Below are 111,758 nucleotides of genomic sequence, written 5' to 3' on the forward strand. Positions count from 1 at the left end.
CACGCTCCAGCGCATGAGCAACAACGATTGCCTGTATCTGGACCGTAAAAGCCGCTTGTGCACCATTTACGAGAAGCGCCCGGACACCTGCCGCAACCATCCGCGAATTGGGCCACGGCCGGGCTATTGCGCCTACAAACCCAAGGAAGTGGAGCGCGAGCGCAATCCGCGGACGCTGGATCGCTTTTGATCTGGCAGTTTGTGGCGCCTGAGCCGCCGCTATCGCGAGCAAGCTCGCGATAGGGCTCTCAAGGCATCCCACAAATCCCGGGCACAAAAAAACGCCCCCGATCTCACGACCGGGGGCGTTTTTCATTCAGCCTGGGCTAGACGATCAAGCCTTGGCTTTCTTGGCAGCGCGGGTACGCTCGCCTTCGTCCAGGATCTTCTTGCGCAGACGAATCGACTTCGGCGTCACTTCGCACAGTTCGTCGTCCTGGATGAATTCCAGGGCCTGTTCCAGGGTGAAGCGAACAGGTGGAACCAGGGCGATGGTTTCGTCCTTGCCCGAAGCACGCATGTTGTCGAGCTTCTTGCCCTTGGTAGGGTTGACGCCCAGGTCGTTGTCACGGCTGTTCAGACCGACGATCTGGCCGTTGTAGATTTCCTGGCCGTGCTCGACGAACAGCTTGCCACGCGCCTGGAGGGTTTCCAGGGAGTAGGTCAGCGCCTTGCCGGTCTCGACCGATACCAGTACACCGTTCTGACGGCCGGACATGTGGCCGGACTTCATGGTGTCGTAGCGATCGAAGATCGAGGTCAGGATGCCCGCACCGTTGGTCAGGGTCAGGAACTGGTTGCGGAAACCGATCAGGCCACGAGCCGGGATGTTGTATTCCAGACGTACACGGCCCTTGCCATCCGGGGACATGTTGGTCAGGTCGCCCTTACGCAGGCCCATCTCTTCCATGACCTTGCCCTGGGATTCCTCAGGGATGTCGATGGTGACGTTTTCGAACGGTTCCTGCTTGACGCCGTCAACGACACGAATGATCACTTCCGGACGGCCTACGGCCATTTCGAAGCCTTCGCGACGCATGGTTTCGATCAGTACCGAGAGGTGCAGTTCACCGCGACCGGACACCTTGAACTTGTCGGCCGAGTCGCCTTCTTCAACGCGCAGTGCAACGTTGTAGAGCAGCTCCTTGTCCAGACGCTCCTTGATGTTGCGGGAGGTCACGAACTTGCCTTCCTTGCCGCAGAATGGCGAGTCGTTGACCTGGAAGGTCATGGAAACGGTCGGCTCGTCGACGGTCAGTGGCTTCATCGCCTCGACAGCGTTTGGATCGCACAGGGTATCGGAGATGAACAGCTCTTCGAAACCGCTGATGCAGACGATGTCGCCGGCAGCGGCTTCTTCGACGTCCACACGGTGCAGGCCGTGGTGACCCATCAGCTTGAGGATACGGCCGTTGCGCTTCTTGCCGTCGACATCGATCGCCACCACCGGAGTGTTCGGCTTGATGCGACCGCGGGCGATACGACCGACGCCGATCACACCCAGGAAGCTGTTGTAGTCCAGGGCCGAGATCTGCATCTGGAACGGACCGTCACGGTCAACGGCAGGCGCCGGGACGTTGTCGACGATCGACTGGTACAGCGGGGTCATGTCTTCGGCCATGGCGGTGTGGTCCAGGCCGGCGATGCCGTTCAGGGCCGAGGCGTAGACGACCTGGAAGTCCAGTTGTTCGTCGGTGGCACCCAGGTTGTCGAACAGATCGAAGATCTGGTCCAGTACCCAGTCAGGACGCGCGCCCGGACGGTCGACCTTGTTGATCACGACGATCGGCTTCAGACCGGCTTCGAAGGCCTTCTTGGTCACGAAACGGGTTTGCGGCATAGGGCCGTCCTGGGCGTCCACCAGCAGCAGCACGGAGTCGACCATGGACATGACGCGCTCTACTTCACCACCGAAGTCGGCGTGACCGGGGGTGTCCACGATGTTGATGTGGTAACCGTTCCAGTTGATGGCGGTGTTTTTCGCCAGGATGGTAATACCGCGCTCTTTTTCCTGGTCGTTGGAGTCCATCACGCGCTCGTCGTTGAGCTCGTTGCGCTCCAGGGTGCCGGATTGACGCAAGAGTTTGTCTACCAGGGTGGTCTTACCATGGTCAACGTGGGCGATGATGGCGATGTTGCGTAGATTTTCGATCACTTGTGTATCTCGATCAGAGGATTCGGTGTGCTGACAGGTCGTGGCAGCGATTTACGTTGAGTCCGACAAAGCCGTTACAGCCTGTCGGCGGCGTCGGGGGGCCGGTGACGCAGGCCACAGGCAAACAGCCCCGGGCACTTAGCTCGGTCGATAAACGCGCACATTGGCATGCCCCTCACTGAGCAAATGGTGAGCATGCAGGCGACTCATCACGCCTTTGCCGCAATACAACAGGTACTGGCGAGTAGGGTCCAGTTCCTTGAAACGCGCGTTCACTGCATAGAACGGCATCGTTTTTACCTCGACGCCGGCGACGCTCAGCGGGTCATCCTCAGCTTCATCCGGGTGACGGATGTCGATGACGATCTGACCGGCCAGCGCTTCGCCGACTTCTTCAACCTGGAGGTCCTGGCCCAATTCGTCGATCACCCGATCGATGGGAACCAGCCTGGCGTTTTCGAGCGCACGCTCGAGTACCGCCATGTCGAATTCTTTTTCTTCGTGCTCCACGCGCCCGCGCTTGGCGGCCGTCTTCGGATTGACCGAGATGACCCCGCAGTACTCCGGCATGTGCCGGGCAAATTCGGCGGTGCCGATGGCGGTGGCCGTGTCGATGATGTCCTGCTTGTGGCTGGCGATCAGTGGGCGCAGCACGAGTTTCTCGGTGACACAGTCGATGACCGACAGGTTCGGCAGCGTCTGGCTCGACACCTGGGAAATCGCCTCGCCGGTGACCAGCGCATCGATATGCAGCCGGTCGGCGATGCTGGACGCGGCACGCAACATCATACGCTTCAAAATGACGCCCATATGACTGTTATCGACTTTGCCGAGAATTTCGCCCAGGACTTCCTCGAACGGAACGCTCACAAATAGCACGCGTTGGGAGCTGCCGTACTTCTTCCAGATGAAGTGCGCCACTTCCATCACGCCCAGTTCATGGGCACGCCCGCCGAGGTTGAAGAAACAGAAATGGCTCATCAACCCGCGACGCATGATCTGGTAGGCCGCCACGGTGGAATCGAAGCCGCCGGACATCAGGACCAGCGTCTGTTCCAGCGCCCCCAACGGATAGCCGCCAATACTGTCGTGCTGGCTATGGATCACGAACAACCGCTGGTCGCGAATCTCGATACGCACTTCGACCTGCGGTTCTTTGAGTGAAATACCGGCAGCGCCGCACTGCTGGCGCAGACGGCTACCGACGTACTTCTCCACGTCCATCGAGCTGAACGGGTGCTTGCCGGCACGCTTGCAGCGCACCGAGAAGATCTTGCCGGCCAACGCATCGCCGTAGTGGAGCTTGCACTTGGCGACGATGTCGTCGAAATCCCCCAGGGGATATTCGTCCACCTGCAGGAAATGCGCGATGCCTGGCATGCAGCTCAGGCGTTCGGTCATCTCCTTAAGGATCCGGGGCTCGCTGACGCGGGTTTCCAGCTCGAGATTGTCCCACACGCCGTTCACCACCACGACCGGGTCCAGATCACGGAGCACGGCGCGAATGTTCTTGGCCAGCTGGCGGATGAAACGCGTCCGGACCGGGCGGCTCTTGATGGTGATCTCGGGGAAGACTTTGACGATTAGTTTCATGAAAACAGCGCGCGAACGGCCAGCCGAAAAAGGGGGGCGCGGATTATAGCGGAAATTGCTCAAGGTTTAACCAGTTAATATGCAGATGGTTTTCACTGCACCAAAACGGGTCGCTCGCATCACAAAGCGCAACATTACGGTGCGCTATTGTCCGACAATCTACTATTAAAGGGCTCTGAAAGCGTGGGTTTGGTGCAAAAAACCCATGCTGGGGCACTGGCATGCAATTTGCTCCCTTGTGAGGCAGGTTGCCTTGGCCGAGTATTCGCGCCGGCATCACCCATATTCAGGGCACACCATTACCGCCCGAAGCCACCCGGAGGACATATGTCGAAGTCGGTTCAACTCATCAAAGATCATGACGTCAAGTGGATTGATCTGCGCTTCACTGACACCAAAGGCACTCAACATCACGTGACCATGCCGGCCCGTGATGCGCTGGATGACGATTTCTTCGAAATCGGCAAGATGTTCGACGGCTCCTCCATCTCTGGCTGGAAAGGCATCGAAGCGTCCGACATGATCCTGATGCCGGACGACGAAACCGCGGTCCTGGACCCATTCACCGAAGAGCCGACCCTGATCCTGGTCTGCGACATCATCGAACCTTCGACCATGCAAGGTTATGACCGCGACCCACGCGCCATCGCCCACCGCGCCGAGGAATACCTGAAGTCCACCGGCATCGGCGACACCGCATTCTTCGGTCCTGAGCCTGAGTTCTTCATCTTCGACTCGGTCAAGTTCAAGTCCGACATCTCCGGCTCCATGTTCAAGATCTTCTCCGAACAGGGTTCGTGGATGACCGACCAGGACGTGGAAGGCGGCAACAAAGGCCACCGTCCAGGCATCAAGGGCGGCTACTTCCCGGTTCCACCGTTCGACCACGACCACGAAATCCGTACCTCCATGTGCAACGCACTGGAAGAAATGGGCCAGACCGTCGAAGTTCACCACCACGAAGTGGCAACTGCCGGCCAGAACGAAATCGGCGTGAAGTTCAACACGCTGGTGAAGAAGGCTGACGAAGTCCAGACCCTGAAGTACTGCGTACACAACGTTGCCGACGCCTATGGCCGCACCGCGACCTTCATGCCGAAGCCTCTGTACGGCGACAACGGTTCGGGCATGCACGTGCACATGTCGATCTCCAAGGACGGCAAGAACACCTTCGCAGGCGAAGGCTATGCCGGTCTGTCGGACACCGCCCTGTACTTCATCGGCGGCATCATCAAGCACGGTAAGGCCCTGAACGGCTTCACCAACCCGTCGACCAACTCCTACAAGCGTCTGGTACCAGGCTTCGAAGCCCCGGTAATGCTGGCCTACTCGGCTCGCAACCGTTCCGCCTCGATCCGTATTCCTTACGTCAACAGCCCTAAAGCCCGTCGTATCGAAGCGCGCTTCCCGGATCCGGCTGCCAACCCATACCTGGCCTTCGCCGCTCTGATGATGGCCGGCCTGGACGGTATCCAGAACAAGATCCACCCTGGCGATGCCGCTGACAAAAACCTGTATGACCTGCCGCCTGAAGAGGCCAAGGAAATCCCACAGGTTTGCGGCAGCCTGAAAGAAGCCCTGGAAGAACTGGACAAGGGCCGTGCGTTCCTGACCAAGGGCGGCGTATTCAGCGATGACTTCATCGACGCCTACATCGCACTGAAGAGCGAAGAAGAAATCAAGGTTCGCACCTTCGTACACCCACTGGAGTATGAGCTGTACTACAGCTGCTGATCCGGTAGCGTCGCGACACGCGGCGTGAAGTGAAAAAGAGGCCTTCTTCGGAAGGCCTTTTTTATGGGCGCCAATTACGTGCATGATGATCCGCCGCCCACAGAAGACGAGACTGCCATGACCTCCCGCGTCACATTGTGCCTTGCCCTGTCAGCCGCGCTGTCCGCCAGCGCCGTCGAAGCCGCCGCCCCCGATGCCCTCACCCCCTTGCTCAATACCATCGGCGAGCGTCTGGCCATCGCCAACCAGGTAGCCTTGAGCAAATGGGACAGCGGCAAGCCTGTGGAAGATCGCCAACGCGAGCGCGAAGTCATTGCCGCCGCCGTCGCCCAGGCACCGGCCTACAAGCTGTCGGGCGAGACCGTGGAAGCGTTTTTTGCCGCCCAGATAGAAGCCAACAAACTGGTGCAATACATCGATTTGTCCGACTGGACCCTGGAAGGCAAGGCCCCGGACCTTCCGCGCCCGGACCTGGCGGGACAGATCCGCCCGCAGCTCGACCGCCTGCAGAAACGCCTGTTGCAGCAACTGGCCGACTTCGCCCCCTACCGCACCGACCCGCAGTGCCCGCAATGGCTGGCCCGCGCCACCCACCACAACAAGCAGCATCCCGTGCAACGACTCGCCCTGATCCGCGCGACCGCGCAGCTGTGCATCGCCCCGAAAACCTAAGACAAACGACACCGATCCCACAGGAGGTCGCGCGCAACAACTTGGGCCAATGCCCCTCCCTGACCTATGCTGCAACTCAATACTTTCAGTTTTCGGTCGATCTTATGGGGCGTGGTTTTTCAATCATCCTGTTCTTGCTGTTGGCGTTGCCTGCCGCCGCACAGATCTACAAGTACACCGATGCCAATGGCAACACCGCCTACAGCAACCAGCCGCCCCAAGGCATTCCGGCCCAGACGGTGGAGCTGGCGCCGCTCAACAGTATCGAACGCCAGCCGCCCGCCAGCCCGGACACACCGACACCCGTCCCAGAGCGGGAGGAACCTGGCCAGGCCTACGAAGTGCTGGAGCTGACCGACATCCCCACCGAAGAAGCCCTGCGTGCCAACAACGGCACCTTCACCGTGGGCGTCCGGGCCCGACCGCGCCTGCAAAGCCCTCATCTGTTCCGGTTGCTGCTGGACGGCCAGCCCTACGGCCAGCCAACGAACGTACCGCGCCTGCAACTGGTGAATATCGACCGAGGCGAGCACAGCCTGGCGGTCCAGGTCATCGACGGGGAGCGCCTCGTGCAACAGAGCGACACCGTCACCTTCACGGTACAGCGGGTGCACCTGCCATGATCCGCTGGGCGCTCGCCGCAGGCCTCGCTCTGGTCACCCTGCCTGGGCTCGCGCAGGTCTACACCTATATCGATGCGCAAGGGAATCGGGTCTTCACCGATCAGCCGCGACCCGGCAACGCGAAGAAGGTCCAGCTGCCTCCCGGCAACCGGATACCACCCCCACCCTCCAGCACGGCGCCGGCGGCGGTGTCGCAAGAGCCGCCAAAGCCGCTGTTTCACTACGAGATGCTGCGCCTACTGATTCCCGAACCGGATGCCACCATCCGCAGCACCGCCGGAGAGTTGATCGTCACGGCTACAAGCGAGCCGGGACTGAAAAAGGGTCACCGCTATCGCCTTCTGCTCGACGGCCAACCCACTGGCGAACCCGGGCCAAGTCCGGTGTTCGCGTTGAGCAACATCGATCGAGGCACTCATCACCTGGCGGTGGAAATCCTCGATGAGCAGGATCGTATCGTCGAACGCACCGCCAACCAGCCCTTCCATATGCAGCGCACGTCCCTGGCGCAGAAACGTCGAATCAAACCCTGCGCCAAGGCCGACTATGGCCAGCGCCCCGAATGCCCCCTCGCCGACAAGCCCAAGGAAGAAATCAGCATCCTGCCGTTTTTCTAACATTGCCAAGGCTTGCGCACTATATTGGTGCAATACGTTGCACCTTTACCCAGGCTCCCACCCATTTTGGTTCGAAAGTACCCGGAAAAACTGGCAGAACGCCACGCAATCGGGCGCAAAAAAGCCGTTTCAGGCTCTAAACGCTTCTTTTCGGAGCCTTGGTTTGTTTTTTGCATTTTCCCGTTACCGGCGCGTCATTCGCGTGCTTGCTACGCTTCAAAAGAGGTCCTGATGACCATTAGCGACGCCTTACACCGCTTGCTACTCGACAATCTCACCACCGCGACCATCCTGCTCGATGCCGAACTGCGCCTCGAGTACATGAATCCGGCGGCGGAGATGCTCCTGGCTGTCAGCGGCCAGCGCAGCCATGGGCAGTTCATCAGCGAGCTGTTCACCGAATCCGCCGAGGCGCTCAATTCCCTGCGCCAGGCCGTGGAACAGGCTCACCCGTTCACCAAGCGCGAAGCGATGCTCACCGCATTGACTGGACAGACACTGACCGTGGACTACGCGGTGACGCCGATCCTGAACAACGGCGCGACCTTGTTGCTGCTGGAAGTCCATCCCCGTGATCGCCTGTTGCGTATCACCAAGGAAGAAGCCCAGCTGTCCAAGCAGGAAACCAGCAAGATGCTGGTGCGTGGCCTGGCCCATGAAATCAAGAATCCGCTCGGCGGGATTCGCGGCGCAGCCCAGTTGCTGTCCCGGGAACTGCCGGACGAAAGCCTCAAGGACTACACCAACGTCATCATCGAGGAAGCCGACCGCCTGCGAAACCTTGTCGATCGCATGCTCGGTTCCAACAAGCTGCCCTCCCTGGCGATGTGCAACGTCCACGAAGTGCTGGAGCGCGTCGGCAGCCTGGTGGAAGCCGAAAGCCAAGGCTGCATCACACTGGTGCGCGACTATGACCCAAGCATTCCCGATGTCCTGATCGACCGCGAACAAATGATCCAGGCCGTGCTGAATATCGTGCGCAATGCAATGCAGGCCATCAGCAGCCAGAACGAGCTGCGCCTGGGCCGCATCAGCCTGCGTACCCGAGCCATGCGCCAGTTCACCATCGGCCATGTGCGCCATCGCCTGGTGACCAAGATCGAAATCATCGACAACGGCCCGGGCATCCCCGCCGAGCTGCAGGAAACCATCTTCTTTCCCATGGTCAGCGGCCGCCCGGACGGTACCGGGCTGGGCCTGGCCATTACCCAGAACATCATCAGTCAGCATCAGGGCCTGATCGAGTGTGAGAGCCATCCCGGCCACACCACCTTTTCGATCTTCCTGCCACTGGAACAAGGAGCCACATCGACATGAGCCGTAGTGAAACCGTGTGGATCGTCGATGACGACCGTTCTATCCGCTGGGTCCTGGAAAAAGCCTTGCAACAGGAAGGCATGACCACCCAGAGCTTCGACAGCGCCGATGGGGTGATGAGCCGCCTGGCCCGTCAGCAGCCGGACGTCATCATCTCCGACATCCGCATGCCCGGCGCCAGTGGCCTGGACCTGCTGGCCCGCATTCGCGAACAGCACCCGCGACTGCCGGTGATCATCATGACCGCCCATTCGGACCTGGACAGCGCGGTGGCCTCCTACCAGGGTGGTGCCTTCGAATACCTGCCCAAGCCGTTCGACGTCGATGAGGCCGTTTCGCTGGTCAAGCGCGCCAACCAGCACGCCCAGGAACAACAGGGCCTGGAAGAAGTACCGGCCCTGGCCCGCACGCCGGAAATCATCGGCGAAGCGCCGGCGATGCAGGAGGTCTTCCGCGCCATCGGACGCCTGAGCCATTCCAACATCACCGTGCTGATCAATGGCGAATCGGGCACCGGTAAGGAACTGGTGGCCCACGCCCTGCATCGCCACAGCCCGCGGGCGGCCTCGCCGTTCATCGCACTGAACATGGCGGCGATTCCCAAGGACCTGATGGAGTCCGAACTGTTCGGTCATGAGAAAGGCGCATTCACCGGCGCGGCGAACCTTCGTCGCGGGCGCTTCGAGCAAGCCGACGGCGGCACGCTGTTCCTCGACGAGATCGGCGACATGCCGGCCGACACCCAGACCCGCCTGCTGCGGGTACTGGCGGACGGCGAATTCTATCGGGTGGGCGGCCATACGCCGGTCAAGGTGGATGTGCGCATCATCGCCGCGACCCACCAGAACCTGGAAACCCTGGTCCACGCCGGAAAATTCCGTGAAGACCTGTTCCACCGCCTGAACGTGATTCGCATCCACATTCCACGCCTGGCGGATCGTCGCGAAGACATCCCGACCCTGGCCAGGCACTTCCTCAGCCGCGCGGCCCAGGAACTGGCTGTGGAACCCAAGCTGCTGAAAAACGAGACCGAGGAATACCTCAAGAACCTGCCATGGCCTGGCAACGTTCGCCAGTTGGAGAACACCTGCCGCTGGATCACAGTGATGGCCTCGGGGCGCGAAGTGCACATCGGTGACCTGCCACCGGAACTGTTGAGCCTGCCACAGGACTCGGCACCGGTGACCAACTGGGAACAGGCACTGCGCCAATGGGCCGACCAGGCCTTGACCCGTGGCCAGTCGAGCCTGCTGGACAGCGCCGTGCCGAGCTTCGAGCGCATCATGATCGAAACCGCCCTCAAGCATACGGCTGGCCGCCGCCGCGACGCCGCCGTGCTCCTGGGCTGGGGCCGCAATACCTTGACTCGCAAGATCAAGGAATTGGGGATGAAAGTGGATGGCGGGGACGATGATGACGGCGAAGAAGGCTGATCGAAGCCTTGCTATTGGCTGAGCGCAAGGATTAATCGCGAGCAGCCTCGCCTCCACGATGGATTTCCAGTGTTCGCGAGCTCGTGAACACCACCGGACCTTGTGGGGGCGAGCCTGCTCGCGATGCTCTTGAAGGCACCATGCACCGCACCAATGCACCATGAACCGCAAGTGCGCACGCTGCGCCAGCCCGAATCACCCGATTCGATTCCGGAAGAACAGCCCACACGGAAGCAAAAGCCCCGTAATCCGGGGCTTTGAGTGGCTTCAGCAGGTTTTTTGTGACAAGCCATTTAAACTGGCACGCCCCCTGCAATAACTCAAGCAACACCCAGTTTCGGGGACCTTGGTACAGGCAGGCCGGGGATTCCCCATTTTATCCGGGCTCAGAGAGCCCACCGTTTTGGGGGCCTTGATACAGGCAGGTCAAGGTTTCCCTTCTTTACACCGGGGTCGCGCACGATCGCAGCCCTCCCGTTTTGGGGTCCTTGGTACAGGCAGGCTGGGGATTCCTCTTTTATTCCTGGAGACGGACCTCCAGCCGCCAGCGGTCATCGACCTCGCTGCCGGCCCACTGGGCGCGCAACGGACGCGCCGCCACCACCGTCAGCAGCAACCCCTTGTCGCTCAAACGCACCCGCCAGTTCACGTCCTTGCCGTTGAGCTTCAACTGCCCTTTCTGCGCCCGGCCTTGGGCATCGAACAGCAACGCCACCGAGCCGTCGACAATTTCCCCGTGCAGCTTGGGCTCGTTGTTGAACCAGGCCACCAGCGCCCCATCGATGATCTCGACCTGCTGCAGCTCACTGGGCTCCGGATTGGTCAGGCGGCCGATCATCAAGCCAACCATCAGGCCAAAAATCGCCAACGAGGTCATGACCCGAGGCATTAGCTTCGAACGTCGGTCGGTTTGCGGCGTAGAATGCCGCTCATCTTTATCTGCGGAGCCGTGCATGTTTCACGTCATCCTTTTTCAACCGGAAATTCCGCCCAATACCGGCAACGTCATCAGGCTGTGCGCCAACAGTGGCTGCCACCTGCATTTGATCGAACCGCTGGGCTTCGAGATGGACGACAAACGCCTGCGGCGCGCCGGCCTGGACTACCACGAGTATGCCACCTTGCAGCGTCATGCCGACCTGGCCAGTTGTCTGGAAAGCCTGGGAAAGCCACGTCTCTTTGCCTTCACCACCAAGGGCTCGCGGCCGTTCCACGACGCCAGTTTCGTCCCGGGCGATGCATTTCTGTTCGGCCCGGAAAGCCGTGGCCTGCCGGCCGACGTGCTGGATGCCCTGACGGCGGAGCAACGCCTGCGCCTGCCGATGCGCGAAGGCTGCCGCAGCCTGAACCTGTCCAACACCGTGGCGGTGGCGGTTTATGAGGCATGGCGGCAGAACGGGTTCGCCTGATCCCTTTCTGTCAGCCAGAAACACCTGTGGGAGCGAGCTTGCTCGCGATGGCGGTGCCATCGCGAGCAAGCTCGCTCCCACAGTTTTGCCTGGCTGTGGACGCTTACTGAACGGTCGCGTCGCCTTCCTGCTGCATGCGCTGCAATTCCTGCGCGTACAGGGCATCGAAGTTCACCGGGGCCAGCATCAGGGCCGGGAACGAACCACGGGTCACCAGGCTGTCCAGGGCTTCGCGAGCGTAAGGGAACAGGATGTTCGGGCAGAAGGCACCCAGGGTATGGCTCATCGAAGCGGCATCCAGGTTCTTGATCAGGAAGATGCCGGCCTGCTGCACTTCAGCGATGAACGCCACTTCTTCGCCGTTCTTGACGGTCACCGACAAGGTCAGCACCACCTCGTGGAAGTCTTCTTCCAGGGCTTTCTGGCGGGTGTTCAAGTCCAGGCCTACGCTTGGCTCCCACTGCTGGCGAAAGATTGCCGGGCTTTTCGGGGCTTCGAAGGACAGGTCGCGTACATAAATGCGCTGCAAGGAGAATTGCGGTGCGGCTTCTTCTTCGCTGGCAGCTGTGTTCTGTTGGTCAGTCATCGCAGATCCTTCTCACTTTCAGGTGCTTAGTAGGGAATTCAGGCCTTGAGCATCGCGTCGAGCTTGCCGGCGCGCTCCAGGGCGTACAGATCGTCACAACCGCCCACGTGGGTATTGCCGATCCAGATCTGCGGCACGGAGGTACGTCCGGCCTTCTGGGTCATTTCGGCGCGCAGTTGCGGCTTGCCGTCGACCTTGATCTCTTCGAAAGCCACGCCTTTGTTCTGGAGCAGGAACTTGGCTCTGGAGCAATAGGGGCAGTAATCGCTGGAATAGACAACGACGTGGGTCATCTCACTTCACCAGGGGCAGGTTGTCGGCTTTCCAGCTCGCCACGCCACCGGACAGCTTGGCGGCGGTGAAGCCGGATTTCATCAGTTCGCGAGCGTGGGTGCCGGCCGTCTGGCCCATTGCGTCGACCAGGATGATGGTCTTGGCCTTGTGCTTTTCCAGCTCGCTGATACGCGTGGTCAGTTTGTCGTGGGGAATGTTCAGCGCGCCGACAATGTGACCGGCGGCAAACTCCTTGCCCGGACGGATATCCACCACCACGCCCGCATCCTTGTTGACCAGCGCGGTCAGCTCGCCGGTGCTCAGGCTGCGGCCGCCGCCCTGCATCGTATGAGCGATCAGCAACGCCAGCAGTACGACGAAGATGCCGACAAGAATGTAGTGGTTAGTGGCAAATTGAATCAGGTGAGCAACCATCGAAGGAGGTTCCAGGGCGTTAAAATGTCGGCCAGTATACACAGCACTCAAGGCCCGCCAAACCCCGCCCGGCGGTGACGCCATCGGAACTTACCTTTAAACTGCCCGTCCCTTTTGCATCGTCTTCTTTCAACAGCCACGAGTGGATTCCATGACTACCACGCCTAAACCTTTGGTCCTGATGATTCTCGACGGCTTCGGTCACAGTGACAGCCACGAATCCAACGCCGTTTATGCGGCCAGAAAGCCTGTGCTGGACCGTCTGTGGGCCACCGTGCCGAACGGCCTGATCTCCGGTAGCGGCATGGACGTCGGCCTGCCGGACGGGCAGATGGGCAACTCCGAGGTGGGCCACATGAACCTTGGCGCCGGCCGCGTGGTGTACCAGGACTTCACCCGGGTGACCAAAGCGATCCGCGACGGCGAGTTCTTCGAGAACCCGACCATCTGCGCCGCCGTGGACAAAGCCGTGGCAGCCGGCAAGGCCGTGCATTTCATGGGCCTGCTGTCCGACGGTGGCGTACACAGCCACCAGGACCACCTGATTGCCATGGCCGAACTGGCCTCCCGGCGCGGTGCCCAGCACATTTACCTGCACGCGTTCCTCGATGGCCGCGACACCCCGCCGAAAAGCGCCGCCTCGTCGATCGAGCTGCTGGACAACACCTTCCAGACCCTCGGCAAGGGCCGCATCGCCAGTATCGTCGGCCGCTACTACGCCATGGATCGCGACAACCGTTGGGATCGCGTGGCCCAGGCCTATAACCTGATCGTCGATGGCAATGCCCAATTCAGCGCCGCCACCGCCCAGCAAGGCCTGCAGGCCGCCTATGAGCGCGGTGAAAGCGACGAATTCGTCAAGGCCACCGTGATCGGCGAACCGGTCAGGGTCGAAGACGGCGACGCCGTGGTCTTCATGAACTTCCGCGCTGACCGGGCCCGTGAGCTGACCCGCGTATTCGTCGAGGACGACTTCAAGGAATTCGAACGCCCCCGCCAGCCGAAACTGGCCGGCTTCGTGATGCTGACCCAATACGCCGCCAGCATTCCCGCACCGTCGGCATTCGCCGCCGGCAGCCTGGAAAACGTGCTGGGCGATTACCTGGCGAAAAACGGCAAGACTCAGCTGCGCATCGCCGAAACCGAGAAATACGCCCACGTGACGTTCTTTTTCTCCGGCGGCCGCGAAGAACCCTTCCCGGGCGAAGAGCGCATCCTGATCCCGTCGCCGAAAGTCGCCACCTACGACCTGCAACCGGAGATGAGCGCTCCGGAGGTGACCGACCGCATCGTCGACGCCATTGAAAACCAGCGCTACGACGTGATCGTGGTCAACTACGCCAACGGCGACATGGTCGGCCACAGCGGCGTCTTCGAGGCGGCGGTCAAGGCCGTAGAGTGCCTGGACACCTGTGTCGGTCGCATCGTAGATGCCCTGGAAAAGGTCGGCGGCGAAGCGCTGATCACGGCCGACCACGGTAACGTCGAGCAGATGTCCGACGAATCCACCGGTCAGGCCCACACCGCCCACACCACCGAGCCGGTGCCGTTCATCTATGTCGGCAAGCGCGACTTCAAGGTCCGCGAGGGTGGCGTACTGGCTGACGTGGCGCCGACCATGCTGATGCTGTTGGGCATGGAAAAACCGGCAGAGATGACCGGGACTTCGATCCTGGTCTGATCGATCCACATCCATGTGGGAGCGAGCCTGCTCGCGATGGCGATGTACCAGTCAACATTTATGTCGGACGTTATGGCCTCATCGCGAGCAGGCTCGCTCCCACAGAGGGTCTCTTGGTCTTTTGCAGGCCAGTTATCACACAGCCCCAAATGGGCGTTTTTTTTGCAGCGTGGGGCGGGCATACTAGGCCGTCCCTTTCCCTGGTGCCTTCCGCCCCTATGCTTCGCGTCCTGATAGCCCTCGCTCTGACCTGCCTGCTCCAACCGGCTTTCGCCGATGAACGCGCGCAAACCCAACAACAGTTGGAGGCAACGCGTCAGGACATCGCCGAGCTGAAAAAGCTGCTGGGCAAGTTGCAGGAAGAAAAATCCAGCGTGCAGAAAGACCTGCGCGGCACTGAAACGGAAATGGGCAAGCTGGAGAAGCAGGTCGAGGCCCTGCAGAAAGAGCTGAAGAAAAGCGAATCCGAGCTGCAGCGACTCGATGGAGAGAAAAAAAAACTCCAGAGCGCGCGCACTGAACAGCAGAAGCTGATCGCCATCCAGGCCCGGGCGGCTTATCAGAACGGCCGTCAGGAGTACCTCAAGCTGCTGCTCAACCAGCAGAATCCCGAGAAATTCGCCCGCACCCTCACCTATTACGACTACCTGAGCCAGGCGCGCCTGGAGCAACTCAAGAGCTTCAACGAGACCCTGCGCCAACTGGCCAATGTCGAAAAGGACATCGAACTGCAGCAGGCCCAGTTGCTGGTGCAGAAAAGCAGCCTCGACACCCAGCGCGAAGAGCTCGACAAGGTTCGCAAGGAACGCCAGGCAGTCCTGGCCAAGCTCAACGACGACGTAAAGGCCCGCGACAGCAAGCTCAAGGCTCGCGAGGCGGACCAGGCAGAACTGGCCAAGGTCTTGAAGACCATCGAGGAAACCCTGGCCCGCCAGGCTCGGGAGGCGGAAGAAGCGCGCCAGAAAGCGCTGATCGCCCAGCAGGAAGCCGAAAAAAAGCGTTTGCGTGAAGCCCAGGCCGACAATAGCGATGAGCCACGCAAACCGGCCAGGCCAAGCCCTGGCGCACTGGTTTCCAGCGATGGTGAAACCTTCGGCGGTGCTTTTGCTTCCGCCCGGGGCAAACTTCCATGGCCGGTCAATGGTCGATTGCTTGCACGCTTTGGTGAAACCCGCGGTGACGACACCCGTACCAAGTGGGACGGGGTGATGATCAGCGCCTCCGCCGGCAGCCAGGTACACGCCGTCCACGGTGGACGCGTGGTGTTCGCCGATTGGCTGCGCGGTGCCGGCCTGCTGGTGATCCTGGATCACGGCAATGGGTACCTGAGCCTGTATGGCCACAACCAGACGCTGCTCAAGAGCGCCGGCGATGTGGTAAAAGCCGGCGAGTCCATTTCCACGGTCGGCAACAGTGGTGGGCAGGATACGCCGGCACTGTATTTCGCTATTCGTCAGCAGGGTCGCCCCAGTGACCCGGCCCAATGGTGTCGTGCGCAAGGATAAGCGTGCCCATCCAATTAAGGAGTTCGTTCGACATGCTGCACTTGTCCCGCCTTACCTCGCTGGCCCTGACGATCGCCCTCGTGATCGGTGCGCCCCTGGCGTTCGCCGCCGAACCGGCCCCGTCGTCCACCGCCGCCACGGCCGCCACCACCAAGGCCCCGTTGCCGCTGGATGAACTGCGCACCTTTGCCGAAGTCATGGACCGGATCAAGGCCGCCTATGTCGAGCCGGTGGATGACAAGATGCTGCTGGAGAATGCCATCAAGGGCATGCTCAGCAACCTCGATCCACATTCCGCCTACCTGGGGCCGGAGGACTTTGCCGAGCTGCAGGAAAGCACCAGCGGCGAGTTCGGCGGTTTGGGCATCGAGGTCGGCAGCGAAGACGGTTTCATCAAGGTGGTTTCGCCCATCGACGATACCCCGGCTTCCAAGGCCGGCATCCAGGCCGGTGACTTCATCGTCAAGATCAACGGCCAGCCGACGCGCGGCCAGAGCATGACCGAAGCCGTGGACAAGATGCGCGGCAAGATCGGCCAGAAGATCACCCTGACCCTGGTTCGCGACGGTGGTACGCCATTCGATGTCACCCTGACCCGGGCAGTCATCCAGGTCAAAAGCGTGAAGAGCCAACTGCTGGAATCGGGTTATGGCTACATCCGCATTACCCAGTTCCAGGTCAAGACCGGTGAAGAAGTCGCCAAGGCCCTGGCCAAGTTGCGCAAGGACAACGGCAAGAAACTCAACGGCATGGTCCTGGACCTGCGCAACAACCCTGGCGGCGTGCTGCAGTCGGCGGTGGAAGTGGTCGACCACTTCATCACCAAGGGCCTGATCGTCTACACCAAGGGCCGTATCGCCAACTCCGAGCTGCGCTTCTCGGCCACTGGCAACGACCTGAGCGAAGCCGTGCCGCTGGTGGTGCTGATCAATGGCGGCAGCGCTTCGGCTTCGGAAATCGTCGCCGGCGCCCTGCAGGACCAGAAGCGCGGCGTCGTCATGGGCACCACCAGCTTCGGCAAGGGCTCGGTGCAGACCGTATTGCCACTGAACAATGACCGCGCCCTGAAGATCACCACCGCATTGTACTTCACGCCCAATGGGCGCTCGATCCAGGCCCAGGGCATCGTCCCGGATATCGAGGTGCGCAAGGCCAAGATCACCAGCGAGCAGGACAGCGAGTACTTCAAGGAAGCCGACCTGCAAGGTCACCTGGGCAATGGCAACGGCGGTGCCGACAAGCCGACCGGCTCCGGTGCCAAGGCCAAGCCGATGCCGCAGGATGACGACTATCAGCTGGCCCAGGCCCTGAGCCTGCTCAAGGGGTTGAACATCACTTCCGGCCGTTGAGATGAGCCTGCGCTTCGTCCTCGCCCTGTTGTGCCTGTTGGCGGGGACCGCCCATGGGGCGCCCGCCACGCCACCCGCCGTCCCGCACAAGGCGTACCTGAGCCTGATCATCGACGACCTGGGACAGAACCTGCCCCGGGATCGTCGCGTGCTCACCCTGCCCGGCCCGGTCACCGCCGCAGTCATGCCCGATACACCCCATGCCGCCGAATTTGCGCGCGAAGCCCATCGCGCCGGCAAGATCGTCATGCTGCACATGCCCATGGACCCGGCCACCGGCCCGTTCGCCTGGCATCCCGAGCTACCCACCGAAGAGCTGGGCAAGCGCCTCGATGCGGCGTTCGCCGCCGTGCCCTACACCAGCGGAATCAACAACCACATGGGCAGCCGCATGACGGCTCAACCCCAGGCCATGGCCTGGCTGATGGCGAACCTGCAGCAACGTAACAAGTTCTTCGTCGACAGCCGCACCAGCGCCCGCACGGTCGCCGCCGCCGAGGCGCAGAAGATCGGGCTCGCCAGTGTGTCACGGGATGTATTCCTGGATGACGAACGCACCGAAGCGGCCATCGCCCATCAGCTCCAGATCGCCATCGACCTGGCCCGCCGACAGGGTTCGGCCGTGATGATCGGCCACCCCTATCCGCAGACCCTGGCGGTACTCGAACGCGAGCTACCCAAGCTCAAGGCCCAGGGCATCGAATGGATCGACATCAAGTCGATGATCAGCCTGCGCAGCAATCGGGCGATGGCCGGGCATGGGAAGGATGGGGTTTATCGGTAGCGGCTGGGCTCTATCCCCAACCGCATCGCCTTCATCGCGAGCAAGCTCGCTCTCGCAGGCCTGCTCCAGCGGTCAGAGATACCGCGCCATGATCGCGTCCACCTCGCCCTCCTTACGCAGCTCATCCAGGGCGGCTTGAAGCCGGGCCACCACATCGTCGGGCACTTCCTTGTTCAACGCCAGGTACAACTCGGCGCTGTTGAAGCGCAGCACGGTCTTGAGATCGCTCACGCCCTCCTGGCGCGCCAGGTAACGCCCGGCCGGATCACCAGTGGCCCACAGGTCGATCTGGCCGTTGACCAGTTTCCTGGCGTTGTCCTGATCGCGCAGTACGACAATCGGATTCAACCCCTGCTTGGCCAGTGTCTCGGCAATCGCGTCGCCCTTATAGGCGCCGATTCTGTATTTGCGCGCCTGCTCCAGGGAGTCGAGGGTGATCCGGCTATCGGCCTTGGCGAGCATGATCCAGTCGTCCGGACCGATGGGGCCGACCCACTTGAAGAGCTTCTCGCGCTCCGGTAGCCGGGCCATGACGAACACACCGTAACCTGGCTTTTCCAGGGCGAGCTTGTAGATCCGCTCCCAAGGGAAACGCAGCGTCAGGCTGTAGGAGATATCGGCACGCTTGAAGACCTCGCGAACGATGTCCACGGCGATACCCTGGATGTTTTCGTCCTGTGCGAAGTTCTTGCCGTTCCTGGCCATGTTGTACGGAGGGAAATTTTCCGTCAGCAGCACCAGCGTCGAATCGGCGGCGCGGACGCTGCCTGTGAGTAGCAACGTGGCACCGGCAAAGGCAAGGACGAAGCGTTTGAACATGTCGGGCTACCGCAATCCATGGTGTGCCCAAGAGTGCCTCGGGCCCGCCATGGTGTCCAGCGGTCAGCGAACGCAGATGCCGCGATGGGCCATGTAGGCCTTGGCTTCCGGCACGGTGTATTCACCAAAATGGAAAATGCTCGCCGCCAGCACCGCGCTGGCATGACCTTCGAGGATGCCGTCGGCCAGATGCTGCAGGTTGCCGACACCGCCGGAAGCAATGACCGGGATGCCCAGGGCATCGCTGATGGCACGGGTGACCCCCAGGTCGAAACCGTTCTTCATGCCGTCCTGGTCCATGCTGGTCAGCAGGATCTCGCCGGCACCCAGGCCTTCCATTTTCTTCGCCCACTCCACGGCATCGAGCCCGGTAGGTTTGCGACCGCCATGGGTGAAGATTTCCCAACGCGGCGTTTCACCCGGGCCGGAGACTTTCTTGGCATCAATGGCCACGACAATGCATTGCGAGCCGAAGTGCTGGGCCGCCTCGCCGACGAACTCGGGGTTGAACACCGCCGCAGTGTTGATGGACACCTTGTCCGCGCCGGCATTGAGCAGGTTGCGGATGTCCTGCACGGTGCGCACACCACCGCCCACGGTCAGCGGGATGAACACCTGGCTGGCCATGCGCTCGACGGTATGCAGGGTGGTATCGCGGCCGTCGACGCTGGCCGTGATATCGAGGAAGGTGATCTCGTCCGCACCCTGTTCGTCGTAGCGACGGGCGATTTCCACCGGGTCGCCGGCGTCACGGATGTTCTCGAACTTCACACCCTTGACCACCCGGCCGTTGTCCACGTCCAGGCAAGGGATGATGCGTTTGGCCAGCGCCATGGTGAGTCCTCAGCCTTTGTAGGAATCGCAGAAAGCCTGGGCTTCGGCGACGTCCAGGGTGCCTTCGTAGATTGCGCGACCGGTGATCGCACCGATGATGCCCGGCGCCTTGGCGTCGAGCAGTGTCTTGATGTCACCCAGGTTGTGGATGCCACCGGAGGCGATCACCGGAATCGTGGTGGCGGCAGCCAGGGCGGCGGTGAACGGGACATTGCAGCCCTGCATCATGCCGTCCTTGGCGATGTCGGTGTAGACGATGGCAGACACGCCGTCGGCTTCGAAACGCCTGGCCAGGTCGATCACCTGCACGGTGCTGACTTCAGCCCAGCCGTCAGTGGCGACAAAACCGTCCTTGGCGTCGAGGCCAACAATGACCTTGCCCGGGAACGCGCGGCAGGCTTGGGCAACGAATTCAGGCTCCTTCACCGCCTTGGTGCCGATGATCACGTAGCTCACGCCAGCCTTGACGTAGTGCTCGATGGTTTCCAGCGAGCGAATGCCGCCGCCGATCTGGATCGGCAGGTTCGGGTAGCGCCTGGCAATGGCCGTGACCACCTCGCCATTGACCGGCTGCCCTTCGAAGGCGCCATTGAGGTCGACCAGATGCAGGCGACGGCAGCCGCCTTCCACCCACTTGGCGGCCATGCTCACCGGGTCATCGGAGAACACCGTGGAGTCTTCCATGCGGCCCTGGCGCAGACGTACGCAAGCGCCGTCCTTGAGATCTATAGCGGGGATAATCAGCATCTGGCAAACCTTCAGATTCGAATGTTCAGCTTGGCTCGGAAATCAGTTTTTCTCGAGCGCCCACAAGTCGCTTTCAATGCTTTCGAACCTTTCTTTAAGGTGCGTCTGCACATCGAAAATCGCCCTGTTGTAATAGTGCGGAGCAATTTCGCGGGTAAACAGGTCAAGAATTTCCGCCGCTTCGAACGAACCCAGCTCGAGTTCGAAACGATCCTCCATGAACCGCTGGATCTTGTGGTTGGCCTCACTCTCCTGCTCGGGCGTGAGGGTCAGGATCGGCGGTTTCTTGCGCGCCATTACCAGCGGCCGTCCCACGCCGCGAAATTCTGCAGCAACTGCAGGCCATGGGTGTGGCTCTTCTCGGGGTGGAACTGCACGGCGAAGCGCGAGCCGTCGGCCAGGGCGGCGGCGAAGTCGACGCCATAATGGCCGCTGCCCACCACCTGCCGCGCATTGCCGGCCGCGATGTAGTAGCTGTGCACGAAGTAGAAACGCGCCAGGTCCGGAATGTTGTGCCAAAGCGGGTGGTCCACCGTCTGCTTCACTTCGTTCCAGCCCATGTGCGGGACTTTCAGGTGCTCGCCGTCCTCATGCAGGTCCTTGCCGAAAAACTTCACCTGGCCCGGGAACATACCGATGCAATCGACGCCGGTGTTCTCTTCGCTGTGTTCGAGCAAGGCCTGCATGCCGACGCAGATTCCCAGGAACGGACGATCCTGGCTGACTTCCTGGACCAGCGAGTCGAAGCCCAGGCGACGGATCTCGGCCATGCAATCGCGGATTGCACCGACACCGGGGAATACCACCCGGTCGGCTTCACGAATCACATCCGCATCGCTGGTGATCAGCACCTTGCCGGCCCCCACGTGCTCGAGAGCCTTGGCCACCGAGTGCAGGTTGCCCATACCGTAGTCGATAACCGCGACCGTCTGCATTACAGGACGCCTTTGGTGGAGGGCATCTGCCCGGCCATGCGGTCATCGAGCTCCACGGCCATGCGCAGGGCGCGGCCGAAAGCCTTGAACACGGTTTCGATCTGGTGGTGGGTGTTGTGCCCGCGCAGGTTGTCGATGTGCAAGGTCACGTTGGCGTGATTGACGAAGCCCTGGAAGAATTCCTGGAACAGGTCAACGTCGAAACCACCCACGGTGGCACGGGTGTACGGCACGTGCATCTGCAGGCCCGGGCGGCCGGAGAAATCGATGACCACCCGCGACAGCGCCTCATCGAGCGGCACGTAGGCGTGGCCGTAGCGACGAATACCCTTCTTGTCGCCAATGGCCTTGGTAAAGGCCTGGCCCAGGGTGATCCCGACATCCTCCACGGTGTGGTGGTCGTCGATATGCAGGTCGCCCTTGCTGACGATGTCCAGGTCGATCAGCCCATGACGGGCGATCTGGTCCAGCATGTGCTCAAGAAACGGCACGCCGATATCAAACCGGGCCTTACCGGTGCCATCCAGGTTGATCGAGGCTTTGATCTGGGTTTCCAGAGTGTCGCGCTCGACAGACGCCTTACGTTCGGCCATCACCAGCTCCGCAAAATCATTGGGCGAAAAAGGCAGCCATTATAGGGGCGCGAGCGGCAAACAGAAACACGGGAGGTGATATCGCTGACGGGCTGAATCCCGGGCTGTCGGTGATAGACATGTCCATACAAGCCTTTGCCATCACCCAAAACGACTGTGGGAGCGAGCTTGCTCGCGATAGCGGTGTGTCAGCCGACCGATATCGACTGACACACCCTCATCGCGAGCAGGCTCGCTCCCACAGGGCAGGCCCGTCTCCGATGGATTCGGGCCTACCTGCTTTGTCGCTTAGCGGAACAGCACCGCCGTCTTCTGCAGGGTCACCCACACACCCCACGCCAACGGAATGCCCACCACCAGCCAGGCGGCGATCGCCAGGGGCTTGGTGCCCGGCGCGGCCTTCCATTCCAGCGACGTGGTGCTGTCGGCACCTTTGTCATGGCCCAGCGCCTGTTCGGCGGCCAGCTCGGCGTCGGTCATGAAGTACTTGTCGGCGACCGGGCGGACCATCAGGTTGCACAGGAAGCCCAGCACCAGCAGGCCGGCGAGGATGTACAAGGTGATGTCATAGGCCGCGGCACGTTCAACGCCGATGCTCAGTTGATATTCACGCAGGTAGTTCACCAGCACCGGACCCAGCACGCCCGCCGCAGCCCAGGCGGTCAGCAGGCGACCGTGGATCGCGCCGACCATTTGCGTACCGAACAGGTCCGCCAGGTAGGCCGGCACGGTGGCGAAACCGCCGCCGTACATCGACAGGATGATGCAGAACGCCGCAACGAACAGCGCGACGCTGCCCAGGTGACCCAGGTTCGGGATCAGCGCGTACAGTGCAAAGCCCAGGGCGAAGAACACGAAATAGGTGTTTTTACGACCCAGGTAATCCGAGAAGGATGCCCAGAAGAACCGGCCGCCGATGTTGAACAGGCTCAACAGACCGGTGAAACCGGCGGCGATGGCCGCGATCTGGCCCAGTTGCGCGGCGTCCAGTTGACCGAACGGCAGGTCGTTGCCGAGCAGCTTGCCGCCGAACACTTCCTGCAACAGTGGCGAAGCCATGCCCAGGATGCCGATACCGGCGGATACGTTCAGGCACAGTACCAGCCAGACCAGACGGAATTGCGGGGTTTTCCAGGCCACATTCACGTGAACGTGACGATGGGTGATCATCGCGTTCGCGGCTTTCTTCGGTGCCGGGGTCCAGCCTTCAGGTTTCCAGCCGGTCGGCGGGACGCGGTACGACAAGGCACCACCGATCATGAACACGAAGTAGATCGCAGCCATGACCAGGAAGCTCTGCCATACGCCCACGTCTGTCGGCGAAGCAAAGTGGTTCATCAGCGCAGCGGCCAGCGGAGCACCCACCATCGCGCCGCCACCGAAGCCCATGATCGCCATGCCGGTCGCCATGCCACGCTTGTCCGGGAACCACTTGATCAGGGTCGAGACCGGGGAAATGTAGCCCAGGCCAAGGCCGATACCGCCGATCACGCCGGAACCGACCCACATCAGCCAGATCTGGTGGGTATAGATACCCAGCGCGGAGATCAGCAGGCCACCGCACCAGCACAATGCCGACACGACACCGGCCTTGCGTGGCCCGGCATGTTCCAGCCAGCCGCCCCAGATGGCTGCCGAGCAACCCAGGAAGATGAAGAACAGGGTGTAGATCCAGCCGAGCATCGAGATCGGCCAGTCGCATTGGGACGAAAAGACTTGCGAGATGAAGCTCATGTCCGGCGCGCAGGCGACCGGTTTGGTGATGCCCAGGGCCTTGGACAGTGGCAACCAGAACACCGAGAAGCCGTAGGCCATGCCGATGCAGAGGTGAATGGCCAGTGCGGCCGGAGGAACCAGCCACCGGTTGAAACCGGGCTTGGCGATAATGCGTTCCTTGGAGAGGAATGCAGGCTGGTCGGCAATGCCGTCCGCCGTGATGCTCGTGCTCATTGTGTATCCCCCAGTTGTTAGAATGGCTCGCCAGCCACACTTCACCCTCGGCCTTATTGCACGCAGGCACGGCCGTATTTTACGGTGAAGCTCCATAGTGGTGCGACATCAGGTCGCAGAAAGGCAGGCGAACGGGTAAAGATTACCATTTGCTCGTGACAGAAAAACCAAAGTGATATCACCTTTTTCACGTCATCCGTCTTATCGCGCCTTCGGCGGTTTTCTGTAGGGTGCTAATGATTTATTTTTTCAGGGAATTTCATGCCTATCGTCGTCGAGCACCTGAACGCAGCCACCCGCCAGGACCGGCAGGACCTGGAAAAAATCTATCGGGACGCCCCCGCCTGGCTGACGGAGCCCTTCGGCGATGCCGCCCGGCTGATAGAGGATTGCCTGGAAGATGGCTCATTGATCGCGGCACGTTTCAATGATCGACTGCTGGGGGCCGCGCGCCTGCAACGGCACCAGGACGCTTGGGACTTGTCCCAGATGTGCGTACGGAACGTTACCCGACGTCGTGGCGTCGCGGAACGACTGGTGAGCGAGGCGCAGAGAATGGCCCTGCAGAACGGTGCCCAGCTGCGGCTGCGGGCCCCTGGCGGGCATCCCATAGCCCAAGCCCTCGCCGCCAGATTGAAACTGGCGCTGGATGAGTACTGACCAGGCTCTGCAAGAAGAGCCTTGGGACGAAGGCAAGGCGAAAACAGCCGAGCAAGCGCAGCGCACTGGAACACACGAACGTTGCGAGGCAGTTTTCAACGCTGCATGAACGGGTATCAAGGCTTTTCGTACAGAGCCTAAAGCCCAATACAAACCCACAGCGTTATACTCCCAGGCTAAATTTTGAACTCAACCTACAAGGACTCGCCCATGAAAGCGTTCGGCAAAATCCTGGGTCTGGTACTTCTCGGGCTGTTGCTGATCATTGTGGCCTTGGGCTTTGCCCTGACCCACCTCTTCGATCCCAACGACTACAAGGAAGAGATCCGCCAGATTGCCCGCGACAAAGCCCACATTGAGCTCACGCTCAATGGCGACATCGGCTGGAGCCTGTTTCCATGGCTGGGTCTGGAATTGCACGATGCCAGTGTCGCCACGCTGGCCAACCCGACACAACCTTTCGCCGACCTGCAGATGCTCGGCCTTTCGGTACGCGTGATCCCGCTGCTGCGCAAGGAGGTGCAGATGAGCGACGTGCGGGTCGAAGGCCTGAACCTGCGACTCAACCGTGACAAGAACGGCCACGGCAACTGGGAAGACATCGGCAAGGCGCCCGCCTCGACGACAACGGCCGGAACTCCGGCGCCAGCCGAGCCACCCGCTCCGTCCACCAGCGCCCCGCCGGAAAAACCGGCGCAGCCGACCCGGCTGGACATCGACAGCCTGACGGTGAACAACGCCAGGGTTCAATACACCGACGAGCAGACCGGCAAGCAATTCAGTGCCGAGAGCATCCAGTTGAGCACCGGCCCGGTCCACGACTCCACCAATATCCCGGTCACGCTGACCGCGTTCCTGTCCAGCAACCAGCCGGCCGTGCGCGTGCGCACCGAAGTCACCGGCGAACTGCGCTTCGAGCGCGCCTTGCAGCGCTACAAGTTCGAAGACCTGAAGTTGTCCGGCGAAGTCACGGGGGATCCGTTGCAGGGCAAGACCCTTAACTTCAACGCACAGGGACAGTTGTTCCTGGACAGGGCCGCCAACGTGGCCGAATGGACCGGCATCAAGCTCTCCCTGAACCAGCTGCGCGCCTTGGGCGAACTGAAGGTCAACGACCTCGACAAGACCCCGCAACTGAACGGCGGAATTTCGATTGCCCAGTTCGACCTGGCGAACTTTGTCGACAGCATCGGCCAGAAACTACCGACCATGGCCGAGGGCAGCCTGACCAAGGTCGAGCTGGCCAGCCGCATCGCCGGCACGCCGACCAGCGTCGAATTCAACGACATCAATCTGAAAGTCGACGACAGCAGCTTCAGTGGCCGTATCGCCGTGGAAGATTTCGCAAAGCAATCCCTCCGTGCGCAGCTCAAGGCCGACAAATTCAACGTCGACCGCTACCTACCCCCGAAATCCGCCGAGAGCAACAGCGCCAAGGCCGCCCGCGAAGCCGAAGTCAGCGACACCGAGACCAGCGCCATGGCAGGCGCCGGCAGCACGCCACTGCCAAGCTCGCCAACCCAGGGAGCCTGGAGTAACGAGCGACTGTTCCCGGTGGAACGCCTGAGCAAACTGGACATCGATGCCGACCTGACCTTCGGCCAACTGATCCTCGACAGACTGCCGATCGAAAATGCTGCCCTCAAGGCCACCGGTCAGAACGGCCTGCTGACCCTGGAGAACCTGCGGGGCGACCTGTACAACGGCAACTTCGAAGCCAAGGGCACCCTGGATGTGCGCCAGCCCACGCCGCAATTGAACCTGCAAACCCGGATCAACCGGGTGCCGGCGGAAAAAATCATCGAGAGCCAGGGCAAGACTCCGCCAGTCAAGGGGCTGGTGACGCTCAACAGCGCCGTGACCGCCAGCGGCAACAGCCAGAAGGCCCTGATCGAAAGCCTCAACGGCACCGCCGGTTTCGTCATCAACGATGGCGTGCTGCTCAATGCCAACCTCGAACAGCAGCTGTGTAAAGGCATCGCCCTGCTCAACCGCAAGAACCTCAGTGGCGAACCCCGGGGCAAGGACACACCGTTCCAGCAGCTCAACGGCAATCTCACCCTGCGCAACGGCGTGGCCAGCAACCCCGACCTGAAAGTCCGTGTACCGGGCATGACCGTAAACGGCAATGGCGATATCGACCTGCGGGTGCTGGGCATGGATTACCGCGTCGGCGTCATCGTCGAAGGCGACAAGAGCGACATGCCCGACCCGGCCTGCCAGGTCAACGAACGCTACGTCGATGTCGAATGGCCGCTGCGCTGCCGCGGTCCCCTGGAGCTCGGCGCCAAAGCCTGCCGCCTGGATAACGACGGCCTGGGCAAGGTCGCGGCAAAACTGGCCGGCGACCGCCTCGGTGACAAGATCGACGAGAAGCTGGGCGACAAGGTCAGCCCCGAGCTGAAAGATGCGCTGAAGGGGCTCTTCAAGCGATGAGAGCCGAGCAGTTTTCCACCGCGGTGCTGGACTGGTTCGACCGCCACGGGCGTCACGACCTGCCTTGGCAACAGGACATCACGCCGTACCGGGTGTGGGTTTCGGAGATCATGTTGCAACAGACCCAGGTAAGCACCGTGCTCAACTACTTCGACCGGTTCATGGCCTCGCTGCCTACCGTCGAAGCCCTGGCCGCCGCGCCTGAGGATGAAGTGCTGCACCTGTGGACCGGGTTGGGCTACTACACCCGTGCTCGCAACCTGCAGAAAACCGCAAAGATCGTGGTCGAACAATACGGCGGCGAATTCCCCCGGGACGTGGAGAAACTCACCGAGCTGCCGGGGATCGGCCTGTCTACCGCCGGTGCCATCGCCAGCATCAGCATGGGCCTGCGGGCACCGATCCTCGACGGTAACGTCAAGCGGGTGCTGGCACGCTTTACCGCCCAGGAAGGCTATCCGGGCGAACCCAAGGTCGCAAAGCAACTGTGGGCCACCGCGGAGCGCTTCACCCCCCAGGATCGGGTCAATGCCTATACCCAGGCAATGATGGACCTGGGCGCCACGCTCTGCACCCGCAGCAAGCCCAGTTGCCTGCTCTGCCCGCTGAAGACCGGTTGCCAAGCCCATATGCTGGGCCTGGAGACCCGCTATCCGATCCCCAAGCCACGCAAGGAAGTACCCAGGAAACGTACCTTGATGCCGATGCTGGCCAACCGTGAGGGCGCGATCCTGCTTTATCGTCGTCCCTCCACCGGCCTGTGGGGCGGCCTGTGGAGCCTGCCGGAACTCGATGACCTCGACGACCTGCAGCATCTGGCCCTGCAACACTCGCTGGAACTGGGCAGGCAACAGGAAATGCCCGGCCTGGTGCACACCTTCAGCCATTTCCAGTTGGCAATCGAACCCTGGCTGGTCCGGGTACAGGAAACCGGCCATCACGTGGCCGAGGCCGACTGGCTCTGGTATAACCTCGCCACCCCGCCGCGCCTGGGCCTTGCCGCCCCGGTCAAAACCTTGCTCGAACGCGCGGCCGTCGTCTTGAATGCAGGAGAGTCGTCATGACCCGCACCATCATGTGCCGCAAATACAAAGAAGAGCTGCCCGCCCTGGAGCGCGCTCCGTTCCCTGGCGCCAAGGGCCAGGACATCTACGACAACGTCTCGGCCAAGGCCTGGGCAGACTGGCAGAAACACCAGACCCTGCTGATCAACGAAAAACGCCTGAACATGATGAACGCCGAGGATCGCAAATATATCCAGGGCGAAATGGACAAGTTCTTTTCCGGCGAAGAATACGCCAAGGCCGAGGGCTACGTACCGCCTTCCGAATAAGCTGCTTACCCCGGGGGCGAATCGTAAGCGACGGTAATAATTAAATATTTTTTGATAACGTGCTTGACGCCCTCCTGAAAAACCCGTTTAATGCGCCCCGTTGCCCAGATAGCTCAGTCGGTAGAGCAGGGGATTGAAAATCCCCGTGTCGGCGGTTCGATTCCGTCTCTGGGCACCAAATACCAAAACCCCGATCAAGAAATTGATCGGGGTTTTTTATTGCCCGCTGATTTCATTGACGTGTTCCGCTCCCCCAGGGACTCAGCTACATTCGACCCTCGCCGCCCTCCCGCAGAGAACCTTATGGACATCACTGGCATCCCCTTCGGCACCACCGACTGGTCGACAATCGAACCCAGCGAACACAAAGGCGTCACCGGAACCGCCTACTGGCGAACCCGGCAGTTCGGGAATATCCGCGTCCGGATGGTCGAGTACACGGCGGGTTACCTGGCCGATCACTGGTGCACCAAGGGGCACATCCTGTTTTGCCTGAAGGGCGAGCTGCATACGGAGCTGGAAGATGGGCGACAGTTCGTGCTCAAGCCGGGCATGAGCTACCAGGTAGCGGACCAGGCCGAGCCCCATCGCTCTTCAACCTCGGTGGGCGCCACCTTGTTCGTGGTGGATTGAGTTTCGAAGCACTCGTCCTGGAGCTGTAGAATCAACCGCCTCATTTTTCATATCAGGAGCCTTGGCCATGCCGTCGGCAAACAAACAGCAGAAGCGAAACCAGCGCGCCAAGGCGAAAGCCAAGAAGAACCGGGTACAGCGTGCCGCTGCGCCGAACGACTTCCTGGACCCGAACGATGAGCGCATCGACCTGGAGACCGTGGACCTGTCCGAGCTGTTCCAGCTCATGCGCGACGCTGAAAAGATCAGCCAGCAAGCCATGTGCATCGCCTTCCTGGGGCACCCACTGCTGGCGCTTGTGCTGGAACAGGAAGGCGAAGAAGAAGCCATGGATTTCATTATCACCGCCCTGATCGAATACCGTCGCGCCACCACCGGCGTCGATGAACAGACTGCGCTTGACTGGGTCGAGAGCGAGCAATTCCAGGCTGATTATCTCGCGGCCTCCAGGGAACTGGTGCAACCCCAGGCCTGAGCCTCGCCCGCCCGGCGCTCTTGCGATGAGGGCGCTTGCTGGGGGGATGACATCCTTCAGCGACAGTTCCTACAAGCCAAGCTCCATCAATATGAGCCGGCGTCAAAACCGTCTTGCATGAAGCGGTTGTTTTTCCTCCACGGCAATCAGCTCCGTCCGGCATCATCAATATGAAGCCTGACGCATCATTCAGTCCGTCCCACTCCACGGCTGAACATCTTGATGACTTCGATCTCCCCACAAGACGATCCGCAATTGGCACCACTGATCGGCGAACTCGCCGAATTGATCCGCCAGGCACGCCAGAAGGTCATGCGCGCCGTTGACACCCTGCAGGTACAGACCTGCTGGCAGATCGGCCGGCATATCATCGAATTCGAACAGGAGGGCGCCGATCGGGCGACTTACGGGGCGCGACTGTTGCCGACACTGGCGAAGGCGCTGACGGTGAAGTTCGGGAAAGGATTTGATGCATCGAACCTTCGTTACATGCGCCTCTTCTACCAGGCGTTTCCAATATGTGACGCACTGCGTCACGAATTGAGCTGGACTCATTACCGCTTGTTGCTTCGTATAGAAGATGATCATGCGCGCCACTGGTACATGAACGAAGCCGCAGTGCAGAACTGGTCAACGCGCGCCCTGGAACGCCAGATCGGCACCTTCTATTACGAACGCCTGCTGGCAAGTCGGGACAGGCCGGCGGTAGAGCAGGAGGCCAGCGCCCATATCGAGTCACTGGACCCCGGGCCCAGGGATATCGTCAGGGACCCGGTGGTGCTGGAATTTCTCGGGTTGCCCAACGCGGGCACCTTGCTGGAGACCGATCTGGAGCAGGCCTTGATCGACCAGCTACAGGATTTTCTACAAACTGCTCCTGCCCACCGAAGAAGAACTGCGCAATGAGCTGGATCGCGAACGGAGGCGGCTCGAAGAACAGCGACGACACACGATCACTTGAAGCCACGAAAGCCGGCATTGCGTGACCGTTTATTGTAAAAACCGATGTAAGCTTGATGCGCTTCGGAAATACCTACATCTTCAAGAGCTCTATCCTGCATGTCACCGGCCGCACCCTACCCCACTCTGATCCAGGCGTTGCGGACCGAAACCGCTGAACTGCACGTCGCCCTGGAAAAACGCCTGCCGTTTTTCTCCCAACAGCTGGATCTCGATCTGTATCGGCGCCTGATGGTGGCCTACTACGGCTTTTATCAGCCATTGGAACAACGACTCCATGCCCTGGCGCTGGCCGGGCTGGACCAGCCCCTGCGAGTCAAGCTCCCAGTGCTGAGGGCGGATCTCACGGCACTGGGCCTGGACGAAGCGGCTATCGAGGCGCTGCCCCTTTGCAGCGAGTTGCCCGCTATCGACTCTCGTGCCGCCGCGCTTGGGGTTTCCTATGTCCTGGAAGGCGCAACCCTGGGCGGCCAGATCCTGCGGCGCAGGGTGGCCGAGCAGCTTGGCCTCGACGCCAGCAGCGGGGCAGCATTTCTCAACGTATACGGCGAGCTGACGGGGCGGCGCTGGAAGGACTTCCTGGAGTACCTGGGCGACAGGAACCTTGGCGATGGCCAAACGCTCGAAGTCACACATGCTGCCAAAACGACATTTATCTGCTTTGAACGCTGGCTGGACAGCCAGGAGGTCCTGTTATGAACCCTGAAAACCAAGAGGCCTTCGAAGAGCTGCTGGCCAACTGCGCAGACGAACCGATTCGGTTCCCCGGCGCCATCCAGCCTCACGGCGTGCTGGTGATGCTGTCCGAACCCGACTTCGTGATCCGCCAGGTCAGTGCCAACGTATCGCAGCTGATGGGACATGATCCCGAGGCGCTGTTGGGGCAGACGCTGGACGTGCTGCTGGGGCCGGAGCAGGCAGCAGCCATCCTTGACGCCCGGCGCATCGAAGCAGGCCACGACAACGCACCGCTGGATATTCTCGTGAACCGGCACCGCTTCGACGCGCTGGTCCATCGTCACCAGGGCGTACTGATCGTCGAACTCGAGCAGCACCTGAGCGACTATCGTCCGGAAGGCGTCAGCGGCGAAGCCGATATGGGGCGCATGCTCCAGCGTCTGCACAGCGCGAAAAGCCTTCAGGCCCTCTACGAAATCAGCGTTCGGGAAATCCAGGCCATGACCGGCTATGACCGCGTGCTGATCTATCGTTTCGAGGAAGAGGGCCACGGCCAGGTGATCGCCGAGGCCAGCGCGCCATCGATGGAGCTTTACAAGGGCCTGTTCTTCCCGGCCTCGGATATCCCCGAACAGGCCCGGGAGCTGTATCGCACCAACTGGTTGCGGATCATCCCCAACGCCGATTACACGCCGGTACCGCTGGTTCCGAATCTGCGCCCCGACACCCGGGCGCCCCTGGACCTGAGCTTCGCGACCCTGCGCAGTGTCTCGCCGATCCACCGGCAATACATGAAGAACATGGGGGTGCTGTCGTCCATGAGCATCTCGCTGATGGACGGTGAACGCCTGTGGGGCCTGATCAGTTGCGGCAACCGTAAGCCCTTGCTCGTCCCCCATGAGATGCGCAAGGCCTGCCAGACCATCGGTCAGGTCCTGTCACTGCAGATCAGCGCCATGGAAGCACTGGAGCTGAGCCGTCAACGAGACGCCAAGCTCGAGGACCTCGGCATACTTGCCAAGGCCATGGCCGAGTCCAGCGATAACGTCTTCGACGGCTTGTCCCATGAGCCACAACGCTTGATGGACCTGACCGGTGCCAGCGGCGTCGCGATTATCGAGGACAACAAGCTGCATCGCCACGGCCAGTGCCCTGAACCGGAGCAGATCCGGGCGCTGCACCAGTGGATCCTCGAAAGCGGGCAACCGGTGTTTTCGCACCATCAACTGGGCAGCGTCTACGCCCCGGCCCGCGGTTACCAGGACGTGGCGAGCGGCGTGCTGGCGATTCACCTGCCCAAGCCTGTGGAAAACGGCGTGCTGTGGTTCCGGCCCGAAGTGAAGGAAACCATCCATTGGAGCGGTGACCCACAGAAACCCCTGGACCTGGAAAACAGCGAGAACGGCCTGCGCCTGCGCCCCCGGACATCCTTCGAGATCTGGAAAGTCGAAATGGCCGGCATCAGCAACAGATGGAGCCATGGCGAACTGTTCGCCGCCAACGACCTGCGGCGCTCGGCCCTGGAAAACGACCTGGCCCGGCAAGTGCTCAAGGAGCGCCAGGCCGTGCACGCTCGCGACGAGCTGGTGGCAGTGGTTTCCCACGACCTGCGCAGCCCGATGACGGTCATTTCCATGCTCTGCGGCATGATGCAGAAGTCCTTCAGTTCCGACGGTTCCCACAGTTCGAAGCGAATCGCCTCGGCCATCGACACCATGCAACAGGCCACCAGCCGCATGAACACGCTGCTGGAAGACTTGCTCGACACCTCGCGAATCGACGCCGGACGCTACACCATCAATCCCAAGCCAATGGAAGTCAGCCAGATATTCGACGACGCCTGTTCGCTGTTGACGCCGCTGGCCAGCGCCAAGGCCATCAATATCTCGTTCCATGCCGAACCCGACCTGAAGATCAAGGCCGACCCCGAACGGTTGTTCCAGGTGCTGTCCAACCTGATTGGAAACGCCATCAAGTTCACGCCGCACGAAGGCGTCATTGGCATCAGCGCGATGTCGGTGGGCAACGAGATCGTGTTCAGCGTTCGCGATTCCGGCCAAGGCATCGCGCCGGAGCAGTTACCCCACATCTTTGATCGCTATTGGACAATCAAGGAAGGCAACCCCAGCGGCACCGGTCTTGGATTGTATATTTCCAAGGGGATTGTCCAGGCCCATGGCGGTAAACTGCACGCCGAAAGCCAGCCTGGCCAAGGCAGTGAGTTCCGCTTCACTGTCCCGAAAATCGACTGAACCGGGCAACGCCCCTCCTGACAAACTGGAACCCGAAGCCCAATGGCCTCATTGAACAAGCAGCAGAAACGCGCCAAACGCGCAAAGGAAAAAGCCAAGCAGATTCGCATGAGCGGCCGCAAGGCCTCGCCCATGTACGGCGATCCTGCCTACGCCACCGCCCAGCCACCGGTCTATGTACTGGAACTGTTCGCCAAGCTGCGCGAAGCCGAGGCCATCGGTCGCGGCGAACTGCTCGACACGCTGCTGTCCTCCCTGAGTGTGATGATCGCTGAGCGACCAGGCCTGCTGGACCTGAAAAACGCCGAGAACGAAAGCATGGCGGCCACCAACCTGGCTGCCGACATGCTGGTGGACTACCGCATGTGGACCGATGACATGGACCGCGAAACGGCACAGCGCTGGCTCAGCACGCCGGAGTTCATCAAGGATTTCAGCGAAGCGCTGGACCGCTATCGCCAGTCCATGGAAGAACCGGCCGGCGAATAAACCTGTCGTCGGCTATTCGTCACTGTTCCAATGGAACACCAGCTTGCGTGGAGCGCCACTGCCGATGTTGGCGGTGTCGCGCCGCTCCTCATCGTTACGTGTCGCCACCACCGTGTATTTGCCCGGTGGCAGTTGCACGAAAACCAGAGGTCCGGCCTGATCCAGCGTCAGCAGCGTTTGCCCGGACGCATTGCCAATAGCGATGTCCACATCCGCGACATACCTGTTTTCCGGCCCGATCGCGAAGGTCACGTGCAGGTTATACCCCTGGGCCTGGCTGATGGCGCGGGCTTCATCCTCACCGATCCCACCGGACAGATAAGTGATGCCGTTCTGCTGCAACGGCTGGACCTGCACACCGGAGCTGTCGATGGGGGCGAGGTTGGTGGCGTTGAGCGCCAGGATAGGAAACAGCAGCGCCACAGCCGCAAGGGAAGACAACAGAACGCACCGGGTCAGTTTCATGGCGAAGACTCCAGGATCTGGAAAACAACTTCACACGAACACACCTTTGATCCGTAACGCCCGACGTGGTTTAGACCGATTGGAAGTAGGCCGTAGAACGTACCGCTCTCGTGGACCGTTCTTGGTACTCGACACAGCAATGAGATTCAGCGCTGCAGAACAAAAGCGCACGCCAGAAATTCCTCGCTCCTGCCCGGCCGTTCTGCCCTGATGCGGCCGGTATCCAAGCGCAACGGCAACGCTTATCCGTTAACCCTTCCAACCCCCGCCCAAAGCTGGCACCATCGCGCCTTTTTTTACGCAACTCCCCGGGCTCTTCATCGGTAAACAGGGTTCAAACGGCCGTTCGGTTGTTGATGGCGCGACAGTCTGCTGTGCCTATGCGACAACCTGCCACACATCACCGGTTTACCACCCGCAGCGCTGTTGGCTGTCATTCGGACGCATGCTAGCTTGGCCGCCTCGCCAGGAAGGCCACCAACAGCAAGGGAGCACATACCATGAGGACCGCACATGGCCCAGGCCACGCCCGCGCTTGAAATCCGCAACCTGCACAAACGCTACGGACAGCTGGAGGTGCTCAAGGGCGTCTCGCTGACCGCCCGCGACGGCGACGTGATCTCGATCCTGGGTTCGTCCGGGTCCGGCAAGTCCACGTTCCTGCGCTGCATCAACCTGCTGGAAAACCCCAACCAGGGCCAGATCCTGGTGGCCGGCGAAGAGCTCAAGCTCAAGGCCGCGAAAAACGGTGAGCTGGTGGCCGCCGACGGCAGGCAGATCAATCGCATGCGCAGCGAGATCGGTTTTGTATTTCAAAACTTTAACCTCTGGCCGCACATGAGCGTGCTCGACAACATCATCGAAGCCCCGCGCCGCGTCCTTGGCCAGAGCAAGGCCGAAGCCATCGAAGTGGCCGAGGCCCTGCTGGCCAAGGTCGGCATCGCCGACAAGCGTCACGCCTACCCCGCCGAGCTGTCCGGCGGCCAGCAGCAGCGCGCGGCCATCGCACGTACCCTGGCCATGCAGCCCAAGGTGATTCTGTTCGACGAGCCCACCTCCGCCCTTGACCCGGAAATGGTCCAGGAAGTACTTAGTGTGATCCGCGCCCTGGCCGAAGAAGGTCGCACCATGCTGCTGGTGACCCACGAAATGGGCTTCGCCCGTCAGGTTTCCAGCGAAGTGGTGTTCCTTCATCAGGGCCTGGTCGAGGAGCAAGGATCGCCACAGCAGGTCTTCGAAAACCCGCTTTCGGCGCGCTGCAAACAATTCATGTCCAGCAACCGCTAACGGAGCAGTACATATGCAGATCTACAAGAAGTTTTTCCTGGCCGCTGCCGCCGGCCTGGTGTTCTCTGCCAACGCCATGGCGGCTGAAAAGCTGCAGATGGGCATCGAAGCAGCCTACCCCCCCTTCAACAACAAGGACGCCAGCGGTCAGGTCGTAGGCTTCGACAAAGACATCGGCGATGCCCTGTGCGCCAAGATGAAAGTCGAGTGCGGCGTGGTCACCTCCGACTGGGACGGCATCATCCCGGCCCTGAACGCCAAGAAATTCGACTTCCTGATCTCTTCCCTGTCGATCACCGAAGAACGCAAGCAAGCGGTGGATTTCACCGACCCGTACTACTCCAACAAACTGCAATTCATTGCGCCCAAGAACGTTGAATTCAAGACCGACCCTGCCACTCTCAAAGGCAAGATCATCGGCGCTCAACGCGCCACCCTGGCCGGTACCTGGCTCGAAGACCTGGGCGACGACGACATCACCATCAAACTCTACGACACCCAGGAAAACGCCTATCTGGACCTGACTTCCGGTCGTGTCGACGCGATCCTGGCGGACAAGTACGTCAACTACGACTGGCTGAAGACCGATGCCGGCCGCGCCTACGAATTCAAGGGCGATCCGGTGGTGGAAAGCGACAAGATCGGCATTGCCGTGCGCAAGGGTGACAATGACCTGCGCAACCGGCTCAACGCCGCCCTGAAGGAAATCGTTGCCGACGGCACCTACAAGAAAATCAACGACAAGTACTTCCCGTTCAGCATCTATTGATCCTGACGTGCCTGGCCGGTGCCGCTCCCCGCGGCCCCGGCCCTTAGCAAAGCCTGCCGATATGAACACGTACCCATGATCATCGACCTCTACGGATTCGGCCCGGCGCTCGCCGCCGGCGCGCTGATGACCGTCAAGCTGGCGCTCTCGGCCCTGTGCCTGGGGCTGGTGCTCGGCCTGCTCGGCGCCTTGGCCAAGACTTCACCGTACAAGCCCCTGCAATGGCTTGGCGGCACCTATTCGACACTGGTCCGCGGCGTCCCGGAATTGCTCTGGGTGCTGCTGATCTACTTTGGCACCGTCAACCTGATGCGTGCCATGGGCGAGTATTTCGGCCTCCCCGATCTTGCCCTCGATGCCTTCACCGCCGGCGTCATCGCCCTTGGGCTGTGCTTCGGCGCCTATGCCACGGAAGTCTTTCGCGGCGCGATCCTGGCGATCCCCAAGGGCCACCGTGAGGCCGGCGTGGCCCTGGGCCTGTCGAAATGGCGGATTTTCACCCGGTTGATCATGCCGCAGATGTGGCGCATCGCCCTGCCCGGCCTGGGCAACCTGTTCATGATCCTGATGAAAGACACCGCCCTGGTCTCGGTGATCGGCCTGGAAGAAATCATGCGCCACACGCAAATAGGCGTGACCGTGTCCAAGCAACCGTTCACTTTCTACATGGTGGCGGCGTTCATGTACCTGGGCCTGACGATCCTCGCCATGGCCGGCATGCATGTGCTGGAACGAAGAGCGGCCCGCGGCTTTGCCAGGAGTACCCAATGAACTGGGAAGTCATCATCAAGTGGCTGCCGAAACTGGCCCAGGGCGCGACCCTGACCCTGGAGCTGGTCGCCATCGCCGTGCTCGCCGGCCTGCTGCTGGCGATTCCGCTGGGCATCGCCCGCTCTTCTCGCCTGTGGTACGTACGGGCGCTGCCCTACGCCTATATCTTCTTTTTCCGTGGCACGCCGCTGCTGGTCCAACTGTTCCTGGTCTATTACGGCCTGGCGCAATTCGATGCCGTGCGCAGCAGCGCCCTGTGGCCGTACCTGCGGGATCCGTTCTGGTGCGCCACGGCCACCATGACCCTGCACACCGCCGCTTACATCGCCGAGATCCTGCGCGGCGCGATCCAGGCCATTCCCCGTGGCGAGATCGAGGCGGCACGCGCCCTGGGCATGTCGCGGCCCAAGGCGCTGTTCTACATCATCCTGCCCCGCGCCGCGCGAATCGGCCTGCCGGCCTACAGTAACGAAGTGATCCTGATGCTCAAGGCCAGCGCCCTGGCCAGTACCGTGACCCTGCTGGAGCTCACCGGCATGGCCCGCACCATCATTGCCCGTACCTACCTGCCGGTTGAGATCTTCTTCGCGGCCGGTATGTTCTATCTGTTGATGGCGTTCGTGCTGGTGCAAGGCTTCAAGCAGCTGGAGCGCTGGTTGCGCGTCGATGCCTGCCAGGGACGCTGAAACGGTCGTCTTGACGGGCGAGGCATTACTCGCCCGCTTCAGGGCGCTGGACGCTTTTCTCACTGCGCACCAAGGGTTGTGGAAACCCCGGCCGTTCACCCATCTGCAACTACCCTGGGAAACGTCCTACCCGGAGTTAGCCCAATGGCTACGCCGACGTTCGCTGGAAGAGGCGGAAAATGACCATCACCAGCCTTGGCTGATTGAAAACGCCCCCGCACCGTTTCCCGAATGGGCGGCTGTCGCCCATGGGTTGAGCACGATCGGCCCACTGCCTGGCATGGCGCTCGAAGCGCCTGCCCATCGCCTCGACGTCGAGGTGCCCGGCCGCAAGTGGCAGCAGATCGAGGCCTTCGCCAGTCGCCTGGACTTTTCCAGCGAACCGAGCCATTGGCTCGACTGGTGCGCCGGTAAAGGCCATCTCGGCCGGCGCCTGCTGCGCGGCACACAGCGCCTGACCTGCCTGGAATATGATCCGGCCCTGGTCGCCAACGGCCAGCAACTGAGCCAGCGCCACCACCTGAGCGCCACCCATGTGCGACAAGACGTGCTGGCGCAGGACGCAGCCCAAGCGATCCACTCCGAACACACGCCTGTCGCCCTGCATGCCTGCGGCGACCTCCATGTACGGCTCATGCAACTGGCCAGCGCCGCCCATTGCAAGCAGATGGCCATCGCACCGTGCTGCTACAACCGCATCGGCGCCGAACACTACCAACCCCTGTCCGACGCAGCCAAAGGTTCTGCCTTGCAACTGTCGCTGGAAGACCTCGGCCTGCCACTGAGCGAAACCGTTACCGCCGGCGCACGGGTGCGAAGGCAACGAGACCACTCCATGGCCTGGCGCCTGGGTTTCGATCTGCTGCAACGGCAAATCCGGGGTAGCGACAGCTATCTGCCGACGCCCTCGCTTCCCACGTCCTGGCTGGAGAAAACCTTCGCCCAATACTGCACCGATCTGGCGGCCCTGAAAGACTTATCCACAATCGGCTCGCCTGACTGGGCAGCCTTGGAAGCAGCGGGCCATCAACGCCTGGCCCAGGTACGCAACCTGGAGTTGCTACGAAGCCTGTTCCGCCGTCCCCTGGAGCTGTGGCTGGTTGTGGACAGGGCTCTTTTTCTGATTCAAGAAGGCTATGAGGTTCGCCTTGGGACCTTCTGCGAAGCGACCCTGACACCTCGAAACCTGATGCTGTTGGTTGAGCGTTGCGCAGAAGCAACACCCTGTGGATAACTCTGTTGATGAAATACGCCTGGATCCAATAAATTCGCCATTTCCTGACCGATTCAAGGCTGGTCATTTTTTATTCATATGAATAAAAAACCATGAAAACAGGCATTTGCACGCAAACGCGAAAGCTGTCACAGAATTACAATATTCCTTGCGCCTGACCCTGCCCGTTGTGCATAAGCGCCCAATCAAAACGACATAACCGCCGAATCCTAGGGTGCTCTGCGCCAACAATTGCACCCACCGTGCCCGTGCAGTACAACAGTTCCACTTATCGTGACAGACACCCTGCCGACGCACTCAAGGACTGACCGTGACGTTCATCTCCTACGCACAGAACTTCGAAGACATACGCCTGTGGCGCGCCCTCCAGTCGGTGGAAAACGGCTTTTATCTCGACGTCGGCGCAAACCATCCGACAGACGACTCCGTGACCCGGGCCTTTTATGACCACGGCTGGCGCGGAATCAACATCGAACCGGTGTCGACCTATTACGAAGCGCTCTGCCAACAGCGCCCCAATGACATCAACCTGCAATGCGTGGCGGGCGAAAACGCCGAAAGCCTGACCTTCTACACCATCGCCGACACCGGCCTGTCCACCGTCGAGGCCAGCGTCGCCCGGCAGCACCGAGAATCCGGCATGGATGTGCGCGAACAGACCGTCCAGTCCCGCACCCTGGCCTCGATCTGCGAGCAATACGCCCAGGACCGCCCCATCCATTTCCTGAAGATCGACGTCGAAGGCCATGAAGAAACCGTGCTGCGAGGCATGGACTTCAGCCGCTGGCGGCCGTGGATCATCCTCATCGAAACCCCATGGGCCCGCGACCAGGCCTGGGAAAGCCTGGTCACCAACACCGGCTACCAATCCATCCTCTTCGACGGAATCAACACCTATTACCTCGCCGAAGAGCACCTGGCCCTCAAACCCGCCTTCGACATCCCCCCGTGCAACCTCGACGGTTTCCAGTTCTGCAAAGGCCACAAATTCAGCCACCCCACCGGCGACACCGAACACCAACTCGCCCTCGCCCTGCAACGCGCCGAACGGGCCGAAGCCCAACTCAGAGCCATCCAGGACAGCCGCACCTGGCGAGTCCTGCACAAATTACGCAACCTACTGCCCCGCCCATCGCCACGCCCCGCGCAAAAATAGTCAGAATTCAGGGGTTTACAGAAATCCCCCAATGGCTATAATCGTCGCCCACACGCCGGTATAGCTCAGTTGGTAGAGCAACTGACTTGTAATCAGTAGGTCCCGGGTTCGATTCCTGGTGCCGGCACCATATAAATCAAGGGCTTGCAGCGATGCAGGCCCTTGTTTTTTGCCTCAGACGTAACAAGCGACGTAATAAGCGGCTCTGCACCGGGTTGCAAGAGTGTGCCGCGAACCGCTCCGCTGCGCTACGTCACTCCCCGGTTTTATGTTGACCCACGGGGAAAGGGTAATTTTGGTAATTTATTTTTTTAACCTACTAAAAACCTTTGCAAATCAATAGGTTGCAATGATCTATTAAAGGTAATAATAGGGTAATTTTGTAGTAACCAGGTTACCTTTTAGTAGGGTAAGAATCTAACCTTAGAAAATCCTTTAAAATCAGTACGTTAAGAAAAAATTACCTTTTCGATTACCTCAAATTACCTTTTCAGGTAATTGCTCAAAGCCACGTCCCATAAGGCTTACAGCCGCCTTCCTCTATCAAATTTCCAAAATTACCTTTTCCCCACCCCTCAACCGGAAATAAGCCTACGCTGTACTTTCAAACGGTCCAGAACGTGACGTATGAGGAGCAGACTGTGAACGTAGACTGGGAGGGAATGTTGCCCATAGATGGGGTGGTGATCGTGATAGAGGACGACCCAACCCTTCGGTCGTTGATGGCGAGCATAGTGGATGAAATGGGCGCCCAGACTCGTGCATTCGATACGGCAGATGATGCATTGACTTTTCTTCTGCAGAACTCTGAACCTTGCCCGTTGGTTATCGTGGACCAGGGACTACCGGGGCAGATCCAGGGAATAGAGTTCATCGAGATGGTCCAAAGCCGATGGACCGGGATCGCCTCGATTCTCATGTCTGGATATTCGATTAATCCAACGGACGTGCCGCCGAAAACTGTCTATCTGCATAAGCCATGGTCACTAGATGATCTAGTCGTAGCGATAGCCACGCTACTCCAGCCTGGCAACCCTATATCCAAACGCCAATACGGGCCTGGAGCCTAGCCGTGTCCAACGAATATTCGCTATCAGACGTACTGGAAAGGATTTACGAAAATCAGGTCGCTTTAGAGGCAGCTGTGATGGAGCTGACTTTGCTGGTGGAACGACAAAATGCAGGTGAAGTCGGTGAAAACATTCGCGGGGCACTGATGACAATTGGCGAAAATGCCGGGTACATCAAACAAGGCTTGGCTCGCCTCAAAGGAGCAGAGTCGTGAACCCACAAGCGAACTGAGTCAACCTGTGCAAACCCGTGTGGGCGCTCCAGGCCTTACTGGACGTGGGCCGCATCGAATTTTTTCCATTTCAAAGGATATGGCCGAGGTCCAAGAAAAAGACCAAGCCCGAAATGGAAAACCCGCTTTCAATGGACATTATCCCGGACCGTATCCAATAGGGCCGGGCCCCACAGAAAGCGCACCTTGTAACCCGGCGTCCAGGCGAGTTTGAAAACGACCTTCATTTCCTTTCAAAACTTTGCAAATCGTGCAATGGCCAAACACGTCCCAACCTCCCCAGCCGGCCTGGATGGAGGTATCACTTGCACTCCCCTCGCCCTTTCACAAAAAAGTGACACATAGCCCGTCGGCGGGAGGGGGATAAGTGCTTTTCCTTGAGTTTTTTTCTCTCAGTCTGGCTTTTCTGTGGGAGCCGACACTTCGTCTAGGGGCAGGATCAACTGTGGCCCCTGGCTCCTGACATTCCCCACCGCTCGGCTTACCGGAAACCACTCGAAAGCCTCCGTTGGGGTGCACTGGGTCCTGGCGATTTCTTCTGCCATTCGGGGGCTTAGGTCGAGATTCAGCCACTCGCGGGCTAAGGAAGGGGACAGCACCAGGGGTCTACGGTCATGGATATCAACCATGCCCGCATCGCTGGCGGCGGTGACAATCACATACCCGTCCTGGTCGTTTGGCTCCAGGCCGGGAGTGACCTGCGCAAGCGCACCGAAAAACATGGGGGCTTGGCTTTTGAGGCGTATGAAGTACGGCTGCTTTTTCTTTGGATCATCCGGGTCCTTGACCCATTCGAACCAACCATTTGCAGGGGCAATCGCTCGGCCATTCGGCCAAAGCTGTTTAAAAAATTTCCCAGTCGTAACCGTTTCCACTCTCGCGTTTATAGGGTCCGGCCGTTTCCCTTTTGCCCAGAAAGGAGACCATCCCCACCGCACCTTATCGACGCTGAGGCCATCATTCGTCGGACGGATGATTTCTACCTTGGTGGTGGGCGCGACGTTGTATCGATCGATGGCCCACAGGTCATAACCGTTGATTACCAATTGCTGTGGTGCCAGCTCTCTAAGGTAATGCTCCATCGGTTCGTAGATCGAATAGCGTCCACACATGGATGTCACCCGTCGAAATTTCCTATACACCAATTGACCACCTGTACAACGCAGAGTTTACTGTATGTGCATACAGTAAACTTTCCTACCAGGTCACTATCATGAGTGTCAGAATTCTAGGCCCGCTATCGGAGGGCGGCGCCTCAATCCCCCTCTACTCGTTCAGGATACCGGCGGGCTTTCCCTCGCCGGCTGCAGATCACATCGAAAAGCATATATCCCTCGACGAGCTGTTCGAGATCCGCGCCCCTCACGTCTACCTGGCAAAGATTGAGGGCGACAGCATGCAAGGCGCAGGAATATTTTGTGGGGACCTGGTCGTGGTCAATCGCAGCCTGAACGCAGAGCATGGCGACATCGTCATAGCCGGCCTCAATTCAGAACCTATCTGCAAGCGCCTGCACATGCGTGACAACACGATCATTCTCCTGTCGGCCAATAGCAAATATCCGCCCCGGCATGTGATGGAAGGCGATGAGCTGATTATTTGGGGAGTAGTGACCTACAGCGTGCGTGACCATGGCAAGCCGTGACCAGGTCTTTGCGTTGATCGATTGCAACAGCTTCTACGCGAGCTGTGAGCGTGTATTCAGGCCTGACCTGGCAAAAACCCCCATTGTTGTCTTGAGCAACAACGACGGTTGCGTCATCGCCCGAAGCTACGACGCCAAGCCGTTCGTTAAGATGGGAGCCCCGTACTTTCAGATTAAGGACACCCTTCGCCGGAACGGCGTCGCGGTTTTCAGTAGCAATTACGCGCTGTACGGCGACATGAGCGAAAGGGTGATGACAATCATCGAGTCGATGGTGCCCGCCGTCGAGATTTACAGCATCGACGAAGCCTTTGCAGACCTGTCGGGCATTTCCGGTGACCTGACCAGCTTTGGCCGATCGATACGCGCTGCAGTCTACAAAGGAACAGGCATTCCGGTGGGCGTAGGCATCGCGCCGACTAAGACCCTGGCCAAGCTCGCCAACCACACCGCGAAGCGCCTGCAGGCGCATACAGGCGGCGTGGTTGATATATGCGATCAGGTCAAACGCGATTGGGTATTACGCAATACCGACGTTGCGGAGGTCTGGGGCGTAGGTCGCCGAATGAAAGCGCACCTGGACGCCCTGCAGATCAAGACAGCAATGGACCTCGCCAAGGCCGACCCATGGATGCTGAGGCAGAAATTCAGTGTCGTCATCGAAAAAACTGCCAGGGAGCTGGCTGGAACCTCTTGCCTGGAGCTATCCGAGACAGAGCCGCCAAAGCAGGAGATCTGCAGCGGCCGCATGTTCGGCAAGCGTCTGACGACTATTGAGCCTATCAAAGAAGCTGTGGCGACCTATGTGGCGCGGGCTTCTGAAAAGCTCAGGGGGCAAAACTCATTGTGCAAAAAAATCCGTGTCAGCATCCGAACAGGCATGTTCAACCCCGAGGAGGCGAAGTATGCCAACGGCGCTCTGGTCGAGCTGCCCTATCCTACGAACGACGTGCGCCTGCTGACAAAGGCTGCGTCGGAAGCGGTAGATCGGCTGTTTAGGCAAGGATTCAAGTACAGCAAGGCTGAAGTCTTGCTGATGGATCTGACGCAGCCAGGGGAGTTTACAGACGATCTTTTCGCCCAAAGCCAACCTGTGGCTGCAGAGAAGGTCATGGAAGTGTTGGATCAAATCAATCAACGGTGGGGGCGCGGGACGCTGAGAACTGGCGGCGTCCCGTCATGCCCAGACTGGGGCATGCGGCGGGAGATGATGAGTCAGAGCTTCACCACCAGACTGGATCAACTGTGGATCGTCAAAAGCTGATAAAGGCAGATGGCCACTTTTCAGCTAAGGTTCGTGATACCGGACGAGGACCGGTACGTAGCGCCACGTCACGAAAAGGAAGCCGTCAATGCAACACGAGAAATGCTACATGTGTGATGAACCCGCAACTTCGGTGGAACATGTTCCACCGAAGTGCATATTTCCTGAATATAAAGATACGAAGCAACATTTGAGGCAGAACTTAATAACCGTTCCATCATGTGACATTCACAACGCAAATAAAAGCAAGGATGACGAATTTCTAATGGTTAGTCTTGCCGGTATTATTGGTAATAACTCAATAGGTTACGAGCATTACCATGGGAAAATACAAAGAACTTTAAAGCGGTCCTCGCACAGGCTGTTAGACAAGGTTTTTTTGAATAAATCAACAATCCGTCTCGGTGATGAAAACAAGTTTCTGGATATCATCTATGGCAAACCTGACTACCAGAGGCTCGTAGATTGCTTCACTCATATCGGTTACGGAATCTATAGGCACCACTTTCAGGCATCTTTTGCTGGGAAAATGAAGGTTTTCTTAGGTTTTTTGCACTCTGCAAACAAAAACCATCGCACCTTTAAACAGTTCATAGCTCATAGAGCCCAAATGGACCTCCAAGAACGACACGGACAAAATCCTGAGGTCTTTTACTATCAATTAGCTGCGCCTGATAAGTTCGGAATCTCGTTGATTCATCTTTGTTTTTACGAGAACGTAAAAATCTATATATCGCTGATGCCTGAAGGGTGTGAGCCACCGTTTGACCTGGGAATGGAGCTGATCAAAGGCGGATTTGAAACAATTGTAGAAATTGAAGGGAAACAATACAAATTCAATGAACCCGCCAGCCAACATTAAGAGGTCATCGTGGTGAACTGGGACGTCGATCTAGTAAATTTGATAGAACTTTCCTATCACGTTATGCAGAGCAAAAATGGACAAGCGATTCCAGAGGGAAGCGAGTGGAAAAACGATGCTCAGGTGATTGGGACAAAGATTTTTAGGCATGTAGTTTCGGCGCAGCAAATTGGTGCGGGAGTGGCATTAGACTTTGGAGAGAGTCGGAAGTTTGTTCATATTGATCATCCTTCTGTGGCTGTGATAGTTAGAGCCGCAGTGGAGGCGTTTCTTACTTTTAACTATATATTTGCTAATGATGATGATGCGATTAGCATTTACAGGCATAAGCTCTGGAAGCGTTCAGGATTAATCGATAGGGGGAAGCATGCCGCGTACACCCCCGAGAGTAAAGAAATTCAAAGGCTTGAGGCGTTAGAGAGCGAAAAACTATTAAGCGAAATACAAAGCAGCGAGTTCTATAAACTAGGAAACAGGGACTCGCGAAAGAAAATTGATAGCGGAGAATGGAAACCTATTGGCGGATGGTACGCTATCACAAAAGATAGCAATATCCATCAAGAATATTTTAATAGTATCTACAATCACTTAAGCGGCCACTCCCATGCCAGCTACATTAGCATTCTTCAAATAAGAGATGCCAATGATAAGTTTGAAGATCAAAAAATGCTAGCTGATAGCAGTCGACAAATGCTATGCCTAATTCTTGCTCACTTTCTTTTTTCATATGTGAAAGTTTTTCCAGAGTCGCGAAAAATACTGGAGCAAGACAGCCGGCTCTATGAAGCTGCCGAAACCTGGCACATACAAAAAGAAGAAGTTAAGTTTATATACAGTTAGTTGTTAGCATGTTTCTCAATAAACAATAGGCTTTAGCCGTGTTCCAAGCGAGCGAGTGGTTGCCGCATAAGAAGTGAAAGCACTTGCGTTATCAGGGGGCGGGGTTGATCCATGTTTATGCGCAGCGAGAGTCATGCTCATTTGCTCTGTGATATCAATTAGTTCGCTGAGAATATGCAGCACATTCTCTGTTTCAGAACCCAGCCAGGTTTTCGGTGCAGACAGCCGTTGCCCTACTAGAGCAACGCTTCTCCGAAGGCCTTGAATCTGCTCCTGCATATCGCCGCCTACCGTCGTGTTGAGCTTCTGTCCGACCACCAGGTTCAGGTCCCGGCCGGTGGCCTGATGTAGATCATCTACCGCCGCCAGGCTCGCGGACCCGCCCGACAGCAGTTTGAGCGCGCCCAGCGCCTCGATCGTCTTCACACCACCCACGGACTCGCTTGAATGGTCGTCCACCGTCCTGGTGTGGCTCTGGAACTGCTCGCGGTTTTCCAGGGCTTCGACTTCCCGCTCAATCGCTTTGTCCTGGATCTTGCCATCCGTCTGGCGCAGCCAGTTGCCATCGGCGTCTACGCGCTGTTGCGCCGCCTCGCTGTGCTGCCAGACCTGATCGCCTTTCGGCACCTTCGGCATGCTCAGGCCGTGCGGGAGGATCGTCTGGATGTAGGGCTTGTTCGGCAGGCCATAGGCGAAGCACACCACGACCTGGGTGCCTTCCTCCGGAAACGCATAGATCCCCATTTCCTCGCCACCGGTGGGCAGCGGCAACGGAACGCCGGTGAGCTGGGGTAGGAGCGGATCCGGCTCGCCGTCCGGGCCCAGGACTTCGATGTCCACGGCATAGCGCGGCCGAAAGTCGTCGCAGATCCCGGCGCCGGCCGGTGCGTCGGCCACGGCGATAACCCGGGCGAAGCGCGGCAGGTGGTAACCGCCGGTGAGTTCAGGGAATTGCCGTTCTACGCTGCGGCGGATTGCGTCTTCCATCGGATGGCCATCTGGTCATTGGCGAGTGCCACGCTGGTGACGCGCTCGCCGGCATTGATCGTTGCACCTGGTCGTAACCCAGGAAGGGCCGCGACCATGGCGCTCTGGTTGCCCTGGTAGCCGTCGAACAGCTCCGTAGGGATTTGCAGCGGTGCCCGGACTCCGAAAAAACTGTCGGCCCAACTGCCCACGAACACTTCACCATTGCCCTGTTGGTGCCAGGTGAAGTCGGGGATCCCGAACACTCGGGCCAAACTGTCCATCGCCTGATACCCGGCGGCCAGGCTGTAGAAATACGGCGCCTTGACGCCGGCGTATGGCCGATCGGGAACCCGAAAGCGCAGGCCGGTCTGCTGGCTGATCTCGGCCAGCACGGCGCGCAGGTCAACATGGCGCAGGTTCATCGGCAGTGGGTTGGCCAACACCGCGGCCAGCTCCCGGCAGAACAGCACCTGCTCCACCGCGTTGGCGGCGGTGCAACGCTCGACGTAGCCGATGAAGTGGCGTTGCAGCGTGCCCTGGTTGTAGCCGATATCCAGCGTCACCAGGCCTTTGAGCGGGACGCTGGATTGCACCGTGAAGTTCGCCCGCCCCGGGCTGGTGGCGTCCAGGCGAACGTCCTCCTTGACCAGGGCGATTGGCGCGCCGTTGATGGCCAACACCTTGTGCAGCTTCAATTTGGCTCACTCCCGCCCAACCACCTGTCCACCCGGCCCAGGACCTTTTCGAAGCCACTCAGCGCAGGGTTGTCGCCCGATGCGCCACCGCCATCTCCTACCGCGCTCCCTGGCGCCCCTTGGGCGTCGACCTTGTTACTGGCGCGCCGGCCTTCGACTTTCTCCGGATTGGACTCGCGCTCGCTCAGCGTGAACTGGACCAGCCAGGCCTTGAGGCTGTCCGCCTCCCGGGCGCTGACGCCTTCGGAGAATTCCACCTGGCGCACGCCGAAGGCCTCGGCCGTATCGTTGACGATCCGGTACAGGTGCAGCTGGCCGCCGCCGGCCGTGGCTTCGGCCAGGCGCATCAGCTCGGTCAGTTGAACCCGGTCGACGAAAGGGATCATCAGCGAAACGGTCAACGTCTTGGGCTTAAAGCCCTTGTGCGCCTTGTCGGTGTTGCTGGTCTGCCCCGACATGTCCCCGCTTTCGATACGCAGGTTGGCCGTGACCTTGAGGTTCTTCCCCTGGACTTTCTGTCCGTCTAGCAACAGCGTCATAGGCCCACCAGCTCCTGGACAAAACTCAATCCTGCTTTGCTGCCCACCAGCAACAGGCCGGCACACTGAACCCATTCATGCCCTGGAGCGTCGCCGGCGAGTAGTTGGCGGCGCAGTTCGCTGCTGTTGCCTGGGCCGATCAAACGCGCCCGCATGCTGATGTCCGGGTTACCACCGGCCAACAACCCTTTGAGGTCGCTCAACTGCTGATCGCGGCCCTGCTGCTGGGCGCCTTTGCGAGCGGCCAGTGCAGCCAGATCGCCCAAGGGCGAACTGTCAGCGGCATAGCCCTCCAGGACGGCCAACTGGCCTGCCATGGATTGCTTGGCGGCCTTGACCACCGTGCAGCGCTCCAGGGGCAGCGCTTGCCAGCGCGGCAGCGGGCCCGGGTTGGGGATCTCCCATTTTTCACTTTCCAGCTTCACCAGGTGTTGCGCCCGGCGCTCGGTGCGCACCAGGTCGGGAATCGGTAGCAAGGCGTTGAACCGCGATAAACCGCTGGCCAACTGTTCCAGACGCGTGCCCAGGAACAGGATCGACAGTGCGTACAGCGGCCCGGCCGGGCGTCCGTCGTCCGTGACGTCTTCCAGCTTTTTGCCCAGGTGCTCGAGCACGTTCGGCGCCGACAGGAAGCGTTGATAGCCTTTGCCCTGACCAATGCCGCTTTGAAATGGGGTGACCACCAAGCACGCCGGCGCCTCGCCCAACTGCTCGGCGAGCGCGGCACGACCGGCCGCAATGGCGCCTTGCGCTGCCCCGCCAACCGGCCCCGGGTTGGTGGTGGCCAGGTCCTTAAGCCCGACCAGACGCTGCGCGGTGGTGGCCAGTTCGCCACCGGCCAGGTTCTTCGCTGCGGTCAGGCCGCCCATCCATTGCGTGGCTTGCTCTGGCCAGCGCATCGTCACCGGTGCCCAGGTCATGCCGGCGTGGTCCAGGTGATGAGCTTCAAGGCTTTCAGATCCTTCCTGGTCAGGGCCTCGGCCACGGCCTGGCGCAAGGTTTCGGCGTGCTGCAATGCGGCCTGCCTGAAACGCACCAGGTCATGACTGACTTTCTGCAACTGGGCGATGGTGTGGGGCCGGAAGGCCTTCACCTGGTCGACGTCATAGCAGGGGTATACATCGTCCACGCCCAGCAGCACCTGGGCATTCAGGTTCACCTGGTCATCGATCGCGCTGCTGTAGCGGTACACCTCGCCCAACGCGCTGGAGTTGAACCCGCCGGCGATGTGGGCGCTGCAACCGGCACTGATCGCCAACAGCGTTTGCTCCTGCTGGATGGCCAGCACGGCGTCGATATCGTCGACCCATTCACCGTCTTTCCAAATCTGGTTCGGCCCGGGCTTTTTCATGGTGAAACCCGCAGGCACCGGTTCGAAGCCCTCCAGGGTGCGGGGCTCCCCACTTTTGATGCTGTACACCACCACGCCGCCGAAGTGGTCCACCAGTTGCCAGGCCTGGCCATTCCACCAGGCGGCCTTATGTTCGGGGATCGCCGGCGGCGGGATCTCCACGCATCCGCCGGGGATCATGTAAACGCCGGGCTCCAGGGGCGACTCGTCGGCCTTCACCTCGGCGACGAACAGGCCCAAATGGTCCGTCTGATAAACGATCTTGTCAGTCATGCGCGATCTCAATACTTGATGCAGAAAAGGAGGGCCACGTTCTTCGGCCGGGTTTCGGTACCGCCATTCGCCGCGACCGTTACCGTATGGGTGTGTCCCCCGGCAGCTCCAATCCCGACGTTATGCGCATGTGAACCAGCAGCAGCTACGGTGACGTTGTGAGCATGCGCGCCAGCAGCAGGCAGAGCGGTTACCGGCCTGTTCGGATGGGCCTGCCCTTCCTCAACGCCGCCGTTGACGTTGATCAACGCGCCGACGCCGTTACCGGCGTGCGTGTGCTCGCCTTGGGTGTCAGTCGATGCGGTGTGCGTGTGTTGGCCCTGGGCATCCGTCGATGCGCTGTGGACGTGATCGGCTACGGCAGCGGCCGTGGCCGTGTGGCCATGCGATTGCAGCATCATGTCCTGGAAGGAGCCGAAGACACGGCCGGCATCGATGCCTCGCCCATCGTCCCAGCCACGCGGAAATACACCCCTCATGTCGGGAAGGTTAAAGGTCGTAGAGCCATCGCCCGCGCCGTAGTAGGTATAAATTCGCTGGAATAGCTTGGCGAAGGCGGTACGAGAAACGGCTGCTCCGTTGCATTTGAGCCAGCCTGCCGGCGCCGCGCTCATGGCGAAAGCGGCCACCATGCCCACCATGGGTTCGCCGATCTGCTGATTCAGTTGGTTCAGCGCGGCCGTGGTGGCCAGGATCTCGCTGCTGTTGGTTGCAGGGTCATCGCTTTTGGCATTGGGTAAGTTACCCAGACCCACGTCAGCTTTGGTCGTCGCTCGGGCGCGCAACTGCTCATAGTCACCGTTGCGCGCCGCCAGGTACTGGATCAACGGGCCGGTGACGGGCTCCGTCGTTCTCAGGTCGACGATGTTGGTCGAGGAAATGAAGTTGGCGATTTGAACGCAGTAATGACGTGCGCCGGCGGCGTCGGTGTAGTCGGCCTGTTCCCCGTAGGCCAGCTTCCAGGTAGTGACCCGGTCGTTCAATTGGCGCTCCAGGCAAACGTCCAGCCAGATTTTGCCCGAGGGGATAATGCCGCTGATCGGCAGCGGTTTGTCCAAGACGACCCGAAGACCTTCGATGTACGCGGTTCCCGGATTCAATTGGTATTCCCCAACAATCCTGGTGAAGGCCAGCGAATTGCCGAAGAAGCAGGCGCGGCCGAACAGCTCGCGATTGTTCACGCGCTCGCGCTCATCGATGCCCGCCAGGCGTACCGTGAAGTCATGCTGCCAGGTGCTGGCATCGATGGTGATGCCGGTCAGCGCCATGGCGCCGTCAAAGGCCACCAGGAAATTGCGAGTGATGTTGTTACCGATCTGCAGGGGCGGCACGTTCTTGCGCTTCTGCTGCAACGGCACGGTGGACACGGCACACAGCACCCCGTCCTCGTCCTCCAGGCCGATCCAGTTGAAATTCCAGTCGCCTACATCCGAGCCCAACTGCGCGCTGTACACCACCTGGTTGGGGTTCACATAGCCGGCGTTCTGCGCGGGAATGCTGTAGACATGAACGATCTGCGCGGCCGGCGGCTTGCCTGCGGCGCGATCAATCGGCGCGGCTGGGTCTAGCCCGGGCACGTTGGCAAAGATGAATTTATTGATGATCAGCGGCTTTCGTTCGCTTTGCTTCAGCGCAATTTGGCTTTCGCCGGCCAGGGTGATGTTGGCGCTCACGGTGCGTTCCTACAGGCTGGCAACCAGCGTTTGCTGGTCGTCGTTGAAATCCACCACGGCGACTTGCAGCGCAATGGGGGTCATGGTCACAAAGTCGTAGCGTCGGCACGTTCGGCCGTACTGCTGAATCAGCACGCGTAGCAGCTCAGGGTTGAGGGACAGCTGGGTGTTGCTGAACTTGAGCTGGATAACGTCCCAGTCTCGGTCGGGTTGGCGCTCCTCGATCTCGACGTAGCCCACGCCCAGGCGCTGGAAAATGCGCTTCATGCCGGCGGTGCTTCCGGCGTCCACGGAGTTGATGAAGGCGTACTTCACGCGCAGGCGGAACAGCGCTTCGGGCTCGCCCGGAAAGCGGGTGACGTCGCGCTGCCAGGCCCACAGGTCCAGGATGCTCATGTGGCAGGTGTCTGGGTCGATTTGCGAATAGGGCCAGCGCAGCCACCCAGTGACGGTTTCCCACCAGGCCTGGGCGGCCTGGGTGAGCTTGGAAAGCTCGGTGCCTTCCAGCCAAAAAGGTAGTTTCAGCTTGATCACTGGATCACCACCTTCAGGCTCTGTAGCCGGGGAATCGACAACCCGCTGACGATATCCCCCATGGGCACAAACTTGACGGACTCGATCCCTGGGAACTGCTCGTGTAGTTCCTGGGCCAAGCGACTGACACTGAATCGTGATTGCGGATAAGTCAGCGTGGGCTGGTAATCCCGAGGCGTGCTTTCGCGAAAGGCGGCGCGCACAAACAACTCAATTTCGTGTGTGAGGTCGGCAATCTGCGCCGGCGTCTGGTTGGCGAAGGGCCAGACGTTCAACTGCAGGCTGACCATCTGTTCAGGCATGACCATGGCCAGCAGATCGTCGCCGTGGCCGTGATTGCCCTGGTCGCGGATGTGCGCATTGATCTGGTCCAGGTAAGTGCTGGCCGGCACGCCGGCATCAAACAGCACATAGGCGTTCGCGCTACCTGGTCCGCGTGGTGCGCCGTGTTCGAAGTAAACGCCATCAGGGCGCACGCCCGGGAAAGCGGAAATCATGGCGCGATAAACCGCGTCCGTGTGCCACTGGTTCACCGCCGAGAACTGGTTACGCACCCGCAGGCGCAGCTGGTCGTTGGGCTCCGGATCTGCACCAGGTGATTCCAGCCAGCCGTCGCCGTTGACGACCTGGACAATGCCCGGGACCGGAACGGGCAAGATGGCGTAGTAACCAGGTGCCAGGTTAAAACCGCTGCCCGATTCCAGCGCTTCCACCGGCACTTCAAGCTGGAGTTGCCCCTGCTGGAAGGTCGCGGCGGCCGTCGTGACAAGCTGGTACACGTTGCCGTTGATCGCGGCCGACTGCACCACAATGCCCTTTTCCAGCTCCATCACCCCGTCAGGCGTGGTCCGGGTGAACAGCAATTTGCCTTTGGCCTTCGTTGCCCCCTTGCGCTCGACGTTGACCGCCCACGCCAAGGTGTCCAGCCAAGCGTCCTCCGCTGTTTTGACAAAGAAGTTGGGCAGGACGGTCAGGCACAAAAAATCCAGCAGCCACAGCACCGGTTTGGTGACCAGGGCGGTCATCACCCGCCAAAAAGGCGAATAGCTGCTGGTGTTGGCCACCTTGGCGCCCTGGGCTTCGACTTCCTTCTCCCAGGCGGCTTTTAGGCCGGCCTCCGTGGTCGGGATGCCCGTCTCGGCGATCACCTTTTTAAAATCGACGCTCACAGGGTTACCTCAATCGATCCGAATTTCAGGGTTTTGGCCGTGACCAGGTAGACGCCAGGCTCCTGCTGAGTGATGCGCGCAGTGCCCGGCACCAGGCGCTCGTCGTCCTCCACCAGCAGCTCCAACCGCTGGATGCAATCGCGTTGACGCAACCGATCACGCTCGGCGACCAGGACAACCAACAGTCCGCTGTCGCGGATCATGTGAGCGATGTCCTGGGCGATGCAGGCGCGGTCATCGATCAGCAGCGGCTGGCGCGACGGATCCAGGGCCAGGTCGTTGTCCACGATCAACAGATCCACGTACTCGCTCATCCGCCCACCGCCATGGCCACCATGTTTTCCACTTCCAGCGGCGTCATCGCCTTGCCGGTGTGAATGTTCACGTTCTCCACATGGGTGCCCTTGTTCTGGTTGCTGCTGTTGTTCTGAATGCTGGTCAGCAGGCCGCCAGGCGGCACCGCTGCAGGACGCGTCGGGGAAAGGCTGGGGATGGCCGCATTGATGGTCTGCTGGGCCTTCTGCGCGGCGCTGGCAGTGTCGGCGGCGGTGGCCGCTGCATCGATGCCGGGCACCTCGGGCATGCCACCGAAGCGCGCTTCGATGTTCACCCCCGGAATGCTGTTCAGCAGCTCGATCACGCCGTTCACGGCCTGGGTGAAGATACTGACGATGCTGTCCCAGGCGGCCCTGGCCATGCCTGACCAGCCGCCCATGGAATCGAACCAGTCGGAAAGCTTTTGGAACTGCTCGGCAACGAACTGAAACGCGGCCGTGTTCATCAGGGCCGTGGTCCATTCGTCCCAGTAGTAGACGGCGGCAACAACCATTGCGACCAGGGCCACGATGGCGACCACGATCCACACCACCGGGTTGGCCAGCAGCGCGGCATTGACCAGCCAGATCGCGCCCTGCCACAGCAGCATGGCGCCGCGCACCAGCGCCAGGCCGGCGCTCAAGGCGTAGATCACGGCCATGTAAGCCAGGATGGCCAGCTTCTGCAGGACGAAGCCGGCAACGGTGCGCAGGTTCAGCAACTGGACGACTTTCCAGACTGATACCAGGCTCATCCAAGTCATTCTGGATACGCCAACGACGACGGTGAGCAATGACATGGCCGCAACGATGCCCATGATGGTCAACGCGGTGATGCCGATCAGGCGCGTGATGTTGGGGAACAGTTGCGACCAGCGCACCAGCGTTTTCCCAATCTCGATCATCCGGTTCATGAACGGGGTGAGCACCGGGATCAGCACTTGGCCAAACACCACGCGCATAACTTCGACCAGGGACGCCCACTGTTGCCACGGGTCCACCATGGCCCTGGCCATGTTCTCGGCGTTCTCCAGGCCGCGCACCTTGCCCAACTGCTCGATGCCGTTGCGCAAGCGGCTGGTGTCCTTGGCCAGCGCGCCGATCACCTGGGCGCCTTCCCCGCCGAAAGCCTCCAGCAGCTTGGCCCCGGCCGAAGCGCTGTTGAGGTCGCCGAGCTTGCCCTGGAGCTTGTCCAGGATGGTCATGATCGGCAGGATCTTGCCTTGCTGGTCGGTGAACTTGACGCCCAGTTTGTCCGAGGCGGTGCTGAGGTTTTCGAAAAACGCTTTGTAGCGTCCGCCGGCATCGCCCCCTTCCATGGTGCTGCTCAGGGTGCCGATGACCGCCATCTGTTCGGCCAGGTCGACGCCCGCCGTCGTGGCGATGGCGCCGGCTTCCTTGAAAGCATCTTTCATCGCTGCGCCGCTGGTGCGGAACAGCTGGACCGCCAGCGCGGTCTGGCCGCCGAGCCTTTCGACCCATTCACCCTTGCCCATGGCATCTGCCTGGGACTTCTGCAGGTTGTAGAGGGTGCCGACGTACTCGCCCATGGTTTCGGCATCGCTCTTGGTGGCCTTGGCCAGCAAGTTGCTGGTGTTGGTGAAAACGGCCAGCTGGTTACCGGCCAGGCCCTTGATGGCGCCCTCGATCAGGTACGCCGAGGCCACGAACTCCTGGGCGTTCTCGCCGTAGTTCACCGCGAACTCCAGGGACTTGGCATTGAGCGCTGACAGCGCATCCTCAGCCACACCCAACGATCGGACGTCGCCCAAGGCGCGGTTGACCTCCAGCGCTGGCTCCATGGACTCGCGGATCCCGACCACGCCCGCCGTCAGCCCACCCAAGCCCAGGCCGATGGTCTTGATGTGTTTTTCGCTCTGGTCGGCCAGTTCGGAAAACCCCATCTTCACTTTGCCCAGGGGCGCGGTGACCTTGTCGGTCAGGCTCAGGATGAAAGCCAGGCTGGCGCTACGGTCTGCCAATGTCGTTACCCATTCAGCGCAAGGGCAATGCCGTTAGCCACGGCAAATTCCATGCGTCTCCAGTGTTCGTCCTCCAACCACTTGGCCGTTCCCATCGCCTCGGGCGTGGGTTCGGCTCCAGGTAGCCAGCGGTTCGTCAGGGCCATCAACTGGCCCAGGCCGTTCTCACTCAGGCGCTCAGCGTGCTCGAGCGCTTTTTTACGATCACCTCAACGTTGGGGGCGTACTCCTCGAGGAGCGCGCCGGCGAGCTGCATCACCATCACCGGGTTGGCCAGCAAGGGTTTCAGGACGGCTTTCTGTTCCTGCAGCACGGTGGTCATCAGCAGGTTGTTGCCGGGCGCGACCTTGTTGGTTTGGGTCAGGGCATTGAAATACTTGGTGACGTCGGCCGGGGTCAGGTTGAAGGTGAATTCCTGTTCGCCGACTTCCAGGGTGATTTCGGTGTTCTGTTGGCTCATGGGGTGGATCTCTCGTTGAGGTGGGTAAAGGTGTTGGCCTGGTGTGCCGGCGATCGCTGGCACATCCCGGTGGCGTATTGCTGTAGGCCGAGGATCATTTGCCGGCTGAGGGCGAGCTGATCTCGGAGGGTGAAATAATCCGGTCGAGCGTCTGCAGCGAGTTCGGGGGCTCCTGCATCAGCCAGGCGGGCGGCGCCGGCGGTGGTGGACACAGATCCGGCGGCTGGACAGGTGGCGTTGACGCGCAGCCGCTGACCGCCAGTGTCAACAGCACGGCGCAGGCGTTCGTTTTCAGTAAGGGCATGGTTCAGCTCCGTGGTGTTTCGTTGATCGATCGCGTCCCGCTCCGCGAGTCGTTGCCCGCTGATGCGAGCCGCTTCGCGCAGGCCTGTGACTTCCCATTGCACGCTGTCCCGCTCGCGTCGGGCGTCGTCGCGCTGGTCCAGGATCGAATCAAAGGCCAGCCAGGCCACAAGGCCGGCCAGCAGAGCGAACGGCCCCAGGCGCAACAGGGAAAGGCTCATTTCAGGCACAGCTCCATTTCGGCCAGTCGGCGGTTGTGCAGGCCCTGAATGAACCGCTTGCGGCCCTGGGCGTCGGTCACAAAGGCCCAGACTGGGGTTTTCCCGTCCGGCGCCCATGCCAGCGCCCGGCAACCTTCGGCAATGCGCCCAGCGTTGATCAGCCCCACCGCCCGACTGGCGCAGGTGCCGGGCGTGCCGACGTTATGCCCGTGACTGCTCAACGCGTCGAAGGTGTTCTGGCCCACATCCTGGTTGGTGATGCAGTCCGCCAACTGCAACTGTCCTTTGCTGATCACCAACTGTTCCACCTCGGCGCAGCGGGCGTCGGACCAGTAGTCGCCGACCACAACAGGAAAGGGGCTGGTGTGGCGGGTGATGCCCTTGCAGACGGTGGGCAGCCCACCGGCCAGCTTGTCCGCATAGACGGTGTTCTGGCCGTGGCCTTCCCAGGTGCCCAGGAAGACCACCAGCGGGGCGCTGGCCAGCGCCAGCGCGCCGGCCTGGATCTTTCCGCGCAGGCTCACGGGAACCACACTCGCAGCACGGCCGGCACGACCATTTGCAGCACCGCGCCGACCAGCGTCAGGATGGTCAGCAGGCGGCCGACTTTCGACGAGATGTCATTGACCGCCACCGTCAGCGTCTGCTGGCCGGCGTTGAGTTCCGATAGCTGGCGAGCCATGTGTTCAAAGCCTTGTTCCAGCTTCGTGACGCGGGTCGGGACGGTTTCGTGGCGGTCTTCCAGCTCAGTCAACCGGTGCTCGATCACGGCCATTTTCTGCTCCATCGATCCGAGGCGAACGGCTTCAGTGGTCATGTGCGCTTACTCTTTTCGTGGCCGCTCTGGCAGGGGACGCAGCGGGTCATGCCGCCCAGGGCCCGGCGTGCAGCCGGGATTTCGTTGTCGCAGTCCTGGCAATGGGTCAGGCTTGGCCCGACCGGCCGGGGCTGGCGCAGCTGGGCCTGGATTGCCTGGTCACGTTGGCGCTGCTCCAGTTCCTGGGCGCGGTCGAACCAATCCACCATCAGCGCAGGCCCTCGATCTCGGTCGCGTCGAGGTACGGCACGCCGTTGATGTGGATGAAGTCCGGACTGGTGACGTCGAACGGCACCTTGTGCTTGGACTTTTCGCCGCCCTTCGGATCGATCGCCAACAGGCTGGAGATTTTCACCTTGCAGCCGAACGCCTCCACGCGCAGCTCCTCGTCCTCGCCGGCCTTGGCGAAGAACACCGCGTCAAAAGGCTTGAGCGCCCGGAAGCTGCCCGCCGACCGCGCCGCGTCGATCAGCAAATTGAAGTTGGTGGTATCCAGCTCGAACTCGCCGGCGGCGGCTACGTCGCCGTCCACGGTGCCATCGGGCACGCCCCGGGTTTGCGCCACGGCCGAGTTGTCGGTGATGTCCAGGGTGCAGTTCTCGACGTGCAGCGACAGGTCGCCCAGGCTCACGTCGAAGTTCTTGCCGCCAATCTTTGCCATGGCGCGTTACTCCGTTTTATCGGTGGAAAGATCCAGGGCGATGTTCGCCGTGAGGTCTTTCGGGCAGTTGAGGGGTTTGAGCTTGATGTAGGCCGCCACCTTGATTTTGCTGAGCCAGCTCAGCACCAGGTCGCCGTCCTTCGGCGGCTCGATGTCGCCGGGGAACACCTCGCCGTTGAACGAGGTGGACTTGGCCATGGCGCGCAGAGGGGCCATCAGTTGGTTGGTGTTGACCGCCATGCTGTTGGGTGTGCTGTTCAGTCGGCGATCGGCCACCCGGCGAATCAGCAGCGGACGGATCAGGCGAGCGGCCTTGTCGGTGATGCGCAGGTATTCCACGACCTGGAAGTCACTGGCAGGGGTGTCGAGCATGTTGCCGTCGCCCCAGTACACGCCCTGGTAATCCGGGTAGGTCTGCGAAACGGAGTAACGGGCGCGGTCCAGTTCACTGCGAACAGCCGAGGGCAGCGGCACCTTGTCGCCGTCGATCGGTACAGGGCCGAGACCGAGCACCGGACCGGTGGCCACCCGCATTGGGCTGTCGGCAATGCTCACTGCAGCGTTGGCCAGGCGGCCGGCCAACACGCCCAGGTCGTTGCCATGAAGTTGCGGCACCGGCAGGACACGCGGCGCTGCGACGTTCGCCACCAGGGCTTTCTGCTCGGCGACGTACTGCGACCAGGTCTGTTCGGCAGTGATGCCGGCAGTGGCGGCCATGACAAACACGCGGCGTCCGTAGATGTTGTTCAAGGACACAGCCGCGTCGTGCATGGCTGTGAACTCGGCGGACGTGGTGACCGGCTTGGTAATCACTACCGCTTCCACGGAGAAGCCCTGCTGCTGAGCTTTCTCCAGGGCTTCGGCCCAGTTGCCTTCGACGCCGATCGGTGCCGCGACACAGGCCCAGCGCTGGCCACCGTTGAGACGGGCGGCGGTGATTTGGGTTTTCAGGTCGCTTGCCGGAATGCCCAGGGCAGCGTCCAGGTCGCTGTCGGTGTTCAGCGGGATGAACTGGCCGACGTTCTTTCCGGCCGGGCCGATGAAAAGGAAGTAGCGCTCAATCTCTGTTACGGCACCCTGGCCCAGATTGAGATTGTCGACGGTGACTTGACCGAGTGCCATGCAGTGCCTCGCTAGCGGGGTGAAATTAGGATTTGTTGCAACACCTGGTTAACCAACAGGCTGGTGTCGCGTTGGGTGTTGGCGCCGATGAACTGGCGTTTCGGCAGGGTGATTTCCCAGCTCTGCGCGCCGCTGGACTCGTTGCGCTCGTCATCCAGGATGCGGATCAGCAGACCGGCCTGGGCGTAGTTCACGTGTTCCTGGATCCACGCCACAGACGGTCGGGACAGCGTTTTCTTGCCGGCCTGGCGCACGCGGAACCCCAGCCGGCGCAGGCGCTTGGCTTGCTTTTCGCTGGCGGCCAGGCCCGGTGCGGTCTTGTTCCAGCGGCGCATCTGCGCGGCGGTGCGTCGCTCGCTGACGCCGTTGTGCTGCTGGGTGGCGACCCAGCGGGTCAGGGCGTTTTTCCAACCCAGTTCCGCCTCGTCGGCGCTCAGGCGGGTCACCACCATCAGCTTGGCCAGACCGGCTTCCATCTTCTTCTTGCCCTTGCCGTCGCCCTTACGGGGGGCAAAGGGCGAGCCGTCCAGGTTCTGCTGATCGCGCACACGCTTGCGGCTCATCGTCCGCACGCGTTTGGTGACCTGGTTGAGCAACCGGCGGCGCAGTTTGGGCGGTAGGCTCAGCAACGCCAGTTGCTCGCGCACGCCGAGCTGGCCGCGTACGTCGAGTTCGAACGTGCTACGCCCGGCCATCGGTGGCCACCTCGCCGCGTTCAGCAATCCACAGGTCAAAAGGAACGAATGCCCAGGTCTTGCCGAAGGCCTGGATCTCGCCGGCGGGATCCTCGGCCAGGTACTGCGGCTCGACGAATTCTAGGCTGATTTCCACGTCGAACAGGTCATTGTCCAGCGGCTCGACGGCGAACTGCGGCGCCGGCAATTCGTGCCGATCGCGGTCCGGATCGTGGGTTTCCAGCCAACTGCCGATCAGGGCCATCAGTCGCGCCGGATGGTCGGCGAAGCTCTCCAGGACGATCGCGGCGCGGTAGCGCATGTCGCCCAGGTGCATGCCGTCCAGGTCGGGTTTCCACACCAGGTTGAGCGTTACCTGCTCGGTCCAGCCGTCAAGCAGTTCAGGCTCGACCAGGCGGCGCTCCAGCAGATAGGCGGTGAGGCTTTGCAGCTTGGTCATAGCAGCGCCGCCGTGATGCGGCCACGGCCCTGCAAGGCACGCACGGCCGACTGGCTGAAGGCGAGAAAGGTGTCTTCACGCTCGGGAGCTTCCTTGCCGGTGTTCTCGGCGCTTTCGCGGCGGGTCACGGTCGCGAACTGCTGCAACGCGCTGGCTTTGGCGCGGCAGTAAACGGCGCGTTTGTAGAGCATTGCTTTGTGCGCAAAGCCCCAACCTGCGGGGGTTCGCACGCCTGCAACAGCGGTCAGATTGGATACGCCACTATCTTGCAGGGTGGCTTTTGCGGCGGTCAGATCCTCGTTGACTTCGACCATGGCGATAGTCAGGGCATCGGTCAGCAGATCGCCCAGGAATTCAGCCGGCAGGCGATAGCCCTTCTGGAATTCGGACACGGAGAGGTTCGGCCAGAAGCCGTCATTCTCAATCGTCTGGTCCACAAAGGTGGTGGGTTTCCCGGAAAAGCTCATGCTGACCGCTCAAATAGGGCGGGGAGACTGTTTCTCGTGGGGCTGGCCATAAATGGCAGACTCACGTCCACAGTTCCCCGCTGGGGGGGTAGTCGGTTATTCGGCGCCTTGAACGGCGGGTGTTTGTTTTGCCAGTGCCTTGCGGCATTTCTTGATGCGTGTCTCGTTGCCGGCCTTGGCATACAACTCGGAGGAGCGCTCCAAGTGCTTGAGCGCGGTTTCCCACTGCTCGGCCTCCATGGCGCGTATGCCAATCAACTTGTGGTACTTGCTAGGGATCTGCTCCGTCAGCTCCCATTCACCGTCAACACGCGGCAGCAGATCGGACAGATAAGGCTCCGGGCTGCGCTGGGCGTTGTATTCGGTATAAGCCCACTCGATCACAGCGTCCGCGACGAACGTCTGCACATCGCGGCGCTTGAAGCGCTCCGGCATTTCCTGCCCTTGCCCGATAGCAAAGTCCGCCAGCTCCAGCCCGTCTTCGAACTGCTCGGTGTCGAACAGCCAGATCATCACCTGCACCAGGACGCGGTTCGGCATGACCAGGCCCGACTCCATGTAGCGCTGGATGAAGTCCTGGTACTTGGGCAGCAATTCCTCACGCTTGAGTGCCTGCTTACTGGCCAGGTTCTTGAGCGCGCTCAGGCGCTCCAGGTCCTGGTCCAAAGAGGCTTCCATCAGCAGCAGGTGTTTCTTGGCATTGGCCGGGCTGCTCAGGGATTCCGCCGGCGAATACGCCAGCGGCGCGGCGGCAGCCGCGACTACGGCTGCGCTCCCCAAAGCCAAGGTGCGGCGCTTGTGGGCAAGGGCCAGGCTCATGCGACCAGCTCCACGTTCTCGGTCAACGCGATTTTCTCCAGTTGCTCGATCACGTAGCCCTCATTGCGGCTGTTGTAATCCTCGACACGGGAGCGTTTCGGGTTGTCCACGGCTTGCTTGCGCCAGCTCGAATCCTGGAAGTAGATCGAGAGGTTGTCCCAACTGGTGACCAGCACGGCGTTGACCGGGAAGTTCGGCACGCTGAATGACGGCAGACCGCCATAGGTCGCGATGACCTGAAGGTTTTCGATGCGCTCTTTTTCGGTCGGGGTATCGCCCTGCTTGGTGTACAGCTTGGCCTTGTCGGCCGCCAACAGGTCCGAACCGATGATTGCTACCAGGTCGCCGTCTTCGCGCAGGATCTCGTCGACCATCTGTTTGGTGTCATGCACCAGGGCGTCCAGGTTGGCGTAATCACCGCCTGGGCCGAGGGTGACCTTGCCGGCCACCTTGCCTTCCTTGAGCACTTGCTGCGGGGCCTGCTCGCGCAGTTGTTGCAGCCAGCCCTTGTTCACGTCTTGCAGCTTGGGATTGGCTGCCAAATCGGTCTGGATTGCCGCGTGAGTGCCATGGAAACCGATAACGATACGGTCCTGGGCAATGCGCTTCTGCACAGCGGCGGAATAGCGGTCTTTGAAGTCGGGAAACTTAGCCCAGGCATCGATCTTCGCGTATGGCAGTCCCACGTCGGACTGGGTGTCGCTCAGTTCGTAGGTGGTGTTTTCCAGCGCCGACGCATCCTTGGCCTCGCGGTCGGTGGTCTTGGTGTTGGTGCGGCCAGTGACCGGGCCGTTCACACCGATGAACACCTTTTCACCCTTGATTTCACTGACCGGAACGACGTTGATGCGCTCCAGGAAGTCGGCCTTGGCGGTAATCGCGTCGTTCAGTTCCTGAGCGGTCGACGGATCAACGCTGAACATGCGGCTGGCGTGTTCGACGCCGTAGGCTTCAGCCATCGCCTCCTGCAACTCGGCGTACTGCTTGGCGCCTTTGGCGCTCAGTGGCTGGGCCATGTCAGAGCACCTTTTTCTTGGTTGCGGTTACCGGGCCGGTGTTGCGTGGAAGCTGGCGACCGGTGGATGTGTTCTGCATTGCAGTGAACTGCTTCTGCAAAGCGGCCATGCTCGCCAGCAACTGCTTGTTGGTGGCGGCGGCTTTACTGTTGAACTCGCGTTCTTCTTCGGCAGTCGTGACGATCGCGTCTACGGCTGCGCTCACGTCATCGACCAGGCCCTGGTCGGCATCGGGTGCGTCTGCGGCGGCGGGCTCGATGACGGCCTGAATGCCGGCAGCGACGACCAGCAGCTGTTCCAGCAGGGCTTTTAAAGCCGTTGCGGTAGCTTCATCCATTGGGGGTTTGCTCTCGGTTGGGGTGGTAGGGGTGTCGGTGGCCGGAGTCTCAAGACTGAACCGCTTGAATAATCCGGTAAGTAAGGCGGTCAGCTTGCCCAGCTCGCCTTTGGGTTCTTTGTCGTGAAAGGAACCCAGCTCAACCGATGCGGCGTAGTAAGAGGCGCGGCTGGTTTTGTTGGAAAAGTAGAGTTCCTGGGTGCCGGTGCTGGCGGGCTCATCCGTGACCGCCAAGCCAGTCATGTACGCTTTGCCTCGGCCGCGGAAATTCGGGAGGATCTCGACGCTGGAGAAGAGTTTTTCCCCGGCATCGTTGAGGCGCAGCAGTTTGTCGTTGGGCTTCAACTGCGCTTCAAGGGCGACTTGGCCAGGCTCCAGATCCTCGGCCTCTTCAATCAGGCGAAGGGCATAGACCGTTCCGAACGAGCCAGACCAGCGCTCGTGCTCGCACCAGATAACGGCGGTGTACAGCGCTGGGTTGTAGGTTTCGGCGCAGTCGCGCAGTTCCTGGGGCAGGATCTCGCGGCCATCGACGGTCGGGCCGCTGGTGGCAACACGTTTCCAGTAGGAGACAAGGGAACGGGGCATAGGGGCAAACTGCGCTCAATCTGTTGAATTGCCGCCACGATAGGGAGCCGTTTGCCCCCAAACAAACGGTTCAATTGCGCATATCTCCTAGATTCGAGATATAGGCGGATCGTGGCATTTAACCCCGCGTTTCCCGCCTTTTCGCCGCATAGACTGCGGCCCATGTACTACTCGACCGAAGTTAAAGAAGCCGCCAAACGCCTTTTCCTGCGCCGCTGCAAGGCCAAGGAAATTCAGGCGCAGCTCAACCTGCCCAACATCCGGATCGTCTACTACTGGATCCGCCAGGGTGGTTGGGAGGACATGCTGTCCGATGAGGAACCGCTGACGGCTGTAGGGCGGCGCATCACCCTGCTACTGGACAAAGCCACCAGCCTGACCAAAGACGAACTCAACGAACTGGATCGCCTGACCACGGTGCGCGAGCGGCTATTGAAGCAAGCGGCCAAGCCGTCACCGGCGCCGAACGGCGAGTCTCCGGCCGAGCCTCAGGAACGTCGCCAAGGCTCGCGTGGTGAACGACCTGGTCGAGGCGAAGGCAGCGGCAAGAAGCGCGAGAAGAAAGCCAAGAACGACATCAGCGGCCTGACCGAAGTCGATTTCCTGGATAAGTTCATCTCCAAGATGTACCGCTACCAGCAGGAGCTGTTCGAGGCCAAACAGAACCCGCTGACGCGCCGGATCCGCAACATCCTGAAAAGCCGCCAGGTAGGTCTGACCTACTACTTCGCCGGCGAGGCGTTCATGGACGCGGTGCTGACTGGGGACAACCAGGTGTTCCTGTCGGCCAGCCGAGCGCAGTCGGAGATTTTCCGTAGCTACATCGTCGGTTTCGCTCAGCAGTGGTTCGGTATCGAGCTGACCGGCAACCCCATCACACTCAGCAACGGCGCCGAGCTGCGCTTCCTCAGCACCAACAGCAGCACCGCCCAGGGCTACCATGGCCATGTCTACGTCGACGAATATTTCTGGATCCGCGACTTCGAGAAACTGAGCACCGTGGCCAGCGCCATGGGCACCCACAAGAAATGGCGCAAAACCTATTTCTCGACGCCCAGTGCGGTGTCGCACCAGGCGTACCCGTTCTGGTCCGGTGAAGAGTTCCGCAACAGCAAACGCGGCAAGAAAGCGGGTGGAACCTGGCCGAGCGAAGCGGCATACACCCAGGGCGCGCTGTGTCCGGACGGCCAATGGCGCAAGACGATTACCCTGGACGACGCGATCGCCGGCGGCTGCGATCTGTTCGACCTGGAGCAGTTGCAACTCGAATACGACGAGGACAAGTTCCAGCAGTTGTTTTATTGCAAGTTCATCGACAGCACACAGAGCGCGTTCGGCCTGAAAGACCTGGAGCGCTGCTACTCCGACCTGTCGCTGTGGGAAGACTACAAGCCCGACGATGACCGGCCATTCGGCAACAGCCCGGTCTGGCTGGGCTACGACCCGAGCCGTACCCGCGACGACGCGACGTGCGTGGTTATCGCGCCGCCACTCGAACCCGGGGCGAAGTTCCGGATCCTGGAAAAGCACAGTTGGCGTGGGCACTCGTTCACCTACCAGGCCGCCCAGGTCAAGAAGCTGACCGAGCGCTTCAACGTTCAGCACATCGGCATCGATGTCACCGGCGTGGGCTATGGCGTATTCGACCTGGTGCGTGACTTCTACTCGAAGGCGACGCCAATCCATTACAGCCTTGAAGCCAAGAACGCCCTGGTGCTCAAAGCCCAGGACACCATCCAGGGCAGCCGCATCGAATGGGATGCCGGCTGGACAGACATCGCCCAGGCCTTCCTGACCATCAAGCGCGGCGCCACGGGCAGCGGCCAGATCACCTACAGCGCCTCACGCACCGACGCCACCGGCCACGCCGATATCGCCTGGGCGATCATGCACGCCCTGGCCAATGAACCCTTGAACACGAACAAGCGGCGCCGTAGCCGCTACCTCACGAGCGGAAACAATGTCCAAGCCACGACACAAAAAACGCCAGGTCGCCCAGCAGGCGCGTCAGCAACAGCCCATGCGGGCGTTCACATTCGGCGAGCCGGAACAGGTCCTGTCCGGCAACATCGGGGAATACCTGGGGGTGTTCCCCAGCGACGACGGCGAAATCTACAAGCCACCAGTTTCCCGGCCGGGGCTGGCCAAGCTGCTGCGCGCCAACGCGCACCACGGCGCCATTCCGAAGTTCAAGCGCAACCTGCTGTTGCGTGAGTTCATCCCCTCCGCCGGCTGCAGCACGCAGACCATGGGCCAGGCCGGCCTGGACTACATGGTGTTTGGGGAGGCGTATTTCTATCGCGACACCAATGCGTTCGGCCAGGTCCTGGAGATGCAGCACCTGCCGACGATCAACATGCGGGTGAAAGTGGATGGCGGCTACCGGATGCTGCTGCCGGATAACAAGTACCTGGACTTCGACCAGGACGAGATCGAGCACGTCATGGATTACGACGTAGAACAGAACATTTACGGCGTGCCGGACTACCTCGGTGGCTTACAGGCACTGTTACTCAACGAAGCCGCGACACTGTTCCGTCGGCGGTATTACAGCAACGGCGCTCATGCGGGTTACATCTTCTACACGAACGACCCGGACCTAACAGAAGAGGACGAAGATGAGCTGCGCGCACAGATCAGCGCCAGTAAAGGGGTGGGCAACTTCCGCTCGATGTTCGTCAACATCCCCAACGGTAAGGAGAACGCTATTCAGATCATCCCCGTGGGGGACTTCCAGGCGAAGGACGAGCTGGAAAAGGTAAAGAACATCACCCGTAACGATGTGATCGCCGCGTGGCGTATGAATCCAGCACTGGCGGGGATCATTCCCGAAAACGGCGGCGGGTTTGGCGATATCGAAAAGATTGATCGAGTTTACACAAGCAACGAGATCAGACCGATTTGCCAGCTCTTCAGCCAAATCAACAACGCCTTGCGGCAAGACCGCAGGATTGAATGGAGAACACCTACAACCGTGGAAACAGTCGAATAACGGACCCAAAAAGAGAATTTTTTTGCATGTTGCGATAGGATGATGGCAATTTGATTCACCCTGGGGAGGGAATATGCGAGTCACTTGTAAATGCGGACACAAAGGCAGGATTGCATCCCGCGAGGCACTGTCTACGGACTTCGCCAAGCTGTATTGCCAGTGTCTCGATGCCAAATGTGGGCACACCTGGGTGTCGAATCTTACCTTCTCTCACACGCTCAGCCCGTCGGCTCAAACGTTCGACAGGCTGCTCTTGGACCGGCTGATGGAATTACCTAGGGCACAACAACGTGAGCTGTTTGAAAGGCTGGGATCGCATGCTGGCGCATGACAAACCGCCGACTGGACAGAGCCGGCGGCTGCAGTGTCAGTCTCCGTCGACTTCTTCAGGGTGAGCACTCAGCGCCTCGGTCAGCCTCCGTAAATGTTCCTGCTCGCGCTTACTCAGCCGTCGAAAGAGCCCAATCAATCGACGCTCAAGATACGAAAGCTCATCCCCTGCGGATGTCAAAATTTCAACGGTACCGACGTCGGCGTTCATGCGATCCAACATGCTTGTTACTCCTTACAGTGCATTGCTGAATCGGCTTTATCGGACGGGAAGCGCGGAGAGTTATGAATGCCAGATCAGACGATGCGCATGCTGTGTAACAACCTACCTCGCCCCCCCTTCGGTAGCGGCGGCGTTTGCCAACGCACTGACGTAGCGCCGAATCGCCCTCTGGTCCTCATCCGGCAGGTTTTGGTACTGCTTGATCAGAATATCTTCAACCTGGCTCAGGGCACTGCTGGCAAGCGTCGTTCGAACTCCAGTGAGGATGTACGAGACATCGAAGCCAAATTCATTGGCGACTCTGCTCAGGTAAGAGGCAGTGGCGTCGCTCGTTCCAGATTCCCAGTTTGCCTGCGTCCGTTTGGCGATTCCGAGGGCTTCGGCGACCTGGAGCTGCGTGAGTCCACATCGCTTGCGCTCCTGCTGGAGGCGAGAACCTATCTCTTCAGAAAGATGCACTTTTTTTCATCCTTAGTATTTACAAGTGCACCTAAGTGCATCATTGTGCATCTCACACCACATGAAATTGCACGGATCTGCACTATGCCCAACTCAAGCATCACCGAGCAAGCTCGCCAGAAAGCGCGTGAAGCGCTGGAAATGCGGGGACAGTCGGTAAAAGACTTCGCTGAAAAACACCAACTGAATGCCAGCACCGTTTACGCGGTACTGAGTGGCCAAAGCCAATGTCGCCGAGGGGAGGCACACCGCGCTGCCGTCTTGCTTGGAATCAAAAACGGCGTGATTGCACAGTAATGGCCAGCGTTCTGAGGGACCAGCAGAAAATGACCAATCCAGTTCTAAAAACTCGGCGTGAAGTCGTCAGCGCCATCATTTGCAGTTATCCAGGCGGCCGCGAATGCGCGGCCGCACGGATCGGTTTGCCGCTGAAAAAATTCGATAACCACGCCTACGAAAACAACAACTGCAGGCCGCTGACCGATATCCAAATCCGCCAGTTGGAACAGGAAACAGGAACCCACCACCTCGCCAACTACGTGGCGAAGATGTACGGGGGCATGTTCGTCCTGGTGGCCGAGCCGGATCAATTGGACAACGTCGAGATGTATGCCCGACATATGCAGGCCTCAGCGAAACAAGGCGCGGTGGACCAGATCATTGCCCAGGCGCTTGAGGACGGTTGGATTAACGAGGATGAAGCGGATCTCATCCTGAATGCTCACACACTCCACATGGCCGCACGCACCGCAGAGGTCTATGCCGCCATCGATCTCTATCGAGCCAAATCGGAGAAAATCAAATGATCGCCTTGCCTGCAGTGATGGAATATCAAGACATGTTGCAGAACGCTGCGCTGGCATTTCTTGAGCGGCACCAGTGCGAACACTTGAACGACGATCAACAGCTATTCAGCCGGGCCGTGCAACACCTGGTAGCGGACTACGACGTGCTGACACAGCTCGCTGAAAAGATCGTGCACCTTGCTAACGGCGCTATGGTCGCCGTGCGTGATCGCCAACGCTTGAACATACAGAGCAGCACATCGACCCACACCGTGATTGTTGATCCTGTCACCGGCAACCAATGGGTCGTGCCGGTGAGCCTCATCTATGAGCGAATTATCAACGCACCGGATATCGGGCGCTTTCGCTTAGCCAACTCGTAACACCAACCCCCAAGTAAACGCCTGTCCCACACCCCGTGGGTTTGGGTGAGCTGCGCCCAAAATTGAGGTTTCAAGATGGGAAACATCGTGATTTTGACCACCCAGCTGCCACCTGCAGAAGCCGAGGCGCTTCTGGTTGCCATACGTGAGCAGTACCGCTTGAGCCTCAACGACTACTGGTACGCAGATGAATACCGGTATGTGCCGCAGGAAAAAAGGCACAGCTCGATTCTTGAAAAAACCCCGGTGATGGCCGCGCAAAAACGCCTGATGGCGGCCCTCTCCCTAAGCCTCAAAGCAGTGAAGCAATCATGAAAGAAGACCTACGTCACGATGTTCTCCAGCGCATCGAATCCGATTTCGGGCTCAAGCACCGCGCCCAAACGAAGTACATGCGTGGCGGGACCTGCCCAAAGTGCAACAAGAGGGAGCTTTACACCCGGTACGACAGCCCTTGGCAGCTCATTTGCGGCAGGCAGGAAAAGTGTGGTCACACGCTTCATGTGAAAGAGATCTACGACGACCTGTTTGAAGACTGGAGCAAGCGCGCACCGGCGACCGAAAGCGCTCCTACAGCGACCGCACGGGCATATCTTGAGTTTGCCCGCGGCTTCAATATTTCGCTGATCACAGGATGGTTTACCCAAGAAACCTTTTATTCCATCCATGATCAGGCGGGCAGTGCAACTGTGCGTTTCGCCCTGGAAAAGGGCGGATATTGGGAACGCCTCATAGACCGGCCTGCCCGATTCGGAAAAATGAAAGCTCGCTTCAAGCCGGGTGAATCCTACCGGGGCGTGTGGTGGTGCCCACCATGCGTGGATCTGCTTGAGGTCAAAGAGATCTGGATTGTAGAAGGGATCTTTGACGCGATCGCATTGGTTCATAACGGCTTTTCTGCCGTGTCCGCAATGTCATCGAACGCCTTCCCCGAGGAGTCGCTGAAAGCGCTGCTGCGCGATCGCACCGACAAGTTGCCGAAGCTCGTGTGGGCTTTGGATAACGAACCAGGTGCCCATACCTACACCCGCCGCTGGGTCCGACAGGCGCGTGAAATGGGGTTCGTCTGCGAAGCAGGACAGATCCCTCAGCGCGACGGCCGCAAGGTCGATTGGAACGACCTGCATCAGCGCTGGGCCTTCATCGAAGACGATGAAAAGCGAGCCGCCCAGATCGCTACAGAAATAAAACAGATCCGCCACCAGGGCGCGCTGCTGATCGCTGAAAGCGCCGCCGAAAAGGCACTCCTGATGTACGACTGGAACAAGCGCGGCGAATTCCACCTGGGCTTCGGCAACCGCCTCTATTGGTTCAAGTTGGACATGGAGAAATACAACCGTGCGATCCAGGACCTCGAGGACAGTGAACGCCACGACGATCAACTGCTGAACCAATCTCAAATGCGCGAAAAGGCGCTGCAGCAGTCCGGAAGCGTGGTGGAAATCGCCAACTGCTACCCGCAAGCATTGTACTTCCAGCGGAACGAAGTCACCGACGAGTCCTGGTACTACCTACGTGTGGACTTCCCCCATGACGCCGGCAGCGTCAAGAACACCTTCACCAGCGGTCAGCTCGCCGCCGCCAGCGAGTTCAAAAAGCGACTGCTAGGGATGGCCGCTGGCGCCATGTACACCGGCAGCGGCCAGCAGCTGGACAAGCTCATGAAAGACCAGCTCTATGGCATCAAGACCGTCTCCACCATTGATTACGTGGGCTACAGCAAGGAATACGAGTGCTACATCTACGGCGACGTGGCTATCAAGGATGGCAACGTTTACCCGGTGAACAGTGAGGACTATTTCGAGTTCGGGAAAATGCGCCTCAAGACCCTGCAAAAGGGCGTGCCGGTGCAGCTGCAGCGCGATGCCAAAGGCTACGACGAGGAGTGGCTGCGCCTGCTCTGGATCTGCTTTGGCACCCAAGGATTGGCGGCTCTGCTGTTCTTCTTTGGTTCGTTGTTCTGCGAGCAGATCCGCGCCCGCTATCAGTCGTTCCCTTTCCTCGAGGCCACCGGCGAAGCGGGCGCCGGCAAGACTACTTTGCTCAACCTGCTGTGGAAGCTGCTCGGCCGTGAAGGCTATGAAGGGTTCGATCCGATGAAGTCCACCAAGGCCGGGCGGTCGCGCTTGATGGGGCAGGTGTCCGGAATGCCGGTCGTTTTCCTCGAAGCAGACCGCCATAGCGAAGATAAGGCGCATGCCAAAACCTTCGAATGGGACGAGCTGAAAGACTTTTTCGGCGGTGGCACGCTGGCGACCAAGGGCGTCAAAACTGCGGGCAACGAAACTTACGAGCCGCCGTTTCGCGGCACGATCGCGATCAGCCAGAACGCCCCCGTGGTTGCCCACGAAGCAATCATGACGCGCATCGTGAAGCTGCACTTCATTCGGCCGGTGGTCACCCCTGAAAGCCGCGCAGCAGCGGACAAACTCAACGCCCTGGACGGGAAGACGCTGAGCCACTTCCTCTTGCAGGCGGTACGCAAAGAGGCCGAGGTAATGGATCTATTCAGCAAGCGCTTTCCTGAGCACGAAACCAAGCTGCGTCGGCTGCACACGCATTGCTTCGCATGTGACACCCAGTTCAAGGGGGAAGGTGTCTGCAGTAAGTGCGGCAACAGCCTGCGGGGCTACATCGGTGTCGAGCGGATCATCAAAAACCACGCTCAGTTGCTTGCCCTTCTGGACGCCATTCGCCTGGTCACCACTTTGACCGAGGTGCAAGTCAGCTCCACGCGCCGGCAGATCGTCGAAATGGCGCTCGAGCGGCAGAGCACCACCAATGCAGACCACAGTGCCGTGGCCGAGTTTTGGCAGGTTTATGACTATCTGGAATCGATCTACGACGAGCCCCTGGTCAACCACAGCAAGAACCCGGACGTCATCGCCATCAACCTCAACGAGTTTGCCGAGCGAGCTGCAGAGCATCGTCAGAAGCTCGCCGACGTCACCACGCTGAAAGACCTGCTCAAAGAATCCCGTAGCCACAAGTATCTCGACTACAAGGCCGTAGACAGCGCCGTGCGCTCTGCACAAGCGCTCAAGAACCCCATGGTCACCCGCTGCCCCACCGTCAAATGCTGGATTTTCAAGGCCTGACCAGGAGGCAGATCGATGCACATCCAAGTGATTGTTGAGCAGGAACCTGACAACGCGGCCCATGAAATCAGTCGCCTCAATGGCGTGATGATTCAACTGGGTTATGAAGGCCGTACAGTTTTCGCCGAAGCCTATGGCACCGAAGGGCTGGTGCAGATCCTTGAAGTTCGAGCCAGCACTGGCCAAGGCGAAATCCTCGTCATGGGCTGTTCACGCGAACAGATCCAGGCAGTTCTGGAGTGGCAGTCCTGCCACGACGAAGGGGAATTTGAAGACTTGGTAATTCACCTGGTGCGAAAGGCCTGAGCCAATCCATCAGTCTCTGAAGCCGGCAAAGCCGGTAAATGAACGGTGCCGAGGAGTTGCAGCTCCCCGACACCAACCACCACTGGGGGCAAAACCATGCAAGCACAGCACCAAAGCAGCAGCGACCCGAAGGCTACCACATCGCCGCCTGAGGTTACGCAGGCGGCACGACACCTTATGGCCGTCCGAATCGTTGGCACAGCGCTCTTCGACTACCAAGTGCAGAAAACGGCCGATGCTCGGATCCGGCTCGAGTCTGTCACCAACATGGCTCGACTGCTGGGGGATCTCGCTCCGCACGAAGCGGCGGTGGTATCAGAACTCTTGGCCAAGCCAATCACTACCGGAACATCCCTATGAGCAGCTATACCCGAACTCGGCCGGCGATGGCCAGTAAACGCCTCGACCTGCCAAGCGTTTGCGATATCTGTGGCGTTGCTCGTTCAACCCGCCGGCATCAGACCTGCAGCAAGCTACGTCAGCAAAGGAAATCAGAGGAATGGGCAGCCTTGATGGCGGAAAAACTTGCAGCTCGAGCAGCTCGGGCAAAACGCTACGCACGCTAAGTTTGGTCAATAGATCTCAGCAGTTTGCATCGCATTTTCTAATAACCATGCCCCGGCCGCAGGGCTAGACTGCCCGGGGTGCTTCAGTTTACAGAGGGCTAGCAATGAACTCTCGATCGGACAACGTCCTGGTATTCACCGACCTGCAGCGTATTACCGGCTATCAACGCCGGTCTGATGTTGAACGGTCGTTGATCAACCAAGGCGTTCGCCTGTTCCGTGGCCGGACCGGGCCATGGACCACGCTGGATCTCATAAACCAGGCCGCCGGTATGAAGCCAGCCACAGCAGACAGATACGACGCCGACATCCTATGAGGAAAGCACGGAAGCGGAAGCACAATCCGCACATACCCGACCACATCGACCAGGCCGCTCTGCCAGCAGCCGTTTACTTTGACCATCGAAAAGGTCGGGTCTGGTACACGCTGCACTATGACGAAACGGGAAAACAGCGGCGGCGCAACATTGCGCCAGCGGACGTTTCTCTGGCTGAGCTGCACCAGATCATGGACGAAGCCTCCAACGTCGACCGTGGGACACTCCGCTACGTTTGCAGCCAGTTTCATGAGAGCGACCGTTTTAAGAAGCTCAGTCCCAAAACCCATGACGACTACAGCTATTCACGGGACGTCTTGCTGAACTTGCCCACAAAGCTGGAAAAGCCCCTTGGCGACTTAGCGGTGCGCAAGTTCACTTCCGCTCTGGTACAACGGATTGTCGACCGGCTAGCAGACGAAGGTACTCCGTCCAAAGCTGCGCATGTTCTTCGGTATCTACGGCGCGTTCTGCAGTGGGGCCGCAATCGCGGTTATCTGGACGTCAACCCCGCCCTGGGCATTGAGGCACCCGTCGAACGCAAACAACGCCGCCTGCCGGACCATCAAGTCATGGATGTCCTCATCGATCGAGCAATTGCCCGAGGCCTTCTGATACGAGGCGAAAAAGGCGGCTGTCCGGAATACCTCGGCTATGTGATGGAACTGGCGTATCTCTGCAGGCTGCGCGGAATCGAGGTCGTAACGTTAACCGACGCGAACGAGCTAGAGACCGGGATTCTGACCAACCGGAGGAAGGGGAGCCGGGACAACATTGTTCGCTGGACACCCCGGCTCCGAAAGGCTTGGGACCACGCAAAGGCCTATCGAGCCAAAGTTTGGGCAAAACGCAAAACAGCGATACCTATCGCACCGTCACGACGGAATATTATCGTGGCCAGCCACGGCGGCCCGCTTCGCAAGTCCAGCCTGGACACCGCCTGGCAACGCTTCATTACCCTGGCCATCGCCGACGAAATCATCACACCGGAACAACGGTTCGGCCTCCATGACCTGAAACGGCGAGGCATCACCGACACGGTAGGCAACCGGGCGGACAAACAAGAAGCAAGTGGCCACCGCGACCCCAAGATGATGGACGTCTACGACCACAGCGTACCTACTGTTTCCCCTTCTGCAGACTGAGCAAATCGGACGTAATAAGCGACACAGGGCCCGCCTTATACGCGGGCCTTGGCGTATCTGGACGTAATAAGAAATCACCTAAGTCATTGATTTACATCTATGAAGCACCTTCCTTGTAATCAGTAGGTCCCGGGTTCGATTCCTGGTGCCGGCACCATACAAAACAAAGCCCTCGCAGACATGCGAGGGCTTTGTTGTTTCCGGGTTTTGGTAATTCCCTAAAGCCGACTTGCCGCGATCAGACCAAAAAGGCCTTACCTCCATCGACAGCCAAACGTTATCCGCATGCCTGCCCGTTACAATTCAATATCAGCGCAACGTTGACGGTCTCTCACTCCTACCCGTAATGCCCCCCAACACACCCGCCAGGCCTAGGTTGAGCCTGTCAGCAAGCTCGAATCGTGCTGTTTTTCTGGCCTGGAGAAAACTACATGAGGCCCTTCGACAAGCCGGCCCTCAGCGTAGAATCCGCCAAGACCCGCGCCTTCATTGATTCGTTGATGGGTCATGCCCGTGAACAGCAGTGGGCGAGACGTTTTGATGCGAGGACGTGAATTCAAGGACGGCGACACCGTTTGCACCGTCGGCTTGCGAGGCTCTCCGTGATCAGTTGCGCAGAAAATCCAGGATAGCCTGGCTGGTGAACTGCATTTTCTCTTCAAGGACCCAATGCCCGGTGTTTTCCAGGATCAAGGATTGCGGCTGCGAGGTAATGTGCTGCACCTGCGTGAATAACGTCTTGCCTCTGGAATGATCCCCACCGATGGTAAGCACCGGTATGTTCAGCTTGTGCTCGGCAAACGCCTGATTGTCATTGGCGTCATGCTCTACCCAGGCAGAATAAAGCTTGAATGCCGCCTCCATGCGTCCGGGTCGGGAATAATCCTTTACCAAGGCGTCCCGCACCTCGTCGGGCACCCGGGGATTGTCGTTGTATACGAACTCATCGAAGAACATGTCCAGGTAATTTCTTTCCTTACCTTCGATCATCTTTATGGCTGTGGCGCCAAAGAAGCGGAAGTGCCACTTGCTCGTAGTGCCTGTGGCAGGGTTACCGTTATAGGGAATCTCCCATCCGGGAATGCCGGGTATGAACCCGTCCATCAGCACGATATGCGTGGTTTCCTCGGGATAAAGAGCGCCATAGGCATAGGCGATAATCAACCCCATGTCATGACCGACGATATCCACCTGCTTGATACCCAGCGTCTTGATCAGCTCATGAAGATCCAGGGCCATGTTCTTTTTGTCATAGCCGCTTGCTGAGATATCCGTTTCTCCGGCACCCCGATAATCCGGAACGATCGGGGTGTAGCCGGCGCGCAGCAGTCTCCCCATCAATGCTTCCCAATTACGCCAGCTTCCCGGAAAACCGTGGACCAGCAAGACCGGCCTCTCGCCGTTTCCGCTTACCAGATAGTGCATGCGGATGCCGTTCACGTTCGCGTATTCGCTTCTGAATTTATCGCCATTCACGACAACGCCGCGCTTTGCCAAGGCAGCGCTCGCCTGGTTGGAAGCCATCGAATCGAACAAGCAAAGCACTGACGAAATCAGCTTCTTCATACACAGACCACCTTGATAAGCCAGAGCCATACGCAATGACTCGCCGTATTCAGAAGCTCTCTTCGGCGACCAGTTTCAATTCAACTCAACCAGCAGACTACTGTCAGGAATGACAGTGCCGACCAACGGCGAACCCGATCTGCCCCGCCATTACCGCGCCACGCTCCGATTCAGGTGCAAGCCCTTTTTCAGCCAGAAGTGTCATGCAGTCTTCAGCCAATCGTTATTGCCGCCGATACCCCGAATAAGAGCATCACTTTCCCAAGGCTCCGCCGACGCTCAACTACACTTGCCCAAAATCCTCGCCTCAGGAGCAGTCGGCGATGAAAATCCGCACCAAGATCATCGGCTCGGGGTTGGTCAGTCTGATTTTTGCACTGCTGCTCGGTGGCATCGGGTTGTGGGGATATCACTCCATGACCGAAGCCCTGGTGCAGAACGAGACCAGTATCTCGGCCATGCGCAAGCACATGGAGGCGGACATGATGCACGACGCCATTCGTGCCGATGTGCTGGCTGCGTTGCTGGTGGCGCCGGGCGATGCTGGGGCGGCCAAGGAAGTCACCGAGGCGTTCGATGAGCACACGGCGCGGATGCGCAAGGTCATTGCCGAGAACGCCGAAGCGCAGCTGCCAGAGGATGTGGCGCAAGCGATCGTCGAGCTGAAACCCCAGGTGGAAACCTATATCGACAAGGCCAGGCAGGTCATCGGCAAAGCCTTGAGTGGCGCCCAGGATGGTCGTGCGTTACGGGCGGAGTTCGATCAAGCGTTTTCGGCGCTCGAAGAGCGCAACGAGGTCGTGAGTGAGCTGATCGAAAACCAGGCCCACTCGTCCCGCCAGCATCAGGATCGAAGCATCCATGCCTCGGAACGCTGGTTGATCGTGACGCTGCTGGCTACCTGCGTGGCGCTGGCACTGCTGTCCTGGAGCCTGCTCAAGGCGGTGCTCACGCCGTTGAACAAGATCATTCTCAACACCCAGGCGATTTCCCAAGGGGATCTGCAGCGGTCGATGGGCGCGCATGGCAAGGACGAGCTGGGCCAATTGCAAAGTGTGATCGAACAGATGCAGGCCAACCTGCGCCAGATGATCGCCACGATCCGCAACCAGAGCGATGAACTGCACGGTACCTCCCGGACCCTGGGCGATACCGCACGACAAATTGTTTCCAGCGCCGACCACCAGGCCCAGAGTGCCACCAGCATGGCGGCGAGCATGGAGCAGATGATGGCGAATATCAGCCAGATCCATGAACATGCCGACAATGCCCGGACAATTTCGGCACAGTCCGAACAACTGGCAAGCAGCGGCGGACAAGTGATTCTCGGGGTGGTGGAAGGCATGAGCCGCATCGCCGAGGTGGTGAACCAGTCCTCCGTCAAGATCACGGCCCTGGACGCTTCGTCCGAAGACATTCATTCCATCATCCAGGTGATCAAGGGCATCGCCGAGCAAACCAACCTGCTGGCCTTGAATGCCGCCATCGAGGCCGCTCGCGCGGGTGAGGCAGGCCGCGGCTTCGCGGTAGTGGCCGATGAAGTGCGTAACCTGGCGGCTCGTACAACCCAATCCACCCAGGAAATCACCGCGATGATCGAACGCATCCAGGCCAACGCCCGGGATGCGGTCGCGAACATGCAGGCTTGCGTCAGCAGTGTCGATGAAGGCGTGAACCTGGCCCAACAGGCCGGGGTCTCTATCAGCGAAATCCGCTCGGGTGCCCGGCATGCCGCCGAAGTGGTGGAGGAGATATCCCTGACCATCGCCGAGCAATCGAAGGCCAGCGATGAGATGGCCCAGCGGGTAGAGTCGATTGCCGAGCAGTCACGGGAAAATACGCGGTCGATTCACAACCTGACGCAAACGGCGGATCAGCTCAACGATGCGGCCGGCTCGATGCAGGCATCGGTGCAGCAGTTCAAGATCTGAAGGCTGGCCCGGCCTCGCCTTGGCCCAGGATGCCCTGGGCCAAAAACCGCTCACACCTGGCTCACCTCGAACACGAACGAAATCTCGCGCTTCTGGGCACTCCAGACGTACCGGATGTGTTTACCCTGCACTGGAATGGAAACCGCAGGCGGTCGAAACGCGGCGACACATTCGTGGCCGGCCAGACGAACGCTGTTGTAGAGCAGGCCCCAGGACAGGCTCTCGCGCAGTTGCCGGGCGAATACCTGGGACGGGCCGTAGGCGTCGGGGTCCGGGTTGTGCAGGTGCGGGTAATCGTGGCGGATGTCGTGCAGCGGCTTCACCACCTGGTTGACGTAGGTCCGCATGGTCAATTCCAGGTCCGGTTCGTTGGTCGCCCCCAGGAATCGCGCCTGGTGATAACAGGTCTCAGCGATGGCGGCCTCCTGGCTGCTGGCGGCGTAATAGACGCCGAAGGTGCCGTCGCTGAAGCGGCTGCTCTTGCCGATATGGGTAAACGCCGCCATCACCGGCGAGGAACCCGGCCCCGACACACGGTCTTCGGGACGCACGCGTGACAACACCCCCGCCTCCTCCATCAGCCGGTCATTGGTCAACGCCTCCAGGGCATAGGCGGTTGGCAGGTCCTCCGGATCGAGGACATCTTCGAACAGCGTGATGGGTGGGAAGCAGCTGTTGACGATCCGGTAGGCGCGCGTCCATTGCGGGTCCGCCAGTGGGGGTGTCATCAGCCGCGCACTCCATCCAGGTATCGCCGCACGTCGGCAATGTCCACCACCCGTCCGGCCAGCATATAGGACAGCGCCGATTGACCATTGAATGGCGCCGCGGTGTTGGGCGTGCTGACCCATTGATAGGCACGGTCCCGGCTGTTGCTGAAGATGATGCTCAATGCCTTGTGAATGCCCATGAGATAGGAAATGCGCTCCAGAGTGTCACGCGGCAAGCGTATGTTGGCCGGCAGTTGCTTGTATTTATAGAAGGTGGTGTTTCCTACCTTGCCCAGCAACGTCCGCTGTTGCTCGACGCTACAGCCCCACAGCTCCATGAGATTGAAGAAGAACTTCAACGCGACTCGACCCGCATCCGGGGAATCCAGCTGTTGTTGTGCGTTGAGGGTGATGGAAGACGTGGCCATGGAATCAGGACTCCGTTGTTACCGGTAATACCTAGAGAATAGTACACATACGGATATAAATTAAGTTTTAATTCGCAAACGAATAAACACGACCGAGCGTGATTGTTTCTCAAGGCAACTTGGTGAGCATCAATTTCATCCATTACACCGGCGTTCGGATATCAGCCACGGCTTTTTCTTTCCTGGGAAATTTCTGCCGGGGCCGCAGGCAAAGCCCTCACGAGGCGAACTGAACCATTCAATAAACGCCAAACCGGCAAAAAAATCGAAATCCGCATAAGCTCCAACCATCGCCTGCCGAGCTTTTCGCGACAAAATCGCGACAACCACGGCAAGGTGCATGATGATAGCCGCATGTACTGCCTGACCCGGGCCAGGTACACAACAATAGCGAGCCCACTTAAGCAGAGGGCATTACCTCATGGATAGCAGAACCTTACGCAACCTCATGCGCATCGTGCAGACCGGCTCCCTGTCGGCGGCAGCGGAGCATTCGTGCCTCACGGTGCAGGCATTGGCGGCGCAACTGAACAAGGTAGAGGAGCAATTCGGTTTCCGATTGTTCCGGCGTTCGAACAAGGGGCTGACGTTGACGAGCCAAGGCTCGGAACTGACCCCCTTCATGGATCAGGTACTGGTGGCTACGCGACAGTTGGAAGAAAAGGTCGCGGCTCTCAAGAAGCCTCGACAACGCACACTGAAAGTGGCGCTCAACACCACCCTTCCGGCGGAATTCAACCGACGATTGATCGATAGGCTGATCGCCGTCTTTCCTCAATATCAACTGGAGTTCAGCTACGCCGAATCCATGGAGAACCTGAGCAAGCTCAAGAACGAGGAGTTTGACCTGGCGATCCTGATCGGGCCGCAGCAGAGCGGCTTTTCCAGTATCGCGATGCCGGATGTGCAGGTCCGGGTGGTGGGCGCTCATTGCGGTGACGAGGACGATCCGCTGGGGTTGCTGGGCGACAGGTTCCAGGTGCGTCCGGCACAGGAGTGCCCGTACTCCCACAGCTTCCTTCGTTTCCTCGATGCCGGCCTGGGCGAATACGGTTCGAGCCAGCGCATGGTGTATTCCTGCAGTGAAACGCTGACCTTGTCGTTGATCACACAGCTCGATGGGCTGGGACTGGTCTCCAGGGAAGCGGCGCTGCACAACGGCCTGGCGATCTTTCCGGATTTCGAAGACTTTCTCGAAGTCCGCCTGGCGGTGAACAACCCGGAGCTGTCCGACCAGGCGCTGCACGACGTGGTGGACCTGAAGCTACAGGAACGAGCCGAGCGCGATATACGCCGCCGTGCCCACCGCCACACTGAGAAACAGGTTACGGCTGAAATACGCACATAGCAGCGTCGGAATCGCGGCATAGAACTCCGGGCGATCCAGTTGTATCTGCTGATCCTTGATCAACAGCGGGGTGAGGCTGATGGCAGCGACGATCGCCACCGGCAGGTATCCGAGGGCACGGGCGACGAAGGGCGGCCAGTGCTCCGTATTGACCTGCAACGGCAAGGCGCGGGGCAGGAAGGTCACGGCCATCATCAGGACCACCACCAGGATCAGGAACGTTTGGTCAGGCATACGCCTACCCCGCAGCCAACGAACGTGGCGATGAAGACGTTGAACGGCGAACTGCCCAGCAGGCTCAGCACGCCCATGCAGACAACGGCCGCCAGGGCCGCGATCAGTTTGTTGCGGGTGTCGCACAACGAAACCAGCACGTAGAGCATCATCGCCGTCAGTGCGTAATCGAGCTGGTACTTGATCAGGTGGGCGGCGTATTGCGCGCAAACGGCGCCCAACAAGCCACCAAGCACCCATGAGGTATGGCAGAACAGGTTGAAACCGATGAGGTAGCGCACGCTGACCGGCGCCCCGCTGCCGAGCTTGACGCTGTGGAAGGCAAACGATTCGTCCGTGAGCCCGGCGGCGTAGCACCAGCGTTCGAAACGACTGAGCCCCAGCGCGCGCAGGGCCTTGGCCATGTAGACCGACATCAGCATGTGTCGCGCATTGATCAGGAACGTGGTGAGCACGATGGTGGTCAGCGACGCCCCGCTGGAAATCAACGCCAGCGCGGCGAACTGTGAGGCGCCTGCATAGACGAACAGGCACATCGCGACCGGCAGCCACAAAGGCAACCCGGCGTTGACCGCCATCAGACCGAACACAAACGAAACCGTAAAATAACCCGCCACCACCGGACTGGCTTCAGCGAAGGTGCGCGAGGCTTGTGGTTCGACCGCCAGCGGCTGGCTGGAAGTCTTGCTCATAAATCCCTCTCGAAAGTGATTTCACCCCGGGGTTCGTAGAACCCCTGGGCCGCCCAGAAACGCTTGCCGGCCAGGTTAGCATCGTCGACGAACAGGAACATGCGCAACACGCCCACCCGTTTCATGTCGGCCGATGCCGCTTCCACCAGGCGCTGGCCCAGGCCCCGGGTACGATAGCCCGGGCTGACCGCCAGGTGATTGATGGTGCCACGGGTACCGAGCCTGCCGCCAATCACCGCGCCGACCACTTCACCGCTGGCATCGATGGCCAGGTAGGCCGTGGTGGTCTCCTGGAGAATGACCCCACGCAGGAATCGAGCATCCTGCCATTCGCAGAACGATACTTCGTCGAAACCGCGAAAGAACTGCTCCATTCTTTCCGCATCCCTGACCATGGCCCGGCGCAACATGACCTGTTGCACCGGATCTTCCATGGGTTCGAGCTGTTCAGCGAACAATGTCAAAAGCGGTCCCGGGCCGCGAGAAGGAAATCGCCAGGATCTGCCTGAACGCCATTTCATGGCTATGGACGTTTCGGGCCGGGGTCACGTAGTGACGCATGTCGCGGTCGAGGAAGAAGGTAGTGTCGAGGATGTCCTCGTAGGTGGTCGCCGCCAGTTGCTCTTCCTGGGGGCTGTACAGCCGGCTTTCCGCGCCTGCCACGTTATGGCGGCCCCAGAAGTGCACGCCGCTGAACGGGTAGCCGTCGCAGTGAATCCCTTCGGGGGTGATCTCCAGCTGCTTGCCAGGCTTGATCTCGATGCGGATCTGATGGATCTGGCACTGCCAGATTTCATCATGCAGCTCTTGTGGAAGGACGTTTTTATAAACTTCGAAGTCCGTATCGATCAGGCTGCGCATCACGGGCGAGTTGATCACTTCGTTGGAAAAATCCTGGAAGTGCCGCTCCAGTCCTCCGACATAGCTGTTGTTGGCCTTGGACTGGATGTAGGCCCGGTGTTCGAGCTGCTTGAGCTCACGGGTCTTCGGGTTGTATTCGAAGTCGCTGTAACGACGAAAACGCATGCCTGACTCGGCCTGGCCGTAATAACTGTCGGGCTCCATGTTTTCCCAGCTTTTGGTCAGCCGGACAAAGTCGCCGAAATGACCGTAGAGATTGAAGTCTCCACCGCGGACGTTAACGTATTTGTCACGTCGAAGCGCTTCGCCCACTTCCCTGTTCAGAACGATCATTTTTATCAGGTCTCCACTGCATTGAGCGGCCTAATCTAGTAGGTGCAGGATTTACGTCCATGAGAAAGAATTTGAGGCATTTCAAGCCTTGCTTGAAACGATGGGGGAAGGTCCGTCGGCACGACTTTTTATCGGGAAAAAGGTCGTTTTCAGTGGTATTTCTGGCGCCAAAAGATAAAAAACCCCCGAATTGGATTCGGGGGTCTGTTCAAACTGACTGACGCGATCTGCTATCAGAAGACGTTGATCGGGTAATCCACGAAGACCCGCAGCTCGTTACCGCTGACGTTGTACTCGCTGGACTTCTGCGAGACACGCAGCACCGAGCTGCGCAATCTTACGCTCAGGTCCTTGGCCGCACCGCTCTGGACCACGTACTTGAACTGGTTGAAGATTTCCCGCTCGGTCCCGCCTTCGCTGGTGGACGTGGTGATGTTGTCGCCGCGCACATATGCCACGTTGTAGGTCAGCCCGGGGATGCCGAAGGTGGTGAAATCCAGGCCGTAGCCCAACTGCCAGCTGCGCTCGTCCTCGGCGTTGAAGTCCGACCAGTAGGAGTTGGCCAGGTAGATCGTGTTACCGCCATCGCCCACCCGATTCTGTCCCCGCTGGTATCCGCCATAGGCATAGCCCAGGTTGCTGTCGCCGGTGCTGCGCTGATGGGCGAGGGTGAAGCTGTGCGGTCCGGTGGCGAACGTCGCGGCCAGGCTCCAGATCTTGTTGTCGTCGCCGGTGACGTTGTTCTCGCGAACGTAACTGTTATCCAGCTTGGTGCGATAGCCGTTGAAATCCAGGGTCAGGGATTGATCCTTGGCCAGCGGGAACACGTAGTTGGCATTGACGTATTGTTTCTTCAGCACGTCCTCGACATCCGAGGCATACAGGGACGCCTTGAACTGCTCGGTGAACTGATAGCTGCCGCCCAATACGTTGATCGACTTCAGGCCACCGCTGTCACGGCCTTCGGCGCTCTTGCGCGACTCGGCGGTGAAGCGCCCCGCATTCAGCTCCAGGCCCTTGATCTCCTTGGAGGTGATCAGGGTGCCGGTGTAGCTTTCCGGCAGCAGGCGCGAATTGTCGTAGCTCAGCACCGGCAGAGCCGGCATCTGGTCACCGTAGGCCAGCACCGTGTTGGAAACGCGGAATTTGACTGCCGCACCGAACTTGGACAGGTCATCCGCGGCGTTGCCACTGTCGCCCTGCTTGAAGAAGTCGATGCCTTGCGCGCCGCTACGGCCCTTGCCACCGTCCAGACGCAGCGCGTACAGGCCAAAGGCATCCACTCCCACACCGATGGTGCCCTGGGTGAAACCGGACGAGAACGTACCGATAGCGGCCTGGCCCCACTCGGCCTTGTCCTCGTTGCCGTCCTTGTAGTCGCGGTTCATGTAGGCATTGCGCAACAGCACCTTCAGGCTGCTGTCCTCAACGAACCCCTTCGATTGTGCCTGGTCGTTGGCCATGGCGTGTGTCGTGCTCAAAATCCCCAATGCGATCAGACTGATGCGCTTGTTCAACATGATTATTTTCCTTATACGGGTTGATACGCACTGCGACCGGCAACCGAAACGGCGCTTTTTGCGCTCTTTTCTCGGACTCTTGCTCCTGGAAATAATGAAAAGGCCCGCCCACGAGCGATCGTGTCGGGCCTTTTTATTATTTAAGAGTCATGGCTGTTGGCCACAGGCGTAGGCGAATCCTATTCGCGCCGCTAACAATGTGTCAATTTCGTGAATCGTCTGTAATCAGGCGAAAAACGACTAATAACTTTCAAAAACGGAATATGCCCCAAGGGCCGCAAGAATGTTTGCGCCCAGCGGGCGTATATATAGCCCATAAAAAAAGCGCTGCCATGCCGGCCAGCGCTTTTTATTCAATCCGTCGAATTTCTATCCTTGCATCACGTCCCACAACGCCTCCAGCTCCGCCTCGCTGAACAGTCCAGCGGGGTAGCGCTCCGTGATCATCCGACGCGGATCAGGCTCTCTGATCTGACGCGTTCCATTGGACTTCAACCACTGCGCCAAGGCTTGAAGCGACTCACCATTAACGGCCAAGGGATGGCATGCGCGCTCGCTTATCATATTCATTCCAGCGCCCTCTCCTGGTTGATGAGCGGCTAATTTATCCAAGGTTTATGACAAAACAACTCAGTTCCGCTCCCCAGAACTGCCGATATGCAGATACAAGAGCTATGCCAATGTATCGACGCCGCTGGCACGAAGGGCATAAAAAAGCCCGCGCCCCAATCAGGGCGCGGGCTTGCTGAAAATGGATCCAAAAACCCCGGCGCAGAGCCGTGGGATAACTATCACCAAGCTGTTACATCGCCACTCATTTTGTGCGCGGAGCGGGCTGCTGCTGGGTAAGGCAATGGATATTCCCACCCCCCAGTAACAATTCACGCCCGGGCACCATGACCACTTCGTGCTGCGCAAACAGGTTCTGCAGGATGTCCTTCGCCGTGGCATCCAGCGGGTCGTCGAAGCCCGGGACGATAATGCCGCCGTTGACGATCAGGAAGTTCACGTAGGAACCGGCCAGCCGTACGGTCGGATTGCGCTCCTGGGAGCCTTCCACCGCATCCACGCCGGCGCATTCCTCTTCGGTGGCATAGAGAGGTCCCGGAATCGGCATCTTGTGCACTATGAACGGGCGCCCCTTGGCGTCGGTGCTGTTTTGCAGGACGTTCATCGCGGCATGGCAACGGCTGTAGTTGGGATCCTGCTCGTCGTCGGTCCAGGCGAGCAAGACTTCTCCCGGGCGCACGTAGCAGCAGAAGTTATCCACATGGCCGTCGGTCTCGTCATTGAACAGGCCGTCCGGCAGCCAGATGATCTTGTCCACCGCCAGTTGCTCCCTGAGCACCGCCTCGATTTCCTCGCGGCCCAGGTGCGGGTTGCGATTGCGGTTGAGCAGGCATTCCTCGGTGGTGATCAGGGTGCCTTCGCCATCGACGTGGATCGAGCCGCCCTCCAGCACGAACCCTTCGGTGCGGTAACGCGGACTGCGCTCGATCTCCAGGATCTTGCCGGCGACCTGCGAGTCACGGTTCCACGGCAAATACAGCCCACCGTCGAAACCGCCCCAGGCGTTGAAATCCCAATCGATGCCGCGCACTTCGCCACTGTCATTGATGACGAACGTCGGGCCGGTATCCCGGACCCAGGCGTCGTCGCTGGACATTTCCACCACACGTATATTCGGTACATCGAGGCGCGCCCGGGCGTTTTCGTACTGGGCCGCGGAGACCGCCACGGTCACTGGCTCGAAACGGGCGATGGCCTTGGCCACGGCGACATGAGCCGCCTGCGCGGGTTTGCCACCCAGGCGCCAGTTGTCTGGACGCTCGGGCCAGATCATCCAGACCTGGGTCTGGGTTGCCCACTCGGCAGGCATATGGAAACCATCCGCGCGAGGCGTGCTGTGCAAGGTTGTCATGAATCAGGACTCCAGTGAGCCGTCGAGGGTTTTGATCGCGCCGTACAGGTTCGGGCGCCGATCCCGGAATGTGCCCCAGGCACTGCGTATATGTTCCAGTTCGTCGAGGTCGAAGCTGTGCACCAGCACGCCCTCTTCGGTTTCGTTCAGTTCCTGGACCTTTTCGCCGAACGGGTTGGCGATGAAAGACGAACCATAGAACGTGATGTCGTAGCCGTCCTGTTCTTCATTGCCTATCCGGTTGCTGGCCACCAGCGGCATCACGTTTGCGCCGGCATGGCCTTGTTGCACACGCTGCCAGTGATCGCGGGACGAAATGGTCTTGTCGTGGGGCTCGCTACCGATGGCGGTAGGGTAGAACAGTATCTGCGCGCCTTGCAGCGCCATGCTGCGGGCGCATTCCGGGAACCATTGATCCCAGCAGATCCCCACGCCGATTCTGGCGTAGCGGGTATTCCACACCTTGAAGCCGGTATCGCCCGGGTTGAAATAATATTTCTCATGGTAGCCGGGGCCGTCTGGAATGTGGCTCTTGCGGTACACCCCCAGGTTCCGGCCGTCGGCATCGATGATCGCGATGCTGTTGAAGCGTGCGCGCCCGGCCCGCTCGAAGAAGCTGATGGGCAATACCACCTGCAGCTCCTTCGCCACCTTCTGGAAATGCCGGATGGCGACGTTCTCTTCTACCGTAGTCGCCAGTTGCAGGTAGTCCGGGTTCGGCTTCTGGCAGAAGTACGGCGTCTCGAACAACTCCTGGATCAGGATGATCTGCGCACCTTTGGCCGCAGCTTCGCGAACCAGCCTCTCGGCGGTCTCGATATTGGCTTCGAGGTCCCAGGAACAGGCCATCTGAGTGGCGGCAACGGTAACGATACGACTCATGAATCATCTCCTGGATGATGGGCAAGGCCGGGGCTGGCTTCGATCGATGACGGAAAGTGAACCCCAGGTGCGAACAGAGGCACCGCGTCACCGGGAGACGTTATAGCCGATAAAAATCGACTTTAGAAGCAAATTTTTTTAACAAGAACCTCAAACTGCTTATTTAAGCCGACAAATATCGATATAAAAGTTTTAGTGTTGGGTGGAGCGGGCTTGCCCGCGCAGGCAATGGACCGTCGACCCTGAAGATCGATCGGTCCGCAGCCGTCACGGGCAAGCCCTGGTGCGGGCGTCAGCCCTGTGGAATGGTCATAGATCTTCGTCCAACACTTTCGACAGCATATCGACGAAGAAATCCACGCTCTGGCGCGTGGTAACCATCGGAGGCTTGATCTTGAGGATGTTCAGGTAATCACCGGTTGGTTGCATGAAGATACCCAGCTCCCGCAGGCGATCGCACAATGCCGCGGTTTCTTCGGTGGCCGGCTCCAGGGTGTCGCGATTGCGGATCAGCTCCAGTCCCAGGTAAAACCCCGAGCCATGGACTGCGCCCACCAAGGGATGGCGCTCGATCAAGGCTTGCAGCCGCGCCTTGAAATACCGCCCCACTTCCCGGGCGTTTTCCCAGAGCCTTTCTTCCTGCATGACATCCAGCACGGCGATACCAATCTGGCAACTCACCGGGCTGCCACCGGCCGACGAGAAGAAATAGCCTTCCGCCTCCAGCGCCTCGGCGATTTCCCGCCGGGTGATCACCGCACCCAAGGGCTGGCCGTTGCCCATGCCCTTGGCCATGGTGATGATGTCCGGCACCACTCCCTGCTCTTCGAAGCCCCAGAAAAACTCGCCCATACGCCCATAGCCGACCTGTACCTCATCGGCGATACACACCCCCCCCCGCTCGCGCACCAGCCCATAGACCTGCTTGAGGTAACCGGGCGGCAGGGCGATCCCTCCGGCATTTCCATACACAGGCTCACAGATAAAGCCCGCCAGTTGACGCTTGCGCTCGGCGATTTTCGCCAGGCTGTGTTCGACGCTGCGCAGGTAGTCCGGCGTGCTGTCCGGACCGCGGAATTCCCCGCGATAGGTGTTGGGCGCGGTCACCGGATGCACCCAGTCCGGGCGACTGCTCAGCGCCTGGGGGTTGTCGGCGATGGAGGTCGACACCGCATCGGCTGCCACCGACCAGCCGTGGTAGGCCTCCAATACGCTGAGCATGTCCCGGCCACCGCTATAGGCCCAGGCCAGGCGGATCGCCAGGTCATTGGCCTCCGTGCCGCTGTTGACCAGGAAAACCCGGTCCATGCCCGGCGGCGCCAGCGCCAGCAAGCGTTCGGAGAACTCGGTGACCGATGCATAGTGAAAACGCGAGTTGGTATTGAGCAGCGACCATTGCCGGGCGGCCACTGCCGCCATGCGCGGGTGGCCGTGTCCCAGTACCGCGACGTTGTTGAGCATGTCGAGATAGGAGCGCCCCTGCATGTCGATCAGATGGTTGCGCCAGCCACGCTCGATGCGCGGTGGATCGACGTAGTAGTGCTTCTGCGTCCGGGCAAAGCTCGCGTCGCGACGGGCCAGCAGCGTCTTGGCGTCCACTTCTGCCTCGGCATCGCACGCCAGCCCCAGCAACACCGACGGCGACGGGCACAGCGCCTGCCAGGCCGCGGCTCGGGACGGCGTGCAAAACAGCGGTGGATCCAACTGCGCGCCCCGGCATAGTTGAACCAGCAAGGGCTCGCTCACCTCCCCCAATACCTGTCCCTTGACCAGCGCGGCTCCGGAGTGCAAAGGCGAAGTAACGCCCCAGAGCCGCACGCTCAACTGCGTACCGTCCAGCTGCAGCATGCCGTCGGCGCGCTTGTGCACCACACCGGCGAACGGCGACTCCAATGGCGTGCCCCTGGGTACGTGCAATTCCACATGCAGCGGGAAAGTATCGGGTTCCTCGGCACTGTCCGGCCGGGTTCGAGACAATCGGTACTGCCCGTAGCGGCTGGCGGCCAGCCCGTGAACGGCCGCTGCCTCACCCAGCAGACGCCGGTCGATACCCGGTGCCTCCCAGTTCCCGGCCTCGAAATGCGGGCTCAGCACACCCAGGTCGATCAGGGCGAACTCACGCCCCACCAGGGTGGGCAGTAACGGCGCGAAGCCTTCACTGGCCACAGGTGGCAGAAACTGGTCGACGGCAGCCAGGATCGCTGCTTCCATCAGTTCGAACGGCACCGAGTGGGCGACCCGGAAGATCTCCCATTCATGCTCCAGGTTATCGCGACTGTAGGCATTATCCGGATCGATGCTGGCCTGTTGCTCGCCACTGAGCACCAGTATGGCGGCACGCGTCACGATCAACGGCCAAAGCGCCAACAGTTCCTCGCGCTGCAAGGGGTTGGCCGAGTGATAGGCCTGGACCGCCGGCAGGATGAAGAACGGATCGCCGTCGGCATGATGCAACAACGCCGCGCAGGTCACCGATAACTCGGTGATGCGCCAGGTACGGATCAGATCACCGAAATCGATGACCCCCTTCACCTGCCACTGACGCAGGGCATCACGCTGCCAGACCACATTGTCATCGGTGAGGTCCATGTGGATCGCCTGTACCGGCAGGCTGGCCTTGAGCGGATGCAGGCGCCGCTCGGCCTGTTGCGCGGCTTCAGCGACGAGGCTGCGCCGCGGGTCATCCTGGACGACGGGCAGCAGGTGGTCGATCAGGGCACTGGCATGGCGAGGATCCCATTGCAGGGTGCGCTCCAGGCCCGGGTGGTCAAACGACGCCAGGGCCAGGTCGACTTGCGCGCACAGGCGCCCCAGGCCGCTCACCAGCTCGGGTCCCATGTGCTTGAGCCGGGTCAGGGGCTGGCCGTCTATATATTCCAGCAAGCGGACGTGTACCGCCTGGCCGTCCACATCGAGTGTCAGCAAGTCCTGGCCGTTATTGGCGGCGATGACCTGCGGCACTTTCACGGCGCCGTTCCCGGCCAGTTGCTTGAGAGCGGCATGCTGGGCCTGGAGCTCCTGGACGGCATAGTCGCCATGACAGATCTTCAACACGAATCGTCCGCGCTCGCTGTCGACGCGCAAGTTGAGGTCCTGCTGGCTGCCAAGGGGTCGCAGGTCACCGCTGAGTCCGTAATTCGAGCGCAGCAGTACCACCGCCTGGGCGGCGCTGAGCTGTGGGCTTGGCAAACTGGCACGGTGAACCAACGTGGCGAGTGGCATGTAACGACCCCTAGGGTGGTTTGTTGAGTGCCTATCTCGCCACTGAGTCAAGGGATAAGCAACCCCTCCCTGTGGAAACCATGGCGCCGGGACGGGTCGGCGATCCCCCCTCGACGGGTTGTCCGGTAAGAAAAGCGCCTGTGCCATCCCTTTCGCGCCCTCTGGCCCCGAGATCCCGCTTGCATCCCCCTCCTCCTGCCGACAAGCTATGCTCCATGCTTTGTCGTCTCATGGAAAAAGGCTTAACCGGATGCGCATTCTCATCACTGGCGGTGCCGGCTTCATCGGCTCGGCTCTCATACGGCATTTGATCCACGATACGGGACATCAGGTCCTGAACCTCGACAAGCTGACCTACGCAGGCAATCTTGAATCCCTGAGTAGCATCGATCATGACAGTCGTTATGAATTCGTACAGGCCGATATCGTCGACCAACCGACTGTCAGCGCGGTGCTGGAGCGGTTCAAGCCCGACGCGATCATGCACCTGGCGGCCGAGTCCCACGTGGATCGCTCCATCGATGGCCCGGCGGACTTCATCCAGACCAATATCGTAGGCACCTACAGCCTGCTGGAAGCGACCCGCGCCTACTGGCAGGCCCTGCCCGAACCCCAGAAGCGCGCGTTTCGTTTCCACCACATTTCCACCGACGAGGTCTACGGGGACCTGCATGGCGTGGACGACCTGTTCACCGAAACCACCGCCTACGCCCCCAGTTCCCCCTATTCGGCCAGCAAAGCGGCGTCCGACCACCTGGTCCGTGCCTGGCAGCGTACCTACGGGCTGCCTGTGCTGCTGACCAATTGCTCGAACAACTACGGGCCGTTCCACTTCCCCGAGAAGCTGATTCCGCTGGTGATCCTCAACGCGCTGGCAGGCAAGCAACTGCCGGTATACGGCGACGGTCAACAAGTACGGGACTGGCTGTACGTTGAAGACCACGCCAGGGCGCTGCTGAAGGTCGTCACCGAAGGTACCGTCGGCGAGACCTACAATATCGGCGGCCACAATGAGCAGAAGAACATCGATGTGGTACGCAACATCTGCGCGCTGCTGGAAGAGCTCGCGCCACATAAACCCGAAGGGGTGGAGCACTACGCCGACCTGATTACCTTCGTCAAGGATCGTCCCGGTCACGACCTGCGCTACGCCATCGATGCCGGCAAGATCGAACGGGAGCTGGGCTGGACGCCGCAGGAGACCTTCGATACCGGGTTGCGCAAGACTGTGCAGTGGTACCTGGAAAACCTGCTGTGGTGCCGACGTGTCCAGGACGGCAGCTATCAGGGCGAGCGCCTGGGCTCGCTCGACAACAAGGAATCGATTGCATGATGAAGGGCATCGTTCTGGCCGGCGGTTCCGGCACACGCCTGCACCCTATTACCCTCGGCGTGTCCAAACAGCTGTTGCCGGTTTATGACAAGCCGATGATCTACTATCCGATCTCGGTGCTGATGCTGGCAGGCATCAAGGACATCCTGGTGATTTCCACGCCGCAAGACCTGCCGCAATACCGCAACCTGCTAGGCGACGGCAGCCAGTTCGGCGTGCAGTTCAGTTATGCCGAGCAGCCTTCGCCCGATGGGCTGGCCCAGGCATTCCTGATCGGTGAGCAGTTCATCGGCAGCGACCCGGTGTGCCTGATCCTGGGCGACAACATCTTTCACGGCCAGCGCTTCAGCGAGCAGTTGCAGACCGCCGTCAACCGACAGAGCGGCGCGACCGTGTTCGGCTATTGGGTCAAGGATCCGGAGCGTTTTGGGGTGATTGACTTCAACGACGAAGGCCATGCCATTTCCATCGAAGAAAAACCGACCGTACCTAAATCCAGCTACGCGGTGACCGGCCTGTATTTCTACGATAACGACGTGATCCGGATCGCCAAGTCCATCAAACCCTCCAAGCGAGGCGAACTGGAAATCACCGACGTCAACAACGCTTACCTGCAACGCGGCGATCTGCATGTCGAGCGCTTCGGCCGGGGTTTCGCCTGGCTGGACACCGGCACCCACGACAGCTTGCTGGAGGCCTCGCAGTACGTACAGACCATCGAGCACCGACAAGGCCTGAAGGTGGCTTGCCTGGAAGAAATCGCCTACCAGCAGGGATGGGTCAGTCGCGAGCACGTTCTCGAGCGCGCCGGCTATTTCGGCAAGACCGGCTATGGCCAGTACCTGTTCAAGATCGTGGGAGAGACACGTTGAACGTCATCGCCACCCGATTGCCTGGAGTGCTGATCATCGAGCCGAAAGTCTTCGGTGACGATCGCGGTTTTTTCTATGAGAGCTTCAATGCCAGGGCGTTCGCCGATGCCACAGGCTGTGCCCTGCAGTTCGTCCAGGACAACCATTCGCGTTCGAGCCGGGGCGTATTGCGCGGCCTGCATTACCAGATCGAACAGGCCCAGGGAAAACTCGTGCGGGTCACCGCCGGAGAAGTGCTGGACGTCGCGGTGGACATCCGCCGCAGTTCGCCCACCTTCGGCCAGTGGGCCAGCGCACGTCTTTCGGCGCACAACCAGCGCCAGCTATGGATTCCGCCCGGGTTTGCCCACGGTTTTGTGGTATTGAGCGAATCGGCGGATTTCCTCTACAAGACCACCGATTACTATGCCCCCGCGGCCGAACGCTGCATTCGCTGGGACGACCCGCGACTGGCCATTGACTGGGAGCTCGAAGACACGCCCATCCTGTCGCCCAAGGACCAGAACGGCAAATCCCTGGACGAGGCCGACCTGTTCCCATGACTGCCTCCTTGCGCATCCTGATCATTGGCCGCAACGGCCAGGTGGCTCAGGCGCTTCAATCGCGCCTGGCCGGCACTGCGGAACTGATCGTGCGCGGCAGTGACCAGCTCGACCTGGCGCACCCGGACAACCTGCGGTCCGCCATCACTGCCCTGGGGCCGGACCTGATCATCAACGCCGCGGCCCATACGGCAGTCGACCAGGCCGAGAGCGAGCCGGAGCTGGCATTCGCCATCAACGCCACCGCCCCCGGGATCCTGGCTGGAACGGCGGTCTCCCTGGGCGTCCCGTTGATCCATTACTCCACCGATTATGTCTTCGATGGCCACCGGCGCGAGCCCTACACCGAGGACGACGCGACCAACCCGCTGAGCGTCTATGGACGCAGCAAACTGGCCGGCGAAGATGCGATCCGCCAGGCCGGGGGGCAGTACCTGATACTGCGCACCAGCTGGGTGTATTCCACCAGAGGTCGCAATTTCCTGCTGACCATGCAGCGCCTGCTTCAGGAAAAACCGAGCCTGCGGGTGGTGGCCGACCAGATCGGTGCACCGACCTGGGCGGCCACCATTGCCGACAGCACCGCGAAGCTCATCGAGCGCTGGCAGGCCGGACAGCCTGGCGCCTGGGGCACCTATCACCTGACGGCCCAGGGCGAGACGTCCTGGTTCGGTTTCGCCCAGGCCATCGGCGAACATCTGGCCGAGCAGCAAAAGCCCTGTGCCGTACTCGAACCCATCCCCTCCAGTGCTTACCCGACGCCGGCTCATCGGCCCCTCAACTCGCGGCTGGATTGCTCGCGACTGCTGCGGGAATGGGGAGTGAGCCAGCCAGACTGGCGAATCGCGTTGCGCCAGTGCCTTGCCGGGCAGACCTAGGCTCTGGCCGAAGAATATCTTTCAGGCAGCGCCGGCTTTGTACGTCGCTGCGCAGGCATTTTCCATTCAAGCCCGGGCATAATGCGCGTGTTCCCACAGGCGCACGTTTATGAACTCCACTCTTCCCCGCAGACCCCGTTGGCGCAGCCTGGCCCTGCTAGCGCTGTGCCTGGCACCCTTGCTGTGGCCGCTGGAGCATCTGGCTGAACGTTATTACCGCAGCGAACTGGCCGGGCAGAACCGCCAGACCCTCGATCTGTACGTCGCCAACCTGTTGGGTACGCTGCATCGCTATGAGGTGCTGCCGCAGATCCTCGGCGACCTGCCGGCCCTGCGCGCGGCACTGTCGGCTCCCGACGACAGCGTCACCCAAGGCAACGCCAACCAGCTGCTGAAGAACATCAGCGCCCAGAGCGGGGCCGAAGTGATGTACCTGATGGACCCCACCGGCAAGACGCTGGCGGCGTCGAACTGGGACAAGCATGACAGTTTCGTCGGGCGCAATTTCTCCTTCCGGCCGTATTTCATCGAAGCCATGGCCGGGCGCCTGGGACGCTTCTTCGGCCTGGGCACCACGTCGGGCAAGCGCGGTTACTTTTTCGCCGCCGCGGTACGCGACCATGAAAAAGTCATCGGCGTGCTGGTGGTCAAGGTGGATCTGGACCACACCGAAAGCCTGTGGGGCAAGACGCCGGAGCAACTGTTGGTCACCGACCACAACGGCGTGGTCATCCTGACATCTCGGCAGGAGTGGCGATTTCGCGCGACCCGCCCCCTCAGCGACGAGGAGCGCACGGCCATCAGCGCCGTACAGCCCTACCCGACCCGCGATCCCCAGCCGTTGAACCTGGATGCCAGCGCCTGGCTGACCCAGACCCAGTCCATCGAGGAGACGGGCTGGAGCGTGAGCATTCTCGCTCCTCGTACGCTGATCGACCGGCCAGTGCGCACCGTGGTCGCCACGGGCGGCGCGGCGCTTCTGGTGCTGATGCTGCTGCTCGGATTGATGATGCAGCGCCGGCGCCATTACCTGGATAGGATCGCCTTCGAAGCCAAGGCACGCCACGAACTGGAGGGCCGGGTGGCCGAGCGTACCAGCGACCTGGAAGGGTTGAACCGGCGACTGAGACAGGAAGTGCTGGAGCGTGAACATGCCCAGCAGGAGCTGGTCCGTGCCCAGGACGACCTGGTCCAGGCCGGCAAACTTTCCGCCCTGGGCACCATGTCGGCCAGTATCAGCCACGAACTCAACCAGCCCCTGGCGGCGATTCGAAGCTATGCCGAAAACGCCGAGATCCTCCTGGACCACCAGCGCACCGAGGACGCCCGGGGCAATCTCAAGCAAATCGGCGAACTGACCGGGCGCATGGCCTCGATCATCGCCCACCTGCGCGCCTTCGCCCGGCGCGACCGCCACGCTCCGGAAAGCGTCGCCCTGCAACCGGCCCTGGACGACGCCCTGGCGTTGCTTGCCAAGCGCCGCCGCAGCATGGAAGTCGAGCTGATCCGTGACCTGCCGGCCGCCACGCTGTGGGTCGAGGCCGGCGAAACCCGCTTGCGCCAGGTGCTGGGCAACCTGCTGGCCAATGCCCTGGATGCCCTGACCGAGAAAGGTCCGCCGCGCAAACTCTGGCTCAGTGCCCAGGCCACCGAAACCGGCGTCACCCTGTACATCCGCGATAACGGTCCGGGCTTCTGCATGGAAGCCCTTGGCCGCGCCAGCGAACCCTTCTACACCACCAAGACCCGTACCCAGGGCCTTGGCCTTGGGCTGGCGATCTGCGAAACCCTAATGCGCGCCTTCGGCGGTGAACTGTCGTTCGCCAACCACAAGGAAGGCGGCGCACTGATCACCCTCAAGCTGCGCGCCGGCGCGCCCGGAGTGAGCCTGCAACCATCCGAGGACCGTAGCGTATGACCATCGATAACCGGATTGAGGTGGTGCTGATCGACGACGATCCCCACCTGCGCCAGGCCCTGAGCCAGACCCTCGACCTGGCCGGGCTGAAAGTCCTGCCCCTGGGCGAGGCCAAGGACCTTGTCGAGCAATTGCCCCGTGACTGGCCGGGCGTGGTGGTCAGCGATATCCGCATGCCGGGTATCGACGGCCTCGAACTGCTCAACCTGCTGCATGCCCAGGATCCGGAATTGCCGGTGCTGCTGATCACCGGTCACGGCGACGTGCCGCTGGCGGTGCAGGCCATGCGCGCGGGCGCCTACGACTTCCTGGAGAAGCCCTTCCCCAGCGATCACTTGCTCGACAGCGTACGCCGGGCCCTGGCGCTACGCCGCCTGGTGCTGGACAACCGCAGCCTGCGCCTGGCCCTCAGTGACCGTCATGAGCTCAGCGCCCGGTTGATCGGCCAATCGACGCCGATCCTGCGCCTGCGCGAGCAGATCGGCGCCTTGGCCGCGACCCGTGCCGACGTATTGATCCTGGGTGAAACCGGTGCGGGCAAGGAAGTGGTCGCCCGTGCCTTGCATGACCTCTCGGGGCGGCGCAACGGCCCGTTCGTGGCGATCAACGCCGGAGCGCTGGCCGAATCGGTGGTGGAAAGCGAGCTGTTCGGCCACGAGCCTGGCGCTTTCACCGGGGCGCAAAAGCGCCGCATCGGCAAGTTCGAGTTCGCCAACGGCGGTACGCTGTTTCTCGATGAAATCGAAAGCATGAGCATGGACGTCCAGGTCAAGCTGTTGCGTCTGTTGCAGGAACGCGTGGTGGAACGGTTGGGAGGCAATCAACAGATCCCGTTGGACATCCGCATCATCGCCGCCACCAAGGAAGACCTGCGCCAGGCCGCCGACCAAGGGCGTTTCCGCGCCGACCTGTATTACCGCCTGAACGTCGCGCCGCTGCGCATTCCGCCGCTGCGCGAGCGGGGCGAGGATACGCTGATGCTGTTCCAGCACTTCGCCAACGAAGCCAGCGCCCGCCACGGGCTGCCACCCCATGAGTTGCAACCTGCACAACGGGCGCTGTTGCTGCGTCACAGTTGGCCGGGCAACGTCCGGGAACTGCAGAACGCGGCCGAACGCTTTGCCCTGGGCCTGGAACTGGCCCTGGATAACAGCGTGCCGGACGGCACCCCGGGGGCACCGGTGGAGATCGTCAGCGGCGGCTTGAGCGAACAAGTGGAAAACTTCGAGAAGACCCTGATCGCCGCCGAACTGGCCCGCCCCCACAGCTCGGTACGCAGCCTCGCCGAAGCCCTGGGCATTCCGCGCAAGACCTTGCACGACAAGCTGCGCAAGCATGGCCTGACCTTTGGCGACAGCAGCCAGGGTGCGGCCGATGAGTCCGATTGAGTTATCGTCATCCTTCTTTCACCCAAGAGGCCTGCAATGAACCGCGACAGTCGCTACCTGGAATCGATCCTGCACCACGACATCCCGCTGACCCGGGACATGGGCCTCAAGGTGCTCGATTGGCAGGCCCGGCAACTGCGCCTGTTCCTGCCACTTGCGGCCAACGTCAACCACAAGAGCACCATGTTCGGCGGTAGCCTGTATTGCGGCGCGGTACTCGGCGGTTGGGGCTGGCTGCACCTGGCCTTGCGCGAGGAAGGCATCGAAGACGGGCATATCGTGATCCAGGAAGGGCAGATCAGCTATCCGCTGCCAGTGACGCGTGATGCGACGGTTGTCTGCGATGCGCCCGAGGAAAAGACCTGGAAACGCTTCCTGGCCACTTACCGGCGCTATGGCCGGGCGCGGCTGGCCTTGCAGACACAGGTGATGAACGTGGGAAGCGATGACACCGCGGTGCAGTTCGAAGGGCAGTACGTGTTGCACCGCTAACATTGAAAAAACACCGCAACACCTGTGACAAGGGGAGTTATCCCGTCAGGGCACGAAGCAGCCCTGGTTTTTGGGGCGGCTGCGCAGCCCAACGGGGAGCGATCCCCTCACCCGTATGGCCGGAGGTGGCTCAGGAGCGGGCCAGTTCCAGCAATTTGCCCCGCCACGCGGCTTTCGCCGGCAGCGCCAGGAACGACGCATTGAGCAGCGACTCCCGCGGTGGATAGCAGAACACTTCGCCATTCAAGTCCAACACCTCCCCCCCCGCGCCCTCCAGCACGCCCTGGGCGGCAGCGGTGTCCCATTGGGACGTCGGCGCCAGCCGTGGATAGCAATCCGCCGCGCCTTCGGCCACCAGGCAGAACTTCAATGAACTGCCGATGCTGGTCAGTTGCAGCTCTCCCAGGCTTTGGCTCAAGCCGTCCAGCAGGCGCTCCTGTTCGGGGCTAGTATGGCGGCGACTGGCGACCACGGTAAACGTTTCGCCGGGCGCCAGTGCATGACGAACCTCGATGGGCGACGGCTCGCCCCCCTTGTCACCACGCCAGGCACCGAGCCCCGCGCCGCCGACGTAGAAGCGCCCACTGGTGGGCATCGACACCACGCCAAACACCACCTGCCCCTGCTCGATCAGTGCGATGTTGACCGTGAACTCCTCGCTGCCGGAAATGAACTCCTTGGTGCCATCCAACGGATCCACCAGCCACCAGCGCTGCCAGCCGGCGCGCAGGTCCTGGGCGATATCGGCGTCCTCCTCGGAGAGGATCGGGATCTGCGGCGCCAGCGCCGTCAGCCCGGCCACGATGACGTCGTGAGCGGCCATGTCCGCCGCGGTGACGGGCGACTCGTCGGCCTTGCGATCAACCTGCACGTTGGCTCGCCAGAAGGGCAGGATCGCCTCACCGGCCTTGAGCGCCAGCTCGATGACAGGGGCCATCAGTGGATGAGGATAATTCATGCCAGGAATGCTCCGCGCTGGGTCAGCAGGTCACGGGCCAGGTACAACGCCGCCAAGGCGCGGCCCTCCGTGAATTGCGGGTTCTGCGCCAGGGCCGCCAGCTCCCGTAGATTGACCTTGTCCACGCGCATCGGCTCGGGCTCGTCGCCCTCCAGCCGTTCCTCGTACAGATCGCTTGCCAGCACCACCTGGATCTTCTGGCTCATGTAGCCGGGCGACAAGGACAGTTCGGTCAGGTGCTCCAGTTGGCGCGCACCGAAACCGGCCTCCTCCTTGAGCTCCCGCTCGGCTGCCGCCAGCACGTCTTCCCCGGGCTCGATCAATCCCTTGGGCAGGGACAGTTCGTAGGCATCGGTACCGCCACAATACTCTTCCACCAACACCGCGTGCTCGGCATCGAGCATGGCCACGATCATCACCGCCCCATACCCGGCGCCCTTGCCCGCCAGGCGCTCATAGGTGCGCTCCACACCATTGGAAAAACGCAGTTTCAGTTCTTCCACGCAAAACAGGCGGCTGGTGGCGACGATCCGTCGATCGAGTATGGTGGGTTTCTGGCGCATAAACGGCTCCCTGGGCGATAGCGGGCTACTATACCCGGCCTATTCTGATTGTTTGTGTCGGATATCCGATTACCGCTGGAGAAGTTTTATGACCTTGTTGCCCTGGCACGAGATCGATACGGTTCTGCTGGACATGGACGGCACGCTGCTGGACCTGCATTACGACAATCATTTCTGGATGGAGCACCTGCCCCAGCGCTACGCCGAACTGCATGGCGTGAGCCGGGCCATGGCCGAAATGGAGCTGCAACCGCTGTTCGAACGCAACGCCGGACAATTGCAATGGTATTGCCTGGACTTCTGGACCGCCGAACTGAAGCTGCCGGTGCGCGAATTGAAGCTGGAGACCGCACACCTGATCGCCTTGCGACCCGACGCCGATACCTTCCTGGCGGCGATCCAGCGAGCCGGAAAGCGGGTGGTGATGATTACCAACGCTCACCGGGACTCGTTGTCCCTGAAACTGGAACGTATCGAGCTTGAGCCTTATTTCGAGCGTTTGATCAGCTCCCATGACTACGGTTTCCCGAAAGAAAATCCACAGTTCTGGGACGCACTGCAAGCCGACCTGAACTTCGATCCGGCCCGCAGCCTGTTTATCGACGACACCCTGCCGGTACTACGCAGCGCAAGGGATTTCGGCGTGGCGCACTTACTGGCCGTCAGGGAGCCGGACAGCCGCAAAGGCCCCAAGGACACGGGGGAGTTCGAGGCGCTGGAGGATTACCGGGACGTGCTTGTGGGTCTATGACGTCCGTGAAGCGAGGGGACCTGTCCCCTCGCCATGGGCGGTACTATTGCGGGATGCGCAACGTCTGCCCCGGATAGATCTTGTCCGGGTGCTTGAGCATCGGTTTATTGGCTTCGAAGATCTTGTTGTACTGGTTCGCATCGCCATACTCTCGCTTGGCGATGGCGCTGAGGGTGTCGCCTTTCTTCACCGTCACGAACCGCGCAGGCTGCTCCACGGGGCCGGTCACGGTGATCCGGTCTTCGACACTGCCGACATCTTCGATGTTGCCTACCGCCAACAGGATCTTTTCCTTTGCTTCCTGACTTTCGACTTCGCCGGTCACGATGACCCTGTCGCCTTCGATGGTCGCCTGGACGTTCGGATTACCCAACCCGACATTTTCGATGTGCGCTCTCAACTGCTCGCTGGCGTTGGCGTTGCCGGGGGTCAGCAGATCGATCAGTTTTGTGCCTGCTTCCTTTACAAAGTTGAAGATGCTCATGGTGCACGCTCCCTGGGTTTTTGTGTCCAATCGCAAAAAACTGGGCTCTTTGAAATAGGTAAAGGCCAGGCAAGGCGAAACGGGGCGAGGAAGCGGAGCGGACTGGAGTACATGAGCATTCCGATCGGACTCGCGCACGAGCCTCGTTTCAACGCGCCATGGCCGATTGCAGACCTATTTGGGACAGCCTAGTCCAAGCCAGGCGAACCGGGCTGCGGATCGACCAATGACCCGGCCTTGCGCAGGCGCTAGAATCGGGTCTTCCTGCGCCCCGGAGCGAAGATGGACATCAAGCAGCTGAAATTTCTCATTGCACTGGACGAAACCCGCCACTTCGGCCAGGCCGCCGCACGCTGTCACATCACCCAACCGACCTTGTCGATGCGCTTGCGCAGCCTTGAAGAGGAACTGGGCCTGCCACTGGTCAATCGAGGCCAGCGTTTCGAAGGCTTCACCGCACCGGGGGAACGGGTGCTGGCCTGGGCCCGCACGGTGCTGGCGGCCTATGATGGCCTGCAGGCCGAAGCGGCGGCCTGTCGTGGCAACCTGGTGGGCACCCTGCGCCTGGGCATCGTTCCGTTGTCGGACTTCGACCCGCTGTCGATGATGCAGCGCTTGCATACCGAGCATCCCAACCTGCGCTTCGAGCTGTCCTCACTGAGCTCCGAGCAGATCATCGAACAACTGGCCAATAACCGCATCGACCTGGGGATCTCCTACCTGGAACGCCTGGACAACGAGCGCTTCGAGTCCCTGAGTTTCACGCCGACCCGCATGGGCCTGTTGTACGACCAGCGTTTCTTCTACTTTGGTGAACAACCGCTGAGTTGGCAGGCGTTGATCGAACTGCCCCTGGGGATGCTCACCAGCGGCATGCATTTTCGCCAGTCCATCGACCACAGTTTCCACAGTCGAGGGCTGACGCCCAAGCCGCTGTTGCAGACCGATGCGGTGTATCAATTGTTACAAGCTGTGCACGGCGGGCTGTGCTGTGCGGTGATGCCATTGAACAGCGGCATGGACATACTGACCGAAGATTTACGCATGCAGCCCATCGAAGAGGCGCAAACCCTGGTACCGCTTGGCCTGATCATGCGCCGTGGCGCGCCTCGCTCGGCGCTGGCGGAGGCGTGTTTCGCCCTCTATCAGAAATCAGCGGCCATATCTTGATCGACGTCATCTATTGATAGATTGGTAATAGCGATTAGACGTGGCAGATTGCCGCATTTAGTCTAGCCACTATCCAAACCGTCGGTGATGCCATGAAAGCCAAGCCTCCGGTCTGCCCGGTGCCTGCGGTGGAAACACCCGCGGCCACTGCCAGCCAGAGTTACCGCTACTGCAACCTGGACCACTCCGAATCGGACAGCACAGCGCTGGCCGAGGAAGTGGCGCTGGCGATTGCCTATAACGGCATCAGCCAGGCCGTGATGCTGGTCACGCCCACCGACCTCGAGGATTTCATCGTCGGCTTCAGCCTTGGCAGCGGCATCATCGAAGACCCATCGGACATCTATGACCTGCAGCTGACCGGCGCGGGCTCCGCGCAGTACGCCCAGGTAACCATCGCCAATCGTGCCTTCTGGAACCTCAAGCAACAGCGCCGGCAACTGGCCGGTACCAGTGGCTGCGGGCTATGCGGGGTGGAAGCCGTGGAACAGGCGCTGCCGGATCTCAAGGTACTGCCTGGCGCGCCGCTGCCGCCGGCGCAATGGCTCGATGGCCTGCGCCAGCGCATCGGCCAGTTCCAGCCCCTGGGACAGCACTGCGGCGCGGTACACGCGGCGCTGTTCATGAATGACCAGGGTGAATTGCTGCTGGGCCGTGAAGACATCGGCCGCCACAATGCCCTGGACAAGCTGATCGGCGCATTGATCCGGCAACGGATCCCGGTAGCCGGTGGCCTGGCGATCGTGACCAGTCGCTGCAGCCTCGAACTGATCCAGAAGGTGCTGCGCGCCGGTATCCAGACCCTGGTCAGCCTGTCGTCGCCCACCGGGCTCGCCGTGCAATGGGCCCGACAACACAACCTCAATCTTATCCACCTGCCACAGAAAAGTGCGCCTCGGGTCTACAGCCCTGCGATGGAGAAACAAGCGTGAGCAATCATCAACAAGCCGACCAGAAACCCGTACCACGCTACAAGCCCTACAAGGGCCCGGCCGGTGGTTGGGGCGCGCTGATCAGCGTCGCTCAAGCCTGGCTGACCAGCGACAACGCGCTGAAGAACATCCGCATGATGCTCAAGACCAACCAGAACGGTGGTTTCGATTGCCCGGGCTGTGCCTGGGGCGACTCGCCGGAAAGCGGCGTGGTCAAGTTCTGCGAAAACGGCGCCAAGGCCGTGAACTGGGAGGCCACCAAGCGCCGTGTCGACGCGGCCTTCTTCGCCAGGCACAGCGTGACCTCGTTGCTGGAGCAGAGCGACTACTGGCTTGAATACCAGGGCCGGCTGACCGAGCCGATGAGCTATGACGCCCAGACCGATCGCTACAAGCCCATCAGTTGGGAAGCGGCGTTTGCCTTGATCGGCAAGCACCTGCAAGGCCTGTCCAGCCCGGACCAGGCCGAGTTCTACACCTCGGGGCGGGCCAGCAACGAAGCGGCCTATCTGTACCAGTTGTTCGTCCGTGCCTATGGCACCAACAACTTCCCCGACTGCTCGAACATGTGCCACGAGGCCAGCGGCGTAGCGCTGTCCCAGAGTGTCGGCGTGGGCAAGGGCACCGTGACCTTCGACGACTTCGAGCACGCCGACGCTATTTTCGTCTGGGGACAGAACCCCGGCACCAACCACCCGCGGATGCTGGAGCCGCTGCGCGAAGCGGTGAAGCGCGGCGCCCAGGTAGTGTGCATCAACCCGCTCAAGGAGCGCGGCCTGGAGCGCTTCCAGCATCCCCAGCATCCGCTCGAAATGCTGACCAATGGCGACAAGCCGACCAACACCGCCTATTTCCGGCCAGCCCTGGGCGGTGACATGGCGATTGTGCGGGGCATGGCGAAGTTCCTGCTGCAATGGGAACGCGAAGCACAGAACACCGGCGCCCCCGCGGTGTTCGACCACGGATTCCTCAACGAGCACAGCACCAACGTGCTGGAGTATCTGGCCGTGGTCGACGATACGCCATGGGAACAGATCGTCGAGCAATCTGGCCTGACCCTGGCCGAGATCGAACAGGCGGCACGCATGTACGCCAAGGGCAAGAATGTGATCATGTGCTGGGCCATGGGCATCACCCAGCATCGCCACTCGGTGGCCACCATCCAGGAAATCGCCAACCTGATGCTGCTGCGCGGCAACATCGGCCGGCCGGGCGCAGGCCTGTGCCCGGTTCGCGGCCACAGTAACGTCCAGGGCGACCGGACCATGGGCATCAACGAGCGCCCACCGGTGGCCTTCCTCGATTCGCTGGAACGGCGCTTCCAATTCAAGGTTCCGCGGGAGAACGGTCACAACGTCGTCGAGGCGATCCACGCCATGGCCGCCGGCCGGGCGAAGGTATTCATCGGCCTGGGGGGCAACTTCGCCCAGGCCACGCCGGACAGCCACCGCACTTTCCAGGCCCTGAGCAATTGCGACCTGACGGTGCAGATCAGCACCAAGCTCAATCGCAGCCATCTGGCCCATGGCAAGCAAGCACTGATATTGCCCTGCCTGGGCCGTACCGACATCGATCGGCAAGCCGAAGGCCCGCAAGCGGTGACCGTGGAAGATTCGTTCAGCATGGTCCATGCGTCCATGGGACAATTGGAACCGCTGTCGACCCAGATGCGCTCCGAACCCTGGATCATCGCCGGCATGGCCGCCGCCACGCTGGGCAACCGTCCGGTGGACTGGAGCTGGCTGGTGGCCGACTACAGCCGCATCCGCAACCTGATTGCCGACACCATCCCAGGCTTCAAGGATTTCAACGAGAAGCTGCGCAACCCCGGCGGTTTCTACCTGGGCAACAGTGCCGGGGCGCGTCGCTGGAATACCCCTTCGGGCCGCGCCAACTTCAAGCCCAACCGCCTGCCGACCGACCTGGTGCATGAACGCACCCGTGCCACCGGCCGGCTGCCGGATTTGATCCTGCAATCCATGCGCTCCCACGACCAGTACAACACCACCATCTACGGCCTCAACGACCGCTATCGTGGCGTGAAAGGTCAGCGCGACGTGTTGTTCGTCAACGAGGCCGATATCATCCGCCTGGGCTTCAAGCCCGGACAGAAGGCCGATATCGTTTCGCTCTGGGATGACGGCCATGAGCGACGGGTCAAGGGCTTTACCCTGCTGGCGTTCGATATCCCCGCTGGACAGGCCGCAGCCTATTACCCCGAAGTGAACCCGTTGGTGCCATTGGAAAGCACTGGCGATGGCAGCCACACGCCAACATCGAAATTCGTCGCGATCCGCCTGGAAGCGGCAAGCGAGGACAGCCTGATCCTGGCCAAGTCGGCCTGAGCACAAAACCCGGGCACAAAAAAGGCCGCTTTACGTGTAAAGCGGCCTGTCCGAAGTAGCTAAAGACCGGCGAAAAATGCTTAAGTTCCGCCCAAAAAACAATAAGTTAGAGAATTGTGCACAAGTCGTGCTACTCGTCGGATTTCGATTGTAACCAAGCGAAGCCAGCCTCAGGATCGCGCCGTCATCCCTTTGAGGCTCCTCTATGAAGTTCTCCTCCATTCTCTTGTTGTCCCTTGGCCTGGTCAGTGGCATCGCCTCCGCTGGTGGTACTACCGAAGCAGGCGTGGGCGGCGCATTGGGCGGGGTATTGGGTTCGGTTGTCGGCCAATCCCTGGGCGGCAGCACTGGCTCGACCATTGGCGCGGCCATTGGCGGCGCAGGTGGCAGTGCGGTCGGTGCGGACAGACACAGCCGTGGCGAAGCAGCCATCGGCGGTGCGTTGGGCGCCGCCGGCGGTAACGTGGTCGGTCGCAACCTGGGCGGCACCACCGGCAGCCTGATCGGCGCAGCCGCGGGTGGTGGTGCCGGCGGCGCGCTGGGCAACTACATGGGCAAGGACGATGACGACGACCGTCATTATGACGGTCGCCGTGGTGACCGCCGCTACTACCGTGACGGCCACCCGGGTCGCGGTCATGCCTATGGGCATCGCAAGAAGCATCATCGCTACTACCGCGACTAACGGCTGACAGACTCCAGCCGTTGAAGATCGCAGCCTCCGCCCGCCGGAGGCTGCGATCTTTCGTTTCAGGCCACCAAACGTTCCAACGCCGTACGCAGCCGCCCTGGAATCGTCACCGGCAGGTTCGACGCCCGGTCCACGAACACGTGTACGAAGCGTCCCGCAGCACAAGCCTCTTCCTCCCCCGCCTTGAACACAGCCAGCTCGTATTGCACCGAGCTGTTGCCCAGCTTGCCGACTCGCAGGCCGACTTCGATCCGGTCGGGAAAGGCGATGGATGCAAAGTAATCGCAGGCCGAACTCACCACGAACCCCACCACTTCCCCGGTGTGGATATCCAGGCCGCCGACCTCGATCAGATAGGTGTTCACCGCCGTGTCGAAAAAACTGTAGTAGGTGACGTTGTTGACGTGACCGTACACATCGTTGTCATGCCAGCGCGTGGTGATGGGATGCAGGTGCGGGTATTCGCTACGTTGGGGCATCGGTTGTCCTTTGCGGTGGTCCAGTGATCGTCGCGCGATGCGGTTACCGCTGCGCAAACCCCTTGTGCTGGGCGGCAAGCTCCCCGATCAGGCGCGCGGGCTGCCAATGATCCCCCTGCTTCGTCTCGAGTTCGAGCAGGCGCGCGTGAATATCCTCGAGCCCTTGCTCATCCGCCCAGGCCATCGGCCCACCCTTTTGCGCTGGAAAACCATAACCGTTGAGATACACCAGGTCGATATCGTGGGCCGACTCGGCGATGCCCTCCTGCAGGATCTTCGCGCCTTCGTTGACCAGCGCCAGGAGACAACGCTCGAGAATCTCCTCGGTGCCGATCTGGCGACGCTGGAAACCCAGCTCTTCGCTGACCCGCTGCACCAGCGCATCCACTTCCACGTCATGCTCGGCCTGCCGGCTACCCGGCTCGTAGTGATAGTAACCGTTGCCGCTTTTCTGCCCGAACCGCCCCAGCTCGCACAATCGGTTATCCACCTGCACCTCGGGCGCGTCCTGGCCTTTGCCCGCCAGCTCCCGGGCGCGCCACTCCAGGTCGATCCCCACCACGTCGTACATGCGGAACGGCCCCATGGCGAAGCCGAAGCCCTGTAGCGCCGCATCGACCTGATGAGGGAACGCCCCCTCCAGCAGCATCTTGCGGGCCTCCAGCACATACGGGTGCAGCATGCGGTTGCCGATGAACCCATGGCAGTTGCCGGAGATCACACTGACCTTGCCCATGCGCTTGCCCAGGGCCAGGGCCGCGTCCAGGACCGCCCTGGAGGTCTGGGCGCCCCGTACGATCTCCAGCAGTTTCATGATGTGCGCCGGGCTGAAGAAGTGCAGGCCCAGCACCTGGGTGGGCCGCTGAGTGGCGGCCGCGATGGCGTCGATGTCCAGCGCCGAGGTGTTGCTTGCCAGGATGGCCTCGGGCTTGAGCAACGCATCCAGGTCTCGAAAGATCTTCTGCTTGAGTTCGAGGTTTTCGTAGACGGCTTCGATCACCAGGTCCACCTCACGAATCGCCGCATAGTCATCGGCCCGTGTCACCCGGGCGACCCGCGCATCGGCCTCAGCCTGTTCGAGACGTCCCTGGCGTACGTTATGGGCGTAGGTCTCGGCCACCGCAGCCAGCGCCTGCTCAAGCATCTGCGGGTTATTGTCGACCCACTGTACCGCCACGCCGGCATTGGCCAGGCACATCACGATGCCACGGCCCATGGTACCTGCACCCACTACGGCGGCGCGCTGAATATCGAAGGGTGTCTGGTTCATGTCTGTTCTCTTGTCAGCGATCCAAAGACAGCCTCCACCTTAGTCAGGCATTGAATCTTTTTGAAATTTATTCGTGTGATGGCGGGCATTCAGCGGATGGATGCGGCTTGCCGGGCACTCTGCACAAACGCGCCGGAGATCGCCACGAAGAGATACAAATCCGGGCACTCTGATGCCTCGTTCCCACGAGACCAGCACGTTAAGGTGCCTTTTCACTTCATGCATGCGCCAGGCAGGAAGCCCGGCGCCCACGACACTTTTTCAAGGAACGAACCATTGTCACCCTTATCGCTCACCTTACGTGCCCTGTTCGTGATGTCAGTCCTGTCGCTGACGGGCTGCCTGACCGTCGCTGAACACACCGACACCGATCCGGGCGTTTTCGAAACAGCGGAATATCATGCCCAGCGAGGCTTGGCGGCGGTCAAGGCTTCCGCCCTCTACGCCCGGGGCGGTACTGGCAAGGATACGGTCGTTGCCTTGATCGACTCGGGGCTCGACACCCGCCAGAAGGAATTCGAGGGCAGGCTGGCCGACCCCGGGTTCGATCATGTCGAAAACCGTCCCGGCACCCTTGACCGTATCGGTCATGGCACACAGATGGCCGGCATCCTCGCCGCCAACAAGGACGGCCAGGGCATGCACGGCATCGCATTCGACGCCCGCTTGATCCCCTTTCGTTTCGGCGACGACAACGAGCCTTTCTTCTTCGACACGCAAATTGCCCGATCCTGGCAAAGCGGCTTCGACAAAGGCGCTCGCCTGTTCAATAACGCCTGGGCCAACGCCATTCCGGCGACTGAAATCAACGAAGCCCGTTACAACCAGGTCATGCCGGACGCCCTGGCCACCGCTCGAAAGCTGGTGCAGGACGGAGCCGTCTTTGTCTTCCCGACCGGCAACGAACTCAAGCGCCAGCCCCTGGCCGAACCCGGATTGCCGGTGGCATTGCCCGAACTGGAAAAAGGCTGGATCGCGGTGGTTGCACTGAAGAACGACGGCAGTGCCATCAACGGCAAATCCAACTATTGCGGGGTCGCGGCCGCCTGGTGCATTGCCGTGCCCGGCGGCGACGTCGGCGAAGGACGCGGGCTGCTCACGGTGGGCAAGAACGGTCGCTACGTACAAACCGCGGGCACCTCGCCGGCGACCGCGATGGTCAGCGGCGCACTGGCAGCCCTGCACAGCCTGTATCCCCAGCTCAGTGCGCAACAAGTGCGCGACCATCTGCTGGCAACCGCCAACCGCACGGGCGTCTACGCCAACCAGGAAGCTTATGGCAGGGGCTTGATGGACCTCGACGCAGCCTCCCGACGCCCCCCTGAACCGATGGTTGAATGATCGAACTCCATAAGGAGACCACCATGCCGCACACATTGACCCGCCACATCGCTGTCATCACATGCCTGTTCCTGAGCGCATGCACGAAGCTTCCCGAAGAAGTACCAATGCTTGCGACCCTTGAGGCCCCGATCACAATGTCCTGGGCGGCTTCCTCCCGACTGATTTTCTGCGAGGCCCCTGGCTAGCTGACACCTGATACGGTGGACGTTTTTGACAGCATCGTCGGAAGTAGCCTACCGCTTCCGACGGTGGTCCTACGGCGCATGGGTAGGCACGGGATGATTGTCGAAGGGGAATGGGGACGGATCGAAGAAAACCAGGCAAGCGCATCAAACTGGACTTCAGACGGTGGTAAACGCCCTACACATCCCGTCCCTCCAAGCCATATTGCGGTACCTGATCGGGGCTCTCTATAGTCCCCACACGATTCCAAAATCGTACCGAAGAGGCTCAAATGCAAGTATCCAACCCGCCTTGCGAGCGGTACCAGCAGCTCCACAGCACACCGGCCATGGTCATCGACACCGAGGCCAATCTCCAGCAACTCTGCGATGCCGCCGCCCAACGTATCCGGGCATCCAGCGACCTGCTCGAAACCCTGCATTGCCTGTGCTTCAAGCACGCCGATGTGAAGGATATCCCCAGCATCGTTCACGCCCTTTACCTGTTGGTCCAGGACGGCAGCCAAATGCTCGAAGTCGTGCGGCAAAGAGTGCGTTGAGCCGGATAGTCACCAGGTCTCCTCCCCCCCTTGATGAAGCCCCTGCCAGAGTCGATCTTCATCTCCCTGAACCACGGAGCAGCCGTCGAGACATTCACTTCTCCAGGCGCTGGACAAATAGCGGCCATGAAAAAGCCGCCCATGAGGGGCGGCTTTTTCATTCGCAAACCAGGCCTTACAACTGTGGACCGGCAGCCTTGATTGCATCGCTCACTTCGAACTTCTTGAAGTTCTCGATGAACAGGCCAGCCAGCGCCTTGGCAGCTTCGTCGTAGGCGGCCTTGTCGGCCCAGGTATTGCGTGGGTTCAGCAGGCCAGTCTCGACGCCTGGAACGGCCAGCGGCACGTCCAGGTTGATGATGTCCAGGTGCTCGGTTGCGGCACCCACCAGCGCGCCGCTCTGGATCGCTGCGATCACCGCGCGGGTGGTCGGGATGTTGAAGCGCTTGCCGACGCCGTAGCCACCACCGGTCCAGCCGGTGTTGACCAGATAGACCTTGGAACCGAAGCCACGGATACGCTTGATCAGAAGTTCTGCGTATTCGCCGGCCGGACGTGGGAAGAACGGTGCACCGAAGCAGGTGGAAAAGGTCGACTTGATGCCGCTGCCCGACCCCATTTCAGTCGAGCCCACCAGTGCGGTGTAGCCGGACAGGAAGTGGTAGGCCGCTTGCTCTTCGCTGAGGATCGAGACAGGCGGCAGTACGCCGGTCAGGTCGCAGGTCAGGAAGATCACGGCGTTAGGCTCACCGCCGAGGTTTTTCGCCGAACGCTTCTCGACATGCTCCAGCGGGTAGGCTGCGCGGCTGTTCTGGGTAAGGCTGCCGTCGGCGTAGTCAGCCTTCTTGGCCTCATCCAACACAACGTTTTCCAGCACGGCGCCGTGCTTGATGGCTTTCCAGATTACCGGCTCGTTCTTCTCCGACAGGTCGATGCACTTGGCATAGCAACCGCCTTCGATGTTGAACACCACGCCTTCGCCCCAACCGTGCTCGTCGTCACCGATCAGGTAACGGCTTTCATCGGCGGACAGAGTGGTCTTGCCGGTGCCGGACAGGCCGAAGAACAGGGTCACGTCACCCTCTTCGCCGATGTTGGCGGCGCAGTGCATTGGCAGCACGTCAGCGGCCGGCAGCAGGAAGTTCTGCACCGAGAACATGGCTTTTTTCATTTCACCGGCGTAGCGCATGCCGGCGATCAGGACTTTCTTCTGCGCGAAATTGAGAATGACGCAACCGTCGGAGTTGGTGCCATCACGCTCGGGCACGCATTCGAAGTTGGCGACGTTGAGGATCTGCCATTCCTGGCGACCAGCGGGGTTGTACTGGGCCGGGTTGATGAACAGGCAACGACCGAACAGGTTCTGCCAGGCAGTCTGGGTGGTCATCTTCACCGCCAGGTAGTGCTCGTCGGACGCGCCTACATGAACGTGGGAGACAAAATGCTCTTGAGCGTTGTTGAACGCTTCGACGCGAGCCCACAGGGCATCGAACTTGTCGGCAGGGAATTTGCGGTTGATCGGGCCCCAGGCGATGGCGTCCTGGGTGCTCGGCTCTTCTACGATGAAACGGTCGGCTGGCGAGCGACCGGTACGATGACCGGTACGGACAACCAGCGCGCCAGTATCGGCAAGCTCGCCTTCACCGCGATTCAGGGCTTCTTTGACCAGATCATCGACACTCAGATCGGTGTACACGGTGTTATTGGCTTGCGTCATGAGATTCCCCATCGGCCCGTGGCCGAGTGCTCCAAACGTTTTGTAGTAGGAAGTCGCGCACTACTACCCGAAAAAAGTGCGCCGGATTATGCCAGAAAAGCCCAAAAAAAGTAGGGCCCTCCCGTCAGTACGGCGTAAAACCGTCGTTTGCCAGGAGATTTACCTGAACTGAACCGTTTCAGTGACGAGTATCTGACGGCGACCCGACACCCGCTCCGGCGAACAATTGCGCAACGTCCGCCGCATCGAACAAGTACCGTTCATTACAGAACTGGCAATCGATCTCGACGGCGCCGCCATGCTCGATCACCAGCTGCTGCGCATCTTCCAGACCCAGACTGACCAGCGCATTGCCTGATCGTTCACGGGAGCAACTGCAACGGAAGCGCAACGGCAGGCTGTCGAACAGCCGAACGGCTTCTTCGTGGTAGAGGCGATGCAGGACGGTTTCGTTGTCCAGACCCAGCAGCTCATCGGCAGTCAGGGTATTGGCCAGCGTGGTGAGGTGCTCCCAATTGGCGTCACGCTCCTCCGGGTCACGAATGCGATCGGGGGGCAATTGTTGCAGCAGCAGGCCACGGGCGCGCCGTCCGTCGGCGTACAGCCAGAAACGCGTGTTGGTCTGCTGGGACATGACGAAGTAGTTGGTGAAGCACTCGGCGAGGGTGGCGCCGTCAAGATCGACGATACCCTGGTAGCGCTTGCCTTGGGTCGGGTCGACCGTCAGGGCCAGGACACCGTTGGGCATCAGGTCGGCCAGGGTGGCGTCGGGGGCGATCTGTTCGGCGTGATAGCGGGCCAGTCCACGGATCTCGCGCTCACTGGAGCACTCGATCATCAGCAAAGGCACCGGGCCTTCGGAGCGGGCCTGGAGAATCAGCAAGCCATCGAACTTCAAAGTGCCCACCAACAGTGCCGCGGCCGCCATCAGCTCACCGAGCAATTGCGCGACCGGCTCCGGATAGGCGTGCT

Annotated in this window: 121 protein-coding genes, 2 tRNA genes and 1 pseudogene (2 of these 124 running past the window's edge); 63 read left to right on the plus strand and 61 right to left on the minus strand. The window is 60.5% G+C overall.

Annotation, left to right across the window (positions count from 1 at the left end; all coding sequences use genetic code 11):
* Window positions 1-190 carry the 3' portion of a YkgJ family cysteine cluster protein gene (locus tag BT179_RS12445; protein ID WP_072398017.1) on the plus strand. Its footprint begins 248 nt before the window's first position, so 190 of the gene's 438 nt are visible here — the last part of the coding sequence; the start codon falls outside the window, past its left edge; its stop codon occupies window positions 188-190.
* A gap of 144 nt (window positions 191-334) precedes the next feature.
* Here the strand turns inward: BT179_RS12445 and typA are convergent, their stop codons facing one another.
* Window positions 335-2,155: a translational GTPase TypA gene (gene typA / locus BT179_RS12450; RefSeq protein ID WP_053147843.1), complete on the minus strand. Its 1,821-nt coding sequence runs from the start codon at window positions 2,153-2,155 to the stop codon at window positions 335-337.
* 138 nt (window positions 2,156-2,293) lie between these two features.
* Window positions 2,294-3,748: a tRNA uracil 4-sulfurtransferase ThiI gene (gene thiI, locus BT179_RS12455; protein ID WP_072397932.1), complete on the minus strand. Its 1,455-nt coding sequence runs from the start codon at window positions 3,746-3,748 to the stop codon at window positions 2,294-2,296.
* Window positions 3,749-4,075: 327 nt separating this feature from the next.
* Between thiI and glnA the strand changes: the two genes are divergently transcribed.
* From glnA to ntrC, 6 genes are all read left to right on the plus strand, one after another.
* Window positions 4,076-5,482: a type I glutamate--ammonia ligase gene (gene glnA / locus BT179_RS12465; RefSeq protein WP_072397931.1), complete on the plus strand. Its 1,407-nt coding sequence runs from the start codon at window positions 4,076-4,078 to the stop codon at window positions 5,480-5,482.
* Between the two features lie 117 nt (window positions 5,483-5,599).
* Window positions 5,600-6,154, plus strand: a complete 555-nt coding sequence (locus tag BT179_RS12470) for a chorismate mutase (RefSeq protein ID WP_072398016.1) — start codon at window positions 5,600-5,602, stop codon at window positions 6,152-6,154.
* 104 nt (window positions 6,155-6,258) lie between these two features.
* Entirely contained in the window at window positions 6,259-6,777 is a 519-nt protein-coding gene (locus BT179_RS12475; protein WP_072397930.1) for a DUF4124 domain-containing protein, read from the plus strand.
* Window positions 6,774-7,394: a DUF4124 domain-containing protein gene (locus BT179_RS12480; RefSeq protein ID WP_072397929.1), complete on the plus strand. Its 621-nt coding sequence runs from the start codon at window positions 6,774-6,776 to the stop codon at window positions 7,392-7,394. The genes BT179_RS12475 and BT179_RS12480 overlap by 4 nt, the downstream gene beginning before the upstream one ends.
* A 231-nt stretch (window positions 7,395-7,625) precedes the next feature.
* Window positions 7,626-8,711 (plus strand): nitrogen regulation protein NR(II), encoded by a 1,086-nt coding sequence (glnL, locus tag BT179_RS12485; RefSeq protein ID WP_072397928.1) that lies wholly within the window; start codon window positions 7,626-7,628, stop codon window positions 8,709-8,711.
* Window positions 8,708-10,144, plus strand: coding sequence for a nitrogen regulation protein NR(I) (gene ntrC / locus BT179_RS12490; RefSeq protein ID WP_072397927.1), 1,437 nt, complete (start codon window positions 8,708-8,710; stop codon window positions 10,142-10,144). Before glnL ends, ntrC begins: the two co-directional genes overlap by 4 nt.
* A 517-nt stretch (window positions 10,145-10,661) precedes the next feature.
* Here the strand turns inward: ntrC and BT179_RS12495 are convergent.
* A complete protein-coding gene (locus BT179_RS12495) occupies window positions 10,662-11,099 on the minus strand; it encodes a hypothetical protein (RefSeq protein ID WP_072397926.1) in 438 nt (145 codons plus the stop codon).
* Here BT179_RS12495 and trmL point away from each other — a divergent pair.
* Entirely contained in the window at window positions 11,098-11,553 is a 456-nt protein-coding gene (trmL, locus tag BT179_RS12500) for a tRNA (uridine(34)/cytosine(34)/5-carboxymethylaminomethyluridine(34)-2'-O)-methyltransferase TrmL (RefSeq protein ID WP_072431681.1), read from the plus strand. The two genes, BT179_RS12495 and trmL, sit on opposite strands and share 2 nt — an antisense overlap.
* Before the next feature lie 103 nt (window positions 11,554-11,656).
* Here trmL and secB read toward each other — a convergent pair whose 3' ends face one another.
* From secB to BT179_RS12515, 3 genes are read right to left on the minus strand one after another with little or no spacing between them, the layout of a single operon-like run.
* A complete protein-coding gene (gene secB, locus BT179_RS12505) occupies window positions 11,657-12,139 on the minus strand; it encodes a protein-export chaperone SecB (protein ID WP_072397924.1) in 483 nt (160 codons plus the stop codon).
* Between the two features lie 38 nt (window positions 12,140-12,177).
* Window positions 12,178-12,432, minus strand: coding sequence for a glutaredoxin 3 (gene grxC / locus BT179_RS12510; protein WP_072397923.1), 255 nt, complete (start codon window positions 12,430-12,432; stop codon window positions 12,178-12,180).
* A gap of 1 nt (window position 12,433) precedes the next feature.
* Entirely contained in the window at window positions 12,434-12,847 is a 414-nt protein-coding gene (locus BT179_RS12515) for a rhodanese-like domain-containing protein (protein WP_072397922.1), read from the minus strand.
* Window positions 12,848-12,998: 151 nt separating this feature from the next.
* Here BT179_RS12515 and gpmI point away from each other — a divergent pair, with 151 nt between their 5' ends.
* The 4 genes from gpmI (at window position 12,999) to BT179_RS12535 (ending at window position 18,166) form a co-directional block, all read left to right on the plus strand.
* Window positions 12,999-14,528, plus strand: a complete 1,530-nt coding sequence (gene gpmI / locus BT179_RS12520) for a 2,3-bisphosphoglycerate-independent phosphoglycerate mutase (protein ID WP_072431682.1) — start codon at window positions 12,999-13,001, stop codon at window positions 14,526-14,528.
* A gap of 218 nt (window positions 14,529-14,746) precedes the next feature.
* Complete coding sequence (locus tag BT179_RS12525; protein WP_072397920.1) at window positions 14,747-16,033, plus strand: murein hydrolase activator EnvC family protein; 1,287 nt, start codon at window positions 14,747-14,749, stop codon at window positions 16,031-16,033.
* Between the two features lie 32 nt (window positions 16,034-16,065).
* Entirely contained in the window at window positions 16,066-17,382 is a 1,317-nt protein-coding gene (locus BT179_RS12530; protein ID WP_072397919.1) for a S41 family peptidase, read from the plus strand.
* A 1-nt stretch (window position 17,383) separates the two neighbouring features.
* The gene (locus tag BT179_RS12535) at window positions 17,384-18,166 is read left to right on the plus strand and encodes a divergent polysaccharide deacetylase family protein (protein ID WP_072431683.1); all 783 of its coding nucleotides are present in this window, start codon (window positions 17,384-17,386) and stop codon (window positions 18,164-18,166) included.
* 72 nt (window positions 18,167-18,238) lie between these two features.
* On the opposite strand, the gene BT179_RS12540 is transcribed toward BT179_RS12535, so the two are convergent.
* The 7 genes from BT179_RS12540 to BT179_RS12570 form a co-directional block, all read right to left on the minus strand.
* Complete coding sequence (locus BT179_RS12540) at window positions 18,239-18,985, minus strand: substrate-binding periplasmic protein (protein ID WP_072431684.1); 747 nt, start codon at window positions 18,983-18,985, stop codon at window positions 18,239-18,241.
* A gap of 63 nt (window positions 18,986-19,048) precedes the next feature.
* On the minus strand, window positions 19,049-19,819 hold the full coding sequence (hisF, locus tag BT179_RS12545) for an imidazole glycerol phosphate synthase subunit HisF (RefSeq protein ID WP_014336099.1): 771 nt from the start codon (window positions 19,817-19,819) through the stop codon (window positions 19,049-19,051).
* 9 nt (window positions 19,820-19,828) lie between these two features.
* The gene (hisA, locus tag BT179_RS12550) at window positions 19,829-20,566 is read right to left on the minus strand and encodes a 1-(5-phosphoribosyl)-5-[(5-phosphoribosylamino)methylideneamino]imidazole-4-carboxamide isomerase (protein WP_072397916.1); all 738 of its coding nucleotides are present in this window, start codon (window positions 20,564-20,566) and stop codon (window positions 19,829-19,831) included.
* A gap of 42 nt (window positions 20,567-20,608) precedes the next feature.
* A complete protein-coding gene (locus tag BT179_RS12555) occupies window positions 20,609-20,863 on the minus strand; it encodes a DUF2164 domain-containing protein (RefSeq protein WP_072431685.1) in 255 nt (84 codons plus the stop codon).
* On the minus strand, window positions 20,863-21,501 hold the full coding sequence (gene hisH / locus BT179_RS12560) for an imidazole glycerol phosphate synthase subunit HisH (RefSeq protein ID WP_072397914.1): 639 nt from the start codon (window positions 21,499-21,501) through the stop codon (window positions 20,863-20,865). The genes BT179_RS12555 and hisH overlap by 1 nt, the downstream gene beginning before the upstream one ends.
* Window positions 21,501-22,094 (minus strand): imidazoleglycerol-phosphate dehydratase HisB, encoded by a 594-nt coding sequence (hisB, locus tag BT179_RS12565; protein ID WP_003186751.1) that lies wholly within the window; start codon window positions 22,092-22,094, stop codon window positions 21,501-21,503. The genes hisH and hisB overlap by 1 nt, the downstream gene beginning before the upstream one ends.
* Window positions 22,095-22,382: 288 nt before the next feature.
* Entirely contained in the window at window positions 22,383-24,044 is a 1,662-nt protein-coding gene (locus tag BT179_RS12570; RefSeq protein ID WP_072397913.1) for an OFA family MFS transporter, read from the minus strand.
* Between the two features lie 261 nt (window positions 24,045-24,305).
* Between BT179_RS12570 and panM the strand changes: the two genes are divergently transcribed.
* The 11 genes and pseudogenes from panM (at window position 24,306) to BT179_RS12625 (ending at window position 33,960) form a co-directional block, all read left to right on the plus strand.
* On the plus strand, window positions 24,306-24,704 hold the full coding sequence (gene panM / locus BT179_RS12575; protein ID WP_072431686.1) for an aspartate 1-decarboxylase autocleavage activator PanM: 399 nt from the start codon (window positions 24,306-24,308) through the stop codon (window positions 24,702-24,704).
* 210 nt (window positions 24,705-24,914) lie between these two features.
* The gene (locus tag BT179_RS12580) at window positions 24,915-27,140 is read left to right on the plus strand and encodes an AsmA family protein (RefSeq protein ID WP_072431687.1); all 2,226 of its coding nucleotides are present in this window, start codon (window positions 24,915-24,917) and stop codon (window positions 27,138-27,140) included.
* On the plus strand, window positions 27,137-28,204 hold the full coding sequence (gene mutY, locus BT179_RS12585) for an A/G-specific adenine glycosylase (RefSeq protein WP_072431688.1): 1,068 nt from the start codon (window positions 27,137-27,139) through the stop codon (window positions 28,202-28,204). Before BT179_RS12580 ends, mutY begins: the two co-directional genes overlap by 4 nt.
* Window positions 28,201-28,473, plus strand: a complete 273-nt coding sequence (locus BT179_RS12590; RefSeq protein ID WP_053147893.1) for an oxidative damage protection protein — start codon at window positions 28,201-28,203, stop codon at window positions 28,471-28,473. The genes mutY and BT179_RS12590 overlap by 4 nt, the downstream gene beginning before the upstream one ends.
* Window positions 28,474-28,575: 102 nt before the next feature.
* Window positions 28,576-28,651, plus strand: a tRNA-Phe gene (locus BT179_RS12595).
* A 125-nt stretch (window positions 28,652-28,776) separates the two neighbouring features.
* Complete coding sequence (locus tag BT179_RS12600) at window positions 28,777-29,106, plus strand: DHCW motif cupin fold protein (protein ID WP_072397776.1); 330 nt, start codon at window positions 28,777-28,779, stop codon at window positions 29,104-29,106.
* Between the two features lie 67 nt (window positions 29,107-29,173).
* The gene (locus BT179_RS12605) at window positions 29,174-29,581 is read left to right on the plus strand and encodes a hypothetical protein (protein WP_072397775.1); all 408 of its coding nucleotides are present in this window, start codon (window positions 29,174-29,176) and stop codon (window positions 29,579-29,581) included.
* Window positions 29,582-29,803: 222 nt separating this feature from the next.
* Window positions 29,804-30,448: pseudogene (locus BT179_RS12610) on the plus strand (DUF1016 N-terminal domain-containing protein); the annotation flags it as partial.
* Between the two features lie 192 nt (window positions 30,449-30,640).
* Window positions 30,641-31,240: a biliverdin-producing heme oxygenase gene (locus tag BT179_RS12615; RefSeq protein WP_072431689.1), complete on the plus strand. Its 600-nt coding sequence runs from the start codon at window positions 30,641-30,643 to the stop codon at window positions 31,238-31,240.
* Window positions 31,237-33,471, plus strand: a complete 2,235-nt coding sequence (locus BT179_RS12620) for an ATP-binding protein (RefSeq protein WP_072431690.1) — start codon at window positions 31,237-31,239, stop codon at window positions 33,469-33,471. The genes BT179_RS12615 and BT179_RS12620 overlap by 4 nt, the downstream gene beginning before the upstream one ends.
* A 42-nt stretch (window positions 33,472-33,513) precedes the next feature.
* On the plus strand, window positions 33,514-33,960 hold the full coding sequence (locus BT179_RS12625) for a hypothetical protein (protein ID WP_072397772.1): 447 nt from the start codon (window positions 33,514-33,516) through the stop codon (window positions 33,958-33,960).
* Between the two features lie 12 nt (window positions 33,961-33,972).
* Here BT179_RS12625 and BT179_RS12630 read toward each other — a convergent pair whose 3' ends face one another.
* Window positions 33,973-34,425 carry a hypothetical protein gene (locus tag BT179_RS12630; RefSeq protein WP_072397771.1) on the minus strand — a complete coding sequence of 151 codons (453 nt, stop codon included), beginning with the start codon at window positions 34,423-34,425 and terminating at the stop codon, window positions 33,973-33,975.
* A gap of 513 nt (window positions 34,426-34,938) precedes the next feature.
* Between BT179_RS12630 and BT179_RS12635 the strand changes: the two genes are divergently transcribed.
* From BT179_RS12635 to BT179_RS12675, 9 genes are all read left to right on the plus strand, one after another.
* Window positions 34,939-35,712, plus strand: a complete 774-nt coding sequence (locus BT179_RS12635) for an ABC transporter ATP-binding protein (RefSeq protein WP_072397770.1) — start codon at window positions 34,939-34,941, stop codon at window positions 35,710-35,712.
* Between the two features lie 13 nt (window positions 35,713-35,725).
* Window positions 35,726-36,481: an ABC transporter substrate-binding protein gene (locus tag BT179_RS12640; RefSeq protein ID WP_072431691.1), complete on the plus strand. Its 756-nt coding sequence runs from the start codon at window positions 35,726-35,728 to the stop codon at window positions 36,479-36,481.
* Between the two features lie 75 nt (window positions 36,482-36,556).
* Complete coding sequence (locus tag BT179_RS12645) at window positions 36,557-37,252, plus strand: ABC transporter permease (protein ID WP_072397768.1); 696 nt, start codon at window positions 36,557-36,559, stop codon at window positions 37,250-37,252.
* Window positions 37,249-37,938: an ABC transporter permease gene (locus tag BT179_RS12650; protein WP_072397767.1), complete on the plus strand. Its 690-nt coding sequence runs from the start codon at window positions 37,249-37,251 to the stop codon at window positions 37,936-37,938. Before BT179_RS12645 ends, BT179_RS12650 begins: the two co-directional genes overlap by 4 nt.
* The gene (locus tag BT179_RS12655) at window positions 37,919-39,172 is read left to right on the plus strand and encodes a methyltransferase (RefSeq protein WP_072431692.1); all 1,254 of its coding nucleotides are present in this window, start codon (window positions 37,919-37,921) and stop codon (window positions 39,170-39,172) included. The genes BT179_RS12650 and BT179_RS12655 overlap by 20 nt, the downstream gene beginning before the upstream one ends.
* 310 nt (window positions 39,173-39,482) lie before the next feature.
* The gene (locus BT179_RS12660; protein WP_072431693.1) at window positions 39,483-40,328 is read left to right on the plus strand and encodes an FkbM family methyltransferase; all 846 of its coding nucleotides are present in this window, start codon (window positions 39,483-39,485) and stop codon (window positions 40,326-40,328) included.
* A gap of 54 nt (window positions 40,329-40,382) precedes the next feature.
* Window positions 40,383-40,458, plus strand: a tRNA-Thr gene (locus BT179_RS12665).
* A 511-nt stretch (window positions 40,459-40,969) separates the two neighbouring features.
* Window positions 40,970-41,398 carry a response regulator gene (locus BT179_RS12670; protein WP_072432337.1) on the plus strand — a complete coding sequence of 143 codons (429 nt, stop codon included), beginning with the start codon at window positions 40,970-40,972 and terminating at the stop codon, window positions 41,396-41,398.
* A 2-nt stretch (window positions 41,399-41,400) separates the two neighbouring features.
* Window positions 41,401-41,613 (plus strand): hypothetical protein, encoded by a 213-nt coding sequence (locus tag BT179_RS12675; protein WP_072432338.1) that lies wholly within the window; start codon window positions 41,401-41,403, stop codon window positions 41,611-41,613.
* A gap of 410 nt (window positions 41,614-42,023) precedes the next feature.
* Here BT179_RS12675 and BT179_RS12680 read toward each other — a convergent pair whose 3' ends face one another.
* Complete coding sequence (locus tag BT179_RS12680; RefSeq protein WP_072432339.1) at window positions 42,024-42,743, minus strand: SOS response-associated peptidase family protein; 720 nt, start codon at window positions 42,741-42,743, stop codon at window positions 42,024-42,026.
* 101 nt (window positions 42,744-42,844) lie between these two features.
* On the opposite strand from BT179_RS12680, the gene BT179_RS12685 reads away from it, so the two are divergent.
* From BT179_RS12685 to BT179_RS12700, 4 genes are all read left to right on the plus strand, one after another.
* Window positions 42,845-43,276 carry a LexA family protein gene (locus BT179_RS12685; RefSeq protein WP_072432379.1) on the plus strand — a complete coding sequence of 144 codons (432 nt, stop codon included), beginning with the start codon at window positions 42,845-42,847 and terminating at the stop codon, window positions 43,274-43,276.
* A complete protein-coding gene (gene umuC, locus BT179_RS12690; RefSeq protein WP_072432340.1) occupies window positions 43,263-44,540 on the plus strand; it encodes a translesion error-prone DNA polymerase V subunit UmuC in 1,278 nt (425 codons plus the stop codon). The genes BT179_RS12685 and umuC overlap by 14 nt, the downstream gene beginning before the upstream one ends.
* A gap of 88 nt (window positions 44,541-44,628) precedes the next feature.
* Window positions 44,629-45,402, plus strand: a complete 774-nt coding sequence (locus BT179_RS12695) for a hypothetical protein (protein ID WP_072432341.1) — start codon at window positions 44,629-44,631, stop codon at window positions 45,400-45,402.
* 12 nt (window positions 45,403-45,414) lie between these two features.
* A complete protein-coding gene (locus BT179_RS12700; RefSeq protein WP_143148699.1) occupies window positions 45,415-46,242 on the plus strand; it encodes a DUF5677 domain-containing protein in 828 nt (275 codons plus the stop codon).
* A 15-nt stretch (window positions 46,243-46,257) separates the two neighbouring features.
* On the opposite strand, the gene BT179_RS12705 is transcribed toward BT179_RS12700, so the two are convergent.
* The 24 genes from BT179_RS12705 to BT179_RS12815 all read right to left on the minus strand — a co-directional run bounded on the left by BT179_RS12705 (window position 46,258) and on the right by BT179_RS12815 (window position 63,686).
* Entirely contained in the window at window positions 46,258-47,229 is a 972-nt protein-coding gene (locus tag BT179_RS12705; RefSeq protein WP_072432343.1) for a hypothetical protein, read from the minus strand.
* The gene (locus tag BT179_RS12710; protein WP_072432344.1) at window positions 47,202-47,906 is read right to left on the minus strand and encodes a hypothetical protein; all 705 of its coding nucleotides are present in this window, start codon (window positions 47,904-47,906) and stop codon (window positions 47,202-47,204) included. The genes BT179_RS12705 and BT179_RS12710 overlap by 28 nt, the downstream gene beginning before the upstream one ends.
* Window positions 47,903-48,445, minus strand: a complete 543-nt coding sequence (locus tag BT179_RS12715; RefSeq protein WP_072432345.1) for a baseplate complex protein — start codon at window positions 48,443-48,445, stop codon at window positions 47,903-47,905. The genes BT179_RS12710 and BT179_RS12715 overlap by 4 nt, the downstream gene beginning before the upstream one ends.
* Entirely contained in the window at window positions 48,442-49,365 is a 924-nt protein-coding gene (locus tag BT179_RS12720; RefSeq protein WP_072432346.1) for a hypothetical protein, read from the minus strand. Before BT179_RS12720 ends, BT179_RS12715 begins: the two co-directional genes overlap by 4 nt.
* Entirely contained in the window at window positions 49,362-50,069 is a 708-nt protein-coding gene (locus BT179_RS12725; protein ID WP_072432347.1) for a DUF4376 domain-containing protein, read from the minus strand. Before BT179_RS12725 ends, BT179_RS12720 begins: the two co-directional genes overlap by 4 nt.
* Before the next feature lie 8 nt (window positions 50,070-50,077).
* Window positions 50,078-51,742, minus strand: coding sequence for a phage tail-collar fiber domain-containing protein (locus BT179_RS12730; protein WP_072432348.1), 1,665 nt, complete (start codon window positions 51,740-51,742; stop codon window positions 50,078-50,080).
* Window positions 51,743-51,751: 9 nt separating this feature from the next.
* Window positions 51,752-52,276, minus strand: a complete 525-nt coding sequence (locus tag BT179_RS12735; protein ID WP_072432349.1) for a phage tail protein — start codon at window positions 52,274-52,276, stop codon at window positions 51,752-51,754.
* Window positions 52,273-53,445, minus strand: a complete 1,173-nt coding sequence (locus BT179_RS12740) for a baseplate J/gp47 family protein (protein WP_072432350.1) — start codon at window positions 53,443-53,445, stop codon at window positions 52,273-52,275. The genes BT179_RS12735 and BT179_RS12740 overlap by 4 nt, the downstream gene beginning before the upstream one ends.
* Window positions 53,442-53,759, minus strand: coding sequence for a DUF2590 family protein (locus tag BT179_RS12745; RefSeq protein WP_072432351.1), 318 nt, complete (start codon window positions 53,757-53,759; stop codon window positions 53,442-53,444). Before BT179_RS12745 ends, BT179_RS12740 begins: the two co-directional genes overlap by 4 nt.
* Window positions 53,756-55,741: a phage tail tape measure protein gene (locus tag BT179_RS12750; RefSeq protein WP_072432352.1), complete on the minus strand. Its 1,986-nt coding sequence runs from the start codon at window positions 55,739-55,741 to the stop codon at window positions 53,756-53,758. Before BT179_RS12750 ends, BT179_RS12745 begins: the two co-directional genes overlap by 4 nt.
* A gap of 5 nt (window positions 55,742-55,746) precedes the next feature.
* The gene (locus BT179_RS27205; protein WP_039013052.1) at window positions 55,747-55,887 is read right to left on the minus strand and encodes a DUF6890 family protein; all 141 of its coding nucleotides are present in this window, start codon (window positions 55,885-55,887) and stop codon (window positions 55,747-55,749) included.
* 23 nt (window positions 55,888-55,910) lie between these two features.
* On the minus strand, window positions 55,911-56,201 hold the full coding sequence (locus BT179_RS12755; RefSeq protein ID WP_072432353.1) for a putative phage tail assembly chaperone: 291 nt from the start codon (window positions 56,199-56,201) through the stop codon (window positions 55,911-55,913).
* The gene (locus BT179_RS12760) at window positions 56,198-56,725 is read right to left on the minus strand and encodes a lysis system i-spanin subunit Rz (protein ID WP_072432354.1); all 528 of its coding nucleotides are present in this window, start codon (window positions 56,723-56,725) and stop codon (window positions 56,198-56,200) included. Before BT179_RS12760 ends, BT179_RS12755 begins: the two co-directional genes overlap by 4 nt.
* The gene (locus BT179_RS12765) at window positions 56,722-57,249 is read right to left on the minus strand and encodes a lysozyme (protein ID WP_072432355.1); all 528 of its coding nucleotides are present in this window, start codon (window positions 57,247-57,249) and stop codon (window positions 56,722-56,724) included. The genes BT179_RS12760 and BT179_RS12765 overlap by 4 nt, the downstream gene beginning before the upstream one ends.
* Window positions 57,246-57,542 (minus strand): hypothetical protein, encoded by a 297-nt coding sequence (locus tag BT179_RS12770; RefSeq protein WP_072432356.1) that lies wholly within the window; start codon window positions 57,540-57,542, stop codon window positions 57,246-57,248. Before BT179_RS12770 ends, BT179_RS12765 begins: the two co-directional genes overlap by 4 nt.
* Entirely contained in the window at window positions 57,539-57,751 is a 213-nt protein-coding gene (locus tag BT179_RS12775; protein ID WP_072432357.1) for a TraR/DksA family transcriptional regulator, read from the minus strand. Before BT179_RS12775 ends, BT179_RS12770 begins: the two co-directional genes overlap by 4 nt.
* Entirely contained in the window at window positions 57,751-58,203 is a 453-nt protein-coding gene (locus BT179_RS12780; RefSeq protein WP_042730971.1) for a phage protein, read from the minus strand. The genes BT179_RS12775 and BT179_RS12780 overlap by 1 nt, the downstream gene beginning before the upstream one ends.
* A gap of 6 nt (window positions 58,204-58,209) precedes the next feature.
* The gene (locus tag BT179_RS12785) at window positions 58,210-59,325 is read right to left on the minus strand and encodes a DUF2586 domain-containing protein (protein WP_072432358.1); all 1,116 of its coding nucleotides are present in this window, start codon (window positions 59,323-59,325) and stop codon (window positions 58,210-58,212) included.
* A gap of 11 nt (window positions 59,326-59,336) precedes the next feature.
* Window positions 59,337-60,020, minus strand: coding sequence for a phage virion morphogenesis family protein (locus BT179_RS12790; RefSeq protein ID WP_072432359.1), 684 nt, complete (start codon window positions 60,018-60,020; stop codon window positions 59,337-59,339).
* Window positions 60,007-60,459 carry a phage tail protein gene (locus BT179_RS12795; RefSeq protein WP_072432360.1) on the minus strand — a complete coding sequence of 151 codons (453 nt, stop codon included), beginning with the start codon at window positions 60,457-60,459 and terminating at the stop codon, window positions 60,007-60,009. Before BT179_RS12795 ends, BT179_RS12790 begins: the two co-directional genes overlap by 14 nt.
* A complete protein-coding gene (locus tag BT179_RS12800) occupies window positions 60,456-60,926 on the minus strand; it encodes a head completion/stabilization protein (protein WP_072432361.1) in 471 nt (156 codons plus the stop codon). The genes BT179_RS12795 and BT179_RS12800 overlap by 4 nt, the downstream gene beginning before the upstream one ends.
* Window positions 60,927-61,022: 96 nt before the next feature.
* Window positions 61,023-61,745, minus strand: a complete 723-nt coding sequence (gene gpM, locus BT179_RS12805; RefSeq protein WP_072432362.1) for a phage terminase small subunit — start codon at window positions 61,743-61,745, stop codon at window positions 61,023-61,025.
* Window positions 61,742-62,761, minus strand: coding sequence for a phage major capsid protein, P2 family (locus BT179_RS12810; protein ID WP_072432363.1), 1,020 nt, complete (start codon window positions 62,759-62,761; stop codon window positions 61,742-61,744). Before BT179_RS12810 ends, gpM begins: the two co-directional genes overlap by 4 nt.
* A 1-nt stretch (window position 62,762) precedes the next feature.
* Window positions 62,763-63,686 (minus strand): GPO family capsid scaffolding protein, encoded by a 924-nt coding sequence (locus BT179_RS12815; protein WP_072432364.1) that lies wholly within the window; start codon window positions 63,684-63,686, stop codon window positions 62,763-62,765.
* A 162-nt stretch (window positions 63,687-63,848) separates the two neighbouring features.
* Here BT179_RS12815 and BT179_RS12820 point away from each other — a divergent pair, with 162 nt between their 5' ends.
* From BT179_RS12820 to BT179_RS12830, 3 genes are all read left to right on the plus strand, one after another.
* The gene (locus BT179_RS12820) at window positions 63,849-65,900 is read left to right on the plus strand and encodes a terminase large subunit domain-containing protein (RefSeq protein WP_072432365.1); all 2,052 of its coding nucleotides are present in this window, start codon (window positions 63,849-63,851) and stop codon (window positions 65,898-65,900) included.
* Entirely contained in the window at window positions 65,839-66,678 is an 840-nt protein-coding gene (locus tag BT179_RS12825; RefSeq protein WP_256343840.1) for a phage portal protein, read from the plus strand. The genes BT179_RS12820 and BT179_RS12825 overlap by 62 nt, the downstream gene beginning before the upstream one ends.
* Before the next feature lie 73 nt (window positions 66,679-66,751).
* Window positions 66,752-67,009: an ogr/Delta-like zinc finger family protein gene (locus BT179_RS12830; protein WP_072432366.1), complete on the plus strand. Its 258-nt coding sequence runs from the start codon at window positions 66,752-66,754 to the stop codon at window positions 67,007-67,009.
* A gap of 36 nt (window positions 67,010-67,045) precedes the next feature.
* On the opposite strand, the gene BT179_RS12835 is transcribed toward BT179_RS12830, so the two are convergent.
* The gene (locus BT179_RS12835) at window positions 67,046-67,231 is read right to left on the minus strand and encodes a hypothetical protein (protein ID WP_072432367.1); all 186 of its coding nucleotides are present in this window, start codon (window positions 67,229-67,231) and stop codon (window positions 67,046-67,048) included.
* A 102-nt stretch (window positions 67,232-67,333) separates the two neighbouring features.
* Entirely contained in the window at window positions 67,334-67,690 is a 357-nt protein-coding gene (locus BT179_RS12840; RefSeq protein ID WP_072432368.1) for a helix-turn-helix domain-containing protein, read from the minus strand.
* Window positions 67,691-67,774: 84 nt separating this feature from the next.
* Between BT179_RS12840 and BT179_RS12845 the strand changes: the two genes are divergently transcribed.
* From BT179_RS12845 to xerC, 8 genes are all read left to right on the plus strand, one after another.
* Window positions 67,775-67,987 (plus strand): helix-turn-helix domain-containing protein, encoded by a 213-nt coding sequence (locus BT179_RS12845; RefSeq protein WP_072432369.1) that lies wholly within the window; start codon window positions 67,775-67,777, stop codon window positions 67,985-67,987.
* 29 nt (window positions 67,988-68,016) lie between these two features.
* Window positions 68,017-68,496: a YmfL family putative regulatory protein gene (locus BT179_RS12850; protein WP_305728569.1), complete on the plus strand. Its 480-nt coding sequence runs from the start codon at window positions 68,017-68,019 to the stop codon at window positions 68,494-68,496.
* The gene (locus BT179_RS12855; protein ID WP_072432371.1) at window positions 68,493-68,858 is read left to right on the plus strand and encodes a hypothetical protein; all 366 of its coding nucleotides are present in this window, start codon (window positions 68,493-68,495) and stop codon (window positions 68,856-68,858) included. Before BT179_RS12850 ends, BT179_RS12855 begins: the two co-directional genes overlap by 4 nt.
* Before the next feature lie 75 nt (window positions 68,859-68,933).
* Entirely contained in the window at window positions 68,934-69,173 is a 240-nt protein-coding gene (locus tag BT179_RS12860; RefSeq protein ID WP_072432372.1) for a hypothetical protein, read from the plus strand.
* Window positions 69,170-71,956 carry a toprim domain-containing protein gene (locus tag BT179_RS12865; RefSeq protein WP_072432373.1) on the plus strand — a complete coding sequence of 929 codons (2,787 nt, stop codon included), beginning with the start codon at window positions 69,170-69,172 and terminating at the stop codon, window positions 71,954-71,956. Before BT179_RS12860 ends, BT179_RS12865 begins: the two co-directional genes overlap by 4 nt.
* Before the next feature lie 15 nt (window positions 71,957-71,971).
* Window positions 71,972-72,262 carry a hypothetical protein gene (locus tag BT179_RS12870; RefSeq protein WP_072432374.1) on the plus strand — a complete coding sequence of 97 codons (291 nt, stop codon included), beginning with the start codon at window positions 71,972-71,974 and terminating at the stop codon, window positions 72,260-72,262.
* A gap of 670 nt (window positions 72,263-72,932) precedes the next feature.
* Window positions 72,933-73,145, plus strand: a complete 213-nt coding sequence (locus BT179_RS27000) for a hypothetical protein (RefSeq protein WP_072432377.1) — start codon at window positions 72,933-72,935, stop codon at window positions 73,143-73,145.
* Window positions 73,142-74,290 (plus strand): site-specific integrase, encoded by a 1,149-nt coding sequence (xerC, locus tag BT179_RS12890; protein ID WP_072432378.1) that lies wholly within the window; start codon window positions 73,142-73,144, stop codon window positions 74,288-74,290. The genes BT179_RS27000 and xerC overlap by 4 nt, the downstream gene beginning before the upstream one ends.
* 606 nt (window positions 74,291-74,896) lie before the next feature.
* Here xerC and BT179_RS12895 read toward each other — a convergent pair.
* Window positions 74,897-75,856, minus strand: a complete 960-nt coding sequence (locus tag BT179_RS12895; protein ID WP_083568908.1) for an alpha/beta fold hydrolase — start codon at window positions 75,854-75,856, stop codon at window positions 74,897-74,899.
* Window positions 75,857-76,179: 323 nt separating this feature from the next.
* On the opposite strand from BT179_RS12895, the gene BT179_RS12900 reads away from it, so the two are divergent.
* A complete protein-coding gene (locus BT179_RS12900) occupies window positions 76,180-77,787 on the plus strand; it encodes a methyl-accepting chemotaxis protein (RefSeq protein WP_072431747.1) in 1,608 nt (535 codons plus the stop codon).
* A gap of 50 nt (window positions 77,788-77,837) precedes the next feature.
* Here the strand turns inward: BT179_RS12900 and BT179_RS12905 are convergent, their stop codons facing one another.
* The 3 genes from BT179_RS12905 to BT179_RS26510 form a co-directional block, all read right to left on the minus strand.
* Complete coding sequence (locus tag BT179_RS12905; protein ID WP_072397763.1) at window positions 77,838-78,515, minus strand: RES family NAD+ phosphorylase; 678 nt, start codon at window positions 78,513-78,515, stop codon at window positions 77,838-77,840.
* Window positions 78,515-78,925: an MbcA/ParS/Xre antitoxin family protein gene (locus BT179_RS12910; RefSeq protein ID WP_072397762.1), complete on the minus strand. Its 411-nt coding sequence runs from the start codon at window positions 78,923-78,925 to the stop codon at window positions 78,515-78,517. Before BT179_RS12910 ends, BT179_RS12905 begins: the two co-directional genes overlap by 1 nt.
* A gap of 135 nt (window positions 78,926-79,060) precedes the next feature.
* Window positions 79,061-79,267 (minus strand): hypothetical protein, encoded by a 207-nt coding sequence (locus tag BT179_RS26510; RefSeq protein WP_143147066.1) that lies wholly within the window; start codon window positions 79,265-79,267, stop codon window positions 79,061-79,063.
* Between the two features lie 79 nt (window positions 79,268-79,346).
* Between BT179_RS26510 and BT179_RS12915 the strand changes: the two genes are divergently transcribed.
* The gene (locus tag BT179_RS12915; protein ID WP_072397761.1) at window positions 79,347-80,273 is read left to right on the plus strand and encodes a LysR family transcriptional regulator; all 927 of its coding nucleotides are present in this window, start codon (window positions 79,347-79,349) and stop codon (window positions 80,271-80,273) included.
* On the opposite strand, the gene BT179_RS12920 is transcribed toward BT179_RS12915, so the two are convergent.
* From BT179_RS12920 to BT179_RS12960, 9 genes are all read right to left on the minus strand, one after another.
* Window positions 80,190-80,507 carry an AzlD domain-containing protein gene (locus BT179_RS12920; protein WP_072431748.1) on the minus strand — a complete coding sequence of 106 codons (318 nt, stop codon included), beginning with the start codon at window positions 80,505-80,507 and terminating at the stop codon, window positions 80,190-80,192. The two genes, BT179_RS12915 and BT179_RS12920, sit on opposite strands and share 84 nt — an antisense overlap.
* Window positions 80,486-81,199, minus strand: a complete 714-nt coding sequence (locus BT179_RS12925; RefSeq protein ID WP_072397759.1) for an AzlC family ABC transporter permease — start codon at window positions 81,197-81,199, stop codon at window positions 80,486-80,488. The genes BT179_RS12920 and BT179_RS12925 overlap by 22 nt, the downstream gene beginning before the upstream one ends.
* Window positions 81,196-81,633 (minus strand): GNAT family N-acetyltransferase, encoded by a 438-nt coding sequence (locus BT179_RS12930; RefSeq protein ID WP_172834649.1) that lies wholly within the window; start codon window positions 81,631-81,633, stop codon window positions 81,196-81,198. The genes BT179_RS12925 and BT179_RS12930 overlap by 4 nt, the downstream gene beginning before the upstream one ends.
* A gap of 13 nt (window positions 81,634-81,646) precedes the next feature.
* Window positions 81,647-82,393, minus strand: a complete 747-nt coding sequence (locus BT179_RS12935) for a 2OG-Fe dioxygenase family protein (RefSeq protein WP_072397758.1) — start codon at window positions 82,391-82,393, stop codon at window positions 81,647-81,649.
* A gap of 233 nt (window positions 82,394-82,626) precedes the next feature.
* Window positions 82,627-83,913, minus strand: coding sequence for an OprD family porin (locus BT179_RS12940; protein ID WP_072397757.1), 1,287 nt, complete (start codon window positions 83,911-83,913; stop codon window positions 82,627-82,629).
* 369 nt (window positions 83,914-84,282) lie between these two features.
* Window positions 84,283-84,483 carry a hypothetical protein gene (locus BT179_RS12945; RefSeq protein WP_072397756.1) on the minus strand — a complete coding sequence of 67 codons (201 nt, stop codon included), beginning with the start codon at window positions 84,481-84,483 and terminating at the stop codon, window positions 84,283-84,285.
* 244 nt (window positions 84,484-84,727) lie between these two features.
* Window positions 84,728-85,834, minus strand: a complete 1,107-nt coding sequence (aguA, locus tag BT179_RS12950; protein WP_072431749.1) for an agmatine deiminase — start codon at window positions 85,832-85,834, stop codon at window positions 84,728-84,730.
* 3 nt (window positions 85,835-85,837) lie between these two features.
* The gene (aguB, locus tag BT179_RS12955; RefSeq protein ID WP_072397754.1) at window positions 85,838-86,716 is read right to left on the minus strand and encodes an N-carbamoylputrescine amidase; all 879 of its coding nucleotides are present in this window, start codon (window positions 86,714-86,716) and stop codon (window positions 85,838-85,840) included.
* Between the two features lie 309 nt (window positions 86,717-87,025).
* The gene (locus tag BT179_RS12960; protein ID WP_072431750.1) at window positions 87,026-89,938 is read right to left on the minus strand and encodes an aminotransferase; all 2,913 of its coding nucleotides are present in this window, start codon (window positions 89,936-89,938) and stop codon (window positions 87,026-87,028) included.
* 250 nt (window positions 89,939-90,188) lie between these two features.
* Here BT179_RS12960 and rfbB point away from each other — a divergent pair, with 250 nt between their 5' ends.
* The 7 genes from rfbB (at window position 90,189) to BT179_RS12995 (ending at window position 97,361) form a co-directional block, all read left to right on the plus strand.
* Entirely contained in the window at window positions 90,189-91,271 is a 1,083-nt protein-coding gene (gene rfbB / locus BT179_RS12965; RefSeq protein ID WP_072397752.1) for a dTDP-glucose 4,6-dehydratase, read from the plus strand.
* On the plus strand, window positions 91,268-92,143 hold the full coding sequence (gene rfbA / locus BT179_RS12970; RefSeq protein ID WP_072397751.1) for a glucose-1-phosphate thymidylyltransferase RfbA: 876 nt from the start codon (window positions 91,268-91,270) through the stop codon (window positions 92,141-92,143). The genes rfbB and rfbA overlap by 4 nt, the downstream gene beginning before the upstream one ends.
* Complete coding sequence (gene rfbC, locus BT179_RS12975; protein WP_072397750.1) at window positions 92,140-92,685, plus strand: dTDP-4-dehydrorhamnose 3,5-epimerase; 546 nt, start codon at window positions 92,140-92,142, stop codon at window positions 92,683-92,685. Before rfbA ends, rfbC begins: the two co-directional genes overlap by 4 nt.
* Window positions 92,682-93,563, plus strand: a complete 882-nt coding sequence (gene rfbD, locus BT179_RS12980; protein ID WP_072431751.1) for a dTDP-4-dehydrorhamnose reductase — start codon at window positions 92,682-92,684, stop codon at window positions 93,561-93,563. Before rfbC ends, rfbD begins: the two co-directional genes overlap by 4 nt.
* A gap of 109 nt (window positions 93,564-93,672) precedes the next feature.
* Window positions 93,673-95,481: a sensor histidine kinase gene (locus tag BT179_RS12985; protein ID WP_072397748.1), complete on the plus strand. Its 1,809-nt coding sequence runs from the start codon at window positions 93,673-93,675 to the stop codon at window positions 95,479-95,481.
* On the plus strand, window positions 95,478-96,869 hold the full coding sequence (locus BT179_RS12990; RefSeq protein WP_072397747.1) for a sigma-54-dependent transcriptional regulator: 1,392 nt from the start codon (window positions 95,478-95,480) through the stop codon (window positions 96,867-96,869). The genes BT179_RS12985 and BT179_RS12990 overlap by 4 nt, the downstream gene beginning before the upstream one ends.
* A 36-nt stretch (window positions 96,870-96,905) precedes the next feature.
* Window positions 96,906-97,361, plus strand: coding sequence for a YiiD C-terminal domain-containing protein (locus tag BT179_RS12995; protein WP_072431752.1), 456 nt, complete (start codon window positions 96,906-96,908; stop codon window positions 97,359-97,361).
* Between the two features lie 130 nt (window positions 97,362-97,491).
* Here the strand turns inward: BT179_RS12995 and cysQ are convergent, their stop codons facing one another.
* Together cysQ and nudE are read right to left on the minus strand one after the other, a co-directional pair.
* Window positions 97,492-98,319 carry a 3'(2'),5'-bisphosphate nucleotidase CysQ gene (cysQ, locus tag BT179_RS13000; RefSeq protein ID WP_072431753.1) on the minus strand — a complete coding sequence of 276 codons (828 nt, stop codon included), beginning with the start codon at window positions 98,317-98,319 and terminating at the stop codon, window positions 97,492-97,494.
* A complete protein-coding gene (nudE, locus tag BT179_RS13005) occupies window positions 98,316-98,882 on the minus strand; it encodes an ADP compounds hydrolase NudE (protein ID WP_072397744.1) in 567 nt (188 codons plus the stop codon). The genes cysQ and nudE overlap by 4 nt, the downstream gene beginning before the upstream one ends.
* Before the next feature lie 88 nt (window positions 98,883-98,970).
* Here nudE and yrfG point away from each other — a divergent pair, with 88 nt between their 5' ends.
* Entirely contained in the window at window positions 98,971-99,633 is a 663-nt protein-coding gene (yrfG, locus tag BT179_RS13010; RefSeq protein WP_072397743.1) for a GMP/IMP nucleotidase, read from the plus strand.
* Window positions 99,634-99,676: 43 nt separating this feature from the next.
* On the opposite strand, the gene lysM is transcribed toward yrfG, so the two are convergent.
* Window positions 99,677-100,117, minus strand: a complete 441-nt coding sequence (gene lysM / locus BT179_RS13015) for a peptidoglycan-binding protein LysM (RefSeq protein ID WP_072397742.1) — start codon at window positions 100,115-100,117, stop codon at window positions 99,677-99,679.
* Window positions 100,118-100,399: 282 nt separating this feature from the next.
* On the opposite strand from lysM, the gene BT179_RS13020 reads away from it, so the two are divergent.
* The 4 genes from BT179_RS13020 (at window position 100,400) to BT179_RS13035 (ending at window position 105,249) form a co-directional block, all read left to right on the plus strand.
* A complete protein-coding gene (locus BT179_RS13020; protein ID WP_072397741.1) occupies window positions 100,400-101,287 on the plus strand; it encodes a LysR family transcriptional regulator in 888 nt (295 codons plus the stop codon).
* 92 nt (window positions 101,288-101,379) lie between these two features.
* Window positions 101,380-102,219, plus strand: a complete 840-nt coding sequence (gene fdhD, locus BT179_RS13025) for a formate dehydrogenase accessory sulfurtransferase FdhD (protein WP_072397740.1) — start codon at window positions 101,380-101,382, stop codon at window positions 102,217-102,219.
* Complete coding sequence (locus BT179_RS13030; protein WP_072397739.1) at window positions 102,216-104,564, plus strand: FdhF/YdeP family oxidoreductase; 2,349 nt, start codon at window positions 102,216-102,218, stop codon at window positions 104,562-104,564. The genes fdhD and BT179_RS13030 overlap by 4 nt, the downstream gene beginning before the upstream one ends.
* Before the next feature lie 205 nt (window positions 104,565-104,769).
* The gene (locus BT179_RS13035) at window positions 104,770-105,249 is read left to right on the plus strand and encodes a glycine zipper domain-containing protein (RefSeq protein WP_072397738.1); all 480 of its coding nucleotides are present in this window, start codon (window positions 104,770-104,772) and stop codon (window positions 105,247-105,249) included.
* Window positions 105,250-105,314: 65 nt separating this feature from the next.
* Here BT179_RS13035 and BT179_RS13040 read toward each other — a convergent pair whose 3' ends face one another.
* Entirely contained in the window at window positions 105,315-105,734 is a 420-nt protein-coding gene (locus BT179_RS13040) for an acyl-CoA thioesterase (RefSeq protein ID WP_072431754.1), read from the minus strand.
* A gap of 43 nt (window positions 105,735-105,777) precedes the next feature.
* Entirely contained in the window at window positions 105,778-107,004 is a 1,227-nt protein-coding gene (locus BT179_RS13045) for a 3-hydroxyacyl-CoA dehydrogenase (protein ID WP_072431755.1), read from the minus strand.
* Window positions 107,005-107,319: 315 nt separating this feature from the next.
* On the opposite strand from BT179_RS13045, the gene BT179_RS13050 reads away from it, so the two are divergent.
* Both BT179_RS13050 and BT179_RS13060 read left to right on the plus strand, forming a co-directional pair.
* Window positions 107,320-108,345, plus strand: coding sequence for a S8 family peptidase (locus BT179_RS13050; protein WP_072431793.1), 1,026 nt, complete (start codon window positions 107,320-107,322; stop codon window positions 108,343-108,345).
* 457 nt (window positions 108,346-108,802) lie between these two features.
* Window positions 108,803-109,069, plus strand: a complete 267-nt coding sequence (locus BT179_RS13060) for a hypothetical protein (protein WP_072397734.1) — start codon at window positions 108,803-108,805, stop codon at window positions 109,067-109,069.
* A 175-nt stretch (window positions 109,070-109,244) separates the two neighbouring features.
* On the opposite strand, the gene BT179_RS13065 is transcribed toward BT179_RS13060, so the two are convergent.
* Both BT179_RS13065 and hslO read right to left on the minus strand, forming a co-directional pair.
* Entirely contained in the window at window positions 109,245-110,786 is a 1,542-nt protein-coding gene (locus tag BT179_RS13065) for a phosphoenolpyruvate carboxykinase (RefSeq protein WP_072397733.1), read from the minus strand.
* Window positions 110,787-110,964: 178 nt separating this feature from the next.
* On the minus strand, window positions 110,965-111,758 hold the 3' portion of the coding sequence (hslO, locus tag BT179_RS13070) for an Hsp33 family molecular chaperone HslO (protein ID WP_072397732.1). Its footprint extends 109 nt past the window's final position; only the last 794 of its 903 coding nucleotides appear in the window; its start codon lies beyond the right edge, outside the window — the gene reads right to left on this strand; its stop codon occupies window positions 110,965-110,967.

This window comes from Pseudomonas sp. NFACC43 (assembly GCF_900119645.1).
Classification (GTDB): domain Bacteria; phylum Pseudomonadota; class Gammaproteobacteria; order Pseudomonadales; family Pseudomonadaceae; genus Aquipseudomonas.

Coding starts and splice junctions, on each gene's coding strand:
- thiI (WP_072397932.1), bottom strand. CDS start 3,748: ATGAAACTAATCGTCAAAGTCTTCCCCGAGATCACCATCAAGAGCCGC.
- glnA (WP_072397931.1), top strand. CDS start 4,076: ATGTCGAAGTCGGTTCAACTCATCAAAGATCATGACGTCAAGTGGATT.
- BT179_RS12470 (WP_072398016.1), top strand. CDS start 5,600: ATGACCTCCCGCGTCACATTGTGCCTTGCCCTGTCAGCCGCGCTGTCC.
- BT179_RS12475 (WP_072397930.1), top strand. CDS start 6,259: ATGGGGCGTGGTTTTTCAATCATCCTGTTCTTGCTGTTGGCGTTGCCT.
- BT179_RS12480 (WP_072397929.1), top strand. CDS start 6,774: ATGATCCGCTGGGCGCTCGCCGCAGGCCTCGCTCTGGTCACCCTGCCT.
- glnL (WP_072397928.1), top strand. CDS start 7,626: ATGACCATTAGCGACGCCTTACACCGCTTGCTACTCGACAATCTCACC.
- ntrC (WP_072397927.1), top strand. CDS start 8,708: ATGAGCCGTAGTGAAACCGTGTGGATCGTCGATGACGACCGTTCTATC.
- trmL (WP_072431681.1), top strand. CDS start 11,098: ATGTTTCACGTCATCCTTTTTCAACCGGAAATTCCGCCCAATACCGGC.
- BT179_RS12495 (WP_072397926.1), bottom strand. CDS start 11,099: ATGCACGGCTCCGCAGATAAAGATGAGCGGCATTCTACGCCGCAAACC.
- secB (WP_072397924.1), bottom strand. CDS start 12,139: ATGACTGACCAACAGAACACAGCTGCCAGCGAAGAAGAAGCCGCACCG.
- grxC (WP_072397923.1), bottom strand. CDS start 12,432: ATGACCCACGTCGTTGTCTATTCCAGCGATTACTGCCCCTATTGCTCC.
- BT179_RS12515 (WP_072397922.1), bottom strand. CDS start 12,847: ATGGTTGCTCACCTGATTCAATTTGCCACTAACCACTACATTCTTGTC.
- gpmI (WP_072431682.1), top strand. CDS start 12,999: ATGACTACCACGCCTAAACCTTTGGTCCTGATGATTCTCGACGGCTTC.
- BT179_RS12525 (WP_072397920.1), top strand. CDS start 14,747: ATGCTTCGCGTCCTGATAGCCCTCGCTCTGACCTGCCTGCTCCAACCG.
- BT179_RS12530 (WP_072397919.1), top strand. CDS start 16,066: ATGCTGCACTTGTCCCGCCTTACCTCGCTGGCCCTGACGATCGCCCTC.
- BT179_RS12535 (WP_072431683.1), top strand. CDS start 17,384: ATGAGCCTGCGCTTCGTCCTCGCCCTGTTGTGCCTGTTGGCGGGGACC.
- BT179_RS12540 (WP_072431684.1), bottom strand. CDS start 18,985: ATGTTCAAACGCTTCGTCCTTGCCTTTGCCGGTGCCACGTTGCTACTC.
- hisF (WP_014336099.1), bottom strand. CDS start 19,819: ATGGCGCTGGCCAAACGCATCATCCCTTGCCTGGACGTGGACAACGGC.
- hisA (WP_072397916.1), bottom strand. CDS start 20,566: ATGCTGATTATCCCCGCTATAGATCTCAAGGACGGCGCTTGCGTACGT.
- BT179_RS12555 (WP_072431685.1), bottom strand. CDS start 20,863: ATGGCGCGCAAGAAACCGCCGATCCTGACCCTCACGCCCGAGCAGGAG.
- hisH (WP_072397914.1), bottom strand. CDS start 21,501: ATGCAGACGGTCGCGGTTATCGACTACGGTATGGGCAACCTGCACTCG.
- hisB (WP_003186751.1), bottom strand. CDS start 22,094: ATGGCCGAACGTAAGGCGTCTGTCGAGCGCGACACTCTGGAAACCCAG.
- BT179_RS12570 (WP_072397913.1), bottom strand. CDS start 24,044: ATGAGCACGAGCATCACGGCGGACGGCATTGCCGACCAGCCTGCATTC.
- panM (WP_072431686.1), top strand. CDS start 24,306: ATGCCTATCGTCGTCGAGCACCTGAACGCAGCCACCCGCCAGGACCGG.
- BT179_RS12580 (WP_072431687.1), top strand. CDS start 24,915: ATGAAAGCGTTCGGCAAAATCCTGGGTCTGGTACTTCTCGGGCTGTTG.
- mutY (WP_072431688.1), top strand. CDS start 27,137: ATGAGAGCCGAGCAGTTTTCCACCGCGGTGCTGGACTGGTTCGACCGC.
- BT179_RS12590 (WP_053147893.1), top strand. CDS start 28,201: ATGACCCGCACCATCATGTGCCGCAAATACAAAGAAGAGCTGCCCGCC.
- BT179_RS12600 (WP_072397776.1), top strand. CDS start 28,777: ATGGACATCACTGGCATCCCCTTCGGCACCACCGACTGGTCGACAATC.
- BT179_RS12605 (WP_072397775.1), top strand. CDS start 29,174: ATGCCGTCGGCAAACAAACAGCAGAAGCGAAACCAGCGCGCCAAGGCG.
- BT179_RS12615 (WP_072431689.1), top strand. CDS start 30,641: ATGTCACCGGCCGCACCCTACCCCACTCTGATCCAGGCGTTGCGGACC.
- BT179_RS12620 (WP_072431690.1), top strand. CDS start 31,237: ATGAACCCTGAAAACCAAGAGGCCTTCGAAGAGCTGCTGGCCAACTGC.
- BT179_RS12625 (WP_072397772.1), top strand. CDS start 33,514: ATGGCCTCATTGAACAAGCAGCAGAAACGCGCCAAACGCGCAAAGGAA.
- BT179_RS12630 (WP_072397771.1), bottom strand. CDS start 34,425: ATGAAACTGACCCGGTGCGTTCTGTTGTCTTCCCTTGCGGCTGTGGCG.
- BT179_RS12635 (WP_072397770.1), top strand. CDS start 34,939: ATGGCCCAGGCCACGCCCGCGCTTGAAATCCGCAACCTGCACAAACGC.
- BT179_RS12640 (WP_072431691.1), top strand. CDS start 35,726: ATGCAGATCTACAAGAAGTTTTTCCTGGCCGCTGCCGCCGGCCTGGTG.
- BT179_RS12645 (WP_072397768.1), top strand. CDS start 36,557: ATGATCATCGACCTCTACGGATTCGGCCCGGCGCTCGCCGCCGGCGCG.
- BT179_RS12650 (WP_072397767.1), top strand. CDS start 37,249: ATGAACTGGGAAGTCATCATCAAGTGGCTGCCGAAACTGGCCCAGGGC.
- BT179_RS12655 (WP_072431692.1), top strand. CDS start 37,919: ATGCCTGCCAGGGACGCTGAAACGGTCGTCTTGACGGGCGAGGCATTA.
- BT179_RS12680 (WP_072432339.1), bottom strand. CDS start 42,743: ATGTGTGGACGCTATTCGATCTACGAACCGATGGAGCATTACCTTAGA.
- BT179_RS12685 (WP_072432379.1), top strand. CDS start 42,845: ATGAGTGTCAGAATTCTAGGCCCGCTATCGGAGGGCGGCGCCTCAATC.
- umuC (WP_072432340.1), top strand. CDS start 43,263: ATGGCAAGCCGTGACCAGGTCTTTGCGTTGATCGATTGCAACAGCTTC.
- BT179_RS12695 (WP_072432341.1), top strand. CDS start 44,629: ATGCAACACGAGAAATGCTACATGTGTGATGAACCCGCAACTTCGGTG.
- BT179_RS12705 (WP_072432343.1), bottom strand. CDS start 47,229: ATGGAAGACGCAATCCGCCGCAGCGTAGAACGGCAATTCCCTGAACTC.
- BT179_RS12715 (WP_072432345.1), bottom strand. CDS start 48,445: ATGACGCTGTTGCTAGACGGACAGAAAGTCCAGGGGAAGAACCTCAAG.
- BT179_RS12720 (WP_072432346.1), bottom strand. CDS start 49,365: ATGACCTGGGCACCGGTGACGATGCGCTGGCCAGAGCAAGCCACGCAA.
- BT179_RS12725 (WP_072432347.1), bottom strand. CDS start 50,069: ATGACTGACAAGATCGTTTATCAGACGGACCATTTGGGCCTGTTCGTC.
- BT179_RS12745 (WP_072432351.1), bottom strand. CDS start 53,759: ATGAGCGAGTACGTGGATCTGTTGATCGTGGACAACGACCTGGCCCTG.
- BT179_RS27205 (WP_039013052.1), bottom strand. CDS start 55,887: ATGGCCCTGACGAACCGCTGGCTACCTGGAGCCGAACCCACGCCCGAG.
- BT179_RS12755 (WP_072432353.1), bottom strand. CDS start 56,201: ATGAGCCAACAGAACACCGAAATCACCCTGGAAGTCGGCGAACAGGAA.
- BT179_RS12760 (WP_072432354.1), bottom strand. CDS start 56,725: ATGAGCCTTTCCCTGTTGCGCCTGGGGCCGTTCGCTCTGCTGGCCGGC.
- BT179_RS12770 (WP_072432356.1), bottom strand. CDS start 57,542: ATGACCACTGAAGCCGTTCGCCTCGGATCGATGGAGCAGAAAATGGCC.
- BT179_RS12775 (WP_072432357.1), bottom strand. CDS start 57,751: ATGGTGGATTGGTTCGACCGCGCCCAGGAACTGGAGCAGCGCCAACGT.
- BT179_RS12780 (WP_042730971.1), bottom strand. CDS start 58,203: ATGGCAAAGATTGGCGGCAAGAACTTCGACGTGAGCCTGGGCGACCTG.
- BT179_RS12785 (WP_072432358.1), bottom strand. CDS start 59,325: ATGGCACTCGGTCAAGTCACCGTCGACAATCTCAATCTGGGCCAGGGT.
- BT179_RS12790 (WP_072432359.1), bottom strand. CDS start 60,020: ATGGCCGGGCGTAGCACGTTCGAACTCGACGTACGCGGCCAGCTCGGC.
- BT179_RS12795 (WP_072432360.1), bottom strand. CDS start 60,459: ATGACCAAGCTGCAAAGCCTCACCGCCTATCTGCTGGAGCGCCGCCTG.
- BT179_RS12800 (WP_072432361.1), bottom strand. CDS start 60,926: ATGAGCTTTTCCGGGAAACCCACCACCTTTGTGGACCAGACGATTGAG.
- gpM (WP_072432362.1), bottom strand. CDS start 61,745: ATGAGCCTGGCCCTTGCCCACAAGCGCCGCACCTTGGCTTTGGGGAGC.
- BT179_RS12810 (WP_072432363.1), bottom strand. CDS start 62,761: ATGGCCCAGCCACTGAGCGCCAAAGGCGCCAAGCAGTACGCCGAGTTG.
- BT179_RS12815 (WP_072432364.1), bottom strand. CDS start 63,686: ATGCCCCGTTCCCTTGTCTCCTACTGGAAACGTGTTGCCACCAGCGGC.
- BT179_RS12820 (WP_072432365.1), top strand. CDS start 63,849: ATGTACTACTCGACCGAAGTTAAAGAAGCCGCCAAACGCCTTTTCCTG.
- BT179_RS12830 (WP_072432366.1), top strand. CDS start 66,752: ATGCGAGTCACTTGTAAATGCGGACACAAAGGCAGGATTGCATCCCGC.
- BT179_RS12835 (WP_072432367.1), bottom strand. CDS start 67,231: ATGTTGGATCGCATGAACGCCGACGTCGGTACCGTTGAAATTTTGACA.
- BT179_RS12845 (WP_072432369.1), top strand. CDS start 67,775: ATGCCCAACTCAAGCATCACCGAGCAAGCTCGCCAGAAAGCGCGTGAA.
- BT179_RS12850 (WP_305728569.1), top strand. CDS start 68,017: ATGACCAATCCAGTTCTAAAAACTCGGCGTGAAGTCGTCAGCGCCATC.
- BT179_RS12855 (WP_072432371.1), top strand. CDS start 68,493: ATGATCGCCTTGCCTGCAGTGATGGAATATCAAGACATGTTGCAGAAC.
- BT179_RS12860 (WP_072432372.1), top strand. CDS start 68,934: ATGGGAAACATCGTGATTTTGACCACCCAGCTGCCACCTGCAGAAGCC.
- BT179_RS12865 (WP_072432373.1), top strand. CDS start 69,170: ATGAAAGAAGACCTACGTCACGATGTTCTCCAGCGCATCGAATCCGAT.
- BT179_RS12870 (WP_072432374.1), top strand. CDS start 71,972: ATGCACATCCAAGTGATTGTTGAGCAGGAACCTGACAACGCGGCCCAT.
- BT179_RS27000 (WP_072432377.1), top strand. CDS start 72,933: ATGAACTCTCGATCGGACAACGTCCTGGTATTCACCGACCTGCAGCGT.
- xerC (WP_072432378.1), top strand. CDS start 73,142: ATGAGGAAAGCACGGAAGCGGAAGCACAATCCGCACATACCCGACCAC.
- BT179_RS12895 (WP_083568908.1), bottom strand. CDS start 75,856: ATGAAGAAGCTGATTTCGTCAGTGCTTTGCTTGTTCGATTCGATGGCT.
- BT179_RS12900 (WP_072431747.1), top strand. CDS start 76,180: ATGAAAATCCGCACCAAGATCATCGGCTCGGGGTTGGTCAGTCTGATT.
- BT179_RS12905 (WP_072397763.1), bottom strand. CDS start 78,515: ATGACACCCCCACTGGCGGACCCGCAATGGACGCGCGCCTACCGGATC.
- BT179_RS12910 (WP_072397762.1), bottom strand. CDS start 78,925: ATGGCCACGTCTTCCATCACCCTCAACGCACAACAACAGCTGGATTCC.
- BT179_RS26510 (WP_143147066.1), bottom strand. CDS start 79,267: ATGCACCTTGCCGTGGTTGTCGCGATTTTGTCGCGAAAAGCTCGGCAG.
- BT179_RS12915 (WP_072397761.1), top strand. CDS start 79,347: ATGGATAGCAGAACCTTACGCAACCTCATGCGCATCGTGCAGACCGGC.
- BT179_RS12920 (WP_072431748.1), bottom strand. CDS start 80,507: ATGCCTGACCAAACGTTCCTGATCCTGGTGGTGGTCCTGATGATGGCC.
- BT179_RS12925 (WP_072397759.1), bottom strand. CDS start 81,199: ATGAGCAAGACTTCCAGCCAGCCGCTGGCGGTCGAACCACAAGCCTCG.
- BT179_RS12930 (WP_172834649.1), bottom strand. CDS start 81,633: ATGGAAGATCCGGTGCAACAGGTCATGTTGCGCCGGGCCATGGTCAGG.
- BT179_RS12935 (WP_072397758.1), bottom strand. CDS start 82,393: ATGATCGTTCTGAACAGGGAAGTGGGCGAAGCGCTTCGACGTGACAAA.
- BT179_RS12940 (WP_072397757.1), bottom strand. CDS start 83,913: ATGTTGAACAAGCGCATCAGTCTGATCGCATTGGGGATTTTGAGCACG.
- BT179_RS12945 (WP_072397756.1), bottom strand. CDS start 84,483: ATGAATATGATAAGCGAGCGCGCATGCCATCCCTTGGCCGTTAATGGT.
- aguA (WP_072431749.1), bottom strand. CDS start 85,834: ATGACAACCTTGCACAGCACGCCTCGCGCGGATGGTTTCCATATGCCT.
- aguB (WP_072397754.1), bottom strand. CDS start 86,716: ATGAGTCGTATCGTTACCGTTGCCGCCACTCAGATGGCCTGTTCCTGG.
- BT179_RS12960 (WP_072431750.1), bottom strand. CDS start 89,938: ATGCCACTCGCCACGTTGGTTCACCGTGCCAGTTTGCCAAGCCCACAG.
- rfbB (WP_072397752.1), top strand. CDS start 90,189: ATGCGCATTCTCATCACTGGCGGTGCCGGCTTCATCGGCTCGGCTCTC.
- rfbA (WP_072397751.1), top strand. CDS start 91,268: ATGATGAAGGGCATCGTTCTGGCCGGCGGTTCCGGCACACGCCTGCAC.
- rfbD (WP_072431751.1), top strand. CDS start 92,682: ATGACTGCCTCCTTGCGCATCCTGATCATTGGCCGCAACGGCCAGGTG.
- BT179_RS12985 (WP_072397748.1), top strand. CDS start 93,673: ATGAACTCCACTCTTCCCCGCAGACCCCGTTGGCGCAGCCTGGCCCTG.
- BT179_RS12990 (WP_072397747.1), top strand. CDS start 95,478: ATGACCATCGATAACCGGATTGAGGTGGTGCTGATCGACGACGATCCC.
- BT179_RS12995 (WP_072431752.1), top strand. CDS start 96,906: ATGAACCGCGACAGTCGCTACCTGGAATCGATCCTGCACCACGACATC.
- cysQ (WP_072431753.1), bottom strand. CDS start 98,319: ATGAATTATCCTCATCCACTGATGGCCCCTGTCATCGAGCTGGCGCTC.
- nudE (WP_072397744.1), bottom strand. CDS start 98,882: ATGCGCCAGAAACCCACCATACTCGATCGACGGATCGTCGCCACCAGC.
- yrfG (WP_072397743.1), top strand. CDS start 98,971: ATGACCTTGTTGCCCTGGCACGAGATCGATACGGTTCTGCTGGACATG.
- lysM (WP_072397742.1), bottom strand. CDS start 100,117: ATGAGCATCTTCAACTTTGTAAAGGAAGCAGGCACAAAACTGATCGAT.
- BT179_RS13020 (WP_072397741.1), top strand. CDS start 100,400: ATGGACATCAAGCAGCTGAAATTTCTCATTGCACTGGACGAAACCCGC.
- fdhD (WP_072397740.1), top strand. CDS start 101,380: ATGAAAGCCAAGCCTCCGGTCTGCCCGGTGCCTGCGGTGGAAACACCC.
- BT179_RS13035 (WP_072397738.1), top strand. CDS start 104,770: ATGAAGTTCTCCTCCATTCTCTTGTTGTCCCTTGGCCTGGTCAGTGGC.
- BT179_RS13040 (WP_072431754.1), bottom strand. CDS start 105,734: ATGCCCCAACGTAGCGAATACCCGCACCTGCATCCCATCACCACGCGC.
- BT179_RS13045 (WP_072431755.1), bottom strand. CDS start 107,004: ATGAACCAGACACCCTTCGATATTCAGCGCGCCGCCGTAGTGGGTGCA.
- BT179_RS13050 (WP_072431793.1), top strand. CDS start 107,320: ATGTCAGTCCTGTCGCTGACGGGCTGCCTGACCGTCGCTGAACACACC.
- BT179_RS13060 (WP_072397734.1), top strand. CDS start 108,803: ATGCAAGTATCCAACCCGCCTTGCGAGCGGTACCAGCAGCTCCACAGC.
- BT179_RS13065 (WP_072397733.1), bottom strand. CDS start 110,786: ATGACGCAAGCCAATAACACCGTGTACACCGATCTGAGTGTCGATGAT.